The sequence below is a fragment of the Oribacterium sp. KHPX15 genome (assembly GCF_900107835.1).
In the GTDB taxonomy this organism is placed as follows: domain Bacteria; phylum Bacillota; class Clostridia; order Lachnospirales; family Lachnospiraceae; genus Oribacterium.
In genome coordinates, this window is sequence record NZ_FNRG01000018.1 from 1 (window position 1) to 83,436 (window position 83,436).

General features: G+C 44.9%; 73 protein-coding genes, 1 tRNA gene and 1 pseudogene. 18 read left to right on the top strand and 57 right to left on the bottom strand.

The genetic code is table 11. The features are described 5' to 3' along the window. Nucleotides 1–332: 332 nt before the first annotated feature. Both BLV86_RS11095 and BLV86_RS11100 read left to right on the top strand, forming a co-directional pair. A complete protein-coding gene (locus BLV86_RS11095; protein WP_090817267.1) occupies nucleotides 333–1,625 on the top strand; it encodes an acyltransferase family protein in 1,293 nt (430 codons plus the stop codon). After that, nucleotides 1,625–2,695 (top strand): glycosyltransferase family 2 protein, encoded by a 1,071-nt coding sequence (locus BLV86_RS11100; RefSeq protein WP_090817270.1) that lies wholly within the window; start codon nucleotides 1,625–1,627, stop codon nucleotides 2,693–2,695. Before BLV86_RS11095 ends, BLV86_RS11100 begins: the two co-directional genes overlap by 1 nt. On the opposite strand, the gene BLV86_RS11105 is transcribed toward BLV86_RS11100, so the two are convergent. The 11 genes from BLV86_RS11105 to rfbA all read right to left on the bottom strand — a co-directional run bounded on the left by BLV86_RS11105 (nucleotide 2,637) and on the right by rfbA (nucleotide 15,820). Further along, nucleotides 2,637–4,082, bottom strand: a complete 1,446-nt coding sequence (locus BLV86_RS11105) for a lipopolysaccharide biosynthesis protein (RefSeq protein WP_090817273.1) — start codon at nucleotides 4,080–4,082, stop codon at nucleotides 2,637–2,639. The genes BLV86_RS11100 and BLV86_RS11105 overlap by 59 nt on opposite strands. Next, nucleotides 4,072–5,076, bottom strand: a complete 1,005-nt coding sequence (locus BLV86_RS11110) for a glycosyltransferase (RefSeq protein ID WP_090817276.1) — start codon at nucleotides 5,074–5,076, stop codon at nucleotides 4,072–4,074. Before BLV86_RS11110 ends, BLV86_RS11105 begins: the two co-directional genes overlap by 11 nt. A 68-nt stretch (nucleotides 5,077–5,144) precedes the next feature. After that, a complete protein-coding gene (locus BLV86_RS11115) occupies nucleotides 5,145–6,146 on the bottom strand; it encodes a glycosyltransferase family 2 protein (protein WP_090817279.1) in 1,002 nt (333 codons plus the stop codon). Nucleotides 6,147–6,279: 133 nt separating this feature from the next. Beyond that, on the bottom strand, nucleotides 6,280–7,119 hold the full coding sequence (locus BLV86_RS11120) for an NAD-dependent epimerase/dehydratase family protein (protein ID WP_090817282.1): 840 nt from the start codon (nucleotides 7,117–7,119) through the stop codon (nucleotides 6,280–6,282). A 103-nt stretch (nucleotides 7,120–7,222) separates the two neighbouring features. Further along, a complete protein-coding gene (locus BLV86_RS11125; protein ID WP_090817286.1) occupies nucleotides 7,223–8,221 on the bottom strand; it encodes a WaaS/CpsH family glycosyltransferase in 999 nt (332 codons plus the stop codon). Continuing rightward, on the bottom strand, nucleotides 8,202–9,176 hold the full coding sequence (locus BLV86_RS11130) for a glycosyltransferase family 8 protein (RefSeq protein ID WP_090817289.1): 975 nt from the start codon (nucleotides 9,174–9,176) through the stop codon (nucleotides 8,202–8,204). Before BLV86_RS11130 ends, BLV86_RS11125 begins: the two co-directional genes overlap by 20 nt. Before the next feature lie 111 nt (nucleotides 9,177–9,287). Further along, complete coding sequence (gene leuA, locus BLV86_RS11135; protein WP_044915944.1) at nucleotides 9,288–11,045, bottom strand: 2-isopropylmalate synthase; 1,758 nt, start codon at nucleotides 11,043–11,045, stop codon at nucleotides 9,288–9,290. Between the two features lie 153 nt (nucleotides 11,046–11,198). Then, entirely contained in the window at nucleotides 11,199–12,560 is a 1,362-nt protein-coding gene (gene glmM / locus BLV86_RS11140) for a phosphoglucosamine mutase (protein WP_090817292.1), read from the bottom strand. A gap of 195 nt (nucleotides 12,561–12,755) precedes the next feature. Continuing rightward, on the bottom strand, nucleotides 12,756–13,679 hold the full coding sequence (gene rfbD / locus BLV86_RS11145) for a dTDP-4-dehydrorhamnose reductase (protein WP_029201864.1): 924 nt from the start codon (nucleotides 13,677–13,679) through the stop codon (nucleotides 12,756–12,758). 84 nt (nucleotides 13,680–13,763) lie between these two features. Then, the gene (rfbB, locus tag BLV86_RS11150; protein WP_031548175.1) at nucleotides 13,764–14,801 is read right to left on the bottom strand and encodes a dTDP-glucose 4,6-dehydratase; all 1,038 of its coding nucleotides are present in this window, start codon (nucleotides 14,799–14,801) and stop codon (nucleotides 13,764–13,766) included. A gap of 119 nt (nucleotides 14,802–14,920) precedes the next feature. Continuing rightward, a complete protein-coding gene (gene rfbA / locus BLV86_RS11155) occupies nucleotides 14,921–15,820 on the bottom strand; it encodes a glucose-1-phosphate thymidylyltransferase RfbA (RefSeq protein ID WP_090817295.1) in 900 nt (299 codons plus the stop codon). A 490-nt stretch (nucleotides 15,821–16,310) separates the two neighbouring features. On the opposite strand from rfbA, the gene mnmA reads away from it, so the two are divergent. Continuing rightward, a complete protein-coding gene (gene mnmA, locus BLV86_RS11160) occupies nucleotides 16,311–17,411 on the top strand; it encodes a tRNA 2-thiouridine(34) synthase MnmA (protein ID WP_090817298.1) in 1,101 nt (366 codons plus the stop codon). A gap of 614 nt (nucleotides 17,412–18,025) precedes the next feature. Here the strand turns inward: mnmA and BLV86_RS11170 are convergent. The 10 genes from BLV86_RS11170 to BLV86_RS11215 form a co-directional block, all read right to left on the bottom strand. Further along, the gene (locus BLV86_RS11170; protein ID WP_090817304.1) at nucleotides 18,026–19,192 is read right to left on the bottom strand and encodes a DUF4317 domain-containing protein; all 1,167 of its coding nucleotides are present in this window, start codon (nucleotides 19,190–19,192) and stop codon (nucleotides 18,026–18,028) included. Nucleotides 19,193–19,382: 190 nt separating this feature from the next. Continuing rightward, nucleotides 19,383–20,249: a pseudouridine synthase gene (locus BLV86_RS11175; RefSeq protein ID WP_090817307.1), complete on the bottom strand. Its 867-nt coding sequence runs from the start codon at nucleotides 20,247–20,249 to the stop codon at nucleotides 19,383–19,385. Between the two features lie 72 nt (nucleotides 20,250–20,321). Next, nucleotides 20,322–20,546, bottom strand: coding sequence for a hypothetical protein (locus BLV86_RS11180; RefSeq protein ID WP_090817311.1), 225 nt, complete (start codon nucleotides 20,544–20,546; stop codon nucleotides 20,322–20,324). Between the two features lie 14 nt (nucleotides 20,547–20,560). Further along, entirely contained in the window at nucleotides 20,561–20,797 is a 237-nt protein-coding gene (locus BLV86_RS11185) for a hypothetical protein (protein ID WP_090817313.1), read from the bottom strand. A 287-nt stretch (nucleotides 20,798–21,084) separates the two neighbouring features. Beyond that, on the bottom strand, nucleotides 21,085–22,755 hold the full coding sequence (locus BLV86_RS11190) for a M3 family oligoendopeptidase (RefSeq protein WP_090817316.1): 1,671 nt from the start codon (nucleotides 22,753–22,755) through the stop codon (nucleotides 21,085–21,087). A gap of 241 nt (nucleotides 22,756–22,996) precedes the next feature. Beyond that, nucleotides 22,997–24,577: a polysaccharide deacetylase family protein gene (locus BLV86_RS11195; RefSeq protein WP_175456521.1), complete on the bottom strand. Its 1,581-nt coding sequence runs from the start codon at nucleotides 24,575–24,577 to the stop codon at nucleotides 22,997–22,999. Between the two features lie 252 nt (nucleotides 24,578–24,829). Further along, entirely contained in the window at nucleotides 24,830–26,038 is a 1,209-nt protein-coding gene (locus BLV86_RS11200; RefSeq protein WP_175456522.1) for a DHHW family protein, read from the bottom strand. A gap of 147 nt (nucleotides 26,039–26,185) precedes the next feature. Beyond that, entirely contained in the window at nucleotides 26,186–27,637 is a 1,452-nt protein-coding gene (locus BLV86_RS11205; protein WP_090817323.1) for an MBOAT family O-acyltransferase, read from the bottom strand. 264 nt (nucleotides 27,638–27,901) lie between these two features. After that, the gene (locus tag BLV86_RS11210; RefSeq protein WP_090817325.1) at nucleotides 27,902–28,675 is read right to left on the bottom strand and encodes a DUF4358 domain-containing protein; all 774 of its coding nucleotides are present in this window, start codon (nucleotides 28,673–28,675) and stop codon (nucleotides 27,902–27,904) included. A gap of 131 nt (nucleotides 28,676–28,806) precedes the next feature. After that, the gene (locus tag BLV86_RS11215; protein ID WP_175456523.1) at nucleotides 28,807–29,751 is read right to left on the bottom strand and encodes a GDSL-type esterase/lipase family protein; all 945 of its coding nucleotides are present in this window, start codon (nucleotides 29,749–29,751) and stop codon (nucleotides 28,807–28,809) included. A 250-nt stretch (nucleotides 29,752–30,001) separates the two neighbouring features. Here BLV86_RS11215 and BLV86_RS11220 point away from each other — a divergent pair, with 250 nt between their 5' ends. Then, a complete protein-coding gene (locus BLV86_RS11220) occupies nucleotides 30,002–30,709 on the top strand; it encodes a flavin reductase family protein (RefSeq protein WP_090817329.1) in 708 nt (235 codons plus the stop codon). Nucleotides 30,710–31,026: 317 nt separating this feature from the next. On the opposite strand, the gene BLV86_RS11225 is transcribed toward BLV86_RS11220, so the two are convergent. Both BLV86_RS11225 and BLV86_RS11230 read right to left on the bottom strand, forming a co-directional pair. Continuing rightward, nucleotides 31,027–31,941: a GDSL-type esterase/lipase family protein gene (locus tag BLV86_RS11225; RefSeq protein ID WP_090817331.1), complete on the bottom strand. Its 915-nt coding sequence runs from the start codon at nucleotides 31,939–31,941 to the stop codon at nucleotides 31,027–31,029. Between the two features lie 126 nt (nucleotides 31,942–32,067). After that, on the bottom strand, nucleotides 32,068–32,886 hold the full coding sequence (locus tag BLV86_RS11230) for a GDSL-type esterase/lipase family protein (protein WP_090817334.1): 819 nt from the start codon (nucleotides 32,884–32,886) through the stop codon (nucleotides 32,068–32,070). Nucleotides 32,887–33,112: 226 nt separating this feature from the next. Here BLV86_RS11230 and BLV86_RS11235 point away from each other — a divergent pair. Then, nucleotides 33,113–33,183, top strand: a tRNA-Gly gene (locus tag BLV86_RS11235). A gap of 103 nt (nucleotides 33,184–33,286) precedes the next feature. Here BLV86_RS11235 and BLV86_RS11240 read toward each other — a convergent pair. Then, nucleotides 33,287–34,180 carry a LysR family transcriptional regulator gene (locus tag BLV86_RS11240; RefSeq protein ID WP_090817337.1) on the bottom strand — a complete coding sequence of 298 codons (894 nt, stop codon included), beginning with the start codon at nucleotides 34,178–34,180 and terminating at the stop codon, nucleotides 33,287–33,289. A 295-nt stretch (nucleotides 34,181–34,475) separates the two neighbouring features. Here BLV86_RS11240 and BLV86_RS11245 point away from each other — a divergent pair, with 295 nt between their 5' ends. Both BLV86_RS11245 and BLV86_RS11250 read left to right on the top strand, forming a co-directional pair. Continuing rightward, complete coding sequence (locus BLV86_RS11245) at nucleotides 34,476–36,680, top strand: FAD-binding protein (RefSeq protein WP_175456524.1); 2,205 nt, start codon at nucleotides 34,476–34,478, stop codon at nucleotides 36,678–36,680. Between the two features lie 607 nt (nucleotides 36,681–37,287). Beyond that, on the top strand, nucleotides 37,288–38,244 hold the full coding sequence (locus tag BLV86_RS11250; protein ID WP_090817343.1) for a D-2-hydroxyacid dehydrogenase: 957 nt from the start codon (nucleotides 37,288–37,290) through the stop codon (nucleotides 38,242–38,244). Nucleotides 38,245–38,505: 261 nt separating this feature from the next. Here BLV86_RS11250 and ilvD read toward each other — a convergent pair whose 3' ends face one another. From ilvD to BLV86_RS11270, 4 genes are all read right to left on the bottom strand, one after another. Beyond that, nucleotides 38,506–40,152 (bottom strand): dihydroxy-acid dehydratase, encoded by a 1,647-nt coding sequence (gene ilvD, locus BLV86_RS11255; protein WP_029201848.1) that lies wholly within the window; start codon nucleotides 40,150–40,152, stop codon nucleotides 38,506–38,508. 250 nt (nucleotides 40,153–40,402) lie between these two features. After that, the gene (argC, locus tag BLV86_RS11260; protein ID WP_090817347.1) at nucleotides 40,403–41,338 is read right to left on the bottom strand and encodes an N-acetyl-gamma-glutamyl-phosphate reductase; all 936 of its coding nucleotides are present in this window, start codon (nucleotides 41,336–41,338) and stop codon (nucleotides 40,403–40,405) included. Between the two features lie 228 nt (nucleotides 41,339–41,566). Then, entirely contained in the window at nucleotides 41,567–42,148 is a 582-nt protein-coding gene (locus tag BLV86_RS11265; protein ID WP_175456525.1) for a cytidylate kinase-like family protein, read from the bottom strand. Between the two features lie 87 nt (nucleotides 42,149–42,235). Continuing rightward, nucleotides 42,236–43,207: a DUF2232 domain-containing protein gene (locus BLV86_RS11270; protein ID WP_090817353.1), complete on the bottom strand. Its 972-nt coding sequence runs from the start codon at nucleotides 43,205–43,207 to the stop codon at nucleotides 42,236–42,238. Nucleotides 43,208–43,518: 311 nt separating this feature from the next. On the opposite strand from BLV86_RS11270, the gene BLV86_RS11275 reads away from it, so the two are divergent. The 4 genes from BLV86_RS11275 to BLV86_RS11290 are packed head-to-tail and all read left to right on the top strand — an operon-like array spanning nucleotide 43,519 to nucleotide 49,988. Continuing rightward, nucleotides 43,519–44,937 (top strand): GGDEF domain-containing protein, encoded by a 1,419-nt coding sequence (locus BLV86_RS11275; protein WP_090817356.1) that lies wholly within the window; start codon nucleotides 43,519–43,521, stop codon nucleotides 44,935–44,937. A gap of 3 nt (nucleotides 44,938–44,940) precedes the next feature. Beyond that, complete coding sequence (locus BLV86_RS11280; RefSeq protein WP_090817359.1) at nucleotides 44,941–46,917, top strand: MFS transporter; 1,977 nt, start codon at nucleotides 44,941–44,943, stop codon at nucleotides 46,915–46,917. A 15-nt stretch (nucleotides 46,918–46,932) separates the two neighbouring features. Beyond that, entirely contained in the window at nucleotides 46,933–47,862 is a 930-nt protein-coding gene (locus BLV86_RS11285; protein WP_090817362.1) for a D-alanine--D-alanine ligase family protein, read from the top strand. An 11-nt stretch (nucleotides 47,863–47,873) separates the two neighbouring features. Further along, a complete protein-coding gene (locus BLV86_RS11290) occupies nucleotides 47,874–49,988 on the top strand; it encodes a SpoIIE family protein phosphatase (protein WP_090817365.1) in 2,115 nt (704 codons plus the stop codon). 145 nt (nucleotides 49,989–50,133) lie between these two features. Here BLV86_RS11290 and BLV86_RS11295 read toward each other — a convergent pair whose 3' ends face one another. The 3 genes from BLV86_RS11295 to BLV86_RS11305 form a co-directional block, all read right to left on the bottom strand. After that, entirely contained in the window at nucleotides 50,134–52,506 is a 2,373-nt protein-coding gene (locus BLV86_RS11295; RefSeq protein ID WP_175456526.1) for a bifunctional diguanylate cyclase/phosphodiesterase, read from the bottom strand. 385 nt (nucleotides 52,507–52,891) lie between these two features. Further along, nucleotides 52,892–54,625 carry an NADH-dependent [FeFe] hydrogenase, group A6 gene (locus BLV86_RS11300; protein ID WP_031548129.1) on the bottom strand — a complete coding sequence of 578 codons (1,734 nt, stop codon included), beginning with the start codon at nucleotides 54,623–54,625 and terminating at the stop codon, nucleotides 52,892–52,894. Further along, complete coding sequence (locus BLV86_RS11305) at nucleotides 54,619–56,451, bottom strand: NAD(P)-binding protein (RefSeq protein WP_031548127.1); 1,833 nt, start codon at nucleotides 56,449–56,451, stop codon at nucleotides 54,619–54,621. Before BLV86_RS11305 ends, BLV86_RS11300 begins: the two co-directional genes overlap by 7 nt. 712 nt (nucleotides 56,452–57,163) lie before the next feature. Here BLV86_RS11305 and BLV86_RS11310 point away from each other — a divergent pair. Beyond that, nucleotides 57,164–58,444, top strand: a complete 1,281-nt coding sequence (locus tag BLV86_RS11310; RefSeq protein WP_090817371.1) for an O-acetylhomoserine aminocarboxypropyltransferase/cysteine synthase family protein — start codon at nucleotides 57,164–57,166, stop codon at nucleotides 58,442–58,444. 410 nt (nucleotides 58,445–58,854) lie between these two features. Here BLV86_RS11310 and BLV86_RS11315 read toward each other — a convergent pair whose 3' ends face one another. From BLV86_RS11315 to nifS, 4 genes are all read right to left on the bottom strand, one after another. Beyond that, entirely contained in the window at nucleotides 58,855–59,760 is a 906-nt protein-coding gene (locus BLV86_RS11315) for a LysR family transcriptional regulator (protein ID WP_175456527.1), read from the bottom strand. 73 nt (nucleotides 59,761–59,833) lie between these two features. Further along, nucleotides 59,834–60,229, bottom strand: coding sequence for an RrF2 family transcriptional regulator (locus tag BLV86_RS11320; RefSeq protein WP_031548121.1), 396 nt, complete (start codon nucleotides 60,227–60,229; stop codon nucleotides 59,834–59,836). Nucleotides 60,230–60,452: 223 nt separating this feature from the next. Beyond that, the gene (gene nifU, locus BLV86_RS11325; protein WP_090817375.1) at nucleotides 60,453–60,917 is read right to left on the bottom strand and encodes a Fe-S cluster assembly scaffold protein NifU; all 465 of its coding nucleotides are present in this window, start codon (nucleotides 60,915–60,917) and stop codon (nucleotides 60,453–60,455) included. Then, the gene (nifS, locus tag BLV86_RS11330) at nucleotides 60,914–62,107 is read right to left on the bottom strand and encodes a cysteine desulfurase NifS (RefSeq protein WP_090817378.1); all 1,194 of its coding nucleotides are present in this window, start codon (nucleotides 62,105–62,107) and stop codon (nucleotides 60,914–60,916) included. Before nifS ends, nifU begins: the two co-directional genes overlap by 4 nt. A gap of 286 nt (nucleotides 62,108–62,393) precedes the next feature. Between nifS and BLV86_RS11335 the strand changes: the two genes are divergently transcribed. From BLV86_RS11335 to BLV86_RS11345, 3 genes are all read left to right on the top strand, one after another. After that, nucleotides 62,394–63,107, top strand: a complete 714-nt coding sequence (locus tag BLV86_RS11335; protein WP_090817381.1) for a DNA alkylation repair protein — start codon at nucleotides 62,394–62,396, stop codon at nucleotides 63,105–63,107. A 33-nt stretch (nucleotides 63,108–63,140) separates the two neighbouring features. Further along, complete coding sequence (locus tag BLV86_RS11340) at nucleotides 63,141–63,887, top strand: hypothetical protein (protein WP_090817383.1); 747 nt, start codon at nucleotides 63,141–63,143, stop codon at nucleotides 63,885–63,887. A 151-nt stretch (nucleotides 63,888–64,038) separates the two neighbouring features. Continuing rightward, the gene (locus tag BLV86_RS11345; protein WP_031548112.1) at nucleotides 64,039–65,418 is read left to right on the top strand and encodes a TrpB-like pyridoxal phosphate-dependent enzyme; all 1,380 of its coding nucleotides are present in this window, start codon (nucleotides 64,039–64,041) and stop codon (nucleotides 65,416–65,418) included. Nucleotides 65,419–65,525: 107 nt separating this feature from the next. Here the strand turns inward: BLV86_RS11345 and BLV86_RS11350 are convergent, their stop codons facing one another. The 3 genes from BLV86_RS11350 to BLV86_RS11360 form a co-directional block, all read right to left on the bottom strand. Next, entirely contained in the window at nucleotides 65,526–67,400 is a 1,875-nt protein-coding gene (locus BLV86_RS11350) for a glycoside hydrolase family 13 protein (protein WP_207647472.1), read from the bottom strand. Next, the gene (locus BLV86_RS11355; RefSeq protein WP_031548108.1) at nucleotides 67,391–68,554 is read right to left on the bottom strand and encodes a GGDEF domain-containing protein; all 1,164 of its coding nucleotides are present in this window, start codon (nucleotides 68,552–68,554) and stop codon (nucleotides 67,391–67,393) included. Before BLV86_RS11355 ends, BLV86_RS11350 begins: the two co-directional genes overlap by 10 nt. A gap of 149 nt (nucleotides 68,555–68,703) precedes the next feature. Continuing rightward, nucleotides 68,704–69,801, bottom strand: coding sequence for a GDSL-type esterase/lipase family protein (locus BLV86_RS11360; RefSeq protein WP_090817387.1), 1,098 nt, complete (start codon nucleotides 69,799–69,801; stop codon nucleotides 68,704–68,706). A gap of 118 nt (nucleotides 69,802–69,919) precedes the next feature. Here BLV86_RS11360 and BLV86_RS11365 point away from each other — a divergent pair, with 118 nt between their 5' ends. Continuing rightward, a complete protein-coding gene (locus BLV86_RS11365; RefSeq protein WP_090817390.1) occupies nucleotides 69,920–70,102 on the top strand; it encodes a hypothetical protein in 183 nt (60 codons plus the stop codon). A gap of 88 nt (nucleotides 70,103–70,190) precedes the next feature. Here the strand turns inward: BLV86_RS11365 and BLV86_RS11370 are convergent, their stop codons facing one another. The 6 genes and pseudogenes from BLV86_RS11370 to BLV86_RS11395 form a co-directional block, all read right to left on the bottom strand. Continuing rightward, entirely contained in the window at nucleotides 70,191–70,853 is a 663-nt protein-coding gene (locus BLV86_RS11370; protein ID WP_090817393.1) for an outer membrane protein assembly factor BamD, read from the bottom strand. A gap of 123 nt (nucleotides 70,854–70,976) precedes the next feature. After that, nucleotides 70,977–71,150: pseudogene (locus BLV86_RS18670) on the bottom strand (DNA-binding transcriptional regulator); the annotation flags it as partial. A 68-nt stretch (nucleotides 71,151–71,218) separates the two neighbouring features. Then, nucleotides 71,219–71,830, bottom strand: coding sequence for a helix-turn-helix domain-containing protein (locus BLV86_RS11380; RefSeq protein WP_090817396.1), 612 nt, complete (start codon nucleotides 71,828–71,830; stop codon nucleotides 71,219–71,221). 185 nt (nucleotides 71,831–72,015) lie between these two features. Further along, a complete protein-coding gene (locus tag BLV86_RS11385; protein WP_031548089.1) occupies nucleotides 72,016–72,372 on the bottom strand; it encodes an iron-containing alcohol dehydrogenase in 357 nt (118 codons plus the stop codon). Nucleotides 72,373–72,436: 64 nt separating this feature from the next. Further along, complete coding sequence (locus tag BLV86_RS11390) at nucleotides 72,437–72,922, bottom strand: flavodoxin (protein ID WP_049962210.1); 486 nt, start codon at nucleotides 72,920–72,922, stop codon at nucleotides 72,437–72,439. A gap of 30 nt (nucleotides 72,923–72,952) precedes the next feature. Continuing rightward, nucleotides 72,953–73,813, bottom strand: coding sequence for an aldo/keto reductase (locus BLV86_RS11395; RefSeq protein ID WP_090817399.1), 861 nt, complete (start codon nucleotides 73,811–73,813; stop codon nucleotides 72,953–72,955). A gap of 171 nt (nucleotides 73,814–73,984) precedes the next feature. On the opposite strand from BLV86_RS11395, the gene BLV86_RS11400 reads away from it, so the two are divergent. Beyond that, on the top strand, nucleotides 73,985–74,857 hold the full coding sequence (locus BLV86_RS11400) for a LysR family transcriptional regulator (protein WP_049962209.1): 873 nt from the start codon (nucleotides 73,985–73,987) through the stop codon (nucleotides 74,855–74,857). Nucleotides 74,858–75,041: 184 nt separating this feature from the next. On the opposite strand, the gene BLV86_RS11405 is transcribed toward BLV86_RS11400, so the two are convergent. Then, complete coding sequence (locus tag BLV86_RS11405) at nucleotides 75,042–75,395, bottom strand: relaxase family protein (RefSeq protein WP_090817404.1); 354 nt, start codon at nucleotides 75,393–75,395, stop codon at nucleotides 75,042–75,044. A 40-nt stretch (nucleotides 75,396–75,435) separates the two neighbouring features. Then, nucleotides 75,436–75,639: a hypothetical protein gene (locus tag BLV86_RS11410; protein ID WP_031548078.1), complete on the bottom strand. Its 204-nt coding sequence runs from the start codon at nucleotides 75,637–75,639 to the stop codon at nucleotides 75,436–75,438. A gap of 316 nt (nucleotides 75,640–75,955) precedes the next feature. On the opposite strand from BLV86_RS11410, the gene BLV86_RS11415 reads away from it, so the two are divergent. Beyond that, the gene (locus BLV86_RS11415; protein WP_031548077.1) at nucleotides 75,956–76,627 is read left to right on the top strand and encodes a bZIP transcription factor; all 672 of its coding nucleotides are present in this window, start codon (nucleotides 75,956–75,958) and stop codon (nucleotides 76,625–76,627) included. Between the two features lie 201 nt (nucleotides 76,628–76,828). Here the strand turns inward: BLV86_RS11415 and BLV86_RS11420 are convergent, their stop codons facing one another. The 11 genes from BLV86_RS11420 to BLV86_RS11470 all read right to left on the bottom strand — a co-directional run bounded on the left by BLV86_RS11420 (nucleotide 76,829) and on the right by BLV86_RS11470 (nucleotide 83,324). Beyond that, a complete protein-coding gene (locus BLV86_RS11420) occupies nucleotides 76,829–77,182 on the bottom strand; it encodes a hypothetical protein (RefSeq protein WP_139297913.1) in 354 nt (117 codons plus the stop codon). Between the two features lie 122 nt (nucleotides 77,183–77,304). Next, entirely contained in the window at nucleotides 77,305–77,811 is a 507-nt protein-coding gene (locus tag BLV86_RS11425; protein WP_330373073.1) for a GNAT family N-acetyltransferase, read from the bottom strand. Nucleotides 77,812–77,813: 2 nt separating this feature from the next. Beyond that, nucleotides 77,814–78,320 (bottom strand): cysteine hydrolase family protein, encoded by a 507-nt coding sequence (locus BLV86_RS11430; protein ID WP_031548071.1) that lies wholly within the window; start codon nucleotides 78,318–78,320, stop codon nucleotides 77,814–77,816. Then, on the bottom strand, nucleotides 78,317–78,574 hold the full coding sequence (locus tag BLV86_RS11435; RefSeq protein ID WP_175456528.1) for a WCX domain-containing protein: 258 nt from the start codon (nucleotides 78,572–78,574) through the stop codon (nucleotides 78,317–78,319). The genes BLV86_RS11430 and BLV86_RS11435 overlap by 4 nt, the downstream gene beginning before the upstream one ends. A 16-nt stretch (nucleotides 78,575–78,590) precedes the next feature. Next, nucleotides 78,591–79,349, bottom strand: coding sequence for an N-acetyltransferase (locus BLV86_RS11440; protein WP_031548069.1), 759 nt, complete (start codon nucleotides 79,347–79,349; stop codon nucleotides 78,591–78,593). Between the two features lie 12 nt (nucleotides 79,350–79,361). Next, a complete protein-coding gene (locus tag BLV86_RS11445; protein ID WP_044915874.1) occupies nucleotides 79,362–79,775 on the bottom strand; it encodes a TIGR04076 family protein in 414 nt (137 codons plus the stop codon). A 109-nt stretch (nucleotides 79,776–79,884) separates the two neighbouring features. Continuing rightward, nucleotides 79,885–80,268, bottom strand: coding sequence for a CDP-alcohol phosphatidyltransferase family protein (locus BLV86_RS11450; RefSeq protein ID WP_090817413.1), 384 nt, complete (start codon nucleotides 80,266–80,268; stop codon nucleotides 79,885–79,887). Beyond that, nucleotides 80,265–80,936, bottom strand: a complete 672-nt coding sequence (locus BLV86_RS11455; protein WP_090817416.1) for a CatA-like O-acetyltransferase, family 3 — start codon at nucleotides 80,934–80,936, stop codon at nucleotides 80,265–80,267. The genes BLV86_RS11450 and BLV86_RS11455 overlap by 4 nt, the downstream gene beginning before the upstream one ends. A gap of 4 nt (nucleotides 80,937–80,940) precedes the next feature. Continuing rightward, complete coding sequence (locus BLV86_RS11460) at nucleotides 80,941–81,219, bottom strand: GNAT family N-acetyltransferase (protein ID WP_090817419.1); 279 nt, start codon at nucleotides 81,217–81,219, stop codon at nucleotides 80,941–80,943. After that, nucleotides 81,194–81,760 (bottom strand): TetR/AcrR family transcriptional regulator, encoded by a 567-nt coding sequence (locus tag BLV86_RS11465; RefSeq protein WP_031548061.1) that lies wholly within the window; start codon nucleotides 81,758–81,760, stop codon nucleotides 81,194–81,196. The genes BLV86_RS11460 and BLV86_RS11465 overlap by 26 nt, the downstream gene beginning before the upstream one ends. 445 nt (nucleotides 81,761–82,205) lie before the next feature. After that, nucleotides 82,206–83,324 carry an IS110 family RNA-guided transposase gene (locus tag BLV86_RS11470; protein WP_090816561.1) on the bottom strand — a complete coding sequence of 373 codons (1,119 nt, stop codon included), beginning with the start codon at nucleotides 83,322–83,324 and terminating at the stop codon, nucleotides 82,206–82,208. Between the last annotated feature and the right edge of the window lie 112 nt (nucleotides 83,325–83,436).

The following is an 83,436-nucleotide window of genomic DNA, read 5'->3' on the forward strand; positions in this document are numbered from 1 at the left end:
GAATGTAAAAAGAAATAAAAAGGATGCCACCGGTAACGGCAGGCTTCCTTAAGAATTAACTACAAGAGTAGCCGCCTAAGTTTGACCGACCGGGGCGGCTATTCTCGTGTGTTTTTGCTATTGCGTCCGATGGCGTATCCAAGACCGAACGCGGTCAGCGCAAGGCTAATCACTGCGATTAATCCCTCTATCGTCAACATCTGCATTTACCTCCTTTCCGGTGAAAGCTAGGAACAAGTCCCGCACTATAGTTACCGTCATTTGTATACTCCTACTCTGTCATGATATAATCTTGAATCGTAAATCAGAAATACATACAAAGGATAAATAGAATGTCAGAATCAAATCCAAATAGCAATCATGGCATACGGCACAGTTCCCGAGATCTTAATGTCGAGCTCCTGCGTATCATCGCCTGCCTCATGGTCATCATGATACATGTGAGACCATTTCCCTTTTCGGGAACGACTCTCAGGGATGCCGTAGTTTTTATAAATGTAATGAACGGGCCTGCAGTGGCCGCCTTTTTTCTGATAAGCGGTTTTTTCATAAGTAAGAAACAGAATCTTTCACATATAATAGTGCGTTTTCTAAAGAGTGTTATCCTGCCGACAGCAGTATTTGTATTCTGCCTCGGCCTCATTCGCCCCTGGATCAATACCCCGGGGATGGGGCTTTTGCAAAGCATTCTGAGCTCACAGCCTTTGACTATTCTTTCGGATATGCTTCAGGGGTTCCTTGCTTTTGATACCGTACGTTTCGGAATTTACGCAGACCACTTATGGTATATCTTCAGTTATGCCTCCATCATGTTCTGGATGCCCGTGATACTGACGCTAGTTAAACATGATGAAACTACTGCTCTCAAGCTATTGCTTCTGATCGGAGTTTTTCACTACACTCTTGTGAACCTTAGTGCCCTGGTGGTTCTGCCCTTCGGGATATATATTCCCGAAGCCATGGGAAAACCGGCACTGTACACCATTGCAGGATACCTTTTTTACTCATGGATAAAGAAGGTGCGAGCCACTGAGCAGCCTCTTACCAGGAACAAACGCTTACCCTTACTGTTTTTGTTTATGTTCATAATCCTTTCAACAGTGCTTTTCTTCCTTCAGAAGCATGTTTATATGCAGGGACTTATGATTGGAAGATCGGTAGATGAATTGAATACAGATTACTATTTCACAAGCTGGAGCGGACTGATCTGTGCCCTTCAGACAGTAAGTCTTGCAGGATTTGTGCTTTTGCTTCCATTAAAGCTTCAATACAAAAGCGGAGCTTCATCGGTAAGTTCAGCAAACACTGACAATAACAGCTTTAAAGATCAGTCAAAGCAACCGTCAGGCAGCATAGCAGTACCATACTCTGCCGTGCGAACGCTCATTTCCACCCTTGGAGGCTATACATTTTACATTTATCTGATACACTACGTATTTACCAATCATTTTAGAGCAACAGGACTTGAGGCAGCTTTTAAGGGCTTCTTCGGAGAGACTTCACTTGGGCTTATAACTTACAGCCTGATTTACTCCTTATTCATTTTCGCATTTTGCTCTATACTTATATTTATATTCAGACAACTCACTAAGCTAATATCTACTGTTTTAAGGTATAAAAAATAATGTCTAAAGATACAATTAACAACAATATAAAAACCAAAAACCCCGATGGTTTCCGAACCGTCATCGTTATCCCAAACTATAACGGTTTACGTTTTCTCGATGACTGCATGAAGGCCATAGATGCCCAGACCGTGGATCACTTCGTAACTCTCGTGATCGATAACGGTTCGGGAGAAGAAGATACCAAGTGGCTTAAATCCTGGCAGGAAAAGGACAGCGTCCATCGTAAACTGATACTCAATAAAGAAAATCTCGGTTTCTCCGGTGCCGTAAATCAGGGAATCCGCTTTGCCATGGAGCACAACATTGAGTTCACTCTTCTTTTAAACAATGACACAAAGGTAGCTCCTGATTTCGTAGAAGTCCTGGAAAACCGCATGGACAAGGACAGTAAAAAGAAAGTCTTTGCTATCTCCAGCAAGATGGTGAAAATGCATGATCCTTCCATCATGGATGATGCGGGGGATCAGATGACAGTTCTTGGCTGGCAATTTCAGAGAGGTTTGGACGAGTCTTCATCTCTTCCGAGATGGAATACCGAGTCAGAGGTTTTCTCCGCCTGCGCGGGTGCTGCAATGTACAGAACCGGGCTTTTTGAAAAGGTGGGACTGTTTGACGAGAACCACTTTGCTTACCTCGAAGACATTGACCTTTGCTACAGGGCACAGCTTTATGGCTACAAAGTTCTCTACTGTCCAGAGGCTCTGGTTCATCACGTTGGTTCCGGCACCAGCGGTTCAAAGTACAATGACTTTAAAGTTCGTCTGAGCGCCAGAAACTCTTTATACCTGCTTTATAAGAACCTGCCCTTATTTATGGTGATTCTCAATATTTTCCCTATCCTTGCAGGCTACCTTATAAAGATACTGTTCTTCACCAAAAAAGGCTTCTTTAAGCCCTACATGGAGGGCATATTTGAAGCCTTCGGCAAGTTCAAAACTCTCAAAAGGGCAAAAATAAATGAGGTACCGCCCATGCGATACCTCACTCTGGAGTTAAGACTTATTGCCGCTACCTTTGAGTACGCTTCGAGACTAATGAGACGATATAGTCCAAAGGCTCGCGGTTAAAAATATAAGAAGCCAAAAGATATACGATAACTCCCGTCACCATCTGTAGGATCAATGTCGGAATCGGGGCAAACCGAAGAAGCTCCACGCTCCAGGCAGCCGCACCCATAAGCACTGAAACCACCAGGGAGGGCAATACCTCGATCCACTGCCTGAGTGGCCCATAACCTATAAGCTTACCGTTCGGCCATGCATTGATGACGGTACAGAGATACTCGTCAATGACTTTAAGTATAAGCATTGGCCATATACCGAAAGGAAGACTCAAAAGCAGTATCACAATGCCGAGAGTCTTTTTTATTAACTCGAGTTTCAGGAAAAGATCGGACCTTCCCATGGCATTCATGACCTGAAGGTTGATGATGTGAATGGGATAGACCGCGTAGCTCACAGCCAGCAGCACCAGATACGGCGCCGCCACCAGCCATTTCTCTGTAAGAAGAATCTCTACAAGTGGTCTCGAAACCGCTGCAAGTCCCGCCATCATTGGGAAGATCACGAAGGCGCTGAGCCTTATGGATCTGCTGGCCATACGCCGGAGCATTTCAGGATCATCCTGCTGTTTGCTGTAAGCCGGAAGCATTACCGACTGAATGGCTGTGGAAAGATTCGTTGCGATGATCTTCGGGAACTGCTCACCTCTGTTATAGGCTCCGAGGTCGGCACTTGAGTACTTTTTGCCAATGATAAGGCCGTAAATATTCTGCCACACCGCATCGATAAGGCCGGAGGCAAGTATCTTCCAGCCAAAGGAAAAGAGCTGCCTGAGACGTCCTGTGCGGAACAGAAAGTGAGGGTACCACCTTACGGTGAAGAGCATCACTATCATAATTGAGAAGTAGTAGGATATCTGCTGGGCAGCCATGGCCCAGACTCCGAAGCCCTGCATGGCGAGGGCGATGGACACCGCTCCGGAGATAAGCACCGCGATCATGGTTGACTGGAAGAGCTGTCTGAACCTGAGATTTCTAGCTACGAAGGCCGTCTGTATAGACACGATGGCTCCCGGGAAAAGAACTATTCCCATGACTCTTACAAGCTCTCTCAGCACCGGAATCCCGTAATAACCGGCTATCCAGGGTGCTCCCGCAAAAAGCACCAGGTAGCATCCCAGTGCCAGCAGCATACTGATCCAGAAAACCGAGCTGTAATCCTCTTCCTTTATATCCTTCCCCTGCACAAGAGCCGTTGCAAAGCCGGACTGCACAAAGGTATTTGCTATTGTTATAAATATGGTGATAAGACTGATGGTTCCGTACTCCGTGGGAGTCATGAGTCTCGCCAGTATGAGTGCAACCACAAACTGCACTCCCTGGGAACCGCACTGCTCCAGCACCTTCCAGAAAAGCCCGCTTATCACCTTGCTTTTCAAATTATTATCTGCCATTTTTCCTGTTTCGCAGCCAATTGTAAAGCTTCGGCATGCGATATTCAAATCCTATAAAAAATCTGTCCCGGAGATTCAGTTCATTGAAAAACTCTCTGTACTCAGGTTTAAAGATCGTCTTAAAGTCCCTGACATTGACCTTGGTGAGGAACTCATTTCTTCCTCCTGCCCTCATGGCCGCCTCATGGAACCTGCCACCGGTCACTTCATCGAATCTCCGATACATCTTCCAGAGATCCTCCGCAAACTTTTCCTGTTTTCTAATGTAGTCGCCGGTCATCTGGCTCTCAGTCCAGGAGCCCCCAATTGCGAAACGATAAACGCTCATGGGCTCATCAAAATAATAGCTGTCCCCGGCTGCCGCCGCCATAAGTTCCAGCGGTCTGTCTCCGACCGGACAATCCACATAGTAATCCGGCAGTTTTTCAACGATTTCCCGCCTTAAAAGGAAGCTTGCAAAGGGTGAGCCCACTGCTTTATCCACAAGCTCCTCCGGTTTAACCACACGGGATTGTTTATAAGGTCTCATAAGCTCCCCGTTTACGAGAGCCCCGTCTTCGGAAACAACCTTAGCGGAATGAAAAGTAAATACACACTCCGGATGTGCCTCCATATAGGAAACCTGCTTCTTAAGCTTCAAGGGATCGCACCAGTAATCATCCCCGTCTGTAAGAGCCACATATTTCCCCACGGCCCTCGGAAAGTTAAAGGCCCCGGAAATATTGGTAATCCCCTTGCTGTACTGATTCTCAGTCCTAAGAATCGGCTTAATGATATCCGGATACCTCTCCTGATACCCCCTGATGACCTCCTGGGCATTGTCCGTAGAAGCATCATCATGTATCAGAACCTCAATCTCGAAATCCCTTTCCTGATTCAGTATATGGTCAAGACATTCTCCGATATACTTCCCATGATTGTAGGTCACCACGCAGACAGAAACCATTATTGGCTTATTTTTGGTTTTCCCAACTTGAGTTTCTATTTCATCCATCAACTAACCTTCTATTTCACAACAATATAGTACCTACCTAATATGACTCGGAGGAGTTTATAGATAACTCACCTTATAAACAGACACTCCCCCACGGTTCTATGGAACATATTGTAGGTGAAGCCATATCTCAGAATAATGTATATCTTCCCAAGCCTGTTTCGTTCCTGAATACTCACAAAATTCTCCAGCAACGCCTTTTGCTTCGCGGTGAGCCGATCCCCATATATCTCCAAGAAGCACCGGGCCTGCTGAAACATCTCCTCATAAACCTTTCGGGAATGCTCATCCATCTCAGCCTTGCTCTTCCCGTCTTTTCTGCCGATGCCGAAGCGGCCGAGAATCTCCATGATACGGGAACCCTTTTCAGCACCGAGGACATTGTTCCCATGCTGCCTGTACTTATAAAGAGACTCCGGCACGAAACGAATCTGTCCGAAGGCTGCCGCAACAAGGGCTATCCACTGATCATGCATGACACAATGCTCAGGCTCCCTGTCTATAAGCTTTGCAAGAGCCCGGTTTATCATCATTGCCCCGCCAACAACATTGTTCTGAACCAGCAGCTGATTCAGCTTCTTTCTTGCGGGAGTCATTTTCTGGTAAGTCACATAGCTTGGGGAGATAGGATTAAGCTCCTGATCCACCACCTCGGAATCACAATGCACAAGAGTTGGTTTATCATCACCGTAAACCGCCTCCAGTATCTTCATCTGTTTAAGGGTCTTCTCAACCTTATCCGGATTCCATACATCGTCCTGATCTGAAAGCATGACGTATTTGGAGTCCCCATACTTCCCCTCTGCCAGAAGCTTCAAAAAATGTTTCTGTGCGCTTCCGCAGGGAGGATTCTGTTTCAATATCTCTATCCTTCCGGAATTGGCTTCCTTCAAGGCTTCAACGATTCCCAGTGTCCCGTCTTTTGATCCGTCATCCGACACAACGATCCTAATATCCTCATAACTCTGCCCGAGGATAGAATCGATCTGCTGCTTCACATAGTTCTCACCATTATAGGTGCACAGGAGAACCGTGACCTCATAACTTGAATTTTTTGATTCCTTATCCATCTCAATTAGCTCTTATTTCTTATATTTTAATACTTGCTTGCTAACTCCTGATTTTTTTCATCGAAATCCTGCCGATGTTGAATTGATCAGTTGTTATTAATGTGCCAGAATCTGACACATATATACCATTCTTTCAGAAATCAGCCTGTCTCTTCTCCATTATCTTCCGGATGATGGCATCATCTCCCCATACCGCCTTACTGTCATATGGTCTATCCGGGAATGCCCCATATTTGAGACTAATTTTATAGCCATTATCCTTTATGAAATCCTCGACTCTTGTGGCAAGCTTCTCCGGGAACCCTGAGCAGGCATTGATGACACCCTGATACTCCTTCTGCTCGATGACCGCCGCAAGCATTTCACAAAACCTGTCATAGTTTATGAAATCCCACTGGTTCTGTCCCATGGTAAAAGGAAATTCCTTGTCCCCGCGCTTTTCCGCAGCAGTGATCTTCGAAAAAATGGAGCAGCCATGCTCGGAATTTCCGACGATGTAGTAGCCTCTTACCCACTGTAAAACCGTAGGTTTATTCTTACAAATAAGCTCCAGTGACTGACGAAGGGCATTTTTGGAAATACCGTAAAGAGACTGGGGATTGCAAGGCGTATCCGGCTTGATGGAGCCCTCAAAAAAACCAATCTCATGCATGGACCCCATTACTGCCATCTGACTTATTCCTGATTCCACAAGTTTCTCAAGAAAAGCAAAATGCTTAGGCAGGTCATTAATGTGTGACGGATCATTGTGCACAAAACCGTTCTTCCATGCCAGATGAAAGCAGGCATCGGGTCTTCCGAAAAACTCAAAAGGATCCTCTAAGGAAAAAAGATCTGCTTCCTTCAGCTCTGCTCTTTTGTCAACGATATCAAGTCTGAAATCCGAAGCAATGACCTGATTTCCGTCATCCAGAAGCTGCTTCACCAGCCCCTGACCTATATATCCGTTTGCACCTGTAACAAGAATTTTCATTAATTTCTCCAATATTATTCACTTCATGAAATAATCATTAAGCAAGGTACTTTACACATCAAATGAAAATTGCCACACATACCTATCGGCACATTTAGCAGCTTCATTTCAAATCATCATTCCCCAGGATGTCTTTTAGGAATCCATCCAGACTGTATCTCTCATACACCTCTTCCGGAATTTCCTTATAGGGCTCTTCGATGAACTCCTTCGGCACAGAAAAGTCCTCGGGGTCATAAATGTAAACATTCTCCTTGCAATAGAAGTCCGTGTCCAGAATGTGCCTGTTGTTGGTGATGAGTTTGCATCTGTGTCCCACCGATTCAATAGTTCTCATGCTGAGACCGTTTTGCTGAGGAAAAGTGTAATCCACAAAACACCTTGTATGATTGTAGATATCATTGGTTTTTTCCATGGGAAGGGAATCAAAATGCAAAGCCTCCCGGGCCCCCTTATACAAAGGATTTCTCTTAAGAACCGCCTCTTTAATATACTGAAGCTTCGGCACATAAATATACCCGAAGAGATTTTTCCCGTAGCGCTCCGCAAGCTCCTTAAGCTTTATGAGAATCTGCATGCGTCTCGTATGCATGGAGCATAAAAATATAAGATCGTAGCGCTTGTCCTCTGAGCTTTGGCATTCTTCCTTCTTAAAAAATAACGGTCTGTAATTCCAGCCGTACTTCTCCGAATCCACCGGATCAAAGGTGTAAATCTCATCAAACTGAGGATTCAGCCTTGTCTGATCCGGAAATGTAGATACGCTGTCCCATTGATAAATCTTGAAAATCGCGGCCCTGAATCTTTCCCGAAGCCGCTCAATGACCCGGTCTGTCATCCATTGGCCCTTTATAACAAAAACAGTGTCAATGTCTTCGGTCAGCTTTGAAATCACGCCCTCATAGTAATCAAACACCAACCTGTCCCTTAAGCCCTTTGTGTAAAACATCACCAGCTTATTATAGAGACTGTGGGCATGAAGGTTGGAATCCACTAAGAATACCTCTGCCCCTGCTTCCTCAAGTTTCCTTTTTATGTCTTTCTCATAATTATAGAAATAGGGCATTATGAGAAGGATCTTCTTATTTTCTAACTTTATCATTGTAATACTTGTCCGAAATAAACTGACGCACAGGAGGTGCCAGGAAGGTGATAATGTTCATGGCATGGTAAGCAACCATAAACGCTTCCTTTCCCTTCACCTTCTTTGCATCGGCAAATGGTGTCAGCTTTAGATATTTATCATAGGCGAGACTGTAGTGATTCATGTTTCCTCTGTTCCAGGGGCGTTCATCCGAAGCATAATGCACTATGTGGGGATGATGCTTTGCGAGTCTGAAGCTCTCCTTGGACTCACCCTTTCCGTAGGCAGCGGACTTCTCCACCAGAGTCTCGTATCTGAAATAGTAGTAATTGGTTATAAAATCGTAGGTCTGACCTACTCTTTTTATACGGCCCTTAAGCACATGATTAAGGATGTCCTGATCATTAAATGGAAGCTTTCCGCCCATGGTGTTGTAATACTCCAGGCAGTTGGTTTCCATGTCCTCAGACCTCCATGCGGAAAGATTGAGAAGGATCATACCTGCATTATAGTAGTTATCCTCCTCCGTCAGCCCCACCAGCTCCTTCACTTCAGGATAAATGGTAGGCTCAGCCGCCATAGCTGCGATGTCGTCATTGAGCCTTAAATCATAAAGCCCCGAAATATCCCTAAGCACAACCGTGTCACAATCCAGATACAAAACCTTGGTAACCGTTTCCGGAAGTATGGAACCCATCAGCAGTCTCGCCAGTGTTGTGATACGAAACTTCCCCGTATCAAGCCCGTAAATCCTGTCCTTCAGATCCTGCATCAGGCCTTCTATCGGATAGAACTCAACCTTTCTTCCATAGAATTTCGCCATCTCCCCGATCTTCTGCCTGTTTTCCTCAGAAATGCCGTCGGACAGCACGTGAAAGTTGATTTCAACTTCTTTATTATGTTCGATCAATGATGCCATGGAAACCGCCATGTGCTGACAGTACCCGTCATCAGTCGCGTAAACAATATTCATAAATTATTTCCTTACATAATCTAAAAGGGCTCGGCCCTTACGGGTCGAGCCCATCAAGCGCCTTTCGGCACTTGATATACTACTATCATTTTAAAGTTAATTCAAGATTACTTATGAATTCCCGAACAGTCCCTTCGGCTTCTCACCGCTGAGCTTTCGCTGCTCTACGCGCTTCTTTCCGGCTTCCTCAGCCACATCCTTGAAGTACAGACGGTTAACCGCACTGAAGAGCGCTCTGATGGAAGAACGTGTGATATTGGAAGAAAGTCCCACGCCATAGCTGGTCTTTCCTGTGTCAATGTCAAGAAGGTGAATATATGATACCGCCTTAACATTGGTACCTGAACCAAGAGCATGCTCCTGATAGTCGATAACCTTTGCCTTGATGCCGATCTCATGGTTAAGACCCGTAAGAACCGCATCGATAGGTCCGTTTCCGACACCACCAAAGTTCTTCATCTCGCCACGGTTCATGTAAGTAACATTGGCAAGAGTTGTGAAACTGTCGTCGCCCTCGTTCTCGGTATCCGTTGTACGTATATTCTTGAAGTGGATAGGCTCCTTGGTCTGTACGTAGCAGGCATCGAAGATATCGAAGATCTCCTGAGGTGAAACCTCGCCCTCCTGCTCCGAAACAAACTGGATGTAATCCGCAAACTCTCTCTGCATTCCCTTAGGAAGCTTGTAGCCAAACTGGGAATCCATAATGAAGGCAACTCCGCCCTTTCCGGACTGGGAATTGATACGTACGATAGGCTCGTACTTTCTTCCTATATCCGCAGGATCGATAGGAAGATAAGGAACCTCCCAGATCTGACTGTCCCTGTCCTTCATTGCCTTAACGCCCTTATTGATGGCATCCTGATGGGATCCCGAAAATGCAGTGAAAACAAGCTCACCTGCATAAGGAGCTCTCGGATGAATGCTCATCTTTGTGCATCTCTCGTAAACTTCCTTTATAGGGTTAATGTCTTCGATATTAAGCTTTGGATCCACGCCATGTGAAAACATATTGTAGGCAACTGTGAGAATGTCTACATTACCGGTTCTCTCGCCGTTTCCGAAAAGTGTTCCCTCAACACGATCTGCTCCTGCAAGAAGGGCGAGCTCTGTGGATGCAATGCCCTCCCCACGGTCATTGTGAGGATGAACGGAAACGATAACATGCTCACGGTGCTTTAAGTGATTGCACATATACTCGATCTGATCGGCATAAACATTGGGAGTATTCATTTCCACCGTTGATGGCAGGTTAATGATGACTTCTCTGCCCTTTCCGCACTCCCAGGCATCCAGTACTGCGTTGCATATTTCAGCCGCAAAGTCCATCTCCGTTCCCGTAAAGGACTCGGGAGAATACTCAAGACGGATAGTTCCGGGGAAATCCTTGGCATACTTCTTTACAAGCTGTGTACCTGTAAGAGCGATGTCAATGATCTCCTGCTTTGACTTTCCGAAAACCACATCTCTCTGAAGAATGGATGTTGAATTGTAGATATGAACGATAGCCTTATCAAGACCCGCAAGACACTCGAAGGTTCTTTCCAGCAGCTCTGCGCGGCACTGAACCAGTACCTGCACGGTAACATCTGACGGGATCATCTTGCGCTCGATGAGCTGACGTAGGAAATCATACTCGATCTGTGATGCGGCAGGGAAACCAACCTCGATTTCCTTGAAGCCAAGCTTTACCAGCATCTGGAAGAATTCTATCTTTTCTTCAACACTCATCGGATCCACCAGTGCCTGGTTACCATCACGAAGATCTACAGAGCACCATACAGGTGCCTCTACGATTTCTTTGTCCACCCATGTTCTTTCCGGATACTTGAATGCCGGAAATCTTCTGTAACGCTTGTAATTCAACATAATCTCATTCCTTTCGCATGAAGAACCTAAGCCCACAACCGCCATTGGTCCCTCACTATTATGCATTTGATTCATCAGTAGGTTTAAATCTTGCCTAATATAAATCGTAAGTGGGCGTAAAATGCATTTTCCGCCCACTTAATTATAGCCTTATTAATCGTTCAGCACTAGACCCAGTTCTTTCATAACATCTATAACCTGGGATACATATTTCTCACATTTCTCCATGGTATCCGCCTCAACCATGACTCTTACAAGAGGCTCTGTTCCGGAAGCTCTGAGAAGGATTCTTCCGTCTGAACCAAGCTCCTCCGTAACCTTATCAACCGCAGCAAGAACCTTAGGATCCTTCTGGGCTTTTTCCTTGTCCTCAACTCTTACATTCTTAAGGAGCTGAGGGAATACGGTAAACGGTGCTGCCAGATCCTTAAGGGACTTCTTCATTGCCAGCATTGTCTCCATAACCTTTATGGAAGTAAGGATACCGTCACCGGTGGTTGCATGTCTCATAAAGATAATGTGACCGGACTGCTCTCCTCCGAGAGAGAAGCCATTATGCAGCATGTTCTCATAAACAAATCTGTCACCAACCTGTGTCTTTTCATACTTAATGCCTACGGCATCCAGTGCTTTGTAGAGACCAAAGTTAGACATTACCGTTGTAACGATGGTGTCGTCCTGAAGCTGTCCTTTTTCCTTCATATAACAGCCGCAGACATACATGATCTGGTCTCCGTCAATGAGATTACCCTCTGCATCCACAGCAAGACATCTGTCCGCATCTCCGTCATAAGCAAATCCCACATCACAGCCTTTTTCCACAACAAACTTCTGAAGAGACTCAATGTGTGTTGAACCGCAGTTATCGTTAATGTTGGTTCCGTTTGGCTCGTTATGGATGACGAAGGTATCTGCTCCGAGAGCATCGAAAACGGACTTTGCAATGGAAGAAGCGGAACCGTTTGAGCAGTCGAGGGCAACCTTCTTATCCTTGAAACTCTTTGTTGCAAGTGAAATGAGATATCCTATATAACGGTTTCTTCCTGCCGCAAAGTCTACTGTGCGGCCGATCTTATCCTTTGTTGCCAGAGGTACCTCAGGAGTTTCACCGTCAAGATAAGCTTCTATCTCAGCGATAACATCCTCTCCAAGCTTCTCTCCGTTTCCGTTTATAACCTTTAAACCGTTGTCATAATAAGGATTATGTGAAGCTGAGATCATAACCGCACAGTCAAAATCCTCGGAACGTGCCACATAAGCAACAGATGGTGTAGTTGTTACATGAAGAAGATAAGCATCGGCTCCGGTTGCTGTTATACCTGCAGCAATGGCATACTCGAACATGTAACTTGAACGACGGGTATCCTTTCCGATAACGATACGGCATTTTTCACCGCCCTTCTTGTCTTTTCCATAGTACCAGCCAAGGAACTTACCTACGCGGAATGCACTGTCCGCTGTAAGATTGACATTAGCCTCACCTCTGTAACCGTCTGTTCCAAAATATTTTCCCATTATATAAAGCTCCTTTAATTTCTATACTCCGACAGGAAGAAATCCTCCTTCTGAATAAAAGTCGGCGTTAGTTCTGAATATATTAAATTTCCGCCAGGTGAACTTTTTCTGACAGTATACAGGCACCGTTCAACATATTTACTATGTGCCTCTGTAATGCAGAAAAGGACTGCCATAAAGGCAGTCCCGTTATCCTCATATCTCTATATCTTTTAATGCTTCAAGATATCTTGATAATGCATCCTGCCATGTTGGGAGCGGCTTAAATCCATTCTCAACAAGTTTTGACTTATCCAGTCTTGAATTAAACGGACGGGCTGCCTTACTGAGACCGTACTCCTCAGTGGTAACAGGAATAACCTCTGTAGCAAGACCTGCCTGCTTATAGATTTCCTTTGTGAAATCATACCAGCTGATATATCCGCCTTCGTTTGTAGCATGATAATATCCGTACTTTTCTGTCTCAAGCATGTCCACAAGAAGTACTGAAAGATCCAGGGTATAGGTAGGTGTACCGATCTGATCATTAACCACACGAACCGTATCGTGGGTCTTTCCTACATTAAGCATGGTCTTGATGAAGTTCTTTCCGTTAAGTCCGAACACCCATGCTATACGTACAATAAAGTACTTTTCAAGGGTTTTTGAAACCGCAAGCTCGCCTCCAAGCTTTGTCTCACCATAGTAATTAAGTGGAGCATAATCCTTGCAGTCCGGCTTCCAGGGCTCTGTGCCCTGACCGTTAAATACGTAGTCAGTGGAAATATAGATCATTTTGGCATCAAGCTTCTTTGCCACATCCGCGATGTTCTGAACACCGTCAACATTGATGGCCTTAACCTTTGCCTTCTTGTCTTCATCCTCTGCGAGATCCACTGCTGTCCATGCAGCGCAATGTACTATAACATCCGGATTGATCTCTGATATAACCTTATCCACCTGCTCACGGTTTGTGATGTCCATGGAAACATAGGGAAGCTTTGTAACCTCACTTCCGTCCTGAATACCGCTGTAAACAGGTGCTATGTCTGAACCAATTCCCTCATGTCCTCTTTTGGCAAGCTCGTTCATGACATCGTGTCCGAGCTGTCCGCCGACACCGGTAACAAATACTTTCACGTTTTTGTACTCACTTTCTATTATTTCACGATGTAAGTGGTCAGGCATTAACATCGAATCGTTTCCCGATCCGTACCTGCACCATCACTTATCACTGAGTCCCTTGCCTTCAACATACATCTTATCAAAATAGCTCTGATACTCACCGGAGATGATGTGCTCCCACCACTCCTTGTTGTTGAGATACCAGTCAATGGTTACAGGGATTCCTGTATCGAAGGTGTACTCAGGCTTCCATCCAAGCTCTGTCTCCATTTTTGTAGGATCCATAGCATATCTCTGGTCGTGTCCCGGTCTGTCCTTAACGTACTCGATAAGTGACTCAGGTTTTCCGAGAGCCTTGAGGATGGTCTTTACTACTTCAAGGTTTGTTCTCTCGTTGTGTCCGCCGATGTTGTAAACCTCGCCTACCTTGCCGTTACGAACGATAAGGTCGATGGCCTTGCAGTGGTCTGTCACATACAGCCAGTCGCGGACATTGGCACCGTTTCCGTATACAGGGATCTTCTCATCGTTAAGTGCTCTTGAGATAACCAGCGGGATAAGCTTCTCAGGGAAGTGATATGGTCCGTAGTTGTTTGAGCATCTTGAAATGGTTGTAGGGATACCGTAGGTTCTGTGGTATGCCATTACGAAAAGATCTGCTGATGCCTTTGATGCTGAATATGGTGAAGATGCCTTGATCTTGTTGTCCTCTGTGAAGAAGAGGTCAGGTCTGTCAAGAGGAAGGTCACCGTAAACCTCATCGGTTGATACCTGGTGATAACGCTTGATGCCATACTCCTTACATGCATCAAGAAGTGTAACTGTTCCGCCGACATTTGTCTGAAGGAAGATTCCGGGATCTGTTACCGAACGGTCAACGTGAGACTCTGCTGCGAAGTTAATGATCACATCAGGCTTCTCCTCTTCAAAGAGCTTGAAGATGAACTCTCTGTCTGCGATATCGCCCTTTACAAACTTGTAGTTTGGCTTGCCCTCAAGTGGTGCAAGTGTCTCAAGATTTCCTGCGTAGGTAAGTGCATCAAGGCAGATCCACTGATCCTCGGGATAAGTATTAACAGCAAAATGCATGAAGTTGCCGCCGATAAAGCCGGCACCGCCTGTTACTATATATTTCATTTTTTTGTTCCTCTCGTATTACTTTTGCAACTTTAAAAAGCTCATCTGAATTATATCCGCCATTTTACGATTCATGAATGGCAATAAGACCGGCAGATCATTATCAAAGAACCATATATTTATTTTGAAATTTCCTTAAGCTTATCAACATACTTGCCTTCGAGAACATCCTTAAGGTAACGGCCGTACTCGTTCTTCTTATACATCTCATAAGCTTCCTGTACCTTCTCAAGGCTGATCCAGCCGTTATGATAGGCAATTTCCTCAAGGCAGGCGATTTTACGATGCTCATGGGTCTCAATGGTACGGACAAAGTTTGTGGCATCCACCAGTGACTCATGGGTTCCGGTATCAAGCCAGGTGAAACCCTGCCCAAGAAGCGTCACATCCAGCTCGCCGTCCTCAAGGTAAATACGGTTAAGGTCAGTGATCTCAAGCTCACCTCTTGCTGAAGGCTTAAGATTCTTAGCATAGTCAACAACCTTGTTGTCATAGAAGTAGAGTCCTGTCACACAGTAATTTGACTTAGGATGCTCTGGCTTCTCTTCAATAGAGATTGCCTTTCCTGTTCTGTCAAATTCAACGATACCGAATCTCTCGGGATCATCAACATAGTATCCGAATACTGTTGCACCCTTTTCTTTTGCGGCTGCACTTCTGAGAAGTCTCTTGAATCCGTGTCCGGAAAAGATATTGTCACCAAGGATCATGGCTACAGAATCATCTCCTATGAAATCTGCGCCAATGATAAATGCCTGGGCAAGTCCGTCCGGTGACGGCTGTACTTTATATTGTAAATTGATGCCAAACTGACTTCCGTCACCGAGGAGTTCCTCAAATCTCGGTGTATCGACCGGTGTTGAGATAATCAGGATGTCGCGGATCCCGGCATTCATAAGAACGCTGAGGGGATAGTAGATCATCGGCTTGTCATAGATCGGAAGTAACTGTTTGGAGGTTACTCGTGTAAGTGGATATAATCTTGTACCGGATCCTCCGGCAAGTATAATTCCCTTCATAAATTCTCCTTTTACTATCAGGTTCGGTAATGAGCCCCTGATTTTGGGCGTAGTTCACCCGACATGTATACATACTTTTCAAATTTTAACACAAGAGGGGGGGATATACAAATTTATTTTTGATTAAGACGGGTGGAGTGGATAACCGGCCGGAAAATGGAAGGGATGGGTGACAACCCACGAGATTGAAATGGTACAGAAAATGCAGGGGACGGGCGACGGCCCACGAGATTGAAAGGACAGCCCGGGCGTCATGTCCGTATCCGATCACACTTACGTGTGTCGGCTACGGACATGACGCCCGGGCTGTTCTTTCAACTCGCAAGCCTTGTCACCCATCCCCTGCATTTTCTTCACTTTTCTAACCATGCCACCCATCCCTTCCATTTTCTTACGTTACGACAGAATTCCATTATTCTTGATTAAGCGGAATCATAGTGTTATAGTCACGTAAATTAATTTGTATAACCACGGAAGAGGAAGTAAATATATGTCAAAGAAGAAAGCTTTAATCGCCATGAGTGGCGGGGTGGATAGTTCGGTTTCGGCGGCGTTGATGAAGGACGCGGGGTACGAATGCATCGGGGCTACCATGAAGCTGTACAGCGATGATTCATTAAATACGTGCAGCACACCGGACAGTGTTGAAGATGCGAGGAAGGTTGCCGAAAGTCTGGGCATGCCTTTTTATGTTTTTGATTTTACGGAGGATTTTGACCGAGAGGTTGTAAGGCGCTTTGTCAGGACCTATGAAGAAGGCGGAACACCAAATCCATGTATCGAATGCAACAAATACATGAAACATAAAAAGCTGTTTGACAGTGCTGTTTCACTTGGCTGTGATATCATAGTGACGGGGCATTATGCAAGAATAGAGCAGGATCCGGATACAGGTCGCTGGCTTTTGAAAAAGGCTTTGAATGTTTCAAAGGATCAGAGCTATGTTCTTTATTTTATGAGTCAGGAACAGCTTGAACATACAAGATTTCCGTTAGGGGATTTTGCTTCAAAGGATGAGGTTCGTGAAGAGGCTGAAAAGCTTGATTTCATAAATGCCCACAAGCATGACTCCCAGGATATCTGCTTTGTACCGGATGGGAAATATGTTGATTTCATCGAGCGCTATACTCATAAGTCTTATGCTCCCGGAAACTTCACTGACACTGAGGGCAACGTTCTCGGGCAGCATAAGGGTATCATCCGTTACACCATCGGTCAGCGGAAGGGTCTTGGGCTGGCTCTTAAGCAGCCTATGTATGTTTGTGAAAAGGATATGGCAAACAATGATGTCATCCTTACAACAGGACCTGAGCTTTACTCAAAGGCGCTCATTGCAGATAACTTTAACTGGATTCCTTTCGATGCGCCGGAGGAGCCTGTCAGAGTTACAGTTAAAACCCGCTACAAAGCGAAGGAAACTCCTGCAACTGCCGAAGCTCTTAGAGATGAGCAGGGAAATCTCACCGGTCAGGCCCGTATAGTTTTCGATGAACCGGAGCGTGCCGTTGCTATAGGTCAGGCGGTAGTTCTCTACGATGGTGACATAGTTGTCGGCGGCGGAACCATCATAAAAGCTATAAAAGAATTATAAATCATCAGCTGACTTCAGAAGCGACATTCAGCAGTTGACTTTAGAACTAACATTCAGTAGCTGACTTTAGAACCAACATTCAGCATTTGGATTTAGAACCGACATTCAGCAGTTGACTTTAGAACCGACATTCAGCAGTTGGATTGCAGCAGTTCAGATGGCCCATGAACCAGCCTTAGCCAAGTTAGATTTTCTCACCCGAAAGGCCATATTATTTTCCATGATTACTATTTGAGTCATAATAAATCTGTCTCTTGTTTGACCCATAATCTGTTATTTTCAGATATGAGTCATGCTTGATCAGTCTCTTCCTTGACTCATATTCCTTTATTTTCAAATATGAGTCATGCTTGATCAGTCTCTTCCTTGACTCATATTCCTTTATTTTCAGATTTGAGTCATGCTTGATCAGTCTCTTCCTTGACTCATATTCCTTTATTTTCAAATATGAGTCATGGGTGATCAGATTTTCAATTGACTCACAATCCTATTTTTCAAATATAGGTCATCGGAAATCGGACCTGTCCTTGACTCATAATCCGGTTTTAGAGATATAGGTCATAGAGACGACTTAAATCCACTTTAAATGTGTGCTTTTCCGCCGCCTTCATCTTTTACTCTTCTGCCACCTTCACCGGCTTCAGGTTCTGACGTATCTTTATTCCGTTAACTTCGATGTCATCAGCGATGGGAATCAGCAGATACTCTCTTCCGTCGATGACACGGGTCTCTACAAGATCGGCACTCTCGGACTTTATATCAAGTTTCATGGTAAGTGACTTCACCACTAAGTGTTTCTGATCCTGAATGTTCTCAGCAACCAGTGGTGAATTATCGTCCCCCACAGCTTCCTCGTAGATTCTCTCAAACTGGTGAAGCTGTTCCTCGCTTGCGCCGTTGGAGGCAAGAAGTCTCTTAATCTCGCCTTTTCCAAGCTCTACATGATCGTCAGAATCCTTATCGTTCTGATTCTCACGGATCATCTCGTTGACCTCTTCGGAAATGCTCCTTACTGTCTCAAAAGTGCAGTCTCCGGAAAGAGTTGTCTCAATAATCTCCCTGAATACATGTTGCTGGTCTTTCTCTGTTCTGCTGAGCTCGGTTCCCAGAATATCCAGCACTATCTCCTCATGTCTTTCCTCAGGATGTCTCGTATAATAGAGTGAATTGTGAATGTCCATGTTCCGGAAATTGAAAGCCGGGAACAGGAATGCTGACTCCGGATTCTTCACGCCCCAGTCATTGGTGCGGCTCATAAAGGTTTGAGCCGCGGCATCGTAGCAAAGTCCCTCTCTCAGAAGCTCCACCGGACAGATGGAACACAGGATAAAGCTGTACACATACTCACTTGCGTCTTCAAGAATTGTCTGGTCCTTCAGCTTCAGGGGGATGTCGTAAACTCCGTGGCTCAGTATGATAAGGTACTTTCCGGGATAACTGTAGGTCCCGATGATCTTGTCAAAAAATTCCTCCACAAGAGCATCATCCTTAAGCTCTGACTGCTTGAGGCGATACAGAAATTCCTGGTGTCCCCCGGGCATCTCCTCTGCCGCAGGGAACTCCACGTTAAAAAGATTGCGGCCGAACTTGCCGGACATGGAACGCTTGAAGATCTCGCAATATTTAGATCTTTCGGCCTCCTCCAGCTGAAGAAACATGTCATGGAAGGCGGAAATCTTTTCCTTCTCTTCGTTGACATAGCATGCCCGCATACGGTCTATGCGGCAATCATTTTTATTGAAACACTTTGACTTAATCTCACTTACTGACTTCTTGTCCATTTATTCTCCATTCCGTATTTATCCATTTTTGGCACTTGCCGATCCTGTCCACATATTTAATCGTGGAAATCCCACGGTTTTTTAGCAGATCAAAAGAATCAGAAAGGATTCCTTCATAGTTTCCTCCTGAAACCTACAAGCGCCATACTCTTTCATCATCCAAAGATAATGACATTTCGCCCTTCAAGCTTCAAAGCTCACCGGAACAGTCATTTTTCAGTATCTGTATCTCCTCTTCCGTCAGGCTCCTGTACTCTCCGGGTGCCAGACTTTCGTCAAGTTCAATGCTTCCCATGGACATCCTCTTGAGGTAGAGCACATCCTTTCCTCCCGGAAGGGCTCTGATCATTTTCTTAATCTGATGGAACTTGCCTTCCTGAATCGTCACCTTGATTTCAGAGCACAATGTTTCTGCATTGACATCGGCAGCTTCCTCTGCGCCTTTAAAATCAGCTCCGGACAAACGCACTCTCTCGAACCTTTCCGGATCCACAGTGAGCTGAAGCTTATCTGCAAGCTCCTTTACTGTCTTTCTGGTACTAAGGATCTCAAGTCCCGCAGGCATTGCCGTCAGATGCTCGTCGAAGCGGATGCCTTTTTTGAACATCCTGCCATCCTCTTCACTAACCTCTCCCGAAACCACCGCATAGTAAACCTTATCTATGTGGTGCTTAGGTGCCAGAAGTCTATGTGCAAGCTGCCCGTCATTTGTGATGATCAGGAGCCCCTCTGTATCCTTGTCGAGACGTCCTACCGGGAAAATATCCTTCCGCGCCTGACCTCCGAACTCATCATCCCGGATCAGGCCCACCACTGTGGTCTGACGTTTGTCCTCGCTTGCCGAGATAACTCCGGCAGGCTTATTCAGCATATAATATTGGTATTTTTCATACCTTATTTCTTCATCAAAAAAAGTAATGACCGCTCCCTCCGGGACTTCGAAGCCCGATTCGCGAATCACCTCTCCGTCCACAATGACTTTGCACTTTCTTATTGCCTTTTTTATATCACTTCTGCTGCCGACACCCATATCGGCAAGATACTTGTCTAAACGCATATATTTCTCTCTTTTAATGTTTAATATCAGAAAAATACTCCCAACCGAAGTTGAGAGCATTTTAGTTATCCTTTAGCCGGCACTCTGCATTTTTTTAGTGGCGCTGTAATTATGAAAATCCGGTTGTTTCATAATAAAAGCAATTACATCGCTGGAAGTTAAATCACTTTTACCACTCATATAATCCTTTAGAATTTCTATGTGAGAAGGATCTTTCTTAGCATAATTTATTGTACCGAAAATGAAGTCATCATATGCGTCTGATATGTTACTTAACAGCTTTATTAGTTCTTTCATATGCCAAACTCCTTTTAATCATAATATTTTCCAACAATATTGTAGTCTCCGTATCCTCGGTTTTCCACGAAATAGATACAGCAATTCCTGTCTAAGTCTTTCGTTCTATGCATAATAAACTCTTTACCTTTATATTTTCCATAGTTCGTACTAATTTCATGACAAACTTTTGCTATCTCTGCATTTTCCAGCTTAAGACTCGGAAACAAATATGGTACTCCGTTCATGTCGCATCTAAATATTTCTTTCATATTCTTTCTCCATAAATTATTAAATAGAGAAAGCCCTAAAGGACTCCCTCTGTATACCCGTCAGGAATCCTCATTAGTAAAGGATATTGTATCATGCTTGGGGTAATATTGCTATAAATCGCTTTTCTGTTAACCGTGTTTCTTTAGACCCGGAAATCATATCACAGCATTAGAATAATTCATATTGTCTGAATTCAGACTATATCGCGAATTAAAAAAGACCCTGCTCATTTTCGCAGAGTCTTGTTTGGACTGATTTAATCTTATTTTTTCTAATACCGTTAAACTCAAAATCTCTCATCCAGCTTCTTAACGATATATTTCAGGCACCCGTCTTCGAAGACGTTATCGAGGCCGGCTTTTTTCATTAATTCATTGTAGAAATCCGAAGCTGAGAGCTTGCAAAGCTTAAGATAGCTTTCCCAGGCCTCGCGGTAATCCCTGTCCATACGGACCTTGTACTGGAGGGCATTGGCACCGGCAATGCAGTAGTCAATGTAGTAGAGCGGGCTGTCATAGATGTGATGCTGACGCTGCCAGTAGCCTCCGTGCTCGTAGTAGGCATTACCCGTGTAATCAAGGTGCGGCTTATACTGACGCTCCAGCTCTCTCCAGACCTCGTTTCTGGCCTTCGGTGAAAGCCCCGGATCTTTGTAAATGATATCCTGGAATTCGTCTACCATGGTTCCGTAAGGAATGAACATAACAGCATCCATGAAATGCATCTTTATATAGTCATCGGAACGGTTTCCGAAGATAAGCGGCATCCAGGGTTCGGTGAAAAATTCCATGGACATTGAGTGCGTCTCGGCAATTTCCATGGTAATGTCATTGTGCTCAATGATGGGATCATCAGCGGTAATGTATCCCTGGAAGGCGTGTCCGCACTCATGGGTTATGACATCCGCATCCCCTGAGGTTCCGTTGAAGTTTGCAAATACAAAAGGCGCCCGGTAGTCATGAAGCATGGTCATATAGCCCCCGGTCTTTTTATTCTTTCTTCCCAGAACATCGAAAAGCTCTGAATCGCACATGAAGTTAATGAATCGTCCGGTCTCAGGAGAAAGATCATTGTACATCTTTTGACCTGCCGCAAGTATCTGTTCCGGAGTTCCCACCGGTGCAGGGTTGCCATTTGTAAAGTAAACACCTTCATCAATGTAGCTAAGCTTGTTAAGTCCCAGCTGACGTCTTCTCAGATCATGAAGCTTTTCCGCAAAGGGAACAAAATCTCTCTTTACCTGCTTCCGGAACTCCTGAATGTCTGAACGCCCAAAACTGTTTCTGTTCATTCGGGCGTAACCTAACGGAAGATAATCCTCATGCCCCATAAGCTCGCCCTGCTTTGTTCTGTTCTTCACCAGCTTATCATAAAAGTCATCCAGCTCTTCCTGGTGAACCGAAAAGAAGGCACTGAACTTTTCCCAGGCTTCCTTTCTTATGCTCCTGTCCTTATTGTTGAGATACGGGCTCATGAGGCTCAGATTCAGCTCTTCTCCATTCCAGTCAATTCTTGCACTTGCAAGAAGCTTGTTGTATTCGGTCTGAAGCTTGTTTTCCTCCTGCATGAGAGGAATGAGCTTGTCATCAACCGCCTTCATGGCGAGTTCAATGTTTTTGAACGCCACCTTTCCGATCTTCTCCTCAAGATATGGCCTAAAGGGGGAGTTAAAAAGCTTCTTTCGATATGAGACCACCAGGTTCTGGAAAATGGGCATGTTCTCATCAAAGTATTCCTGCTCCTCCAGAAGCTTTTCGTCGGACATATCGATATCCGAGCGGATCATGGCAATCTGTGATTCCGTCATCACATGATTGTATATGAGATAAAATTCCTGATGGATTCTGAACTGCTCTTCACCGCTTTCCGCTTTTTCAAATCTATCCTCAAGTTCCTTGAAATCCTTAGTAAGTTTCTTGAAATCTATGCGCTCATAAGGCATCTCTGAAAATTTCATTCCAATGTCTCCTTCTCAATACTGTTTTTGAACCTGAATATCTGTCAGACGAATATCATTCAGGATATTCCTTAGCAGCAAATGTATAAATAGCAAAAAATGCCTCGTCCTTTGGAAAATCTTCCATTCAATGAAGAATCGAAGATCTGAATCGGTTTCCCGTCGAGGGGGATATGTTTAAACCGACGCTGCCAAAGAACGAGGCAAATGTATCATATTATATTCACGATGTATAGGTTTTTTAACCCGGTGCATCCATTGCCTGAATGGCATCAGCCTGAGCATCCCCTCCGGGTGAAGCCTGATCTGCCGGGCCTGCCATCCACCAGGCGGTTTCTGAAACTGCCTGAGCTGCCTGGGCTTCTGTAGGAACATAGACATCACCATCATCAGCTGCTTCCGCAGGGGCTTCGATCACCTCACTGTTATCCTGGGAAGCCGGGCCTTCGGAAACATTATCCTGAGCATCATCTGCTCCGGGAATAACCTGCGTACTGTGATTGTCATTGTCCTCGCTTTTACTCTTACTCTTGCTGCTCTGGGTTGAATCCTCGCTGTTTGAAGAAGACTTTTCAGAGGATGTTCCATCTGATTTTTCTTCCTTGGAAGAGGCTGTCGCCTGAGTTTCTGATGAAGCCGCTGTGTTATCCGATGAAGCTGCCGCGGTTTCTGACACAGTGGTTTCCGCTACTGTTTCCGTAGGAGGGAAGCTGCTGTACTGCTTTCCGTTTCCGCCCACAACTTCAGCATTTCTGAACTGTATAAGCTCTGAAACCGTAACAAGCTGATAACCCTGCTGTGCCAGCCATGGGATAATCTCTTCACAGGCTGCCTGAGTGGATTTATAAAGCTCATGCATGAGAACGATACCGCCATCCGAAATCTCAGATTTTATAGATTCGACAACTTTATCCGCATCCTTGTGTTTCCAGTCCAGAGTATCTACAGACCAGAAGATAAGAGGCATCGTAATGCTGCTTTTCACCGTATCGGAAATGATTCCGCCCGGAAGACGTGCAAGTACCGGTGTTACGCCGGCAACCTCCTGTACCTTTGCATTGGTCTTTGCAAATTCCTGCACGATATAGTCAGAGGAATTCTTTGAAAGCTTTGTGTCGTGATCCCAGCTGTGGTTCGCAATCTCATGACCGTTCGCGGCCATTCTCTGAATCTCGGAGGCGAACTCGTCAACACGGTTTCCTACAACGAAGAAGGTACCGCGACCATTGTATTTTTCGAGAACATCCATGATAGCTTCACCGGTACTTCCATTAGGACCGTCATCCCAGGTGAGAGCCACCATAGGCTTTGTGGTATCCACATAACGTCCGTTTGAGAACACCTTGGTGGGGTCGTAGGCCTCAGTGGTCTCAACTGTGGCTTCTGTGCTTGCTTCTGTAACCGCAATCACCGACTCAGCCACATCGATGGCGTCATTACCCTTGTTGATCTCGATGTTCTGCATGGCATCGATTTTTTCCTGACGGCTGTTTTCTATATAGCCGGTAATGCCGGTAACGCCCTTCCAGAGGCCAAATACAAAAAGAGCACAAACGCTCAGGAAAATAACCCTGTAGGTATAAGCCCTCTGACGTGCCTTTTTCTGACGTATCTTTTTAAGCCTTTTTTCCCGCATTGCCTCTTTCTCAGCATTGGTTATAACACGGTTCCTGCCGGAGCCTCCACCTGAAGAGTGCCGCCCGCTTCCCTGAGACCCCGAACGGACTCCCCGGGAATTATATGAAGCGTTTCGGCTACGTACACCGCTTCCGCCCCTTGCATGATTATCTGAATATCTTTGATTATTATAATTACCTGCCATTTTTATTACTTCTTTATCATCAAATTTGTTATATCGATTTATCAACATCATTATACTGGAATTATTCTAACATACAATCTATTTTTTGTAGTATAAAAAATCATAATAGGAGAATAATATTTGATGTATAAAAACAACAGCTCAGCCGGTAGACCATGGGGACGGGGTTGGTGGTTCATTTTTCTAAAATGAACCACCAACCCCGTCCCCGTAGTCTACCGGCTGAACTGTCACGATTAAACCGATGTTTCCTCAGAAGATTCCCCCGATTCCGAGGTCCGTATCAATAGTGTTCATATTGTAAAGCACCAGCACATCCGTAACATCCGGATGTTCGTTGATGAAGGACGCCGGACCGAAACGGTAGTAACGGGTATCAAAAACATATATCTTCTTATAGTGATTTACAAGGAACGGCACAATGGAATTTGCGTAGCTGTCCTTAACGAGAACCATGACCTTGTCGGAATCCGCAGTCTCGTTGGTGATCTCTATAAGAGGATGAAGGTTATTAAGGAACATGGAGTACTTATCCTTTTTCTCCAGATAATCCCTGTTGTAAAGGGTATCGGTAACCTCATGCGAGTCGGTGTAGTCCACGGTCAAAGCATTGTCCGGATTCTCATAGATGGTTATCTCCTCCCCGGGTACTGTGGTGTCGTTAAGCTTTGAGTAAACCGTACCCCTGAAGCTGTCTGTGACAACGGTTTTTGTGAATGCCTCTTCCGGAAGCGGCTCAATGCCTTCGGCCTTGCAATACTCTCTGTACGCCACATAGGCACCGTAGGTGGTCCAGTGATGATCCGTGTGATAGTAAAGCGGCGTGAATTCCGAAGCTGTCTTTTCAGCCTGAGCGGCCTCAAGAAGCCCCTGATAGCAGTCGATGCGCTTCATCTCAGGACGCGCCTCATAAATCTTATTCATAGTCTCAAGCTGCTTAAGCACTCCCCTGTCGGGTGCAGAAGCAGGAAGCTTGTCATTATAAACAGTCACCGCCGTAGGCACCAGCATCAGCTTAATGTTGTTTTTCGCATCAGTGGTTATGTCCTGATAAAGCTTTCCGTACTGGGTGATGATCTTTTCATTCTGCTTCGGCTCATCATAGGCTTCGATGAGATAGCCGTCCTTAGCGATATAGATATTGTTGATCTCCTGCTTTCCCATCATAATCTCGGCCTTGGTCTTCAGGGTCATGAATTGGTCACGGGCAGGAAAGTGGTCTGACAGGTACTTCTGAATGCTGCTCATGTAGGAGCCATCCTTCAGAGACTGAAATGTATAGGTGGGCCACAATGCCAGCTGACGGTTCTCGCTCTCGCTGAATTCCTGCTTCGGAGAAGCCAGAAACCAGACTCCGAAAACCAGTATAGCCAGAGTGACGGTCATCACGGTGATGACATTACCCACATTCCGGACACCCCAGAGAAGTAAATCTTCATTTTTATTCGATTTGTTTTGCATCATAAAACTCCAATTATCAAACGCCGATGCCTTGAATGATCTTATGGGTTGGAGAAATAAAAATTTCCTTTGAAAATCATTGCATCAGCCATAGGTTTTGGCGAACCACTATTGATAAGCGGTTCATTGATATTAAACCATTCCTCATCAAAAACGGAAATAAAGGAACGGATTGTAGGTATCGTTTACCAGATACGCTGTTGTCAGGAAGAACAGGATGATATAGAAAGAAGACCTTAGGATAGTGATAAATGTCTCCCTGGTGATCATCTCCGAAAGCCCGCCATTGCCCTTTGCAGCGCTTCTGAGCTTTCCTCTTAACCACGGGTATACCGGGAAGGAAATGATGCATCCCAGTATGAGAATGAGAAAATTGTTTCTGAGATACCACAGGATATCAGCATTAACCACAGGGGCTCCGGACATTCCGAACATGATTTTGAGATAATGTCCCAGCTGTCCCATATCATCAAACACGAAAATAACAAATCCCGTTACATATATGAACATGGCATACAGATGCTGTAAAACTCCCGGCAGCTTCCCGAGAGCCTTGCCCCATATATTCTTCTCAAGGGCCAGAAGCACTCCGTAGAAAAGTCCCCAGAGGATGAAGTTCCATGCCGCACCGTGCCAGAGACCTGTCAGGAACCATACCACAAACATATTTCTAAGCTGCTTAAGCTCTCCGTGACGGTTGCCTCCCAGCGGAATGTATACATAATCACGGAACCAGGTGCTGAGGGAAATGTGCCAGCGTCTCCAGAAATCCGTTACTGAGACTGCACTCAGCGGGTAATTGAAGTTCTCAAGATAATGGAAGCCAAGCATCCTTCCCATACCGATGGCCATATCACTGTAGGCGCTGAAATCAAAGTAAAGCTGGAGGGTAAAGCACATGGCTCCAAGCCAGGAACTCAAAACGCTAAGCTCTCCTGTTGAGGCAAATGCTGCCGCCTTTATAACTTCCCAAAGCGATCCGATGGTATTGGCCAGAAGAACCTTTTTGAAAAGACCCTGCAGGAATCTGAGTCCGCCCTGGATAAAACCTTCAAAATCGATCTTACGCTCATGGAGCTCTTCGTTAACCGTTGAAAATCTGACTATAGGTCCCGCGATCAGCTGAGGGAACATGGAAACATAAGTCAGATAATAGAAATAGTTCTTCTCAACCGCCACTTCCTTCTTATAAAGATCGATGGTGTAACTCATGGTCTGGAAGGTAAAAAAGCTTATTCCTATAGGAAGACCAAGGCCCAGGGGTGTGAATGCTGTCCCGGCGAAAGCATTAACGGACTCTATAAGGAAGTCTGTATACTTGAAGAATCCCAGCACCGAAAGATCGATGATGACGGACAGTGCAAGGCACATTTTCCTGCGGATCGATCCGTCTGCAGCCTTGTCCATAATCCGTCCCAGTGTATAGTCCGAAAGAGTCTCGAACAGCATGAGGAGAATATATATGGGCTCCCCCCAGGCATAAAACACCAGTGAAAAGACAAGAAGGATATAATTCTTCACCTTGAACGGCACCAGATAATATAGGATCAGGCACAACGGAAGGAAAAAGAACAAAAATGGAATACTGCTGAAAACCATACTTTAATGCTCCAATTAATAAAACTTTTATAAATACACAACGTCCCTATCTTACAATCAAACTCCGAAGGTGGCAAACACTTTTGATAAATGTAAATAACAGTTCATAAAATAAGAGTGAATCCTTATGAAATCCACCGGGTATCCGCCGGCGAGAACCGTCCCCGCGGATACCCGGTGGATAAAATCAAAGCCGGAGGGCTCCACGTTTTTAATGGATGCCCTCCGACTCTTCAAAAATTATCTTCTATTGAGATGTTACGATCAGCCGATGTTTGAAGCGATGGTCTGCTCGATAGCTGCAGCATTTGGAGACATTACAAGGTAAACATAGTTACCGGCAGTCTTAACTGAGCTTGCTGCAACGATCTGATACTGGTCAGGCATGTAATCCTGAAGCTCCTGTGCCTTCTGCTGCTGAACTGCACTGAGCTGACCTGCAAGTGCTGCCACGCTTGAAGCATCCTTTGCCTTAAGGATGGCAACTGTGTCTGCATGTGTTACATCCTCAGCCATAGCGAAAACGTAACCCTCAAGCTGTGATGCATCGATTCCGTAATAGTTTGCGATATAGTTTGCATCAACATTGATCATACCGGGAAGAAGACCTGTAACCTGGCTGTAAATAGCGCTTGGATCTGCACCTGATGACTGAGCCTTGGTCTCCTCGGCTGTTGTCTCTTCTACAGTTGTCTCCTCTACTGTTGTTTCTTCCGCTGTAGTTGTCTCTTCTTTTGTTGTTTCCTCAGTGGTTTCTTCCTCTTTAGAAGACTCCTCTGTTGACTCTTCCTCTGACTCTGATGACTCTTCTGCTGCAGCTGTTGTTTCTTCTGCGGCTGCTGTAGTCTCCTCTGCCGCAGCTGTTGTTTCCTCTGCTGCTGTTGTGGTCTCCTCAGCTGTTGTTTCCTCAGCGACTGCGGTTGTCTCTACTGCTGCTGTTGTAACAGCCTCTGCTTCTGCCTTCTTGCCGCATCCGTTAAGCATAAGTGCTGATGCTGTGATTACCGCGAGTGTTGTTGCTACTATAGTCTTTCTCATATTGTTTCTCCCCTTTGAACTCTATACATAATTAATGCAAGGATTATAAAATCCTTGCACCATTATAAAGACTAATTTCAATTTTAACAACGTAAAGATGAAATTTTCGTTTTTCCTAAACAAAGCAAAATTTACTGTGTTTCCGTGGTCTGTTCCTGATCATCTTCCGATTCAGGCTGTACATCGTTAAGATGTGCCTCAGCATATTCCTCAAGTGCAGCCTGCCATACCTGATATGCGGCATTGGTCTCATGCACATAACTGTCGCTGCAGTAAACCTTTGAAAGACATCCGTCACTGTCGCAAAGCCTTGACGCAATATCCACATAACCCCAGCCGTTTTCCGCCGCCAATGCTGCCATCTGTGCATTAAGCGCCCGGATGTTTGCATTGTTCAGATTCTTCTTTTCAGAGCCCCTGTACATCGGCGTTGTGCTGATGATGGTGATCTCTATTCCCGGGATCTCTGACTGAACTTTTGCTATAAACTGAAGATACGTTGCAACGGTATTGTCAACGCCGGCATAAAGATCGTTCAGCCCGAAAAATGTATAAATGTGTTTTGCTCCCATAAGCTTCAGAGAATCCCAGGCATATTTCTGCTGCCCCTGATATATGGGATGACAGGACTTACTCGTAATAGCCGAAAATGCATTGTGAACAGAGTAACTTCCTCTGGTAAGGAATTTGAGATTCTGAAAAATAGGAAATGCCCCGTTTTTCACAGCATAATTTGAGAAACCCAGTGCTACGGAATCCCCCACCAGAACAGAATCCTTGAAAAAGTTTCCTATTTCAAAAGCGTGCATAGCCTCAGCCTGAAGCCTTAACTGCTCTTCCAGCCACGCTCTATTCTGCTGCTCCTGAAGGATTTCCTCCTCTGTCATTCCCTGAGGAAACGTTTCTTCTGTTGTTCCCGTTGTAGAATCACCGGTTTGTGCCCCCACTGTAGGACCTATGACACCGTTTTCCGAAGTTTCCGTCGAAGAAGCCGGTGTATCCGCAAATGTTGTCAAAACCGGTGTTATGGCCAAAACGGCACACATCAATGCCGCTGCAAGCTTTCTGTTTCTCATATTTCCTCCCATATTAATGCATGTTCCTGAACCATAATATTATCTGATATACAGATGCAGATAAAGCCGGTTCTCTTATAATTAAGGTTTGTTAAAACCCTCTTAAACACATTCCGTTTTAATATTTCGTCACTTAAGAATCCCAATATAAGCTGACGATAAAAAGAATCTACTCTATTATAGCTGATGCCGGCAGCAAGTTTTCTTAAATATACTTGACGATAAGGAGTACAAAACTTAGATTATTCCTATGAGTAAGATAACATTTAAAAAACCCGGTAATTTCATATATCCTGTTCCTGCCGTAATGGTAAGCCTTAAAGACAGATCCGGCAGAACAAACATCCTGACCGTTGCCTGGACCGGCACCATATGTTCCGATCCACCCATGACATATATTTCCGTACGAAAAAACAGAGGCAGCTACCCCATGCTAAGGGAATCCGGTGAATTTGTCATAAATCTCCCGGACGAAAAACTTGTAAAAGCCCTTGATTATTGCGGCGTCAGAAGCATTGCCACCGTCGACAAGTGGAAAGAAATGGGGCTCCACGAAGAAGAGTCTGCCATGGTTTCCGCCCCCTCCATCAAAGAAGCCCCCGTTTCCATCGAGTGCAAGGTGACTCAAGTGCTCCCTCTGGGAAGCCATGACATGTTCCTCGCAGAAGTTGTCGCCGTTCGTGTAGACGAACAGTTCATCGATGAAAAAGGCGCCTTCCACATGGATCAGGTAGGCCTCGTAGCCTACTCCCACGGCGACTACATGTCCCTCGGAGAGAAACTGGGCAGTTTTGGGTATTCCGTCAGAAAGAAACCGCTGCCGGTAAAGAAACAACACTCCGGAATAAAGAAAACTGCGGAAAAGGTCAACACCTCTGCGAAACCAACTACCAATAGAAAAACCAGCAAGAAGAAACCTTCCAGCCAAAAACCTTCAGATAAGAAAAACAGATTTTAATAAATAGAAAACGTGAAGAAAATGCAAGGGATGGGTGGCTAGGCTTGCCTGATCAGCGTTTCGTGAGAAATGCTGATGCCACCAGGCGGCGAGGCTGTTTCGGCGTAAGCCGAAATCAAACGAAAATGCCTGCGCGTAGCGCATTCTGATGGCATTTTCTCCTTGGAGTTGAAAGAACAACCCCGCGGACATGTCCGATCAGTATGCACACACCTGTGCATACTGGGCGAACATGTCCGCGGGGTTGTTCTTTCAATCTCGTGGGCCGTCACACGTCCCTTACATTTTCTGTACCATTAAATAATCTTTCGGTATCATCACGCCTGTACCGGAACAACAGGAACAACAGGAATCACTTCACCTTCTGAACCGGCTGCAGTAGTTTCGGTTGTGGCAGTTTCACCTGCAGAGGCAGCTGCATCATTGGCATGAACATAGTTCTGAGCTGCCGCATACTCACGGAGACACTGAACCCAGATAGCATAAGCATCATCATTCTGATGGATTTTCTGGTCTGTACAGTAAACAGGGTTCAGATTTCCGTTTGCATCTGCAAGGCGGTTAGCGATATCTATGTAGCCATATCCGTTCTGTGCGGCATATTCCTGCATGGAAGCATTAAGCTTACGTACTGTATCATTGTCAAATGCCCAGCTCTTAACGCCTTTAATTGAAGACTGATGACTTGAATAAATGTAAGTTGTACTTATGATAGTAATGTCTACATCCGGATTTGCAGCCTTGATCTGTCCGATGTAGGTTTTGTAATTCTCGAAAACCTCACTTGGACGACCCTGAATATCATTAAGACCAAGAGAAATATAAACATGCTTTGCACCCATTATACCAACCATCTCATAGGCATAATGCTGAGCTCCGCCATACCATAAATGTCTAACGCCTTCTGTTCCAATGGGCTTAAGCTCCTCATCCATGCTATAGCTCGGCATGGTTATGAACTTAAGGTTTGCAAGGATCGGATTAGCACTTCTCGCAATAGCATATCTCCTGAAACCGTCTGCCACTGAATCACCGATGATAAGGGAATCCTTGTAAAAATCAACCACGCGCTGATCTTCCTGAGCATTAACAACCGGATCCTGGGAAAGCTCTGTGGCAGCCTGAGTTTCCTGAGCTGCGGCAGTCTCTTCTGCCATTGAAATAATGCCGGATGAAACGATCATAGATGAAGCAAGTGCAATGATTGCTGCCTTCTTTAATAACTTTTTCATACTCTCTACTCCTCTTATAATTTCTTTTATTTACAATAAATGTATCATATTGTCGAAACCTACACTACCGCATGAAGGTACGGTAAAAATCCTTCAGGTATATTTGGTATAGTACTTTATTTTTTATTATGCAAGTCCCATCTTTTTAAGAGCATATTCCTTGAGCGAATTTGTCCAAATGTCATAGGCCAGGTCGTTCTGGTGGATATACTCGTCAGAGCTGTAAATCGGATTCAGATCTCCGTTAGCGTCTGCCAGGAGGTCTGCAACATTGATAAAGCCCCAGCCGTTTTGTGCGCAGATCTGCTCCATGGCTATGTTGAAGGCTTTAACATTGGCACTTGTCATGGTACCGTGGTACTTGCCCGGGTAAATGTAGGTGGCACTGATCACAGTTATGTCAACATCAGGATTAACAGCCTTGATCTGATTGATAAGCCTCTGATAATCCTCAAGAACTGTGGGAACCTGAACCTCGGTTGTTCCGAAAGAAAGGTATACGTGCTTCGCACCCATAAGCTGGATGGAATCCCAAACGTAGCGCTGCTGTCCCATGTACATTGGGTGGTAGCTTGTAGTACTGATACCATCAAAAGCACGTTGAATGGAGAAACCGTTGGCAGTAAGTGCCTGGAAATTCTTAAGCACAGGATCCTCTTTGTGATCATAAGCGTAAAGACCAAAGCCTTTTCCGATAGAGTTTCCGACGATGACAGAGTTCTGGAAAAACTGATCCAGGGCATCATCAACGGAAAATCCCGGAGTGCTGAGAGTGCTGATGCCTGTGCCCGGCATCGTACCTGCTGCGGCAGACGCATCTGAACTGTAATTGCCGAAATCCACTGCAGAAATTCCTGTGGCGGCAGCAAGGGACCCAAAACTGCAAACACCGGATACAAGCATTGTGCCCAGTGCCAAAGCTGCGATTTTTTTAATCTGTCTCATAAAGACCTCTTCTATTAATTATAATTTGCAAGGAGTATTGTAGCACAAAAGAACAAAATCGGTTTATAAAATCAATTTGAACTTCATTTACAAATTAATGACGGAAGCGGAGAGAATATAAAAAAAGTAAAAAATAATTTATAGAACTTTATATTAAGTCATGCAACCACCTTGCGATAGTTGACTTGAGGGAAAATAAGAGTAAAATTATGGGAGTGTAACAAGTGCAGATATAGTACATCGGTAGTACATCGGCTTCCCAAGCCGAGGAGGCGGGTTCGATTCCCGTTATCTGCTGAATTGAAAACATGGCGGAAATCCTAAAAGAATGGCTTATTCTCTAGGATTTTCGCCATTTTTATTACTGAAAATTACTAATCCGGCAGAATTCTCTGGTAACTCAGTAAGTCAACACCGGCACTATCCCCTGTTCATTGCCTTCATTGTAGGTTTTCCGGACGAAATTCAGGAATTTGCGAACCGTATGAGAAGCATTCTTCCGGAAGAATATTCCGTAGGGCAGGGTATAGTCCCACTTGCATGGTATCACCTTCATGCCGGGAAGAATGTCATTCCAGCACATGGGCACAAGTAAGAGCTGTCCCTTAAATCCTCCGCCCCAGAGGATAACCTCGCTGGGATAATCATGAATGTCGAGATTTATTCCATTAGTCCTCATGCAATCAAACATTTCCACTATAGTTGGGGCACCTTCGACCCTGAAGCACATTACCGTTTCCCCGGAAAGCTCCGACGGAGAGACTATATCCTTTTTTGAAATAGAGTGTCGTTCCGGCGCCGCAAAGCCAAATGGCACGTCACATATTCTTATAAAATCCCATTCCTTCATCCAGGGAACTCCGCTGTTGACGCTTTCAATGAGATCGGTCTGGGCCGGTATACGGTGCTCGGTATCGATGGAGACCATGTTTATCTTCACATTGTCATTTACAGCCGAGTACAGCATCCAAAGCTCATAAAGCAGGCGGCTTTTCTCCAACAGTGAAGTGCCTATGGAAATGTGATTCTCTCTTTCTGCTATGGCACGAACCTCTTCCATTATGGCATCCCCTGCATGAACCCATGACCTGGCCTCCTTTTTCAGGAATTCTCCGGCAGGAGTCAGCTCAACTCCACCACGGTTTCTTTTCAAGAGTCTCACATCAAGTCTTTTCTCCAAAGTGTTTATCTGCTGAAGCACGGCACTCGGTGTAATGTATAGTTCCGTCGCTGCCTTATTAAAACTACCCCTTTCACATACCGCAAGAAATGTCTGTATATGTGTGCTGTACATAATCTATCCTCATCTCCTTATATTTTGTTTTCAGTTGAAGCCTTAACCGGCTCTGTTATTTCCTTCCTTTTCAATTAGGTTATTTACTTAAATTGTATAAGCAATGTCCCTTCTTCCTTCAAAAAAGGTCAACCGGTATTAAGTAAAACTAAATACACATTAACACAATTGAAATATACAAACAACGGCGTTCATAAGAAAATACTGTTAAATTAATGCCAATGTCTTGGCTTGATCTATTCACTTTATCTTATCAATATCTTGGATGCGTATTCACGATCCGCAAGGAGGAAAAATGGCTAAACTGATTTCCAGAAGAGATTTTTTGAGAGGCACAGCAGCAGGTGCCGTAACATTAACAGCAGGTGCTGTTATAGGAGGACTTACTGGCTGCAGTTCCAACACGCCTGAGGCAACAACTGCCGCAGCAACCGAGGCTGCCACCACTGCAGCTGCAACTGAGGCTGCAAAAGCAGGACTTTACATTCCCGGAACTTATACAGCAGTTGAAAAGGGTCTTGAAAGTGATATCACAGTCACAATGACATTTGACGAAAACAGCATAACCGATGTAAAGATCGATGCTTCAGGAGAAACCGAGGGTATCGGAACAGCAACTCCGGAGCCGCTTTCAAAGGCAATCCTTGAGGCACAGAGCGCTGAAGTGGATGCTGTGTCCGGCGCCACAGTAACATCCAATGCCGTAAAGAAAGCTGCTGCCAACTGTATCGCACAGGCAAAGGGCGAGGCCGTAACCATGGCTGCCGACGCAGACAATGCTGCCGGTGCTTCCCAGGATGACTGGCTTGGTACAGAACCTGAAATAAGTGATGCTGATGTATATAACGAAGTTGAGGCCGATGTTATAGTTGTAGGCCTTGGTGTTGCCGGTGTGGCAGCTGCAAGAGGCGCCGCAGAGGCAGGCGCAACAGTAATCGGTATCGATGGTGCAGCTGCACCCTGCTGCCGTTCCGGAGAGTATGCGGTCATCAACAGCCCTAAGCTCAATGCCCGCTGGCCGGAGAGAGCATTATCAAGAGAAGAAGTTGACGAGATCATCGATTCTCATGTTAATGAATCTTCATACCGCGTAAAGAGAAGCATCGCGAAGAAGTGGGCTGACAACATTGGCGAAGCCTTCGACTGGTGGACAGATGCCGATGACCATCTGTTCATAGCCGATGAGACAAGACAGCCTATCGAAGATGAGAATGCTGACGACTTCATGATTCCTATCTTCCGTCCGCTTCCTTCTTATAAGGATGCAAGCGGCAATGAGCACGTATACAACTGGAAGGAAGAGCGCTTCCCATGCTATCCGACTTCTGTTGAGTTCCTGCCGAGCCAGGCAGCTACCTTCACAGCTAACTGGGACAAGGCGCTGGCAACCGGTAAGGTAGAGGCTTATTTCGGACACTTCGGAAAGAAGCTCATCATGGAGGATGGAAGATGTGTCGGTGTCTATGCATTAAACGACGACCCTCAGTCTTCTGATAAGGGCAAGTACCTGAAGCTCACAGCAAAGAAGGGCGTTATCCTTTCAACAGGTGATTACGGTTCCAATGATGCTGCCATGAAGCATTTTGCTCCGGATGTAATGAAGACTCACCAGAACAACAGACTTTTCACTTCCTTCGACGTAAACGGAGTTCCAACAAACCAGGGTGAAGGTCTCAGAATGGGTGCATGGGCAGGCGCAAAGGTTATGGGCTACAATGCCCCTATGATCCACCACATGGGCGGCGGTGCCGATCTTTCAGGTGTTGGTGTTATGGGTAATGCAGGCTTCCTGAACCTGGACATGGACGGAAAGCGTTTCATGTGCGAGGATCTTCCGGGACAGCAGCTTGAGAACCAGATCGAGCAGACCAGACTTATGCAGAGCTGGCAGTTCTTTGATGCAAACTGGCCTGAGCAGGTAACTCACATGCCGGCAGCTCACGGTGGTGCATGCTATTTTGAAGATTACGCTTCCATAGATGAAGCTCCTAAGAACAATAAGACTTACCGTAACTGGAAGAGCCCTTATCAGCTTGAGGCTGCTGTTCAGGACGGCAGATGCTTAAAGGCAGATACATTGGAAGAGCTTGTTGCAAAGGTATATCCTGATGATACCGCTGCACAGGAGCAGGCTCTTCAGTCCATCAAGAGATATAATGAGCTTGCAGCAGCCGGCTATGATGAGGATTTCCACAAGGTTCCGAGCCGTCTCATGCCTGTGGATACAGCTCCTTTCTATGCCGATCAGTTCACAACCGCTATCATGCTTGTTTGCATCGGTGGTCTCGAGTCTGATGAGGACTGCCACACATTCACAGAGGTGACAGATGAGCAGGGACGCCAGGTTTGCGGCGAGATCATCAAGGGTCTCTATGTTGCGGGAAATATGCAAGGCGGTAGATTCGGAATGGAATATCCTATCGGGCTTAAGGGTGTGAGTCACTCTATGGCTATGTACTATGGTAAGGTTGCAGGGGAGAATGCTGCTGCCGAGATCTGATGAGACCGATAGGTTTTGAAATGGGCCAGAAAATGCAAGGGACGGGTGACAGCCCACGAGATTGAAAGTACATCCTCACAAACAAAGTCCGCCCGGTATGCACAGGTATGTGCATACCGGGCGGACTTTGTTCGCGAGTCTGTTCTTTCAACTCCAAGGAGAAAATGCCATCAGAATGCGCTACGCGCAGGCATTTTCGTTTGATTTCGGCTTACGCCGAAACAGCCTCGCCGCCTGGGGGCATCAGCATTTCTCACGAAACGCTGATCAGGCAAGCCTTGCCACACATCCCTTGCATTTTCTTCACATATCGATTACCGGAACTTAAAGCAGATTATGATTACGCCGAAAGAGCCTCGCCGGCTACCGGCATCAGCTTTTACTATGAACATTTATAAGCAAGACATTGGCACCCTTCCTTTTCTTCACGTTATCACTCAACGTGTTTTAATGGATACCTTATGTCTCCTGCCTTTTAAACTGTAGTCTAACTGTTTCCCTGCGACCTTTTGTGAAGGAAACAAATTATATAGGTGATATTTTGTGTAGAATATGTGGTAAAATCAACGGAGATTGAATAAAAAATGGATGACAGGAGGGTGTTTGCATGAAGATTTTAGGGGCTATGCCTTTTAGTGATGAGGACAGGAAGTATATTGAGAGCAAGACAAAGGGGCATGAGATTGTTTATAAAGCGAAGGAGATTGTGGAGGAAGCAGATGTGCAGGATGTAGATATCATCCTGGGGAATGTTTCTCCGGCGGTTGTGGCAAAGGCACTGAAGCTTAAGTGGCTTCAGACCAATTCTGCAGGTGTTGATAATTACTGTAAGGAGGGAATTCTTTTGCCTGAGACTCTCCTCACCAGTGCTTCAGGTGCTTATGACACTACGGTTTCTGAGTGGATGGTTTCAGTTTGCTTTATGCTGGCTCGTAAGGAAGATCTTTATATGAGAAATCAGGTCAACAAAGAATGGAGGCCGGAGGGCAAGGTGGTTTCCATTGAGGATTCTGTGACTCTTGTTTTGGGGCTTGGTTCTATAGGTAAGCATTATGCCAAGAAGATGCATGCCTTAGGAAGCTATGTGATCGGCGTTACAAAGCATCAGCATAGTGACAAGCCTGAATTTGTTGATGAGTTCACCACTGTCGAGCACCTTGATGAACTCCTTCCAAGAGCAGACTACGTTGCCATGGTGCTTCCGGGAACGGCGGAAAATGTTCATATCATCAATGCTGACCGCCTCAAACTTATGAAGCCGACTGCATATCTCATCAATGCCGGCCGTGGCAATGCAGTGGACGGAAAGGCGCTGAATGACGCCCTCAGAAACGGAATAATCGGAGGAGCAGCCCTTGATGTAACAGAGCCTGAACCCCTCCCCGCAACAGATCCCCTCTGGGATGCCCCAAGATGTATCATCACCCCTCACATCGCCGGCCAGTTCTACCTCCAGAAAACCTTCGATAACATCGTAAAAATCACCGGAGAGAATTTAGAAAAATATCTTGCCGGCGACATCGCCTCCATGAAAAGTAAAGTAGATCACAAAAAAGGCTATTGATAAAAAGCCTATTGTGTATAAATGTCTTGCCTGCCGGTTATCAATGTGTGAAGAAAATGCAAGGGATGTGTGGCTAGGCTTGCGAGTTGAAAGAACAGACTCGCAGATATGTACGAACGGAATGCACATACCTGTGCATACCGGGCGAACATATCTGTGAGGCTGTACTTTCAATCTCGTGGGCCGTCACGCATCCCTTGCATTTTCTGCACCATTTCACAACCCCCCGGAAACACCTTCCGGGGAGTAAATTTAAATCATTTATTCTACAATCGCGCCTGTATCAGCGGAGTGTACCAGCTTAGCATACTTCCTGAGATAACCTGTGAGGTTTCTCTGTTCGCGGATCTGCATGGTCTTCTTGCGCTCTTCCATCTCTTCATCGGAAACCAGAAGCTCGATGGAATAGTTCGGGATATCGATCTTTATCTTGTCTCCATCCTTCACATAAGCGATAGGTCCGCCGGCCTGAGCCTCGGGTGAAACGTGTCCGATGGCTGCACCACGGGATGCACCGGAGAAACGACCGTCAGTTACAAGAGCAACCGTAGTATCAAGCTTCATGCCTGCGATGGCTGATGTAGGGCTGAGCATTTCTCTCATTCCCGGTCCGCCTGCAGGTCCCTCATAACGGATAACCACGCAGTCTCCCGCCTTGATCTTTCCGCCATAGATTGCGCCGATGGCCTCTTCCTCGGAGTTGAATACTCTTGCGGTACACTCATTAACCATCATCTCAGGTGCAACTGCTGAACGCTTAACGATGGAGCCGTTAGGTGCCAGATTTCCGTAAAGCACCGCAAGTCCGCCTTCCTTGAGGTACGGATCGTCAAACGGTCTGATGACATCTGTATTTCTGTTCACAGCATCCTTTGTAACCTCACCGATGGTCTTTCCGAGAACAGTCATGCAGTCTCTGTTGATAAGTCCGTGCTCATCCAGGGAATGGATAACCGCATAGATACCGCCTGCCTCCATGAGATCCTGCATATGATGGTGTCCCGCAGGAGCAAGGTGACAGAGGTTAGGGGTTTTGTCGGAAATCTCATTGATCTTGTGAAGATCGAATGGGAAGCCCGCCTCATGAGCAACCGCCATGAGGTGAAGTGATGTATTTGTGGAGCATCCGAGAGCCATGTCAACTGTAAGAGCATTCTCGATGGTCTCTGCCTTAATGATATCTCTTGGGCGAAGGTTCTGCTCCAGAACCTTCATTACCTGCATTCCGGCTGTCTTGGCAAGACGGATTCTCTCGGAATATACCGCAGGAATGGTACCGTTGCCCGGAAGTGCCATACCCAGAACCTCGCAAAGAGAGTTCATGGAGTTGGCTGTAAACATTCCTGAGCAGGAGCCGCAGGTAGGACAGCAGGTATTCTCAACATCCATAACTCCTGCCTCATCCATAAGTCCTGCTTTGTAAGCACCTACTGCCTCAAACGCAGTATTCAGGTCTTTCTGATGAAGTGAAAGCATCGGTCCACCGGAAACAAATACGCAGGGAAGATTGAGACGGAGGGCCGCCAGAAGCATTCCCGGAACGATCTTGTCACAGTTAGGAATAAAAACAAGTGCATCAAGGGCGTGGCCGGTTGCCATACACTCGATGGTATCTGTAATGAGCTCACGTGAGGACAGTGAGAAATGCATTCCGTCATGTCCCATTGCGATACCGTCACAAACTGCTATTGTATTGAACTCAAGGGGTGTTCCTCCCGCCATGAGAACGCCATCCTTAACAGCCCTTGCAATCTGCTGCAAATGCTCATGACCCGGAACAACTTCGGTAAATGAATTTACAACACCGATAAGCGGGCGTTTCATCTGCTCGTCTGTAAGTCCGTCAGCCTTTAAAAGTGAACGATGCGGGGTGTGCTCGATACCCTGCTTTACTAAATCACTGCGCATAATCATTTCCTCCGGAAAAAAATCTTCTTTAATTCTTGTTGGGTCAAAAGTATCAAACTCTCACCTTTGACCCTTGCCCTTAATTATACATTCTAATCTTTCTATTGTCGCATTATTTTCCGATATAAGTGACATAATCCAAAGACTTGCGTAACAAATCGTTCCTGCTATGTTACTCGTGCCCCTGCTGAACTGTTACAGACTTGCATTTTCTGTACCATTTCACAGCAATTCAGAGTCAGCTGAATCATTAAAGCCCTGTGTCTTCAGGAAGTCCCAGCATTATGTTCATGTTCTGGACAGCGGCACCGCTGGCTCCCTTTCCGAGGTTATCGAAAAGAGCGGTAACTGAAGTCTGATCCTCATATCCGCAAACTACGATTTCAAGTCTGTTGGTTCCCGCAAGCTTGTTTGCATAAAGCTTACTGTCATTCTCACCGAATGGAACCACTGATACGAAATGCTCATCCTTATAGTACTCTGCGAGCTTCTCACAGATGTCCTTTGCGGCAGGATTTCCCGGAAGGAGTCTGTTCTGAAGCATGATAGTAGTTGCCATTCCCTTATAGTAGTCATCTACCACCGGCATAAATACAGGCGCATAGGTAAGCCCCGTAACCTTCTGCATCTCAGGAATATGCTTATGCTTTAATGTAAGTCCGTATATTCCGGGTGAACTGAGAACCTCAGGTCTGTCCTCTGCTTCATAGTCCTTTATCATACTCTTTCCACCGCCTGAATATCCTGTAAGAGAATAGCAGGTTACCGGATAGTCCTTTGGCAGAATCCCCATACGAACAAGAGGCGCTGTAACTGAAATGAGACCTGTAGCATGACAGCCCGGATTTGCTATACGCTTTCCGTTACGGATCTTTTCTCTCTGCTCCTTCGAAAGCTCGGGATAACCATACACCCATTCGTCGTTGGTTCTGTGAGCAGTGGATGCATCAATGACTCTTACATTATCATTTTCAATGAGAGAAACCGCCTCCCTTGCACCATCATCCGGAAGACAGAGAAAAACGATATCTGCGCTGTTTATATACTTTTTACGTTCCTCGAGGTCATGACGCTTGTCCTCAGGGATCCTGAGAAGTTCCAGATCCTCTCTCGACCCGATTCGATCATATATCTGCAGTCCTGTTGTTCCGCTTTGTCCGTCAATATATACCTTTGTCTTCATCATTTCTCTCCTTCAAATCGTTTTCTTGTATACCCACACTAATATCCATTCCGCCGATTTTGACCGGTAACAAAATAGTGATAGATAATTTTTTATCACAGGCCTTCAGATAAGTATCCGCCGCAGTCCAAAGGTTCACAACTTGATTTTGGGTTGATATTTATACAGAAATACCCGTATTCCAGCATTTTTATGCAAGAATACGGGTATTATAACACAGGTTCTGAATAATTACTTCAAAAGTTCGCAAATAATATCTACACATTTATCCATATCAATCTTGCTCACATCTATGCATAATGAATAATTATCTGCATTTCCCATGGTCTGACCGGTGTAGGTCTTGTAATATCTGCGGCGCTCGGCATCCTGCTTACGGATGAATTCTTTGGTAACGGGCTTCTTTACTTTCTCCGCATCCATGGCATGCTCCATACGCCATTCCTCAGATGCTGCAAGGAAAATATCAAAGGAGCTGATGCCGGCTTCCTTCAGAACATAATTGGCACATCTTCCGACAATTATGCATGGATTCTGTGACAGTTCCAGAACCACTCTGCTCTGTGCCTTAAATATCTCATCATGAGTGGAAGTAAGTGATGCCGGTGAAACCATTTCTATAAATCTGGTAGTGGGAGTATACTTCTCGCCTTCTTCATCTATGACATCTTTCTCAATTCCGCTTTCTTTAACGGTCTGGCGCACAAAATCCTTATCATAGTACGGGATTCCCAGTTTCTTGCTGAGTTTATCAGCCAATACATGGCCATGTGTTCCATATTCACGACTGATGGTGATTACTTTGTAATTCATATCTTTTTCCTCGCTCATTTAGGATGAATATTCTTTCACTATACCTATATAATATATCAGATGTCATAATTTAGCTAGGGCTCTGTCCTACCTTGTTCCATTCAATTTATTCAGAAGAAACGTGTGAAGCTGACCCGATATATAAAAGATTCCCAAAATCGTATTTATCTGAGGCATCATAAGGAATGCCAGAATAGATAAAATCACAATCAATGCTTTTGCCCTTGTGATGTAAACCCGGATAAGCAGGCTTATAGCAATGACTCCAAAGCACATGAGATAAAGGGTTCCAACTATACCTGCCACCTGAGCAATGCTCTGCACAAATTCATTTTCAAAAGGTTTTACAAATGAATAATTATAAAGACCAAATGCAAATATCCCCAGATATGCTGTCCAGAAAGGCGGAGTATACTCCACTACAGGCTTGGGCTTAGGCACAGCAATATGAAGTCTTCTCAATATCAGGAGACTTATCTCATATACTACAAAACCCTGCATGGCTCCGGTAAGTGCCGTTGTTATAAGAAACATCCTTGCCACAAAATCATCGCTCATCATTGACTTCATAACTGCAATCTGCTGTTCCGTCTGAGAATTGCTTCCCGTAACCTTTGTCATCATTTCCATGGTCTCATTCATGGCAATCTGCATCTCGGTCACATACATGCTGAGTGACTGCCCCGAGATGGCAGCCACGATCACGATATCCAAAAGCTCGGCAATGGTGCAGAGCAGCATCACCAGAAAAAGGGTTTTTGTCATGTCCTTTTTATGGTAAATGCAGGTTCCCAGCACCATACCCACAAAGGACTGACAGGCAGCATTTATCGCCGTTGTGGGCGTACTCACAAGTATGCTGATAAACATGGAAGCCGCCCAGGCGGCAAGCCCTGCCTTCCCACCGTACCTTGCTCCGTAAGCCACCATGGGAATGGGCAAAAGGAACATAAGTATCCCATGAAACATTCCTCCTGTTTGCCGGTTAATGAGCAGCAATACTCCGAAAAGCGCCACGATCATGGCACCATAAGTAATCTTCAATGTTTTCTGATTCATTTTTTCTTCTCTCTTATAAATCCAAATCTATAACCATGTAATTTTAAGTCATTTTCGCTCCACGGGCAATGTGGTTTTTCTATCCGCCGCAACATCCGTCGATTCAGACCCCCGGAATGCTTCCCGCCGGCGAGAACCGTCCCTGGTGTCTGACTCGACAGATGTCACGAATTTAAATAATTTTTTTAAAATTACAAATGTTTATGAAATTTTTGTCGACACTATGTATAGAGGCTTTGCGCAACAGCAAAACTCTGACCTTTTTACTTTAGATAAAAGCAATCGTAACCATAAACCAGGATACCGAAGCTATGCTGATGAATAAGTTTAAGAAATCTTTATCACTTCAAATATCGGTAATATCCATATTATCGTACATAATTCTTGCCATCGTAACCATAGTAGTGGTACACATGCGATTCCAGGACAGAATGATAAAGGATTATACCCGTATGGGAGAAGGCGTTACCACTCTCATGGCTAAAGTTTATGATACCGATAAAACCGAAGAGTACATAGAAAAAAACTTTACCATGCCGGAATATAATGAAATAATCAAGTATTTCTATGACCTGAAGGATAATTATCCGGATATATATTATTTATATGTATATCGTTTTGATTCAGTTGATCCGCCAAACGCAACGGTAATCTTTGATCTAGACGAGGAATACACAGAAAATCCACCCCAGGAAAGTATAGACTGGATCGGAGAAATCTACACAGTGGATGAACCCTTTGCCTCAGAAATAGGCACCATCATGAATGGAGAATCGGTAGTTCATACAGTGTTCACCCATGATAAAGAGTATCTCCTTTCCTATGTACGTCCGATATTAGACAAGGACGGTAATTACGTCGCCAGCGCCTGCGTGGACTTTTCCATGGAGTATATGTTTAAGCAGGACAAAAGATTCATTTTTCAGCTTGCCGGCATACTTGGGTTACTTATGGTCATCATACTCACCATCAATATCCTGATACTCAGGCACAAGGTAACCCATCCTCTGGACCGCATGACTTCCTGCATCGACAGCTTTGTTTATGAAACCGAGGCAAGCCGCTTCCAGAACGTACAGCGTCTCGAATCCCTTGATTTCCGTCAGGAGGATGAGATAGGAGTCCTTTATAACAGCTTTGTCAGCAACATGAAGGAAAGTCTCTACTACATGTCTAATTTCAACAAGGCAAAGGATGAAATAGTAGAAAAGGAAAACGAAATTGAAAAGATAAGCCAGAAGACTTATACCGATGGGCTCACTCCTGCTAAAAACAAGGCAGCCTACCTTGATGATGAAATCGTATATGACATTAAGATAAAGAACGGTCTTAAGGATATTGCCACCGTAATGGTTGATATAAACAATCTTAAATATGTCAATGACACCTTCGGACACGATGTCGGAGATAAATATATCATGGGCTGTTATGACATCATTCAGGATACATACAAGAATTCACCCATATACAGAATGGGCGGAGATGAATTCCTTGTAGTGTTAACCGAAGAAGACTTTGAGGTGCGTGATCAGCTGTTCGAAGACATTAACGCAAGGTATCAGCAGTGCTATGATAATGAAAAGAAAGAGCCTTACGATCGTTACTCTGCATCTGTGGGAATGGCCTCTTACAATGATGGCGATGAGTTCCGGGACATCATCAAGCGCGCCGACAAGCATATGTATGAGCGTAAGATGACATTTAAAAACGAACATGGAAGCTATAGGTAAACTATGACAACAAGTGGAAAAACAAGACTATATTTATACATCGGATCCGTCCTCACTATCCTTGTAGTGTCTGCGTTTCTGGTCATACTCAATATCAACGAACCCGTGGAGTACACACGGGTTCCTTTTAATGTCCTTGCAATACTTACAGTCATATCCTGTATTGCCATGACACTGTTTTTTGCCAAAGGACCGGTTTTTGATATTTACGGACAGCTGGAAAGCACCAATATAAATGCCATGCTTCTGACTGTCATAATCATTATCCAAATCTCCTTTTTCTTCGAGATCATCTCTGTAAAAAACCAGCTCCTGAACTATCAGGTCTATACAGACATACGAAACGATATCAATGTTGCCTCAACCTACCCGGAAAGAAAGCTTGATGATCTTTTGGAGTCACTTTGCAAAGACAGCATTACCGAAATCTCCATAACCGATATGTCCGGAACGGTTTTACACTCCTCGAATAAAAGCATTATCGGAAGTACCGCAGAGCACACCAGGTACACCTACAGCTTCAATAAGAATAGCAGTATCCGGTTCAGTGTGGATCCATTTTTTGTACGAAACAAAATAAAGTCCATCGCTCTGAATCTCCTCACAGTCCTGGTAACTTCGGTTTTCTTCTCTGTTGAGATAGTCCTTCTCATGATAATGAATGTTTCGAAGGGAATGACTAAGCGGATTCTAAAGGATTATCAGCAGGATAAAGACAAACGGTCACAGATTCCTGAAGACGAATACGAAAAGATCAAAGCCTCCCTGGAAAATGCCGATATTCCGTCTGCCCTTTACTATATACGGCAGATTGCCTTTCTGTTCTATTTCGCTTCCAGGCTGTCTTCTTCATTTATTCCAATTGTTGCCAAATCCCTCAACAATCCCATAAAGGGAATGGCAGCTACAACCGCAGCTGGTATCCCTCAGTCGGCAGAGACTCTTCTTACCTGCTCCGCCATATTCATAACTACAGTCATGCTGGAGAAAAAAGGCTGGAAGTTTCCGTTTATCTCCGGACTTCTTCTGGTATCGGCAGGAACCCTGTCCTCTGCCCTGTCCACCAATCTTTTCCTATTCGTGCTGTCAAGAGCATTGGTGGGACTTGGCTACGGTTTTTGCTGGATGACCCTCCGAAATCTTTCACTTTTCGGAAAGAATGCAAAACAGCAGCTTTTGGGATTTGCACTTTTGAATGCGGGAATCTACTCGGGAATGAACTGCGGTTCTTCTCTGGGCGCTATCCTTGCGGATGTTTTTGGCTATAAGACAGTATTTTTCATTTCTGCCGTTTTCACTCTTATGACCTCAGTCTTTATCATAAGACTTGAAAATGCTCTGCTTCCTAAAACAAAAAGCAATGATACCGAAATCAGACAAACCGCTAAGATATCCTTCAACGATAACATTTCAGTATTCCTGTTTGTGATCCTAATGATCGCACCGGCAAGTATTGCAGCCTCTTTCCTGAGCTACTATCTGCCTCTTTACTTTGACTCCATGGGCGGAAGCATAACCGATGTCGGAAGATCCCAGATGTTATACGGAATACTCCTTGTATATGCAGGTCCCACTCTTTCAGTTTTTATATCGAAGCTCAAGGGCAAGTCCCTCAAGAGAATAAACTATGTTTATAATCTCATTATAGCTTTGAGCCTTCTGTTCCCGGTTATGGGAGCGAGTCTGTTCCTGCCTTATGTAAGCGCCTGTCTGCTTGGAACTGCCGACAGTTTTGGCTTCGGTGTACAGAACAACTACTTCCTCGGACTTCCGGCTGTTCAGAAGCTTGGACCGTCAAAATCTCTTTCGGTTCTTTCCTTTATAAAGAAGATGCTGGAAATGATCGGTCCCTTCGTATTTGCCGCAGCATTGACACTGGGTTACAGGGCAGGTATAGGTGCTTTGGCCGTAGCATTTGCTATAATGGCAATAGCATATTTTATTCATTCCGAAATTATGCAGGTTTCAAAAACAAAATAGGTATAGGAGCATAATATGATCGTCAGTGTAGTTTACGGAGGAACTCCCGAAGAAAGAGGGCCTTCAGAAAAAAATGCAAAAGATATTGCAAAAGCCCTGGAAACCAGGGGACATGAAGTTCATCTCCTTCAAATAGGAAAAGACATAATAAGTTCCATTCTTTCCGTCAAAACAGAGGTGGTTTACTTATGTGTCCAGGGAAAGGGTTACGGAGACGGAACCTTCCAGGCCATGCTCGAAATGCAGGGAATTCCTTTCACAGGAAGTCATATGCGGGCTGCGTGTCTCATTAATGATAAGATCCTCAGTAAATTGGTTTTTGACCGTTACGGAATACGTACCCCGAAATGGGATATCCTGACTAAGAAGCAATTTGAAAAAGGCGACTATCCCTATGAAGATTTTGGATACCCCTTCGTCGCCAAAGCTCCTACACAGGGAGGCAGCTTCGGCATCGAACTGATCAGATCACGGGAGGATATTCCGCGTATCGGGAGCGTATTTAAATATGACGACCCCATCCTGCTTGAGAAATTCATCCCGGGAGGGTTCTATACCGTAGGCATTTACAAAAGCAAAAAGAGTCTGGTTTCTCTTCCCGTGGTGGAAGGCCTTGATCTGGATAAGCAGGATAATGCTGACGACGGGCTCATTACCTTCACAGGCAACTACGGAATATGTGAAAGCAGGCTTAACCAGAATATCACTGAGGAAATAAAACACCTTGCCATGGAGGTTTATCATGCCACCGGCGCAAAGGATCTCTGTCGTGTTGACTTTATGGTTTCTGAAGAAGACGGTAAGCCCTATGTACTTGAAATAAATGCCGTTCCGGGGCTCAAAAGACACAGTCTTATGCCACAGGCCGCGGAGCTTGCAGGTATAGTTTATGAAGATATGATTGAAGACATACTTTACGCAGCATTAGACAATAACGCAGAATAAGGAGTAAATCTATGTTCAGAAATATGAAAATCAGCTTAAAGATCCTTCTGGTCATACTGATAATGTCTTTAGGTTCACTTGTAGTGGTCTTTAGTGCTTCCTACTATTTTATGAATTCCATGGTCGATGAATTCCAGCAAACCAACATTACCCTGGGAATCAATTCCTCGGAAGTCACCAAGGCTTCACTTATGTCCCAGACGGAATACTACCTTCTGCAGCTCATTCAAAAGCAGGCCAATAATGCAAACAAGGAGCTTCATGAAGTAAACAGGGCTGTTACGGAGGCCTCCAAATATACTCAGCATCTTTTTGAAACCCAGGATAATTTAATCGGCCATGATATGCCGAGACCTGATGAAACCGAAATGGGCGTGGCATCATCAAAGTACTTCCTGGCGAAGGGTGTAGAAGCTACTCCTGAAGTAATGAAGGAGGTTTACACCTTATCCTATTGCGAGTACATGTTTGCCCCCACTTTGGAACAGAATCCTATTCTGGATAATATCTACATCGGTACCATAAGCGGTATTTCCTACAGATATTCAAGATCCAATGCTTTCAATCCCGATTATGATCCGAGGCAGAGAGACTGGTATAAGGCAGCTATCTCACATCCAGATCATCTTGTATGGCTTCCTACTTATCTTGATTCATACGGAAAAATATGTATCACTGCGGCCATGACCTACAGAGATGCCGACGGGCATATCGCGGGCGTTGTTGCATCGGATGTACGTTTGACAAGCATCATAGATGAAGTTATGAATCTGAAGATCGGTGAGACCGGTTCAACTCTGATCCTGGATTCCGACCTCAATTTCATCGCCCATCCCGACATGGACAAGGAAGGCTTCAATCCTGACCTGAGCTCTCACTTCACCGGAAGTGATTTCATTAAAAAGATTCATTCCTCCGACGATTCCATCATCCAGACTGTTTACGAGGAAAAGGATTGTTATGTTGCCTTTTCAAAGATGGCTGAAACCGGCTGGATCTTCTGCGCAAGCATCGAAACCGATGAAGTAACAGCCCCTGCTTTTGAAGCAAAGGCTCAGAATGACAAACTTACTGCAGCTTCTCAGAGGAACATGCAGGATCAGATATTCAATATCCTCCGCCTGTTTATGATCTTCTTCTCCATCATGGGAATCACGGTAGTTATGACCTCCTTTGCGGTAACCGGAACCATCACGAGACCTATCCAGAGGCTCGCCAGCAGTGTTCTGAAGATCGGTAAAGGTGAATTTAATGAGAAGATCCCTGTGTTATCCGGTGATGAGGTCGGTCAGCTGGCAGACAGATTCAACACCATGCAGGATGACCTCAAAAACTACATGCAGAATATAAAGAAGGTCACTGCAGAAAAGGAAAGAATCGGAACAGAGCTTTCGGTTGCTACCAATATCCAGGCTCATATGCTTCCCACAGTCTTTCCGCCTTATCCCGACAGACCGGAAATAGACATTTACGCATCCATGAACCCTGCAAAGGAAGTCGGCGGTGATTTCTATGATTTCTTCTTTGCCGATGAGACCCACTTTGCCATGGTTATAGCCGACGTTTCCGGAAAGGGAGTTCCCGCCGCACTTTTCATGGTCATCACAAAGACTCTCATCAAGGATCATGTTCAGCAGATGAAGGGCAAAACCTTAAGCGAAGTCCTTACCGAAGTAAATAATCAGCTCTGCGAAAACAATGAAGAAGAGATGTTTGCAACCTGCTGGATCGGAATCATTGATATCACCACAGGAAAGGGTGTTGCTTCCAATGCCGGTCATGAACATCCTGTTTTGCGGAGAGCCGGCGGTGAGTTCGAGCTTGTTGTATACAAACACACCCTCGCTCTTGCAACCCTTCCGGGCGTCAAGTTCCGTGAGCACGAATTCGAGATGCATCCGGGAGATACACTTTTCGTATATACCGACGGTGTTCCTGAAGCCACCAACATAAACAATGAGCTTTACGGTACCGACAGAATGCTGGAGTCTCTTAACAGAGACAAGGATCTTCCTCTTGAAAATATCCTAAAGAACTTAAAGGCTGATGTTGATGCCTTCGTGGGTGAAGCAGATCAGTTCGATGACCTCACAATGCTCGCTATGAAATATAATGGTCCCAAATAAATAAAACAGTAATCCACCTGGGACTCTTCTCGCCGTCGAGAACCTTCCCCGGTGGATAAAAAACAAAACAGGACCCCTTAGAGTCACACCTGGTTCTAAGGGGTCTTGTTTTGTTTTTTAGTTTACCTTCATAATTGAGCTACTTTTAAACGTATTCCTTATGGCTTCGACGTCTGTCATGAGCAACGTAGAACTTCGCCTTATCTTCGTACATCAGCCTGTCGGCTGTCTTTATGGCTTCGGACACCTTCCTTCTGTCCGGAATCCAGACAAAACCGGAAGCCATACTTACCTTGTCATTGTCTTCTAGCTCCTGACGGAACTGATACTGCTTTCTTTCAAAAACATACTTTTCCATATCCGGCGCCAGGACAACAAATTCATCGCCACCCACACGGTACAGATGCTCCATTCCGAAATGCTTGGCAATAAGCTTCGAAGCCCGGATGATGAGAAGATCTCCTTCATCATGCCCCAGGTTATCATTTATTTCCTTGAGCCCGTTAATGTCTATAAAGCCAACTCCAACACAACCCTCTCCTGCTGCAAGCTCCGCTTCTTTCTTTATCATGGCATAACGGTTATGAGCCGAGGTCAGTGCATCATTGTCTGCCATATAAACAAGACGGTGTACAAGTGTACTGTTGGCTATCTTATAGGACAGGAATACAGCCACAGAGGAAAGCAGGAACTCCGTATCATCGCTTTCATCAAGTCTGTAATTCGCCGCAGCGATAAAACCGATGACTTCATCCTTTGAAAATACCGGAACAACTATTATCCGCTTCACCCCCATCAGTTTAAGCTGACAGTAAACATCCCTGTAGGAAACCCTTATTCTGGAAATACTATCAAGATTTACAGCCCTGCCGTCAACGCTCAGATCTGCCCAGAGCTTAAAATATTTGTTATACTCCAGGTTCTGAGTATACTCCTTTTGTGATATTATTCCCTTTCTGCACAACTCAAAAGGATTGTTTATTTTATCTCCTACCCTTTCAAAGATACATATCCTGTCCGGACTGATGACGCTGCCCAGTTCTTCCAGCACCCGGTTCATGGTTTCATTATAATCTTCAAAAGTATTGAGCAGCTTTGCAATACGGATAATGGCACTATCCAGAACATTATTTCTTTCAAGAGCCTCCTTTTCACTTTGCAGATCTATGTCTTCCACCGGGGGAACAACATTCTCAAAGGATGGCGGATTCAAGGAGATGTCTTCTTTCAATGTATCGGAGAATCTGTCACTTCCTTCTCCCTCAACACGTTTTTCCGATACCATGACTATGAGTATGGCATAGTTTCCCGTAACCTTATCCCGTGAGAAAAGTCTGATATTGGTGTTAAACTTCACTTTGTCCGTGCTGACTATATCATAAGCGGTTTCCCAGTTTCCGGATTTAAGACATCTTCTGACAGATTCATCAAAAACCCGTTTTCTGTCTTTATCGGTATAGGTAATAACATCAGAAACCTTTATGTTCCGCCCATAAATAGTCTCAAGATACTCCTTATATACAGCATTTGCCCTCATAAGACGGTAGGTTTCACCCCCGTCAAATTCAAGTATTCCGATGCCTATTCCTGCAAATGTCTCCGCCACCAGCATTCCGGCGTCACCATTAAGCTCCATATCCGTAAGACTTGCCTGTCCCACCTGATCATAGAATTCCGACTCTTCGATATTCTCACGATACAAGCCGATACCCATATCACTTCTTTTCAGGATCTCGTTTAGCGGATTAGGCTTACTGTACAGGAACCCCTGCACTTTATCGCAGCCTATTTCTCTCAGGAATTCAAGCTGCTCCTCCGTTTCAACACCTTCTGCCAGTGTATCCACTCCCAGCTGCTCTGCCATCTCAACGATCTTTCTGATGATTCCCGCGGTTTTGACCTTCTTACTGAAATCCTTCATGAACTTCATGTCCAGCTTGATGAGATCAAAGTCGAAATCCTGTAGGACATTGAGGCTGCCGTAACCTCTTCCGAAGTCATCCATCCATATCTTAAAGCCATAACTCTGAAGCTTATTTAACTGCTCCTTGATAAAGTCGTGTTCCAGCTCCAGGACGCTTTCTGCAATCTCTATCACGAGATACTTGGGCGAAACCCCTGCTGCCTCCACTCGCTTAAGGATTTCGTAAACCATGTCGCAATACTCAAAATCATATTTGGACACATTAACAGAGATGGGAACGATCTGAACGATCTTACCATCCTGATATTGCCTGATATCCGAAAGCACCTGATCTATCATGTAAAGATCGAGCTTATGAAGAAGCTTTGCATCTTCAATTACGGGGATGAACTCCTCCGGAAGTATCATACCGTTTACAGGATCCACCCATCTTGCCAATGCTTCTTCATTACAAATAAGCCCGGTCATGGCACGCATTATGGGCTGATAATAAACCTCTATCCACCTCTCGTCCAAAGCCTGACTGAAGTGTCCGAGAATATAGTCTCTTTTATCATCCTCCCGGTAAATCGGATTTCCCGGATCGGTATTCACTGTCCCTTTAAACTTTTTTTCACTTAGCTTGTATTCTTCTCTCATGATTTGTTAATAGCGATATAAATTCCTGAACATGCAAATGCTTCAAAGAATTTAATCCTTTTCAACAGAACAAATAATCGTAATCTCACGCACAAATGGACGGAAAAGACACCTATCCCACCTTTCTATATCTAAGTACTTCGGATACTTTGTCAATTTTATAACCCTCTTTACAGGGTTAATAGAGTTTTAAGATTTAAAAAACACCTGAAAGCCACGAGATATCCACCGGGGGACGGTTCTCGACGGCGAGAACCGTCCCCCGGTGGATATCTCAGCAGGCTTATAGAAATAGTTTCAGCCGGGGCATATGCCCCGGCTGAACTGTTAAAATCTGGTTTTATTTCTCATTCGGCATCTTCCATGCGTGATGATTGGTGTGAAGAAGGTGATGAGACTTTTCGGAAAGCGGCTTTCCGAAGTAATCCTCATAAATCTTTGTTATGGATGGATTCTCATGTGAGAATCTGAGCTCCATACCGGCATCCTGTGAGTAAAGAACCGGTGCTCTTTCGGGAGCCATCTCTACTCCGTCATGGATAGGCTGTCCACCGCCGCCTACGCAGCCTCCGGGACATGCCATGACCTCAACGAAGTCATAGTGTACACGGCCCTGCTTGAGGTAGGTAAGAAGCTTGTTTGCATTACCGAGACCATTGGTAACGGCAACACGAAGAGTCTTTCCTGCAAGATCGAACTCAGCTTCCTTCCAGCCGTCCATACCACGTACTGCCTTAAAGGCATCAGGGTCAGGATTCTTTCCTGTTACAAGGAAGTAGGCACTTCTTAATGCTGCCTCCATAACACCGCCGGTTGCACCGAAGATATTGCCGGCACCGGATCCGATGCCAAGTGGCATATCAAGCTCTTCCTCAGGAAGCTCCTTAACGATGATCTGATCGGATCTTATGAGTCGGTTAACCTCACGGGTTGTAAGTGAGCAGTCAACCTCAGGATTTCCATGATCATCCACCATATTGGGATAAGCGCACTCTGCCTTCTTTGCAACACAAGGCATGATGGAAACGCAGAAGATATCCTTGGGATCCACCTTGAGAAGCTCTGCATAGTAGCTCTTTGTAACAGCACCAAACATCTGCTGAGGTGACTTTGCGGTTGAAAGATTGTCAACAAACTCAGGATAATGAGCCTTGACATATCTTACCCAGCCCGGACAGCAGGAGGTGAACATCGGGAACTTGTGGTTCTCGGGATTCTTCAGCTTCTCAAGGAACTCTGAGCCCTCCTCCATAATGGTAAGGTCTGCTGTAAAGTTTGTATCAAATACATAATCTGCACCTGCTCTTCTTAAAGCTGCCGCAAGACGCTTTACCGTAGCAAATTCAGGATCAAGTCCGAAAGGCTCGCCCCAGGCAGTTCTTATGGAAGGTGCGATCTGGAATACAGTGATCTTGGAAGGATCCTCAAGAGCATCCAGAACACGATCCACATCATCACGCTCACGGAGAGCGCCAACAGGACAGTGAGTTATACATTGTCCGCAAAGTGCACACTGGGAATCTTCAAGAGCGTAAACTCCGGTAACATCCACCGTTACACGGGAACCGGTATTAACCACATCCCATATATTGCTGTTCTGAATCTTGTCACATACCTGGATACAGCGCATGCACTGGATACACTTATCGTAATCTCTGATAAGAGGGAATCTGACATTACCCTTGTTTTCAGGAATCTGTTTCTTATAAGGAAGGCTGTGGATATTGAGATCATTAGCCACCTTCTGAAGAGTACAGTTTCCGCTTCGTACACAGACCGCACAGTTGGTGTTGTGCTGGGAAAGGATCAGCTTAACATTGGTCTTTCTTGCAGCTCTGGCCTTCTTTGAGTTGGTATAGATAACCATTCCCTCGGCCACAGTATTGTTGCAGGCTGTAAAGAGCCTTTCATATCCCTCAACCTCAACCACACAGACACGGCAGGCACCGATCTCGTTGAGTTCCTTCATATAGCAAAGGGTTGGGATGTGTACTCCCGCCTTGGAAGCAGCATCCAATATAGTTGTCTTCTCGGGAACCTGAAGGGAGATTCCGTCTATCGTAACGTTTACCATTTTGCTTCTCTGCCTCCTTTAAAGATTCCATAACCAAAGTGATCGCAATGCAGACATCTTCCGGACTCCTGGCATGCCTCTTCGTCGGACATACCGCACTCCATGATCTTGAAATCGTGCTTTCTTTCTTCCGGAGAACGCTCCATCATATTTACTCTTCCGCATGGCTTATGATCATCAAAGCGGACAGGAGGAAGCTCTATATCTGACTTTATCTCATGGAAATATCCGAGATATTCGTCAATGTTTGCGGCCGCAACCTTTCCTGCTGCGATGGCACGGATTACGGTTGCAGGACCTGTAACGCAGTCACCACCCGCAAAGATTCCGTCCTTGTCACGGATATCGCTGGTGTCAAATGCCTGAATCTGTCCACGCTCTACAGGAATTCCGTACTCACCGAACTTACGTGAATCGATACCCTGACCGATAGCCACAAGGACTCTGTCACACGGGATTCTGAGCTCTTCTGTATCAGCTGCCACCGGCTTCGGTCTTCCGCCGCTGATTGGACCTACGATCTGAGGCTGTACCCAGATAGCAGCAACGCTTCCGTCATCTTTCTTCTCGATACGTAACGGAGCATGAAGCTCTACAACCTCGCATCCGTCAGCAATGGCACCCTCAACCTCTTCGGGAAGGGCAGTCATATCAATCTTTCTTCTTCTGTAAAGGATCTTTACAGACTTTGCATTACATCTGATGGCAGAGCGCGCAACGTCCATGGCAACATTACCGCCACCTACCACAACTATATCCATTCCTGTGAAATCAGGATAATCGTCATCACCGATGGCTCTCAGCATTTCAACTGCAGAGATAACGCCCTCTGCATCTTCGCCTTCGATTCCGATCTTCTTGTCTGTGTGAGCACCGATGGCAACAAACATTGCATCGTACTTCTCACGGAGATCTGCGATGGAGATGTCCTTGCCAATGCTTACATCAGTCTTCAGCTTGAAGCCGCTCTTCATGATGCACTCGATCTCGGCATCCAGGGCTTCTCTCGGAAGACGGTATGCAGGGATGCCGTATCTAAGCATTCCTCCTGCCTTCTTTCTCTGCTCATAAACCTCTACCTCATGTCCCATAAGAGAGAGATAGTAAGCTGCACTGAGACCTGCGGGACCACCACCGATAACTGCAACCTTCTTACCTGTTGCCGGCTGCTTCTCGCCGATCCTGAACTCATCCTCATGCTCAACCGCATATTTCTTAAGTCCGCGGATATTGATAGGATCGTCAACCATGGTTCTTCTGCAGCGTACCTCACAAGGATGCTCGCAGATCATGCCGCAGACTGCGGGAAGCGGATTGTCCTTTCTGATAAGGGCAACCGCGTCATTGTAACGGCCTTCATGTATAAGTGAAATGTATCCCGGAATATCCACATGTGCAGGGCACTGGGCAACGCAGGGTACAGGCTGATCCTGATGTCCCGAACATCTTCCGTGCAGTACATGCTCTTCGTAATCTCCGCGGAAACCTCTGATACCCTTCAGTACCATACGTGCAGCCTCTGAACCTATGGCACAGTCCGCAGAATAGTATATGCTCTGGGCGGTTTCCTCGATAACTGACAATGTCTCCATGGTGGCAGTTCCGTCAAGCACTGAATCTATCAGCACTTCCAGCTGTCCCAGTCCCACTCTGCAGGGTACGCATTTACCGCAGGACTGAGCGTGACAAAGGTGCAAAAATGAAGCGGCAAGATCAACCGGACAAAGTCCGGGCTGGCTTGCCGTGATTCTTCTTTCCAGATCCTTGTACAGACCCTCCACCGTCTTCTGCGCATTGTTTTGAGTTACAATGCTCAATCTACTCATGGTGTTTACCTCCTTACTTGGGAATGTCAGCCTGAAAAAATCTGCTTTCCGAAAGGCCGACTCTGCATGTCAGGTTTCCTCACGGGATTTCGACCCGGTATGCTCTTTCCCTACTCATTTAAGTTAGTCATAACTTACTGTTATTTTTAGCGTTCTAGATATAATTAAAGCAAATTAAATCATTTTTGTAAACTTTGACAAGTAAAAAAAACATATATGGATTCTTAATGTGCAAAATAGATAAATTTTATGAAAGAACCATCTGGTTATCCACCGGAAATATCAGGAATACGTCTGATAAATCTCGATGTTTGACTCACCAAGAGATATTTGGAATCAGAGTCAGCCATAATATGACCATGGATTGACCCAATTAATGCAATATTGAATTTGAAGTCATACGACCATGTTATGGTTATTGATATAGACCGATACTATTACCAACGATAAAATCTTAGTATTTTCCCAAAACCAAGCGATGTAGTAGGATTATGGCATCAGGAAAATCCAAGGTGAAAGCGAGGTAACGGTAATGAAGAGAAGGAATAATTCAGTTCAAAACCAAAAGCTGTGTATGCGAATGTGTTGATTTTAATAAATGTAAGACCGAAGACAAAAAAACAAACATTTAGAAAAAAGAGCCAATTAGATCTGCATCTGTATGTCAGAGATAAATGGCGAAAAACATGCATTTATAGAGGAGATCAATACCATGAGCGAATACAGATTTGAAACATTACAGTTACACGTTGGACAGGAGCAGCCGGATCCGGCAACAGATGCCAGAGCGGTTCCCATTTACCAGACCACTTCCTATGTGTTCCGAAACAGCAAGCACGCAGCCGACAGATTTGGACTTGCGGATGCCGGCAATATCTACGGAAGACTCACCAACTCCACACAGGATGTTCTCGAAAAGAGACTTGCTGCACTTGAGGGAGGAAGTGCTGCACTGGCGGTGGCCTCAGGCGCTGCAGCCATAACCTACACTATCGAAGCATTGGCAGCAAACGGTGGACATATAGTGGCACAGAAGACCATCTACGGTGGAAGCTACAACCTTCTGGCTCACACACTTCCACAGTACGGCGTTGAGGCAACCTTCGTGGACGCACACAATCTTTCAGAGGTGGAGGGCGCCATAAAGGATAACACAAGAGCCATCTACCTTGAGACGCTCGGCAATCCAAACAGCGACATCCCGGACATCGATGCCATCGCAGAAATCGCACACAAGCACGGACTTCCGGTCGTTGTGGATAATACTTTCGGCACGCCATATCTCATCCGTCCTTTCGAGCACGGCGCCGATATCGTAGTACACTCCGCAACAAAGTTTATCGGAGGCCACGGAACAACACTTGGTGGTGTTATCATTGAGTCAGGAAAGTTCGACTACAAGGCAAGCGGAAAGTTCCCGAACATCACAGCTCCCAACCCGAGCTATCATGGAGTATCCTTCTATGATGTGGTAGGACCTGCAGCCTTCGTAACTTACATCCGTGCCATCCTCCTGAGAGACACGGGAGCAACCATTTCGCCTTTCAATGCTTTCCTTCTTCTTCAGGGAGTGGAGACATTGTCACTTCGTCTCGACAGACATGCAGAGAATACAAAGAAGGTGGTTGAGTTCCTCTCAAAGCATCCGAAGGTTGAGAATGTAAACCATCCGTCTCTTCCGGATCATCCGGATCATGAGCTCTACAAGAGATATTTCCCGAACGGCGGCGGATCCATCTTCACCTTCAATATCAAGGGCGGTCAGGAAGAAGCCTGGAAGTTCATCGATAACCTTCAGATCTTCTCACTTCTTGCCAATGTTGCCGACGTAAAGAGTCTGGTTATCCATCCGGCTTCCACAACCCATTCACAGCTTTCAGAGGAAGAGCTGCTGGATCAGGGCATCAAGCCTAACACCATCAGACTTTCCATAGGAACAGAGCATATCGATGACATCATTGCAGATCTGGAAAAGGGATTTGCTGCGATATAGCCAGAACACCCACCCGCATAGCGGGTGGGTTTATTGTCACACACTTGACCGCGAATCTATTATCTCGAAATTGAATCAATGTTCTCAGAGTACATGCATGACTCAACTTATTGTAATGTCCATAGTGAGTCAAGTATCGTACATTGTTTCTTTGACCACAATTCTCATATTCTAAAATTGAGTCAATAATATGGATGTAATTCCTTGACTCCAATTACAATATTAAATTGATATGAGTCAATTCCTGGGCTGTCATTATTTGACCACAAATCCTGCAAAATGAGATATGAATCAACTCCCAGACTTATCAATGTTGACTTCAATTACAGTTATCTTCCGATGAGTCAAACATAAAGTTTTATCAGAGTGTTTTGAGAAATGTTCTTAGAGAGATAACACGGTGGGATTTCTCAAAGTTCCTTGTACTTCATCAATTCCTCAATATAAGCCTTGCCATACACCGACATAACGCTGCCTTTTCTCACGATGTATCCGATGACCAGCGGATCCTCTTCCTTGAGCTTTATGGAAACCATACCTCGCAAAACTGCATCATCCTCCGAGAGCATTCCGCATCCCACAGAGTAGCCCTGGAGTCTCTCTATGATTTCCATGGTGGTGGCCCTGTCGTCGGACTTTATCATCTTCTTAAAGTCATAATCCGCCATGGCTTCTTCCGTCAGATAAAAGTTACTGTCGTCACTCTGATCAAAGGAAACGCAGGGGTAGTCGGAAAGCTCCTCCAGGGAGATTTCCTTTCTTCCCGCAAACTTGTGGTTTTCCCAGACATAAGCATATGTTTCTCTCTGCATGAGCGGCGTAAATTCAAGGTTGTATTCCTTGAACAGCTTCTTTATGATACTTTCATTGGAACCGGAAAAAGATATGATACCAATCTCGCTTTTCATTGTCCTTACATCTTCAAGTACATCCCTGGTTTTCGTCTCATGAATGGCAAAAACATATTTGTCCGGATCGAAGGCCTTTATCACATCCGTAAATGCTTTTATGGCGAAATTGTAGTGCTGGCTTGATACGGAAAACCGCTCCTTGTCGCTGTCCCTGGACAAAAATCTGTCCTCCAGTATTTCGTACTGTGCCAATGCCTTCTTCGCATAGGCAACAAACTCCCGTCCCTCATCCGTAAGAGATATACCCTTGTTGGTTCTCTCAAATATCAGTATCCCTAGCTCTGTTTCAAGATCACCTATACTCGTGGAAAGCGCAGGCTGCGATACAAAAAGTTTCGTGGCAGCCTCCCTCATGGAGGAAGATGCTGCCGTTTCAAGCACATATCTGATCTGAGTGATGTTCAATTTGTATACCCTCCTATACAGACCATCGGGGACAGCTCTCGCGGTTGAGAACCGTCCCCGATGTTGCATTTTTTCACATTAAGTCTTTTAACGTTTTCGATCCGAGATAATCCCTTATAACTCGATTCAGTCCTTCCCAGAATCCGATGGTCTTGCAGGTTGATCTTCTGTCGCATTCGGCTGCACCCTTTGCAAGACAACTCACAGGCTCAAGTTCCTTTTCGGTAAGCTCAAGTATCTCGATGATCCTGTATTCCTCAGGCTTTCTGGTCAGCCGGTAGCCGCCGCCTTTTCCCTGCAGTCCTGTAATGAGTCCGTTCTTTGTCAGAGGCGGCAAAATCTGCTCCAGATATTTAAGAGACAGCCCCTGCCTCTCAGCCACATCCTTCATGGGCACATAACCATCCCCCTGGGTCAATGCTATGTCCAGCATAACCCTTAAAGCATAACGTCCTCTTGTCGAGATCATAAAAGTCCTCCGTTCCTCTTGCGATCATCAGCCCTTTGAAGTTTTACTCCACGAGGAACTGATGCCACAAATACTAACACTTCATTTCCTGCTAATGTCTACGTACCGACGTAAACATTAACCTGCACAGGGGCAATAAAGCATCAGTCTGTTCCGGCACTTTATTCTCCTCATCTATAAACGCATGTTTTTCGCCGTTTATCTCTGACATTCAGATGCTGATCTAATCTGCTCCCTGCATCTCATAGAACTCTTCCGTCTCGTCGATGTCATTGACAGGCGGTTTAAGTCCCTCTATCTTTATACCATTTTTTTCGGCATAATCCCATAATGCAGCGTGAATTGCCTGCTCGGCAAGGAGTGAACAGTGTACCTTAACGGGTGGAAGTCCGTCCAGCGCCTCCATAACTGCCTTGTTGGTGACTTCCAGAGCTTCCTGCACAGTCTTACCCTTAACAAGCTCTGTTGCCATGGAACTGGTAGCAATTGCAGCACCGCAGCCGAAGGTCTTGAACTTGGCATCCCTGACCACCTGATTCTCGTCGATGTCGAGATACATTCTCATGATATCTCCGCACTTGGCATTACCCACTGTGCCCACACCTGCGGCTTCCTCTATCTCCCCCACATTTCTCGGATTTGAGAAATGATCCATTACCTTTTTGCTGTATTCTGTTACCTGGCTCATGCGCTGGCCTCCTTATTTTTCTTTACAAAATCTTCGTACAGTGGTGACATCATTCTGAGTCTGCCCACTATCTGCTTTAAGCTTTCAACAACGTAGTCGATATCTTCCTCGGTGGTGTCCTTTGATAATGTTAATCTCAGGGAACCGTGTGCTATCTCGTGAGGAAGACCGATGGCCAGAAGCACGTGAGACGGATCCAGGCTTCCGGAAGTACATGCGGAACCCGAGGAGGCACAGATGCCCTTCTGGTCAAGCATGATAAGAAGTGACTCTCCCTCGATGAATCTGAAACAGAAATTTACGTTGTTGGACAGTCTGTTTGTGAGATCTCCGTTTACACGGGTGTATGGAATCTCGGCTGTCACCCCTGCGATCAGCTTGTCCCTAAGCCTGCTCTCGTAAGCACGGGTCTCTTCCATATCTCTTACAGCAATCTCTGTCGCCTTTGCAAAGCCGATAATGCCGGCGGCATTGGTTGTACCCGCACGCTTTCCTGATTCCTGTGCTCCGCCGTGGATCAGGTTTGTGATCTTCACACCTTTTCTTATATAAAGAAGACCGATGCCCTTAGGGCCATTTATCTTGTGGCCGCTTGCGGACATAAGGTCAATGTTCATTTCATTAACATCTATGGGAAGATGTCCGAAGGCCTGAACCGCATCTGTATGGAAATAGATGCCGTGTTCATGTGCAATTCTTCCGATTTCCTTTATGGGTTCAACAGTACCGATCTCATTATTTGCGAACATCACGGAAATGAGGATGGTTGTGGGTCTGATGGCCTTCCTGAGGTCTTCGACATTAACAAGACCCTTATCATCAACAGGGAGATAGGTGATCTCGAAGCCCCTCTTCTCCAGGAATTCGCAGGTATGAAGAACCGCATGATGCTCGATCTGTGTGGTGATAATGTGGTTGCCCTTTTCACGGAGAGCATCCGCAACACCCTTTATGGCCCAGTTATCCGACTCGCTGCCGCCTCCGGTAAAATATATCTCCTTCTCGCTTGCACCTATGGTTTTTCCGATAGAGGCTCTCGCTTCAGCCACCTTCTCGGCGATCTTTCCGGAAAACTCATAGGCACTTGAAGGATTTCCAAACTGCTCACAAAAATACGGCTCCATGGCGTCAAACACTTCCTGAGTGACCCGTGTAGTCGCAGCATTATCCATATAAATATATTTAGACATAATCTGTGTTCCTTTCTCCTAGCTGTATGGTAGGTATTATAGTTATAATTTCCTACTTAGTCAATAGGTTTTACATCCGTCGGGGACGGTTATTGCCGCTTCTGATTATACCGAAGCAAATGACGCCGATAATGAACATATGAATATTGAGGGACACAGGGCTTTTGCTGAAGCGGTATATAAAAAACTAAAGGAAATGAAAGTGGCCTGATGCCGGAAATCCATCTGTGGATATTTCTCGCCGGCGAGAACCGTCCCGGATAACCCGGTTTTGAGAGGTGTAAAGATGACTCATGATCAAATTGTTAAAGATATACAGTCAGAGCTGTTTTCAAGACAGGATCTGTCCTACCGAGAAATGCAGGTAAAGATCATTCCAAACATAGAGGCTGACTCTATAATAGGTGTGAGGACACCGGAACTCAGAAAGCTTGCAAAGGAGCTTGTAAAACGAGCGGATATTCAGGAGTTTCTGAACGATCTCCCTCACAGATATTTTGATGAAAACCAGCTGCATGCCTTTATCATTTCTGAGATAAAAGATTATGAACAGTGCATTTCGGAAGTAGAGCGTTTCCTTCCCTTTGTAAATAACTGGGCTACCTGTGACCAGCTATCACCTAAAGTGTTTAAGAAACACCGTCCGGAGCTACTAAAAAAGATAAAACAGTGGATTGGAGCAGAGACAACCTATACCATAAGATTTGGCACAGGCATGCTGATGCAGCATTTCCTTGATGAAGACTTCGACCCGTCTTATCCTGAACTGGTGGCAGTTGTGCGATCCGAAGAGTATTACGTCAACATGATGATAGCCTGGTATTTTGCCACAGCTCTCGCAAAGCAATACGAAACTGTACTGCCATTTATTGAAAATCATAGGCTTGATACCTGGACACACAATAAAGCTATACAAAAATCAGTAGAAAGCTATCGCATTACCCCCGACCAAAAGGAGTATCTGAAAAGTTTGAAAATAAAAAACAATAGAAATAAATAAATCCATCGAAAAGACCCGGGAAGGAGAAGTACTATGAAAATAAAAGGATTGCTTTTTATATGTGTGGCTGCGATGACACTGGCCATCTCAGGCTGCGGTCAAAAAGAACAGAAAAATGTTGATTACTTCAATCCGGATACCCTGGGATTCACTGTGCCCAAAGAAGCATCCCTCGATGATTTTACCTGGTGCTTCACTCCGAAGTCCTATGACAAAAGTAATGATGTGGTTTTTACAGACCCTTATGCTGTAGACGGAATATGGGAGTTTGCCACCTGGCATAAAGATAACAAGAAATCCGGCTATGTAAAGGATGTTTACTGGATGAACATCAAAATAGAGAAAAAAGGAAAATCCGGTATTCAGTCCAACGAGAATGTTGACCCGGGCGTGGCTGCAGACGTGTATGGATACCAGGCTTTCAAGAACAGCGATGAAGCAAAGTCTGCCGGTCTTTCGGGAAGTGATACTGCATCAAAGCTTCTTGAGGCCATGGATAATCTTTATGGAGATGTGCCCTGCCACGTAACTATCATTCATGCCGGAAGAGAGGATGAAAACGGCAGCTGGAGTGAGATAAAGACCGAGAAGCCCATAGAGTTTGAAGGGAAATATTATCCCGAACACCAGATTCTGAAGGTTGAGGACTCCAAGGGACACGTTATCATGTGTAACGATTTCGTGGATAACGGATCTGAGCAGCATGCTACCGCCACCTATGAAGTTTCAAAAAAGGATTTCATTTTGAATGGTATAGGCGGACTGTACAGAGCGGATTAGCCAAAATGAGCTCCTGCTGCACATCATCCATAGGAATCAAGTCTGGTTATAACAGACATGCCTTTCTATTCCTGTTTTTTGTTGCGAATGAGGTAATTCTTCAAAAAAAGTGTATAATTATAGAAACAGAAAACATTGGAGGAAACCGCACATGAGCTACGATGAGAAAATTCCTTATAAAATCTATCTGAGCGAGGATGAGATTCCAAAGCAGTGGTACAACGTAAGAGCCGATATGAAGAACAAGCCGGCTCCGCTTCTTAACCCGGCTACACTTAAGCCTATGGGCTATGAAGATCTTCGCCCGGTATTCTGCGATGAACTCATAAAACAGGAGCTTGATGATACAACCGCATACATTGACATTCCGGGTGAAATACTGGATTTCTACAAGATGTACAGGCCGTCTCCTCTTGTAAGAGCTTATTGTCTTGAGAAGGCTCTGGACACTCCCGCAAAGATCTACTATAAGTTTGAGGGTAATAACACAAGCGGAAGCCACAAGCTGAATTCAGCCATCGTCCAGGCATACTATGCAAAGAAGCAGGGGCTTAAGGGCGTAACCACAGAGACCGGTGCAGGACAGTGGGGAACAGCATTATCCATGGCTTCAGCATACTTCGGAATAGACTGTAAGGTTTACATGGTAAAGGTTTCCTATGAGCAGAAGCCCTTCAGACGTGAAGTAATGCGTACCTACGGTGCAAGTGTTACACCATCACCTTCCATGGAAACAGAGATTGGAAGAAAGATCAATGCTGAGCACCCGGGCACAACCGGAAGCCTTGGCTGCGCTATATCGGAAGCTGTTGAGGTTGCGACAAAGACAGATGGTTACAGATATGTTCTCGGAAGTGTTCTGAACCAAGTTCTGCTTCACCAGACGGTAATAGGACTTGAGGCAAAGGCTGCCCTTGAGAAATACGGCGTGAAGCCTGATGTGATCATTGGCTGCGCAGGCGGCGGATCAAACCTCGGCGGTCTCATTTCTCCGTTTATGGGCGAGAAGATAAGAGGCGAGCAGGATTACAGAATTGTTGCGGTTGAGCCTGCAAGCTGCCCAAGTTTTACAAGAGGAAAGTTTGCTTACGACTTCTGCGATACCGGAATGGTATGCCCTCTTGCCAAGATGTATACATTAGGAAGCAACTTCATACCGTCCGCAAGCCATGCAGGAGGACTCCGTTATCATGGAATGAGCCCGATCCTGTCACAGCTTTATCATGATGGTCTCATGGAAGCCATTTCCGTTGAGCAGACCTCTGTATTTGCGGCAGCACAGCAGTTCGCAAGAGTTGAGGGAATCCTTCCTGCCCCTGAGAGCAGCCATGCAATCAGAGCTGCTATTGATGAAGCTCTAAAGTGCAAGGAGACCGGCGAGGAGAAGACCATTCTCTTTGGTCTCACCGGAACCGGATACTTCGATATGGTAGCTTACCAGAAGTTCAATGACGGCGAAATGAGTGACTATATCCCTACTGATGATGAGCTTCAGAAGAGTTTTGAGAGATTACCAAAGGTTGATCTTTAATAAAGGAATATATCCGGGATTTGAACTTAAACTCAATCCATAATTAAAAAAAGCGTCAGATTCATGATCCTTCGATCATAAGCTGACGCTCTTTTTTTATCTCACAGTTAATTTTCGTATACTACCGCTTCCAAAGGAGCAAGTGTACCTTTCTTACTTTCACCATTGGTACCCAAAAGCTGCTTTGCACCTTCCACACATGAAGGATCATAGGAAGCTTCCTCGAGAGAAAGATTTATGAGAATGGTTACCTTTCCGGCTTCGCTTTCCCTGGTAAAGGCAAAAATCTGCTCATGCTCATGGAATAACTCTGTGTAATCCCCTGTCTGAAGTTCCGGATGTTCCCTCCGAAGCCCGGAAAGGGCAATGTACCAATTAAGAACAGAATCTTTATCCTCAATCTCGGAGGCTACATTATACTTTGCGTAATCATCATATACCGGCAGCCATGGTGTTCCTGTGGTGAAACCGGCATTTGATGAGCTGTCCCACTGCATAGGGGTTCGGGAACTGTCCCTTGCAAAATCATGGACACCCTTCATTGCTTCTGCCTCGGAATATCCCTCATCAATTGCGAACTTGTAGTGATTTCTGGTTGAAATATCATTGTAGTCTTCTATGGACGGCCAGTTTACATTAACAAATCCAAGCTCCTCTCCCTCCATGATAAAAGGCGTACCCCTCATGGTGAGAACAAGAGTGGCAAGAGCTTTGGCTCCTGAAATCCTGTCAGCGCCTTCCGGCAGGAAATGATTTATAGAACGGGGCTGATCATGATTTTCCAGAAACATGGGATACCAACCCCCGGTTCTTATGGTATTTTCCTGACTGGCAGTAAAAAGAGCCTTAAATTCCGGAAGTGACCACTCCCTGGTAACGCACCAGTTCATCTCATCCGAAAGACTTATATTCATATGTCCAAACTCGAACACCATGTCAAAAACCCCGTCAGGACCGACCCAGTCAGGGAGATCCGAGGCAGAAACTCCGTTGGCTTCCCCCACAGTAAAAATATCTGTACCGGTCTGAACCGCAGATTTAAATTCATGAAGATAGTCCAGAATGCCCTTTGTATTTGCTGTCATGGCATGAATGCCGACGGTACCGTCATTGGCATCAGGGGTTCCATCCAGAAACTTCTCGGGTTTTTTGATGTAGGTAATGGCATCCAGCCTGAATCCTCCCACACCCTTTTTCACCCAAAAATCAGCAACATCTATAAGAGCCTTACGTACCTCCGGGTTAGCCCAGTTAAGATCAGGCTGTTCAGGCAGAAAAGTGTGAAGGTAGTACTGGCCTCTTTTCTCATCATAGGTCCAGGCTGAACCTCCAAAGATGCTTCTCCAGTTAGTGGGGGCGCTTCCATCCTCTTTCGGATCCGCCCATATGTACCAGTCACTCTTGTCGTTGTCTTTTCCCGAACGGGATTCGGTAAACCAGGCATTCTTACTGGATGTATGATTAAATACCAGATCCATAACGATCCGGATGTCACGTTTCCCTGCCTCATCGATCAGTCTGTCCATATCCTCCATGGTGCCGTAGGCCGGATCGATATTATAGTAGTCCGCTATATCATAGCCGTTGTCCGCCTGGGGCGATACATAACATGGCGTAAGCCAGATGGCTCCGACGCCCAGATTTTTCAGGTGGTCAAGTTCAGAAGTGATTCCATTCAGGTCACCGATCCCGTCACCGTCTGAATCCTTAAAGCTCTTTACATAAATCTCATATGCAATGGTCTTCTGCCACCACTTATAATCATCGTGACCCAACGTTGCACCATCCTCATTCGTCTCGACTGCTTCCGACACGGAGACAGCATTATCCTCACTTTTCTTCTCTGATAACTCTGTCGTTGGAACAGCAGCACTTTCTCCAATATTTAAAACCGGGCTGCTGCACCCGGCTAAAACCAATGCTCCGCTCACCAGCAATGCTGTGCATGATAATAACTTCTTCATGTGCTTTTTCAATTCCATTTAAGCTCCTGCTTCCTTTGATACATCAGCTTGTCGGCACGGCGGAAAACATCATCATATGCTCTGTCTACCCTAGCCTGATATGAAGCGCATCCCACTGACACTACCGCTTTTCCCTCACGCTTATTGCGATGTACCTCATCATTAAAGTCCTTCAATATCATTTCGCGATTATCATAATCAGCACCCTTTAAAAGAACCACAAACTCATCTCCGCCGATACGGTATACAGGACTGTGCTGAAACCATTTGCATATCTGAGCACAAGCCTCTTTGATATACTTATCCCCCATTTCATGTCCCATGGTATCATTTACGTACTTTAGATAATTAAGGTCAAATACCGCAACCCCATACTCATTCAGCTTCCCTTCATGTACACGACGCTCCAGATCTGTCACTGCCTCAGTATAAGCCATCTTGTTTTTAACTCCGGTCAGTGCATCGATGTAAGCGATCCGTCGCATGGTTCCTATCTCCTTGGCACGCTCCTCGATCTTATCTCTGTAGATAAAAGTATGGATTATACAGGTTGCCAGCAGGCAGCCCATAGCATAAAACGGCACAAACGGATAAAAATTCTGGAACAGAACGAAAACGGTCATTATCAATCCGGAAAAAGCGACAGTCCTGTGTCTGTCTCTCTCAGGTCCGGTTAAATGCATTGTTACCGACAAGGTATATACCGAAGTGAGTGCAAAAATGATGATCTGAGTCACCAATGTCAGATATCTGGCAGGCAGCGGGTGATATAAGTGATTCTCGTCAAAATAGAATGAGACGGGATTAAACATATTAATGATAAGCATCAAAATCTGAGTCAACAGAATCGCCCAACCACTGTAAGTCAGCAAACGGTTAAACAGATTTTTCTGATTCAAATAGGTCACAACAAAATGAATCCAATAGAATACAGAGAACGCCATTGACAGAAAATAAAGAGTTGTGTCTATAAATGCGAGAGTTGTAAGTCCCGCTTCATACAGAACACCCCAGAAAATATCAGAAAAATAATAGAACATAACAGCAAAAAGAAACTGACGATAGCGGACCTCCGCCTGAGTCAGGGTTCCCTTTGCATGTAGCTTCATATAGTCATAGTTTATAATCAGATGCACAAAAATAGCCAGCATCCCAATAGTTGAATAATTCATATCTTTCCCCCACTTAAGATATGATTATACACTTATATCCTGTGATTTTCAAAAAAACCTCTAATTTCCTCATTAAGACGGCATCCTTCGTTCTTATTCAAGGTCACAATTTGTGACCTTGAAATATATCGACTTTTTTATGCGTTGACTTAAGAATCATCAAGGTGCGCCTCAGCATACTCCTCAAATGCAGCCTGCCAGATCACGTAGGCGGAGTTTGTCTGATGAACATACTTGTCGCTGCAATACTGCTTTGCCAGACATCCGTCACTGTCACAGAGCCTTGAGGCTACATCTATATATCCCCAACCGTTTTGGGCTGCCAGTTCTGCCATCTTTGCATTCAGCGCCCGGATGTTGGCATTGTTGAGGGCCTTCTTTTCAGAGCCTTTATACATAGGTGTTGTACTCACTATAGTGATCTTTATATCAGGAATCTCCTGCTGTACCCTGGCAATATACTTAAGGTACTGTGCAACTGTGTTGTCAACACCTGAACCAAGATCATTCAGTCCGAAAAAGGTATAAACATGTTTTGCCCCCATAAGCTTCATGGCTTCCCATGCGTACATCTGCCCTCCCTGGTATCTTGGATTATAGGATTTCGACATGAAGGCATTATGAACCGAATAACTTACCTTGGTCAGAAACTTAAGATTCTGGAATATGGGAAATGCAGCATTTCTCATGGCATATAAGGAAAACCCCTCTGCCACCGAATCTCCCACAAGAACTGAGTCCTTGAAATATTCTCCTATCTGAAGGGCGTGAAGAGCTTCGTTCTGAAGTCTTAACTGTTCTTCAATCCACGCTTTGTTCTCCAGTTCCCAAAGAAGTTCCTCTTCTGTCTTTTCATAATCTGCCGGTAACGTCGGACCGATAGTCGTTTGCGACATATCAGTCGAGTCTATAGCAGCGGTTTCCGTTTCCTCAATTGCCTCTGTTACTGCCTCTGATGTTTCATCAGCAGCATCTATTATTTCTGCAACAGAGGCATTATTTTCTGTAAGGATTCCCGTTATGTCCAAATCAGAGACATTGGCTTCCGTAAAGATTCCTGTTGTTTCCGATGCCGAATCGGAGTTATCTGAGAATGCTTTCTGCAAAATATCGTCAGCAGCCGGAACTGCAGGATATGTTTCCAGGTTCAGTTCAATGATTCCCTGAGTATCTGCATATGAAGAAAATACCGGTGTTATGGATAATGCGGAAACTAACAATATTGCTGTGACATTTCTTTTTTTCATTGCTCACACCCACAGAAGATCAGTAGTTTAAATCCCGATTAAATACATCCTAAACTATAAGAAGAAATACATACCTGCATCATACTTCGACTCATAAACGATTGCTTATAAGGTAGTAATGATTTTTGACTATCTAAGTGGCAAAGCATGGCTCGATATCCTAGATAACTGCAAGTTCTACCCCACCGAAAAAGCTGAGTGGGCGCAGGCTAAAAAGGACATAATCGCCGCAGAACAGAATGCCCTGAACGGAAACGATGTAAAAAAGGAACTGGATAAGGTTCAGAAGAAACTGAACTAAGGATTACATAACAAATAATGCACCGGGGATAGTTCTCGCTAGAGAGAACCATCCCCGGTGCATTTGTTATAAGTAAGATCTTAAATAATCATTCATTCCAGCTATCCCAATCGGTAACTTCTGATTCTACTCCCTTTCCTCCGGAATCTGAACTGTTAATAGTAATCTCACATTGATACCCTTTTTCAAATAAGGAGAGAAAGCGGTCATCCTCGATTTCGTTAAAAACCATAGTCCTGTAAGATCCTTCGGCTCCAAAGAGTTCTTTATCCCCATACCATTTTGTTCCCGTTGCCTCCTTGACATAGTAGTAACCTTCCGGCAACCAGGTTTCGACAGTGTTCTCACCGGCCACAAACAGAGATGCAACCGGTTTTTTATTCTGGTCATATACTTCGTAGTATCTGTAAGTATCAGGATTTTCTTCATTCACAACAATTACCAGATTCGTCTCTTCGCTTTTCTTTTTCTTATCATGCCATAACTCACCGGTTTCAGGGACAGGCTGAACACACTCCTTGGCACGCTTTGCCCAATCCCCGTATTTGCATTCTATAAAAGCCTGCTCAGCACTGTAATATTTGCCTTCATCAAAGAGTTTCACGGCTTTTTCATATTCAACCTTGGCAGGAGATTCTTTTGCGGTTTTTTTATCTGATTTCTGGCCTGCAAAGCACACCAGATTTTCAACAACTCCCATCAGTACCAGTATTGAAAGAACCATAACCTTGAACTGTAATTTATTCATCATTTAACATCCTCCTATATCTTACTTCGACTCGTAAACGGTTCTTCATAATGTTCTCACTGTAACACTTATAAATAATTTTAAAATTCCTCACCATAAGGACTATGAACGTATCCTTATGGTGAGGATTTTATACATCAGCTGACCGTAATAACTGCTTCCGCTCACGCTGTCCAAACTCCGAAGCCCAGCTAGGATCATCTGCATATCCTTTGATGTCAGGATTGTCCTGTCCATCCGGTAACCGTCCATAATGCTGATACCGCCGGTTCCCTGCGCTGTTCGTATGGGAACCCCCGCATGACGGCTTTATCGCGCAAAAGACCGCCGACAGACTTAAGAATTCCATCAGCGGTCTCTTATAATTGCTAACGCTTATCCGAATATATGTCCCGGGAGTTTTTGATTGAGAAAAGACCATCGCGATTGCAGTAAAAGAAGATTCTCCTAACTCCCCTGAGCTTAAACCGTACCTCTGCATTTCCCTCCGGATATAGCTTCACCATCTGCATATCATCGGATGAGGCTGCCGCCACAAAAGAAATATAATGGTCCTTTGTCATGCTGTGGTCGATCCGCACATAATACTCATCCTCAACACGCTCGATGAACATCATATGATGCTCATCTGTCTGTTCCGCCTCTAAAGGCATAAGCTGGATGCCGTGACAATGAATCACCGCTTCGCCCATGCTGTGTATTACATTCCCACAGACCGGGCAGACATAAAACTTTGACCGCAGCATATTTGCCGATACGTTCGCATTATGAATGGTATTGCCTGATATCAGCTCCGTCATCGATATGCTGAATGCCTCCGCAATAGGCTCCAGCAGGGTAATATCTGGAAGCCCTCTCGAAGTTTCCCATTTTGAAACACTTTTATCGCTTACTCCCAGCTTTTCCGCCAGCTGAAGCTGTGTCATCCTGTTCTTTTCCCGCAGTTCTTTAATCACTGCACCTGTAACATATTGGTTCATATTCGCTTTCACCTCTTTCCATAGGTATCGCCCCCTCACATTCGTTCGGCGGCACATCGGTCGGTGCATTAAAATCATGCTTCGCATGATGGCACCTCCCTCATGCACAGATTGTAAATCAGTTTTTCTGATAACTGTACCTACGGAAAGTAGAGTCAAACGGAATGACTTTCGGTTTTTGCTTATCAGATATCTTTGTCCAGCTTTGCCTGAGCGGAGACGATCTTGCAGCAGTCGATAACGGAGCCTCCGCCCACTGCCAGAATGAAGTCGATGTTCTTTTCCTTTGCCAGGGCAGCACCTTCCTGCACCGTGGCATAGGTGGGGTTGGACATGATCCCGGTAAACTCAGTAACGCTTTTCCCGGCTTTTTTCAGGATGTCCAGCAGCTCGTCATAGACACCATTCTTCTTGATAGAGCCGCCACCGTAGGCCAGCAGGACATTCGACCCGACCTTGGCAAGTTCCGCAGGGAGACTACTTGCAGCCGCCTTTTCTCCGAAGTAAACCTTAACAGGATAACTATAGGTAAATATGTTCATAAACCAAAACCTCCTATGCCAATATCCGCCGGAAGATCTGACCTTCGGGCGGATATGTTATTCGCTATACTTGTAAATTTTTCAGCCATCTCTCAACAGCTTTTGCAGGACCGTTTTCCGCATCCCGCATTTCAACAGGAAGCCCAGCAACGACTGTTGCATTCGGTTCCAACTCACGGATCGTATCATAGGTACCGCCGTCCCCGGAACCCATATGCGTATTGAAAGGGATGATGGTCTTCCCGGAAAAATCATACTTATCGAAAAAGGTGTAGATGATCATCGGGAAGGTGTACCACCACATGGGGTAACCGACATAGATCCTGTCATAGCCTTCGATGTCGATCTCGTTCTTGATTGCAGGCCGCTGATCCTCGTCATGTTCTTTCTTTGCGAGTCTTGCCAGCGCGTTGTAGTGATCCCGGTTGCTGTCATAGGGTACGACAGGCTCGATCTCTGCGTTATCCGCGCCGGTCTGTTTTGCGATCTCTTCGGCTACGATCTTTGCCGTGCCATAGACGGAGAAATAAACTACCAGTTCTTTTGCCATATTCTGCTCCTTATTCTCAGTGTACGGTCATCAGGCCTTGTAGCTGAGCAGCCACTTGACAAGCTGGGGATCAAAATGGTTGATGATCTCGCTATGGCCAAGGTCTTTTTCCTTGATCTGCTCCATCTCTTCATTCGTAAGAGAGAAATCCCAGATATCCAGGTTCTGCTCCATGCGCTCCACATGGACGGACTTCGGAAGGATTGAAACACCGCGCTGGGTATTCCAGCGGAGAACGACCTGTGCCGCTGTCTTGCCATACTTAGCACCAATCTCTGTAAGCAGCGGATCCTTGAAGATCCCGTGCTTTCCTTCGGCGAGAGGGCCCCATGCCTGCGGCGCAATGCCGTACTCCTTCATGACAGCCAGCGCATCTTCCTGCTGGAAGAAGGGATGCAGCTCCACCTGATTGACGGCGGGGATAACTTCCACGTTGGCACACAGGTTCACCAGTACGAAAGGATAGAAATTTGAGACACCGATTGCCTTCGTGAGACCTTCCTTATATGCTTTTGTAATGCCTCTGTAAGCTGCGAAGTAATCGCCCATTGCCTTATGAAGCAGGACCAGATCCACGTACGGCATGTCCAGCTTCCGAAGAGAAGTCTTTACTGCCTCATAAGCCGAATCTTCGGTCTTCATGTCGGTGATCCAGACCTTGGTGGTGATGAAAAGCTCTTCCCGGGTCACCAGGCCATCAGCGATGGCATGCTTCACGCCTTTTCCAAGCGCCTCTTCATTGCCATAGGAAGCGGCAGTGTCCAGCAGTCTGTATCCTGTTTTGATTGCATCGTAAACAACCTGTTCGCATTCGGCGGCATCCGGGATCTGGAAAACTCCGAAACCCTCCAGTGGCATCTTTGCTCCGATATTCAGTGTGACATATTCCATGGTCTTTATCTCCTTTCGATTCTATCGTTGTTCGACAGCTATATGTCGTTTTTCTCTTGATGATGCTATTTTATCGATATATCCCTTGCAAGTACACTGCTTTATATCTATAATTGTATACGTATCACGTATATATTGAGAGGTAAAAGAGACTAGAGAGGAAATGATATCATGCTGATCGAATCCTACCTGCTGGAGCAGTTTGAAGCCGTTGCCCGCTGCAGCACGCTTTTAAAAGCATCTGAAGAACTGCATATATCGCAACCGTCCTTGAGCCGTTCCATGAAGAAGCTGGAGGATGTACTTGGAGTATCCTTGTTTATCAGGGAAAACAGCAAGATCTCGCTGAATGAAACAGGAAAACTGGCGGCAGACTATGCCAGAAGAGCTCTGGAAGCAAATCAGGAGATGATCGAAAGGGTCACGGCGTTTGACCGGAGCCTCCGGACTGTCAGCATCGGTTCCTGTTCACCGTTCCCGATCAATGACCTGATGCCGATCCTGCAGGAACAGCTTCCCGGGAAAACGCTGTCCACTGAGCTTGTGAGCAACGATGATAAGCTGCTTGCCGGTCTTCGAAGCCATCTTTACCAGATGGTCGTTCTGCATCACTGTCCGAAGGATAAGGACCTGTTTTGCCAGAGATATCTGGATGAACAGTTATATATCTCCATTGCAAAGGATCATCCGCTGGCAAAGCAGGAAAGTGTCACTTTTGAAGAATTAAAAGGGCTCCACATCCTGATGACAGCCCATGTGGGATTCTGGATGGACGTCACTCTGGAAAAGCTGAATGCCTCAGATCTGCTGATCCAGAACAGCATGGACGCCCTGGGAGAACTGATTGACGCCTCCAATCTTCCTTTCTTTAATTCGAACCAGATGCTGAAAGCCGGCTATCTGCCGCCGGACAGGGTTGCACTGCCCATCACCGACCCGGAAGCCCATGCCACCTACTGGATCGCCTGTCTGGCTTCTGAACAGCAGAAATATCGTTCTGTTTTCAGTGCAGTCCGTGGGAATCTGTTGAGAAATCAATCCTAAGTCAGATCAAAATAAACGAGGGAGAAGAACAACCTGTCATGCAGGTGATGATCTTCTCCCTCTTTTCTGTTCCATATATTTGCTGACTTGTCCCTCATAATTTTCCCTGCATTTTCTCGTCCCGTTCTTCCTGCTGATGACGCAAAATCACATCCGCATTCTGCTTCAGGTTGAAGCCCTTCGCTCAGCGCTCATAGCCTGCTCCTTTGCCTAAAGCACGGTTCTGGATGTCGATCAGCAGATCAATGCATGGCTGCTGTGTCTGGCGGTAAGAATCCCGTACATTCGCGCGGGATATTTTTTCTTTCAGGGCATCCTCGGTATAATCCTCACCCAAGGATTTGAGACGGACAAATCTTTGCTGTGCACGGCCTTTAATTGCGATATTCTTTCCGCGTCTGATCTCATATCCCTCTTCTGAAAGTAGCCGCAGGAAGTCTTCCCAGTCCTTTGGCTTTCTCCAGATCAGTTTTATTTCTACGAGTTCGACTTTTGTAGCAACACTATAGTCTCGACTGTTGTTTACTTGAGCAACCAAATATCATAATGACATAGAGTGGCTACCTCAGCAATATTCTTTATTCTATTAGAGCATCTTTTGTAACTGTTTTTGAATAAGCAAAATCCATGTCACCATCTATAAGTACTATATCTCTGTACATATTAGTGTTAAGGAGTTTTATCACTTCAGCCTGTGAGATATAAAAACTAATCCCCGGCGCATTGCAACTCATAAGATTTACACCCGCGTCTTCAACATCTTTATGTGTAATTAAATACAAAATATTCTTTCTTCTTTTAATTTCTATTTTTCCCTTGACTTTAAACTATAGCGGCACTATAATATATCTTTACAGAAGCGCCGAAAAGAATGAAAAAATGCTGGGTTTTTCAGCAGAATTGTGTATAATATAGATAGAGGAACATGAGGTCTCTCAACTGAAATGTTCTTTTGCACTTGCAAAAGTGTTTTTTGGCCGACGAGGCCGTATAAGAAAGGATAATTTGACCGACGAGGTCACTCTGGTTAGCCAGAGTAGGGTATGGTTAGCGCCGTACCCTTATTTTTTTCCTATAACACTAAGGAGAATTCCTATATTGAAAGAGTATCTTAAGGCACAAAGCAAAACAAATGAGATTATCGTCGGGAATACGATCAATTCCGATGAGCTTGATCGCTTTTCGAAGTCAGACTTCCGTTGGGCTGACAACAGAAAGAAATCCTTCCGGCAAAGGTCTATAAAAAAGGGAGAAATCTACCAGTTTGAGTTTGGCAAGAATTATATCCCGGAGATGTCATATGAACATCGCGGGCTTGTGATTGGTGTCAAACAAAAACTTCTCTATGTGCTTCCTATCTTTTCCTATGATCCGGCAAAGCATACAGATGTTTATCATCCGGTCGACTTCCCTGCATCCAAAAGCGATATGTTTCTTTTGAAAAGCAGTGAGTTTTCTTTCATTTCACATGATTCAGTGCTGAAACTTAACGATATCAGAACCGTAAGTGTCAATAGAATTCTCTATCAACAAAGCGGAAGGATTGATCCTTCTTCAACTACATACAAAGAAATCGAAACGCTGGTCCTGCGTAAGTACTTTCCAAGTTTCCTGCGCGATTATGAGCAGAAAAATAAAACCATAGAATCTCAAAATGAGCAGATCAATACACTCACAGAAGAAAAAACGGCTTTAGAGACTGAAAATAATCAGCTCAAAGCAGAAATCGAATCCTTACGGAATCAACTTAATGCAAATGCAAATAACTGAAATCAAGGGTACTTCCAATCGCGGGAGTACCCTTTTTTAAATCTTTTTTTCGACCATAATTCAATAAAAGATAATCTGAGTCTAGCACTTATCAGTGTGACCTTTTTCCAGATAATGCAAGAGAGTATGGAAAAACCGCAGCCATCTGACTCAACAGACAACTACGGTTTTATATTATCAGGTTTAATAAACGTATTCTTATTATATCATCTGATCCGCCCTAAGCGCCTCCACAATAGCCTTTTCCTTCTTAGGCGGACACTGTGGTTGCTTTGCATTCTCAGACTTATGTGACCAAACATTCTCTCTAATCTCAATCCCACATTTCTTTTTTACCTGTGTAATATAAAGAGTTGAAACGTGCATTACATCGTTATGGTCTGCCACATATTTCCTAATCTCCGCATATGTAGCCTTGGTCTCAGCACTTGTCGCATCCAACTCATCCAGATCAATCTCAACCTCCAGATAATCATCCGGTTTCTTTTGGGACAAAAGAACAACCGTCTCGACGTCGTTTCCTGTGGGTAAAAATCTCGTTATTGAATCAGTCAAACATTTTTGATTAAGAATACGGGATGTGAATGAATTATGCAAGTTATCGCAACATTTTTTTAGTTTTTTAAATCATTTGTACTGTTAACCTTCAAATTGCTCTTCTTATGCAATGAGTTTTCCTACCTGTAAAATACCGACACGTGCGTTGTTCCATTCGCTTCATCGGGGTACTCACGTTCAAATCTCATCCCTATCGATTCGGCGGTTCTGATGGACGCTTCATTTGTATACTTACAGTAAGAATACAATGCCGGATAATCCGTATTCACAAGCGCCCAGTCCATCACGCCTTTCGCTGCTTCCTTTGCATAGCCCTTATGCTGACAATCGCGGCGAATATGATATCCTATCTCCGGAAGTATTTCGCCGTCTATATTCTGTAATGTAAGTCCGCAGTCGCCTATCATTTCCCCGGTCTTCTTAAGGCAGACAGCCCACATTCCAAAACCGGTCTCATTATACCGGTTCATGTTTCGTTCTATCCATTCCCTGACTTTCTTTTCATCAAAGATGTATGGATAATGCTTCATGATTTCCGTATCTGCAAGGACCAGATACAAGGCGTCAAAATCATCCTCATTCATCTGACGCAAAAACAATCTGTCAGTCTCAACAATCACTTTCATATTTATAGTTCCTTACTGTCCCCGATGCACTTTTCAAGCGGCTGCACCTCACAGCCCTTATCCGCATAGTACTTAAACATCTCGTCCATCTTTTTCAGATCATAACTCGTTACACAATCGGATATCACACATACCTTATATCCGGCTTTTGCCAGATTATAGCTTGTTGATTTAACACAGCCTGTTGCATCGGCTCCGGTAATATAAAACTCTTCTATCCCGTTTTCCTCAATAAATCCGGCAAACGCTTCACTCGTAAGAGCACTGGCCTTGGACTTTTCAAATATATTCTCTGATACGACCTTAAGTTCAGGAACCAATTCAGAGCCTTTGGTATCCGGCTTGAAGGTTCTTGTTTTTTCGGACAGATTGTAGTGCCTGATATAAATAACATGCATATCGCCCGTCACTGCCCAATCGATTGCCTTGTTTACCTGCCCTATGATCTTTTTGTAATTCTTCGTAATGTCATTCTGAAGGTCTATCACGACCAACGCTTTATTTTTCATTCCCGTTTTCCTTCATATCTTTTGGCTATTTCAGAGGTGATCTGATAGAGCTTTTCCCTGATCCGCTCCGGTTCCAGGACAGTCACCTTATCCCTGCATGAAAGCATCCATGAAAGCAATCCCTCATCATCTGCATATTCATGTTCAAACAATAGGCTTCCGTCATCTTGTTCCGTAAAGGAATCCACGCCATACTCTCCCACAAGCTGCACAGGCTTTGTCTGGACACAGACATTGCTTGCGCGAAAGAACAAACTCTCTCTACTGTCATTAGTTGCAACAAGAATTGTTTACCAACTTTAAGAACTTCTTATCATTCATCTGCTCGTTCGTGATATACTCCCCATCACAGAATAGCGAATACGTCGTGATCGGAGTCGGTGCATTCTGAGCATCTTCTCTGCTTTCAATTTTTACAGCACTTAATGATATACCGTTCTTCTCAGCGGTTTCTTCCAGAACCGGTACATACTTTGCATTAAATGGGCACTGATTCGTATAGTAAAGAACATAACCGCTCTCATCTATGTGGGGATGTCTGGCACATTCCTTGAACACTGGTTTCTCGGTTCCTTTTTCAAACGGCAGATACCATAACTGTATCCCATTATCAGCTTCATCACCGACTTCAAAGCCTTTATATTTCAGGAATTTCGGATCAGCCAGAAACGGCTTTTTCTTTGCTGCAGCAAGAATGCAAAGTCCTTTCTTTCCCTTCTCCTTGCTGTCTTTGATGCATTCGGAAAGCAGGTCGCTTGAATATCCATGACCTTTGAAAGAACCGGAAACCCATAGGCAGTCTATATACATATACCCAGGTGCTTCGATTGGATTCCATGCATGCTCTGCAGGAATATATTCTATGAAGCATTTCCCGCGCTCCACACTTTTTAAGAATACAAGCCCCTCATCAAATCTGTCCGCAAGCCACGCCTTCTTTGAAGATACCTGTACATCTTTATTGTTGGATATGGCACAGCAGATATGCTCCTCTTCCAGATTCTCTTTTGTAACCCTGATATACTCCATAGCCCTCTCCTCCTACTCTCTCCGTTCCACTTCGGTCGGCGCAGAGCAATCGTCCCCCGGACGATTTGCGCCCTCCGGATCTTTCCAATATCCTCCCTTATGGAAGTTCTCATTCCCTAGAGGTTTTGCTGTCAATCGGAACATAACGCAGCCATCCGGGCAAACTACAGTTTTCGTGTACTTGCTGTCTCCACCAAGGTTTTCAAGATCTCCGCCACTTCGAACAGCCTCCATCAACGGATACAGCAGCATCATGGTTTTGGAACAGATTCCGTATCCATCTTTGTTTACCGGGCATCCGTATGTGCAGGTGTATGTATCGCCTATCTCTTCTCCGTTTCGGCAGTACCGCTCTGTGTGATCTCCCCTGAGAAAGCCTGTCACTTCAACCGTAAACTCATACTCTTCATCAAACCACTTCTTCATCGTCAGCTCTCCTGTCTACACTCCGTTTCGGTCCGCGCTAAACGGATGTCACCCGGACATCCAGCGCCCTTGTATGATCAGTATACCTGTTTAGGAAGTTAATATCCTGTCATTTTATGTCCGGATCTGTCCTGATAAAGTGCCCTTCCTGAACTGCCGCAAAAGTCGCAACCGCACATACCGGAATCGCCAAATACTTTAGTGGGACTATGGGAAATGTCAAAGGCAGTATAAAAAGCAATACCCCTGTCACCTTATTCATCACTGAATGAACCGCCACCAACTTTCTTTGTACAATGTGTCCCGAAATGATGTTTATTATCTTTATCAGCGCAATTATTACGATCCATATACACAACCATGCCGGCATACTTATCACCGGGAGCAGCTTTATCAAGCATACTACTACGAATACAAAATCCGCAGCAGTATCAAATCTCGTTCCAAACTCGGTGACAGTATTCATTTTTCGGGCAATAGTTCCGTCTATCATATCTGTTCATCCTTCACTTTACCATTGCAAAACGCAGCCATCTCTTTTTCAAGCAGGCGGAATACATTCGCAATCAGATACCCATCCGCTATCGCATGATTCATACGAACCGACACCGGCATCAAAAGTCTCCCGTTTTCCTCACGGTATTTCCCCCAGTTGATGATCGGCAGAAAATAGAGGAATCCATCTGGCAGTTCAATATTCAGGGAATCATAGGACAGCCATGAAATGTAGGAAGCATCAAACCAGTTCGGATGCTTTTCCATATCAAGGCCATACTCCCTCGTTTGTTTTGCCTTCTCTATGTCAGAGACAGCATTTTTGTAGAATGCGGCATAATCCGGATCATAACTTGTATATACCGGCGTACAGGTCTCGGTATCCTCATGAAAAATATACTGTGTAGGGTTAATCCTGTCATAACAGATCAGTTCCTCAGTCTGCCAGAGATACCCCATTTTGTAATCATCCCGGGAATTCAATACCATGGAAAGGATATATAGGAAATTGACATAGAACTTCGTGTTACTCTCCTTCGAGCACTTAACAAGCTCCGTCACATCAACCCTTGCCGTCATAGAAGTCGAGCACTTGCAATCCTCCGTAAAATGCCAGAATACCCCCTTCCTGTAATAGGTTTCTTTATCAATAACTCTATAGTTCATATCTTTACCCTCTTCTTTTCATCATCAGATAGCAGTTTATCCCCTTTTTATAAAAACCAGGTAGTTCTCCGACACACTTATACCCCAGATTTTCATATAATTTCTTCGCTCTCGGGTTAAAATCATCTACAGTTAAAAAATATTTTGCCGAAGAAGAATCGGAAGCATTATCCTCAAAAAACTTCATCAGCTGTTTACCTATACCACAACTTCTGTATTCTTCCTTTACTGCAACAATATGGAGATAACAACAATAGTCATCTCCTATACTGCTCCATACCAGATATCAGTACATTCATAGATATCTCGAAGCTTTCATCAATAGAAATCGGATTGCCAAAAGAATTATGGATCTGTAGCATGATAAATCCTTCAAGAAAAGCTCTGTAAGTTCTAAGCAAATGATTTGCCACCTCTCTATCTATACCAAGACTATCTGTTTGTTCAAAGAAGAATGAATACAAGCCCTCTGTAGCTTCAAGTAAAGTTTCATCAGAGTATTTGTTATACCAAAGCATCGCCTCAAATACACCCGGATTCTCCATAGAAAATCTGTAAAATGCTATGCCATAATTTTTGAGTTTTTCTTTTGGACTGGTTGAATCAATTCCTGCAACTATCTCATCCGAAACCTTCTTCCAACCATAGATCATAAGCCTATAGTGTAAGTCATCTATTGATTTTACATGATTATATAAAGAAGGTTTTCTGATTCCTAAATATTCAGAAAGAGTTGTAACGCTCAAATATGACAACCCCTTTTCATTTGCTAATGTAGCAGCTTTTTCTATTATTTCTTCCTTAGATAATCCTGTTCTTGGCATATTTACTCCCATTCCTTATAAACTGATATGTAATGACCTCTTGTCAAGCGAAAAATGACAGGAATCACCACAAACTTATTTAATTGTATCTGAAGGCATCTTGAAAGAGCCTCGGGGTATCAGTTCCCGGCATTGGCCACTCTGATATACGTGGATTGGTTACCGACAGGTCAATGGTCCGCCGTGAGCTCTACCGTCTAATAGCGTGGATCACAGATTGCTCTGTGCCGACATAGTTTACTCGTAGATAGCTCGAACCTTGAAATGGCCGAAGCCCTTTCAAGATGTCTTCAGTTGTTGCTTGTTAATGGGCAGATGTAAATGGCACAAGCCATCTTACATCTGCTTAACCACCCACTATAACAGCAGGGTGAAGATGTCAAGGCTGCGAAGCACCGCCCTCGGCGGCTTGGCCTTGATATCGGAGACATGATGTTATACCAGATCATGCTATTTTATCAGTCATCATGCCCCACATGAAGCAGGCAAGTTCTCTTGCTATTGCAGTTTTAGCGACGTTGTGTTTCTTGCTTTTCCCAAGAACCATTTTGTAGTACTTACGTCTCAGTCTTTCATTAGCTTTATCAGCATATGCAATGACTTGAGGCAGATTGCCAGCCTGACGTGCTTTAAGTGCTTTTGATTTATGACCAATTTGCCCTCTGCTGTATGTCTGTGATGATTCCGTGAGTAATTGCCTCACATGACGATTTCCGGCTTTTGTGATCCCAAGCCTTGTTTTTTCATCACCACTGGAATCTTCGCCTGGTACAAGACCAAGATATGAAGCAAACTTGTCAGCCGTTGCAAAACGTTTGAAATCACCTACTTCAACCAATACAGATAATGCTGTATGAGTTTGAACTCCGATGAAACAGCAAAGTTTTTTCACAGACTCCTTGTACTCGTCTTTGGAAGCGAGTTCTTCTATTCGCTTATCCAAACGTTCAAGCTTGTCACTTAAGGTTTTATAGGTCAGCAGGTATTCATCGAGGATCTCCTTATATAGAGCCTCAGGTTTAAGTGATTTAAGCCAATTTAAATGGGCTATTGTCCAATGAGTTTTTCCATCATAGCGATAGTTATGACGAAGGCAAAATGAAAGAATCTGCTGTTTCACTTTTTTAAGCGCAAGCTTATGATCATCCCTCATTCGAAGAAACTCTTTTGTTTCTTCATCTGTAGCAGTGGGAACATGAACAGGACTGTAGTTGTGCTGAGCAAGACATTTACCGATCAGTGCTGCGTCACGCTTATCAGTTTTTATTCTTTTACCACTACGTGTTTCAAGCATAGTGGTTGGTGCAAGTATCACACAGTTAACGTTACGGTCTGTTAGCTGATGATATAAAGTATAGCCGAGACATCCGGCTTCATAACCGCATATAAAGATAGTATCGTTTCCGTAGATGGTTCTAAGAAATTCCAGATACTTGAGAACTTCCTTGTAATCAGCCGGTGTGCGCCTTATGTAAGATGCTTTCTCTGTTTCAATCAAGTAAGCGCAGAGAGTAAAACTTTCCTTGTGTACATCCATTCCTACGTAAACTGTGGTATTATTCATTATGTGACCTCCCTTTGTATGCGGTAATCCCTGTTACCTTTGTCTTATCAACTTTAGTATACAGGTAAATCCACGTTGCTACAAAGAGGAGGTCATTACATATTGTCTAATA

Bases quoted from the DNA above. Each gene is read 5' to 3' on its own strand.
- BLV86_RS11465 (WP_031548061.1), bottom strand. From the start codon at position 81,760: ATGCCAAGAACAGGATTATCTAAGGAAGAAATAATAGAAAAAGCTGCT.
- BLV86_RS11290 (WP_090817365.1), top strand. From the start codon at position 47,874: ATGTTCAGAAATATGAAAATCAGCTTAAAGATCCTTCTGGTCATACTG.
- BLV86_RS11210 (WP_090817325.1), bottom strand. From the start codon at position 28,675: ATGAGAAAGACTATAGTAGCAACAACACTCGCGGTAATCACAGCATCA.
- BLV86_RS11310 (WP_090817371.1), top strand. From the start codon at position 57,164: ATGAGCGAATACAGATTTGAAACATTACAGTTACACGTTGGACAGGAG.
- BLV86_RS11245 (WP_175456524.1), top strand. From the start codon at position 34,476: ATGGCTAAACTGATTTCCAGAAGAGATTTTTTGAGAGGCACAGCAGCA.
- BLV86_RS11395 (WP_090817399.1), bottom strand. From the start codon at position 73,813: ATGGAATATGTCACACTGAATATCGGAGCAAAGATGCCACTGGAGGGT.
- BLV86_RS11240 (WP_090817337.1), bottom strand. From the start codon at position 34,180: ATGTACAGCACACATATACAGACATTTCTTGCGGTATGTGAAAGGGGT.
- BLV86_RS11445 (WP_044915874.1), bottom strand. From the start codon at position 79,775: ATGAAGAAGTGGTTTGATGAAGAGTATGAGTTTACGGTTGAAGTGACA.
- BLV86_RS11190 (WP_090817316.1), bottom strand. From the start codon at position 22,755: ATGAAATTTTCAGAGATGCCTTATGAGCGCATAGATTTCAAGAAACTT.
- BLV86_RS11115 (WP_090817279.1), bottom strand. From the start codon at position 6,146: ATGGATAAGGAATCAAAAAATTCAAGTTATGAGGTCACGGTTCTCCTG.
- mnmA (WP_090817298.1), top strand. From the start codon at position 16,311: ATGTCAAAGAAGAAAGCTTTAATCGCCATGAGTGGCGGGGTGGATAGT.
- BLV86_RS11175 (WP_090817307.1), bottom strand. From the start codon at position 20,249: ATGCGTTTAGACAAGTATCTTGCCGATATGGGTGTCGGCAGCAGAAGT.
- BLV86_RS11180 (WP_090817311.1), bottom strand. From the start codon at position 20,546: ATGAAAGAACTAATAAAGCTGTTAAGTAACATATCAGACGCATATGAT.
- BLV86_RS11095 (WP_090817267.1), top strand. From the start codon at position 333: ATGTCAGAATCAAATCCAAATAGCAATCATGGCATACGGCACAGTTCC.
- BLV86_RS11205 (WP_090817323.1), bottom strand. From the start codon at position 27,637: ATGGTTTTCAGCAGTATTCCATTTTTGTTCTTTTTCCTTCCGTTGTGC.
- BLV86_RS11320 (WP_031548121.1), bottom strand. From the start codon at position 60,229: ATGATCTCGACAAGAGGACGTTATGCTTTAAGGGTTATGCTGGACATA.
- BLV86_RS11350 (WP_207647472.1), bottom strand. From the start codon at position 67,400: ATGGAATTGAAAAAGCACATGAAGAAGTTATTATCATGCACAGCATTG.
- BLV86_RS11220 (WP_090817329.1), top strand. From the start codon at position 30,002: ATGAGTAAGATAACATTTAAAAAACCCGGTAATTTCATATATCCTGTT.
- BLV86_RS11335 (WP_090817381.1), top strand. From the start codon at position 62,394: ATGACTCATGATCAAATTGTTAAAGATATACAGTCAGAGCTGTTTTCA.
- BLV86_RS11400 (WP_049962209.1), top strand. From the start codon at position 73,985: ATGCTGATCGAATCCTACCTGCTGGAGCAGTTTGAAGCCGTTGCCCGC.
- BLV86_RS11300 (WP_031548129.1), bottom strand. From the start codon at position 54,625: ATGGTAAACGTTACGATAGACGGAATCTCCCTTCAGGTTCCCGAGAAG.
- BLV86_RS11380 (WP_090817396.1), bottom strand. From the start codon at position 71,830: ATGAACCAATATGTTACAGGTGCAGTGATTAAAGAACTGCGGGAAAAG.
- BLV86_RS11455 (WP_090817416.1), bottom strand. From the start codon at position 80,936: ATGAACTATAGAGTTATTGATAAAGAAACCTATTACAGGAAGGGGGTA.
- BLV86_RS11355 (WP_031548108.1), bottom strand. From the start codon at position 68,554: ATGAATTATTCAACTATTGGGATGCTGGCTATTTTTGTGCATCTGATT.
- BLV86_RS11250 (WP_090817343.1), top strand. From the start codon at position 37,288: ATGAAGATTTTAGGGGCTATGCCTTTTAGTGATGAGGACAGGAAGTAT.
- BLV86_RS11285 (WP_090817362.1), top strand. From the start codon at position 46,933: ATGATCGTCAGTGTAGTTTACGGAGGAACTCCCGAAGAAAGAGGGCCT.
- BLV86_RS11450 (WP_090817413.1), bottom strand. From the start codon at position 80,268: ATGATAGACGGAACTATTGCCCGAAAAATGAATACTGTCACCGAGTTT.
- ilvD (WP_029201848.1), bottom strand. From the start codon at position 40,152: ATGCGCAGTGATTTAGTAAAGCAGGGTATCGAGCACACCCCGCATCGT.
- BLV86_RS11105 (WP_090817273.1), bottom strand. From the start codon at position 4,082: ATGGCAGATAATAATTTGAAAAGCAAGGTGATAAGCGGGCTTTTCTGG.
- rfbA (WP_090817295.1), bottom strand. From the start codon at position 15,820: ATGAAGGGAATTATACTTGCCGGAGGATCCGGTACAAGATTATATCCA.
- BLV86_RS11125 (WP_090817286.1), bottom strand. From the start codon at position 8,221: ATGATAAAGTTAGAAAATAAGAAGATCCTTCTCATAATGCCCTATTTC.
- BLV86_RS11270 (WP_090817353.1), bottom strand. From the start codon at position 43,207: ATGAATCAGAAAACATTGAAGATTACTTATGGTGCCATGATCGTGGCG.
- nifS (WP_090817378.1), bottom strand. From the start codon at position 62,107: ATGTCTAAATATATTTATATGGATAATGCTGCGACTACACGGGTCACT.
- BLV86_RS11195 (WP_175456521.1), bottom strand. From the start codon at position 24,577: ATGGCAGGTAATTATAATAATCAAAGATATTCAGATAATCATGCAAGG.
- BLV86_RS11215 (WP_175456523.1), bottom strand. From the start codon at position 29,751: ATGAGAAACAGAAAGCTTGCAGCGGCATTGATGTGTGCCGTTTTGGCC.
- rfbB (WP_031548175.1), bottom strand. From the start codon at position 14,801: ATGAAATATATAGTAACAGGCGGTGCCGGCTTTATCGGCGGCAACTTC.
- BLV86_RS11360 (WP_090817387.1), bottom strand. From the start codon at position 69,801: ATGAAAAAAAGAAATGTCACAGCAATATTGTTAGTTTCCGCATTATCC.
- BLV86_RS11185 (WP_090817313.1), bottom strand. From the start codon at position 20,797: ATGAAAGAAATATTTAGATGCGACATGAACGGAGTACCATATTTGTTT.
- argC (WP_090817347.1), bottom strand. From the start codon at position 41,338: ATGATGAAGACAAAGGTATATATTGACGGACAAAGCGGAACAACAGGA.
- BLV86_RS11365 (WP_090817390.1), top strand. From the start codon at position 69,920: ATGATTTTTGACTATCTAAGTGGCAAAGCATGGCTCGATATCCTAGAT.
- nifU (WP_090817375.1), bottom strand. From the start codon at position 60,917: ATGAGCCAGGTAACAGAATACAGCAAAAAGGTAATGGATCATTTCTCA.
- BLV86_RS11110 (WP_090817276.1), bottom strand. From the start codon at position 5,076: ATGGATGAAATAGAAACTCAAGTTGGGAAAACCAAAAATAAGCCAATA.
- glmM (WP_090817292.1), bottom strand. From the start codon at position 12,560: ATGGGAAAATATTTTGGAACAGACGGTTACAGAGGTGAGGCTAATGTC.
- BLV86_RS11340 (WP_090817383.1), top strand. From the start codon at position 63,141: ATGAAAATAAAAGGATTGCTTTTTATATGTGTGGCTGCGATGACACTG.
- BLV86_RS11230 (WP_090817334.1), bottom strand. From the start codon at position 32,886: ATGAGACAGATTAAAAAAATCGCAGCTTTGGCACTGGGCACAATGCTT.
- BLV86_RS11470 (WP_090816561.1), bottom strand. From the start codon at position 83,324: ATGAATAATACCACAGTTTACGTAGGAATGGATGTACACAAGGAAAGT.
- BLV86_RS11225 (WP_090817331.1), bottom strand. From the start codon at position 31,941: ATGAAAAAGTTATTAAAGAAGGCAGCAATCATTGCACTTGCTTCATCT.
- BLV86_RS11170 (WP_090817304.1), bottom strand. From the start codon at position 19,192: ATGGACAAGAAGTCAGTAAGTGAGATTAAGTCAAAGTGTTTCAATAAA.
- BLV86_RS11390 (WP_049962210.1), bottom strand. From the start codon at position 72,922: ATGGCAAAAGAACTGGTAGTTTATTTCTCCGTCTATGGCACGGCAAAG.
- BLV86_RS11440 (WP_031548069.1), bottom strand. From the start codon at position 79,349: ATGGAGTATATCAGGGTTACAAAAGAGAATCTGGAAGAGGAGCATATC.
- BLV86_RS11370 (WP_090817393.1), bottom strand. From the start codon at position 70,853: ATGATGAATAAATTACAGTTCAAGGTTATGGTTCTTTCAATACTGGTA.
- BLV86_RS11130 (WP_090817289.1), bottom strand. From the start codon at position 9,176: ATGAATATTGTTTACGCGACTGATGACGGGTACTGTCAGCACATGGCG.
- BLV86_RS11345 (WP_031548112.1), top strand. From the start codon at position 64,039: ATGAGCTACGATGAGAAAATTCCTTATAAAATCTATCTGAGCGAGGAT.
- BLV86_RS11280 (WP_090817359.1), top strand. From the start codon at position 44,941: ATGACAACAAGTGGAAAAACAAGACTATATTTATACATCGGATCCGTC.
- BLV86_RS11430 (WP_031548071.1), bottom strand. From the start codon at position 78,320: ATGAAAAATAAAGCGTTGGTCGTGATAGACCTTCAGAATGACATTACG.
- BLV86_RS11200 (WP_175456522.1), bottom strand. From the start codon at position 26,038: ATGCAAAACAAATCGAATAAAAATGAAGATTTACTTCTCTGGGGTGTC.
- BLV86_RS11100 (WP_090817270.1), top strand. From the start codon at position 1,625: ATGTCTAAAGATACAATTAACAACAATATAAAAACCAAAAACCCCGAT.
- BLV86_RS11275 (WP_090817356.1), top strand. From the start codon at position 43,519: ATGCTGATGAATAAGTTTAAGAAATCTTTATCACTTCAAATATCGGTA.
- BLV86_RS11120 (WP_090817282.1), bottom strand. From the start codon at position 7,119: ATGAAAATTCTTGTTACAGGTGCAAACGGATATATAGGTCAGGGGCTG.
- BLV86_RS11265 (WP_175456525.1), bottom strand. From the start codon at position 42,148: ATGAATTACAAAGTAATCACCATCAGTCGTGAATATGGAACACATGGC.
- BLV86_RS11425 (WP_330373073.1), bottom strand. From the start codon at position 77,811: ATGAAAGTGATTGTTGAGACTGACAGATTGTTTTTGCGTCAGATGAAT.
- BLV86_RS11385 (WP_031548089.1), bottom strand. From the start codon at position 72,372: ATGAACATATTTACCTATAGTTATCCTGTTAAGGTTTACTTCGGAGAA.
- BLV86_RS11305 (WP_031548127.1), bottom strand. From the start codon at position 56,451: ATGAGTAGATTGAGCATTGTAACTCAAAACAATGCGCAGAAGACGGTG.
- leuA (WP_044915944.1), bottom strand. From the start codon at position 11,045: ATGTTGAATTACAAGCGTTACAGAAGATTTCCGGCATTCAAGTATCCG.